The sequence below is a fragment of the Paraburkholderia sp. GAS206C genome, assembly GCF_050435645.1.
Classification (GTDB): domain Bacteria; phylum Pseudomonadota; class Gammaproteobacteria; order Burkholderiales; family Burkholderiaceae; genus Paraburkholderia; species Paraburkholderia phenazinium_B.
Genome location: NZ_JBNDKR010000008.1, coordinates 346,029 through 460,826, shown reverse-complemented (window position 1 = coordinate 460,826; position 114,798 = coordinate 346,029). Strand labels below are relative to the sequence as shown.

Genomic DNA, 114,798 nt, shown 5'->3' with positions numbered 1-114,798 from the left:
CGGTGATCGGCGGCAATGTCTGGTTGACGCATAGCGTGCCGCCGGGCAGCAGCGTCTCGCAGGGCAAGATCCGCGAAGGCGATCGCAAGGACGACGGGGGGCGTTGATGCCGACGCTCTTCCACGCCCGGAGGAGTTCGCCGTGACTGGCGGTCGCGTCTATATGCCCCGCTGCGCGATCGCCGGCGTAGAGGCGACGATTGCGGAAACGGCACATGCATTTCCACGACACTCGCACGACCGCTTCGGCGTTGGGGTGATCGTGCGAGGCGGACACCGCTCGGCGAGCGGGCGCGGTGTGGTGGAAGCGCGCATGAATGACGCGATCATGGTCAACCCTGGGGAAGTTCACGACGGCAGTCCGCTGGACGAGCGTGGCCGCGCATGGCGCATGCTTTACTTCGAGCCGGCACTTCTGCGCGATGTTGCGGGTGAACTGGTAGCGCAGGGACCAGCCGGCGTGCCGCATCAGATGATTGAATTGACGCAGCCGGTCGCTCACGATCCTGTATTGAACGCCCTGTTCGATCGGCTGTTCCTGGTGTCCGTTACGGTAGCCGGCCCCGGCGATGCACTGGCGCGCGAAACGGCGCTGCTGCATATGCTCGGGCATCTCGCGCGGCGCCACACTACGTTGAGGTACGTTTCGCCGCGCGACGTGGCGACTCCGATTGCGCGCGCCAGGGCCCGCATCGACGATGATCCCGCAGCACAGCTTACGCTCGCGGAGCTGGCCGCAGAGGCGGGCATGAGCCGCTTTCAGTTATTGCGCAACTTCGCGCAAGCGCTAGGGCTGCCGCCGCATGCGTACCGTATGCAGCGGCGCGTTGTGCTGGCTCGTCAGCTGATTGCGCGTGGCACTGCGCTTGCCGAGACGGCGGCTGCCGCGGGATTTGCGGACCAGAGTCATATGACGCGTGCATTCGTGCGTTTGCTCGGTGTGACGCCGGCTAACTACGCCGCGGCGATCCGCTAGCGATCCGTTCGGCGTCTCGCGAGGGCCACATGGCCGGTGTTCGCAGCGTTCTCTCCTTTCTTTTGCATGCGGCGGCGCGCGGGGCGATCTGCGCGCGTCAACACGCAGTACGCTGCAATTTCGTTCAAGACCGCCCGCTGCGCGACTTCTAAGCTGGCCGCTCATTCAATCATGAACGGCGGCAGAATGAATTCGCGTTACGTCGGCTATCTGTTTTGCGGTCTGGCGATGATCGGTGTCGGCAGCACGGTCGTGGTCAGCAAGACGATCGCGGCCGGGCTGCCGCCGTTTTCGGCCACTGCGTTGCGTTTTGCGATCGCGTTTCCTGTGTTCCTGCTGGTGATGCGCGTGCGCGGTGTGCGTTGGCCGTGCCTTGCATGGCGAGACGTGTTGCTGCTGATCGCGCAGGCAGGTGCGGGCAGCGTCGGCTACACGGTGTTTCTGATCAGCGGCATGAAGCTCGCTTCGGCAGCGGATGCCGGCGTGATTGCGGGCACTCTTCCGGCCGTGTCGGCACTCGTGGCGATGCTGGCGCTCGGCGAGCGTCCAGCGCCTTCGCTCGTCGGCGCCATTATTCTGGCGACATCAGGCGTGCTGGTGTGCACCGTGCGGCTGGGCGAGCTTGGTGTCCCGCGTGCAGCGAGTTCGTTAGCGGGGAATGCACTGGTGTTTATCGCGATCGTGTGCGAAGCGCTATTCATTCTGCTTAACCGCAAGCTGCGCACGCCGGTGGCGGCGCTGCCGCTGTCCGCATTGATGAGTGGAATAGGCTTCGCGGTGGCAATCGTACCAGCGGCCTTTGAGCACGCATGGCGCCTGCCGTTCGATGCAGCCGCGCTGGCGGGCGTTGTCTATTACGCCCTGGTGCCGACGGTGGGCGGGTTCGTGCTGTGGTATGCGGGGGCCGCCCGGATCAGCGGCGCGGAAGCCGGCCTCATGACGGCGCTCGTGCCTATCAGCGCCGTAGTGATGGCGGCGGCGTTTCTACGCGAGCCGGTGACGGGTGCGCAGCTTACCGGGGTGGTGTGTGTGCTCGGCGCGGTTTTGCTTGCGACGATGGGGCACCTGAAGCGCGCACCGCGTCGCACAGCGTGACGCGGCGTACCTGGCTGCGGCTTTGATCGCGGGTCTGAGCGCCGATCCCACGACGGAACTTTGCGGGCGCCTACGTGCGTGCTCAGGTATTCGACACTGCCACGACACCAGGATGGCCGACGATCGACAGGAATTCCCGACGCGTGGACGGATCCGTGCGAAATGTGCCGAGCATGCGCGAGGTGACCATCGTGACGCCGGCCTTGTGCACGCCGCGTGTCGACATGCATTGATGAGCCGCTTCGAGGATCACGCCGACCCCGGCCGGTTGCAGTACTTCATTGAGCGTATCGGCGATCTGCACAGTCATCTTCTCCTGGATCTGCAGACGCTTGGCGAACGCATCGACGAGCCGCGCCAGCTTCGAAATCCCCACCACGCGATGGCCCGGCAAATAGGCGACATGCGCACGACCGATGATCGGCACCATGTGATGCTCGCAATAGCTTTCGAAGCGGATGTCTTTCAGCACGATCATCTCGTCGTAGCCATCCACCTCGGAGAAGGTGCGAGCGAGCAGTTCGCGCGGATCGACCGAATAGCCCGCAAAGAACTCTTCATAGGAGCGCACGACGCGCGCCGGCGTATCGAGCAGTCCTTCACGTTGCGGATCGTCGCCGGCCCAGCGCAACAACACGCGTACGGCATCTTCCGCCTCTTCACGCGTCGGGCGGCCAAGGGCTTCGCTTTGTTTGGTCTTCTTTGCCTTGCTGGTCATCCTTGACTCCTGTGAGGTCGCACGTCTACCAGGTCCGACCGGTACCGGTCATTGTTCCATGTTTTGCGATGCGGTGTGTAAGGCTGCAGCTTTATAACCGTGAGCGCTGGTCCGCGGCACCGCAATGCGCCGGCTATTTCGGCCACTCGTCCATGGCGTCGTTAAAGAGTTCGGCGACGACACTACGCAGCCAACTCGCACGCGGGTCGTTATGAAACTTGCGATGCCAGTGCTGCTTCAGATCGAAGCGCGGCAGTTCGAGCGGCGGTTCGACGAGCATGATGGAGGCATGTTCGGAGACGTACGCAAAGCCGATTGCATGCGGCACTGTGGCGATCAGGTCGGTGCGCGCGAGAATGAACGGCAAGCTCATGAAATGCGAAGTTTCGAGCACCGCGCGGCGCCGGATGCGTTTTTTCTCGAGGAATTGCTCGAGGACTTCCTGACTGCGTCCTTCGGCACGCACGACAGCATGTCCACATCCGATGAACTGCGACAGCGTCAACGGTTCGCGCGCGAGCGGATGATCGCTGCGCATCAGACAAATGAAGCGATGCGTGAAGAGGCGTTGCTGAAAGAAGTTGTTCCCTGAGAGGTCCGGGAAGTAGCCGACCGCCAGATCCACGTCGCCTGATTCGAGACCGCGCTCGATTTGCGAAGGCGGCAGTGAGACCGAGCGGAGATTCGCGCGTGGTGCGCGTTCGGCGAACATTTGCAGCAGACGCGGCAGAAAGACGATTTCGCCGACGTCGGAGAGAGCGATCGAAAACGTCTGGGTGGTAGTGGACGGCTCGAAGTCCTGCGCGTCCAGCATGCCTTGCTCGATGCGCAGCAGTGCCTCGCGCGCCGCGGGAATCAGCGCGAGAGCACGCGGCGTCGGTTCCATGCCGCGCGAAGTGCGCACGAACAGTTGATCGCCGAAATACTCGCGCAGCCGGCCAAGCGCCGTACTTACGCGTGGCTGGCTGACGCCCAGACGCTCCGCGGCGCGGCTCACGTTGCGGGTTTCCTCCATCGCAACGAGGTAGGGGATCAGGTTGAGGTCTAGTTCGGGCATGCCGGCAGCGCAAGGGAGTATCGGTTTAACGCATATACCTTACTCCTTAAATCGCGCTGGCGGATATTGGGGAAAGCGCCGAAGGGGCCGTTTGCCACTCGCGTAGCGCATGCCTTACCTCGTCGACGACGGCATCCCATTCTCCCAACCGACGTTGCCGGAACAGGCGCATTGATGGATACCAGGGGCTATCTGTTCTGTCCGTCAGCCAGCGCCAGTCCGCGCAGGCGGGTATAAGCGTCCACACGGGCAAGCCCGCGGCTCCGGCAAGGTGGGCAACGGAGGTGTCTACCGTAATGAGCAGATCGAGCGTTTGAAGTATCGCGAGCGTATCGGTGAAGTCTTCGATTGCGGGGCCTAACGTGTGCACGTCGAAGTCATTGCCGAGACGTTCGCTCTCGCGTTCGCGCTCGCCTTTCTGCACGGAATACCATCTGACCTGCGGGAGGTTGAAGAGCGGCTTTAGCGCCTCGATCCGGATAGACCGGTAACGGTCGAGAGCGTGGGTCGCGCTGCCTGCCCACACCACGGCGATATGTTTGCCTCCTTCGCTCATCTTTCGCGATGACAGGGCATCAATGTAGCCCTGCCAATAGCGAAACTTGTGAGGCGTCGTGGTGAGATACGGCATCGCAACGGGGAGCATGGGCAAGCTGAGTTTCATGCGCTCTGGAATCCTTAGCATATGACTCCAGTAGTCGTAAGGTCCGGGAGGTACGGTAGTCCATACGGTTCGCACGTTCGTCATGCTGGCGGCTAGCCTTGCTATGGGCTCGCTTACCAGCACGTCGACGATTGCTCGTTGTTGATGCAACCATTCAGCAAACCGGATGAACTGGATTTCATCGCCACGTCCTTGTTCACCAACCAGCAGGAATAGACGTCCCGCAACCGATTCACCCTGCCATTCAGGAAACGGTGGACGGACCAATTCTTTCTCCCGGCCGGGGATTTTGTAGAACCATCCGTATCGCTGCCAGCCTTCTTCGAACTCGCCCAATCCAAGTTGCACACCGGCCAGTTGAAATTGCATATATGGGTTATCCGGCATAAGCCGCGCAGCCTCCATACTGTGTGGCCGGCTTGCGGCGAGGTCACCCTGCATGCCGAGTGCGCGCGCTGCGTTGTGGTGCAGTAAGGGATGGCGTGGATCGATGGCGAGTCCCTGTGTCGCAACGCTGTATGCGTCGCTGAAATGATCGTTGGTGTTCAATACGAACGACAGCGATTTGAGCGCCTCGGCGTCGCGGGCAAAGCGGGTTCGGATCTGCGCGGTCGCCAAGTCGAGCTGACTGGTACGGTTTGTCTTTGCCAGTGCTGCAATCAGATCAAGGCCGTCCTGCAGGCAGGATGCATCGAGCGTCCATGCGCGCAACCAGTAATCGGCGGCGTCATCGATGTGGCCGATTTGCGCGCTGATTCGGGCCAAGGCACGAATTGCATGATTCAACGCTGGCTCGATTTCAAGGGACTTTTTGTAGTGGGTGATTGCCTCGCTAAAGCGGCCGGACAACCGCAGGCTGTCAGCGAGGTTCCTGTGAAGGCTGGCGGTGCTGCCGCCCAATGCGATCGCGCGACGATAGAACGCGTCGGCGCAAACGATGTCTCCCTGCAACGCCGCGAGCAGGCCGGCGTGCTCCCACAGATCGGCGCGGTCAGGGGCGACTTGCAGCGCCTGTTCAAGATAGCCGAGCGCCTGGTTCATGTCGTTCGCATGCACGCAGGCGAGTCCCATCAGATGCAGCGCATGCACATGGCGCGGGCTGATGGCGAGCACTTTGCGGTAACCATTCATCGCCTCGGTGAAACGCCGCGCGGCAAAGTCAGTGTCGGCGAGTGCGACAAGCGCCTCCACGTCCAGGGTTGCGTCGACGTCGTTGTTAGGCGGATGGTTGAGCTGCAAGATATTTTGTCTCTATGATGAATTGTGGTTCGATCTGGCTCATTCAATTTGGTTAGTTAAGAATCCTGATGAAGTGAGATACGTGAGATACGGATCGTGTGTCCTGAATCACTTACCCCAACCGTCAGGAACTCAAAACCACGTGGACATCGAAGATCGCCAGATCAAGATATTGAATATCCTGAGCAGGTTAAACAAGCGGGGACTTCTTTTCTTTCGTCAGAATTTTTACCGGGCGGGTGGGATAAAAGCGGATCATGGATAGCCCCGCCTTGACAAGCGCAAGCAGCAGCTTTCATAATGCGCCAATGCGTTCGCTAAACGAATCAGTGTTCGTATATCGAACAAATTCGCGAACAAACCGCGTGTTGATCGAATCCGGTCGGCGCGCCATGACCAGGACGTGGAGACCGTCCCGCAAACCGTTCCGCGTGGTTCGCCAGAGCAGGCGTGCCGTGACGGCGCGAGCGGCACGGTACGGCGCGTCCCTTAGGGAATTCGACATGATCAACAAGATTTTCGAGTCACTTCAGTCGGCGGTCGCCGATGTGCACGACGGCGCGACCGTCATGATCGGCGGTTTCGGCACGGCCGGTATGCCGTCCGAGCTGATCGACGCGCTGATCGAGCAAGGCGCGCGCGAACTCACCATCGTCAACAACAATGCCGGCAACGGCGACATCGGCCTGGCCGCATTGCTGAAGGCCAGGCGCGTGCGCAAGATCATCTGCTCGTTCCCGCGCCAGACCGATTCCTATGTGTTCGACGCGCTCTACCGCGCCGGTGAGATCGAACTCGAACTCGTGCCGCAGGGCAATCTCGCCGAGCGTATTCGCGCAGCAGGTGCGGGTATCGGCGGCTTCTTCACTCCGACCGCGTACGGCACGAAACTCGCGGAGGGCAAGGAAACGCGCCTGATCGACGGCAAGCATTACGTGCTCGAGTCGCCGCTGCATGCGGATTTCGCGCTGATCAAGGCTTTCAAGGGCGACCGCTGGGGCAATCTGGTGTATCGCAAGACGGCGCGTAACTTCGGCCCGATCATGGCGAGCGCGGCGAAAACTGCGGTTGTGCAGGTGTCGAAAGTGGTGCCGCTCGGCGAACTCGATCCGGAAGTGATCGTCACCCCCGGCATTTTCGTGCAACGCGTGATCGAAGTGCCGCAAGCCACGCATGAAGCAGAGCTCGCATCCGCGACCGCAGCCTGAGGAGACCCGACATGAAAAAACTGACCCGCGATGAAATGGCGAAGCGCGTCGCTCAGGACATCCCTGAAGGCGCGTATGTGAACCTCGGTATCGGCGTGCCGACGCTGGTGGCCAACCACCTCGCTGCAGACAAGGAAATTTTCCTGCACAGCGAAAACGGTCTGCTCGGCATGGGCCCTGCACCGGCACCCGGCAAGGAAGATGACGAACTGATCAACGCCGGCAAGCAACACGTCACGTTGCTGACGGGCGGTGCGTACTTCCACCATTCGGACTCGTTCGCGATGATGCGCGGCGGCCACCTGGATTTCTGCGTGCTCGGCGCATTCCAGGTATCGTCCAAGGGCGACCTCGCGAACTGGCACACCGGCGCGCCGGATGCGATTCCGGCAGTCGGCGGCGCGATGGATCTGGCCATCGGCGCCAAGCAGGTGTACGTGATGATGGAGCACCTGACCAAGCAGGGCGAAAGCAAGATCGCTGCCGAGTGCACCTATCCGGTCACAGGCGTGGCCTGCGTGGATCGCATCTACACCGACCTGGCGATGATCGACGTCACCGCAGACGGCCTCGTGGTGCGCGAGATTTTCTCGGACATCGATTTCGACGCGCTGCACAAACTGACCGGCGTGCCGCTGATCGACGGCACCCAGGCGGCACGCGCTGCGTGACCTCGGCGCGGCATTGGCGACAATGGTGTAACTTGTCTGGCGTGTCCATTGTTTCCGAAGGCCGCGCGTGCTCCGCTTGCGCGTAGATTCGGACGCTCGGACGATATCCTCTCTCCGTTTTTTCAATTCACCATGCTCGAAGCCAGCGCCCGTCTGACCGGTCTCATCTGCGGCACGCAGCCAATGAACGATGTCTGGTCGCCCCGCGCCACGCTGCAAAGAATGCTCGATGTCGAAGCGGCGCTCGCGCGGGCCTCGGCGCAGCACAACGTCATTCCGCAATCGGCGGTGGCCGCGATCGAAGCGGCTTGCCAGGCTGATCAACTGGATGCCGACGCGCTCGCACGCGACGCGGCGCTCGGCGGCAATCTGGCCATTCCGCTCGTCAAGCAACTGACTGCGCGCGTGAAGGCGGCGGACGCGGAAGCGTCGAAATACGTCCACTGGGGCGCGACGAGCCAGGACATCATCGATACCGCGACCGTCCTGCAACTGCGCGACACCTTCGATCTGCTTGGCCCGCATCTGCAATCTACCTGCGCAGCGCTCGCTGTGCTTGCCCGCACCCATCGCGCGACGCCGATGATCGGCCGGACCTGGTTGCAGCAGGCTTTGCCGATTACGCTGGGTCTGAAATTCGCGCAGTGGCTCGATACGTTACTGCGTCATCAAGAACGGCTCGATGCGTTGCGCCCTCGCGTGCTGGCACTGCAATTCGGCGGCGCGGCCGGCACGCTTGCGAGTCTGCGCGACGCAGCGCCGGAAGTAACGCAAGCGTTAGGCAAAGAGCTGGACCTGAGCGTGCCCGCGGTGCCGTGGCATACGCAGCGCGACCGTATCGCCGAAACGGCCTCATGGCTCGGCATGCTGATCGGCACGCTTGGCAAGATTGCTCGCGACATCTCGCTGCAGATGCAAACCGAACTCGGCGAACTGGCCGAACCGGCCGCGGCGGGCAAGGGCGGTTCGTCGACGATGCCGCATAAACGCAATCCCGTCGGCTGCGCGGCCGTGCTCACCGCCTCGACGCGCGCGCCGGGGCTCGTCGCTACCGTGCTTGCAGGCATGGTGCAGGAACACGAGCGTGCCCTCGGCGGCTGGCAGGCAGAGTGGGACGCACTGCCCGATCTCGCGCGGCTCGCAGGTGGGGCGCTTGCCAACATAGAACAGATCGTGAGCGGTCTCGACGTCAACGTCGAACGGCTCGCGAGCAATCTCGAAGTCACGCATGGTCTGATCCTCGGCGAATCGGTGATGCTTGCGCTGGGCGACCGCATCGGTCGGCTCGACGCGCATCATCTGGTAGAGCGGGCTTCGAAAACAGCGGTGCAATCGGGGAAGACGCTCTTCGACGTGCTCGCCGCCGATGCCGCTGTCATCGAACATCTTCCGGTCGAGCAACTGCAACGCCTGCTCGATCCGGCTCAATACGTCGGCCAGGCACACGCCTATGTAGACGCCGTGCTGGCTCTTCACAGCGAGCGCGCTGGCCGCGCACCTTCCCAGGAGTAACGGAATGCCCTACGCCGCAGTCAACGGCATCGAGCTTCATTATCGGATCGACGGCGACCGTCATGGTCACGCGCCGTGGATCGTGCTGTCGAATTCGCTTGGCAGCGATATGTCGATGTGGGCGCCGCAAGTCGCCGCGCTATCGAAGACGTTTCGCGTGTTGCGCTACGACACGCGCGGCCACGGTCATTCGGAAGCGCCGAAGGGGTCGTACACGATCGAACAGTTGACGGGCGACGTGATCGGCCTGATGGATACGCTGAAGATCGCCAAGGCGAATTTTTGCGGCCTCTCGATGGGCGGGCTGACCGGCGTCGGCCTCGCGGCCCGTCACGCGAACCGCTTCGAACGCGTCGTGCTGTGCAATACGGCAGCGCGCATCGGTTCGCCGGAAGTCTGGGTGCCGCGTGCCGAACGGGCACGCAAGGAAGGGATGCTGGCGCTTTCCGAAGCGGTTTTGCCGCGCTGGTTCACCGCCGAGTTCATCGCACGCGAACCGCTGATCTTCTCCGTGATCCGCGATGTTTTCGTTCACACGGACAAGGAAGGCTACGCCAGCAATTGCGAAGCGATCGATGCCACCGACCTGCGTCCCGAAGCGCCTGGTATCAAGCTGCCTGTGCTGGTGATTTCCGGCACGCATGATCTGGCCGCGACGCCTGCGCAAGGCAAGGAGCTCGCAGCGTCGATTCCTGGCGCGCGCTATGTCGAGCTCGACTCCTCGCATATCTCCAACATCGAGCAGGCTGACGCCTTTACGAAGACCATCCTCGACTTCCTCACGGAGCAGCAATGAACGACGACGAACGTTACGAAGCCGGAATGAACGTGCGCCGCGCCGTGCTGGGCGACGCGCACGTAGAGCGGTCTTTGGCCAACCGCACCGAACTCACCGAGGAATTCCAGAACTTCATCACGCGTTATGCATGGGGCGAGATCTGGACGCGCGAAGGTTTGCCGCGTCATACCCGCAGCCTCGTGACGATCGCGTTGATGGTTTCGCTCAATCGCAGCGAAGAACTCGCGCTGCATCTGCGCGCCGCGAAGAACAACGGCGTGACCCGCGACGAGATCAAGGAAGTGCTGCTGCAGACCGCAATCTATTGCGGCGTGCCCGCGGCTAACTCGGCGTTTCATCTGGCCGACAAGCTGTTCCGCGAGGAAGACGGGGCAAAGGCATAAGCGCCAGCCCTGGTCAGCCCTATACCGAAGCTTTTTCGCTCTCTGTGCCGGCCACCTCGGCCGGCACTTCTGCCAACACCGCTCGCAGTACCGTCTCCTTGATGACCTCGCGCCAATGCGCGAGTGCCTCCTTGTCCATCAGCGACTCGCCCAGAAACGCGCCAAGCGTGTACTGATTGGCGTTATAAAAATACCCTAACGACGCGATCATGATATACACATCACGCGCCGCGATGCTGTGGCGAAACACACCCTTGTCCTTGCCCGCATCCAGCACTTTCTGGACCACAGAAATCGCGTAGCCGGAAATCTCACGCAGCTTGGACGATTTCTTCGAGTGCTTGCCCTGATGCAGATTCTCGCTGGACAGCAGCGTGACGAACTCGGGGTGATCGAGGTAGTACTGCCAGACAAATTCGACCATCTGTTGCAGGCCATGCACGGGATTGTCCAGATCCAGGTCGAGCCGGCTTTCGGCTTCATTGAACTGCGAGTAGATCGTCTCGAGCACTTCGACGAATAGTTGCTCCTTGCTGCCGAAGTAGTAGTAAATCATCCGGTCGTGCGAGCGCGCTGCTTTTGAAATGCTTTCGACCCGGCCGCTTGCATAGCCTTGCTTCGCGAATACCTTGATGGCTGCTTTCAGGATCTTTGCGCGCGTATCCTGGGCCTGCTTCGCGCGGATGCCGGTAGCGCCCGTCTTGCGGGCGGCAGTTGGACTCATGGGCGGCCTCGGTTCTCTCTGGTGATGGTTCTGATGCATCTACTCACAAAACTAGGCACAAAACTGCGGGCCAGCGGTTTCCGCCGCCGGCCGTTGTCATCATACCGCCCGGATGCAAACGGGCAAGCACGTCATTAATCGAACACTGGCGACTCCACACCCAGCACCTTGTGCAGTTTAGTGCTGGTTGTTGTGTACTGCATATGAATCTTCTTGTCCGGGAAAATATAGGGCGCAGCACCGAATGCTGCCAGCGCGGCTTCATGGAATCCCGAGAGAATCAGCTTCTTTTTGCCGGGGTAGGTGTTGATATCTCCAACCGCAAAGATGCCCGGCACATTGGTTTCGAACTTCTCCGTATCGACGCCTACCTGTTTGCGTTCAATATCCAGTCCCCACTGGGCGATCGGCCCAAGCTGCGGGGAGAGTCCGAAGAACACCAGCAGATGATCGAGTTCGAGCGTGCGCGTGACGCCGTCACCGCCCGCCACCTTGATGCGATGAAGCGCTTCATGATTGTCTTCGAAACCGCTCACCTGGCCGACCAGACATTGCATGCGAAGATCGTCGCAGAGCGCGCGCATTTTTGCTACTGATGCGGGCGCCGCGCGGAAGTCATCGCGCCGGTGCACGAGGATCACGCTTTGCGCGACGTCCACGAGATTGAGTGCCCAGTCCAGCGCGGAATCGCCGCCGCCGCAGATCACAATGTCCTTGTCGCGGAACAGTTCGGGATCGCGCACGCGGTAGAACAGTTGCCGCCCGTGGTATTTGTCGATGCCTGCGACTTTCAGCGTGCGTGGCTGGAACGAGCCCACCCCCGCTGCAATAAAGATGGTTTTAGTCACGAACTCGGTGCCTTTGCTGGTGCGCACGAAGAAGCGCCGGTCTTCCAGACGCTCGACGATCTGCACTTCCTGCCCGAGGTGAAACGTTGCGCCGAACGGTTCGATCTGCTTCAACAGATTGTCGGCGAGCTCCTGACCGGTGCAGATAGGCACCGCAGGAATGTCGTAAATCGGTTTATCCGGGTACAACTCGACGCACTGGCCGCCTAGTACCGGCAGCGAATCGATGACATGCGCCTTGATTTCAAGCAGCCCCAGTTCGAACACCTGGAAGAGGCCGACCGGCCCTGCACCGACGATCAATGCGTCGGTTTCGATGGGCGATGGCGGTTCGGCATGGGTGTCCTGCGTATCGTGAGAGGCGGGGTGGTCAACAACTTCGTTCATGGGTTTCTCCTGCGATCGGTTGAGGGAAAAACAACGGGGGAACGAGGAGCCGGATACGCACGCCGGGGAGGCTGCGGTGCGGCGAAATCAGGGTGCTGAACGGCGGCGGCGCGGAACGCATGGGACGCGGCATGGCACACCTCAGCGCTCGAGCAGATGCAATTTTTCCGTGACGTCTTTCCATGCATCGGCCTCGGGCAACGGGTCTTCACGCTTGCTTAGCACCGGGAACACGCCGGTCAACTCGGCGTTCAGCGCGGTGAACGTCTGCTGTGCTGCAGGCAGATCTTCTTCGGCGTAAATTGCATTGACGGGGCACTCGGCTACGCAGACCGCGCAGTCGATGCATTCGTCCGGGTCGATCACCAGCATGTTCGGTCCGGCGTGGAAGCAGTCCACCGGGCAGACGTCTACGCAGTCGGTATAACGGCAGCGGATGCAGGCTTCTGTCACGACATGTGTCACGGCGAAACTCCTTCTGCATAGGGTCGCGGCGCAGGCAATGGCGCGCCGCAACATGACCAACGACCAGGGAAAAGACGTTGCGCAGTCTATTTTGATCGAGTAGATTTCTATCAAGTTTGATGTAGTGCATACTACACGAACGGTTAGTGACCGCAACATTTTTCAAAATGCATGCCGGTGCGGGTCACACGAATATGCCTTGAAACAAGGGCTATTTCGTCAACCGGGCAGGGCCGATTGTAATGTCGTCGTATGGGAACCCCAACATGACCGAACATACGAAGGTCGATTTCGGTGCAGACCGTGTGGATGGCGAAACCGCTTCCACGCCCGGTCCCACCGTGCTCGAAAAAGCGGCGCCCCGCAGCGAGCGGATGGCGGGCAACAAGATCGAATGCAATGCGTGTCCCGTGCTGTGCCAGATCTCCGAAGGCCGCACCGGAGCGTGCGACCGCTATGCAAATGCGGACGGGCGGTTGATCCGCGTTGATCCGGTGGTGTTCATGGCGCCGTCGCTTGCGTCCGGCAAGCCCACGGACGAAGCAGCGGTGATCGAATTTGGTGCATCTGCCGGCGTGAACGGAGCTTCGCCGGCGGCACTCCAGGCTCAGGAGCAGGCGCTGTTTGTAACCGGCGTAGGCGCGTCGTCTACCTATCCTGACTACAAGCCGGCGCCCTTCATCGTTTCTTCAAAGCTCGACGACGTCGACATGGTGACGGTCGTCACCGAGGGCATCTTCAGCTACTGCAGTTTCAAGGTAAAAATCGATACCGACCGTTTTCTCGGCCCCGAGCAATCGAATGTGCGTTGCCAGGGCGAGATCGTCGGCCACGTGACCACGGCCGAATACGGTTCGCAGATGCTGAGCCTCGGCGGCGTCCACCATCTGACCGGCGGCAGCAAGAAAGAGGGCCGCGTGACCTGCGAGATGATGCTCGAACTCGGCAACAAGCAGCCGGTGGAGCTGACCATCGACGGCGGCGCGAGTCTCGTGATTCGCGCCGGCGCGGCGCCGATCGTGGATGGCGTCGAAGAGCAGCGCATGCGTGTGGGTTGCGGCTCGGCCACCATCGGCATATTTGCCAAGCAGTGGTTCGGACATGTCGACGAAGTAGTGGTGGTCGACGATCACATTACCGGCGTGCTAACCGAGCATCAGGCGGGGCGATGCCTCGGCATGACGCGTTCAGGTCTGAAGATTCGCGGCCGCAAATCGACACCGGGCCGTTATTTCCAGGTGGCAAACCCCGGCACGGGATGGGGCGGCACGGACATCTCGGACCCGCTTGCCATCGTTGAGGGCTTTGATGCCGCTGTAGCGCGGCCCGGGATGCGTTTGTTGATGGTGTCCACCACGGGCGAACATGCGCAGTGGTACGAACTGGATGCGAATCTGGTGCCGCGAGTGATGGAGATGCCCGAAGCGGTTCGTCGGACCGTGGAGCGGATTGGCGAAAACTGCGAGCCATCGCTGGCTACGGTGCTTTTCCTGGGCGGCGCGGGTGGCAGCCTGCGCGCCGGCGCTACTGAGAATCCCGTTCTGCTGACCCGTGCGATCAAACAGCGTCTGGTGAACGTGACCTGCGGCGGGGCGCCTGCGTACGTGTGGCCTGGTGGTGGTATCACCGTCATGGTAGACGTGACACGCATGCCGGACCGTTCGTTCGGTACGGTGCCCACACCCGCTCTCGTGGCGCCGATCGAATTCACCATGAGCTATGACGTTTACCGCGATCTCGGCGGCCACCTCGATGCCGTTCGTTCGCTGGAAAGCGTGCTCGCTCACGGACCAGATCATGTGGAAGGAGCGCCGCTCGGGCGCCGTACCCTCGTGCGCCACCCTGACAACCCTTGGCCACTCGGCACACCGCCGATGCTCGGATGACGCCCATGACCGCAACCCGCGCGCCCCTCGACGCCACACGCTGGCACCTGCATCACGGCCCGATCGATCTGATCATCGGCGCCGATGGTGACGCCGCGGCGGTGCAGGCTGCGCATGAAGCGTGCTGGGCGCGCTTCACGACGATCCTCGACGAACTGGTGGCCGAGTTGCCGAAGTTACGCCAGCCCGTGCCGCAGGATGCGTCGAGCGCGCCATGCGAAGGCGCGGTCGCACGCCGCATGTGGGACGCCTGTTATCCGCACCGGGCCCGCTACATCACGCCGATGGCTGCAGTCGCGGGCAGCGTGGCCGATGAACTGATCGCGGCATTCGCGCGGCCCGGCGTATCGCGGGCGTTCATCAACAACGGTGGCGATATTGCGTTGTATCTTGGCGAGGGCCAACATTACCGGATCGGCGTGTTCACCGATCTGGCTGAATTTGAAGGCGCGAGCCTGGCCAATGGTCCCGATGCCGGCTTGAATGAAGGCCTCAAGCTCGACGCCAACCTGACGCTCGACGCTGCGTCGCCGGTGCGCGGTATTGCAACGAGCGGCTGGCGTGGCCGCAGTTTCAGCCTCGGCATCGCGGATAGCGTGACCGTGCTGGCTCGCAGCGCAGCCGCCGCTGACGCCGCTGCAACGATGATCGCCAACGCGGTCGATCTGAAGCACGCGGATATCGTGCGCCAGCCGGCTTCGTCGCTGAAAGACGATAGCGACCTCGGCGACTTGCTGGTCACCGTCGACGTGCCGCCGTTGCCGCAACCGCTGGTCGATTTCGCGCTCGCCTGCGGTGCGCAGGAAGCGAGACGTCTGCACGAGCAAGGTTTGATCGAAGGCGCCGCGCTGTTTTTGCAGCGGCGTGTGAGTGTCGTCGGCATGACGAGTTTGCATGCGCCGCTGACCGCTGGCAGCGGCTTGCGCGTGACCCATAACACCCAATATCCAACGGAGGCTCCGTGTTCGAAATCCGCCGCGTGCTGACGCACGTCGAAGACATTTTTCACGAGTTCGGACCGCCGCCTGCGCAACCATTGCGCAAGGGCGCGATTGCCGCGGTGATGACGAATCCGTTTGCGGGCCGCTACGAGCCGAAGATCGAGCACGCCATGGAAGCGCTCAAGCCGATCGGCATCGACCTGGCCCAGCGTCTGCTTGCCGCGATGGCCGTCCCGCATGCGGCAATCGAGAGCTACGGCAAGGGAGCAATCGTCGGCGCGGCGGGTGAACTGGAACACGGTGCGCTATGGCACGTGCCGGGCGGCTACGCCATGCGTGAACTGCTGGAGAAGAACGGCGTGCCGACCAACGCGATCGTGCCGTCGACCAAGAAGGTCGGTGCACCCTCCACGGCGCTCGATGTACCGATGACTCATGTGAACGCGAGCTACGTGCGCAGTCATTTCGATGCGATCGAAGTCTGCGTGCCCGGAGCGCCGGCAGCGGACGAAGTGGTCTACATCCTCGTCATGAGCACGGGGCAGCGCGTGCATGCGCGGGTAGGCGGTCTCGCGAAAGAGGCGATTGTCGGCAAGGACGGCCTGCGCTAGGCGACCGCGACGTAGCGTAGTGGCAGACACGTAGACACGGTCAACGCAGGGTCAAGGCAAACCGGGCTCACGCAAACCCGGCGAACCCATACACGGAGAGCGAAATGGCAATCAAGCTTCGCAAGCTGGTAGTTCAGGTAGATGAAACACGCATTGAAATGGGCCAGACGATCGATCCGCCGACGCGTCGCGCGGTGGCCATCGCCGTGATCGAAAACCCCTACGCGGGCCGTTTCGAACCTAAACTCGATGCACTGATCGAGGCGGGTGAAGAACTCGGCGCGCTGCTCGGCAAGAAGTGCGTCGAAGCGCTGGGCATCGAACCAGGCGAGGCGCAAAGTTACGGTAAGGCGGCGATTGTCGGAGAGGCGGGCGAGTTGGAGCACGCTGCGGCGATCCTGCATCCAAAGCTTGGTGCGCCGCTGCGCGTTGCAGTGGAGAAGGGGGCGGCACTGGTGCCGTCGGCGAAGAAAATGGGCACGCTGGGTACTGCCATCGACGTACCGCTTGGCCATAAAGACGCCGCCTTCGTGCGCAGCCATTTCGACGCCATCGAAGCACGCGTTGCCGATGCGCCGCGCGCCAACGAAATCGTCGTGGCGGTTGCGGTGACGGCCTCGGGCCGGCCGCTGCCGCGCATCGGTGGATTGCAGGCGAGCGAAATCAAGGGCGAAGACGGTTTGCGTTGAATAGTTTCGCTGGTACTGTGCTGCCCGTGAGGTGCGTATGAGCGTGCCGCGCATGGGATGGATGGCAAGCCGCTAAGGATTACGATGCTTTCGAATCTGCTGGTACAACTGGTCAACGGACTCGCCGATGCGTCGACGCTGTTTCTCGTCGCCGCGGGCCTGTCGCTGATCTTCGGCGTGACGCGCATCGTCAACTTCGCGCACGGCTCGTTCTATATGTTCGGCATTTATGTCGCGTATACCTTTGCGAGCCGCTTCGGCCACACCGTAGGCGGCTACTGGTTTTCGGTGCTGGCGGCAGCGCTGGTTGTTGCGGTGCTGGGTGCGCTGGTCGAAATGATCGTACTGCGGCGCATCTACCAGGCGCCGGAGCTGTTCCATTTGCTGGCGACCTTCGCGCTGGTGCTGATCTTCCGTGACGCCGCGTTATGGCTGTGGGGTCCGGAAGATCTGTTCGGGCCACGTTCGCCGCATCTGGGAGGTGCCATCAATCTGCTCGGCCACCCACTGCCTACCTACGATATCGCGTTGATCATCATCGGCCCGCTCGTATTGCTGTTGCTCTGGTATGCGCTTACGCGCACGCGCTGGGGCACGCTGGTGCGCGCGGCGACACAGGATCGTGAAATGCTCGGCGCGCTGGGTATCAATCAGGCCTGGCTGTTTACCGGGGTGTTCTTCGTTGGCGCATTTTTAGCAGGCCTCGGCGGCGCGTTGCAAGGGCCGCGCATGTCGGCGAATCTGTCGCTTGACCTCGAGACGATCGGCAATGCATTTGTGGTCGTGGTGGTGGGCGGTATGGGATCCATTCCCGGTGCGTTCGTCGCTGCCTTGCTGATTGCGGAGATCAAGGCGCTGTGTATTGGCATCGGACACGTGTCGATTGGCGGGATCGACTTTTCGCTAAGCCGCTTCACACTGGTTGCGGAATTCGTCGTGATGGCCGTCGTGCTCGTTGTGCGGCCTTGGGGTCTGTTTGGCCGCGCAACTGCCGCGGTGCGCGGCATGGCTGCGCCGGAAGCGCCGCTGCGGCCCGCGGGCAAACGTCTGAAGCGGCTGGCGGTAGCGGTGCTTGCCGTGCTGGTGCTCGCGCCGCTTGCGGCCAAGGCGTTCCCGTATATGCCCATCCTGCTGGTCGAGATCATGATTGCGGTGTTGTTTGCCACTAGCCTGCACTTCATCATGGGACCGGGAGGCATGCACTCGTTCGGGCACGCTGCGTATTTTGGCCTCGGCGCTTATGGGGCTGCATTGTTCCTCAAGGTGCTCAACTTGCCGATGGAAGCAGCGCTCCTGCTTGGGCCATTGCTCGCTCTCGCCGGAGCGCTGGTGTTCGGCTGGTTCTGCGTGCGACTGTCTGGCGTGTACCTCGCCATGCTGACGCTGGCGTTTGCGCAGATCGTGTGGTCAGTCGTGTTTCAGTGGGACGATGTGACGGGTGGCAGCAACGGCGTGCTCGGATTGTGGCCGTCGAACTGGTTGTCCTCGCCGGTTGCGTATTACTACCTGACGCTAGTGTGCGTCGTGATCTGCGTCTGGTTGCTGCGGCGCATGCTGTTCTCACCGCTTGGCTATGCCATGCGAGCTTCGCGCGATTCCGGCTTGCGCGCCGAGGCAATCGGCATTGACGTCAAGCGGGTGCAATGGGCGTCGTTTGTGATTGCATCGGTGTTTTGTGGTCTCGCGGGCTCCCTGTACGCGTTTTCGAAGGGCACGATTTCGCCTGAAGTGATTAGCGTGAGCCGTTCCGTCGACGGACTCGTCATGGTGCTGCTAGGCGGTCTGCAGACCCTCGCCGGGCCGATCGTCGGTGCGGCGGTGTTTACCTGGCTGCAGGATACGGTGGCGCGGCAGACCGACTACTGGCAAGCACTCCTTGGCTTTGCCATCCTGCTGCTGGTGATCGCTTTCCCGCAAGGCATCGTAGGTTTCGTCCGTGAACGCTTCGGCGACGACGATACTGGTACGAAGAATGGTCACGCAGGTGGATCGGCCGACGCGGAGCGGGCTGCCGCCGGGCCAGCATCAACCCCGCCATCGCAGGCCACTGCGATGAAGGAGGGTCTATGAGCCTCCTGCGCGTCTCGGGCTTGTCTAAATCATTCGGTGGCCTTAAAGCGGTCGACGATGTCTCCTTCGATCTCGAAGCCGGTCAACTGCTCGCGCTGCTCGGCCCGAATGGCGCTGGAAAATCGACGTGCTTCAATATGGTCAACGGGCAACTGCGGCCGTCGTCGGGTTCGATCCGCCTCGACGATCACGAACTCGTCGGCATGCGGCCACGCGATATCTGGCGACTCGGCGTGGGCCGCACGTTCCAGATTGCCGCAACCTTCAACTCGATGACCGTGCTCGAAAACGTGCAGATGGCATTGGTGTCTCGCGAACGCAAACTGTTTGGCCTGTGGAAGGCCGCCGGATCGTGGTATGCGGATGAAGCATTCGGCCTGCTCGAGCAGGTAGGCATGGCCGCCGACGCGCATCGCGCCTGCGGTGTGCTGGCCTATGGCGACGTCAAACGCGTCGAACTTGCTATCGCCATGGCGAACCGCCCGAAGCTTCTCCTGATGGACGAGCCGACCGCCGGCATGGCGCCCAAGGAGCGCAACGATCTGATGGCGCTGACCAAGCGCCTGGTCACGGAGCACAAGATCGGCGTGCTGTTCACCGAACACAGCATGGACGTCGTGTTTGCCTACGCTGACCGCATGATCGTGCTCGCGCGCGGCAAGCTGATTGCCGAAGGCAGCGCAGAGACGATCCGCAACGACGCTCGCGTGCAGGAAGTCTATTTCGGCACTGGCAAGACCTTCCAGGCGCATGCGGCGCTGGACGACCATCACGACGACCAAAGCGGTCGCCAAGGGGCCTTGCAATGAGCGAGCCGATGCTGAAAGTCTCCGGCCTCAACGCGTTCTACGGTCGCGCACACATCCTGTTCGACGTTGGCCTCGAAGTCGGGCGCGGCGAGGTAGTGGCGCTGATGGGTCGCAACGGTGCGGGGAAATCGACCACGATGAAGGCGGTGATGGGGCTGTTGCCGCGTCGCCAGGGCGAAGTGCGTTTCCGCGGCACGGACATTGGATCGCTACCGCCGTATCGGATTTCCCGCATGGGAATGGGCTTCGTACCCGAGGACCGTCGCGTGTTCTCCGATCTCACGGTGCTGGAAAACCTCGACACAGGTCGGCAACCGCCGCGCGAAGGCGCGCCGCGGTGGACCCCGGAAAAGCTGTTTCGCCTGTTCCCCAATCTCGGCGAGATGCCAAGACGTCCCGGCGGGCAGATGAGCGGCGGCGAGCAGCAGATGCTGACCGTCTCGCGCACGCTGATGGGCAATCCGTATCTGGTGCTGCTCGACGAACCGTCGGAGGGCGTGGCGCCCGTGATCGTCGAACAGATGGCGAACATGATTCTCGAACTCAAGCGCGAAGGGCTGTCGATTCTGTTGTCCGAACAGAACCTGCACTTCGCCGAGCTGGTCAGCGACCGCGCGTATGTCCTTGAAAAAGGGCAGATCCGCTTTAGCGGCACGATCGGCGAACTCGCGAAGAACGAAACAGTCAGGCGCGCTTACTTGAGCGTCTGATTCCTGCGACGCGGTCATACGCCTCGCGCAATGCGCGCGTGTGGGCCGCCTCGGGTAGTCGTTGCGAAAGGGAGAAGCAGATGGCAGCAGAGACGTTGACAGGATTGTCGGGGAAGGTTGTCGTAACGAACATCGGCCTGCTGTTATCGGGCGATATCGATCAGCCGATTCTCGATGCCGACACGCTGGTGATCGACGATGGCGTGATCGTCGCGGTTGGCAAGGAGAAAGACTGCGACCTCGAAGGCGCGCGCACGAAGGTCGATTGCAAAGGCACGGCGGTGGCGCCTGGCCTGATCGATTCGCACGTGCACCCCGTCTTCGGCGACTGGACGCCGCGCCAGAACCAGATGGGCTGGATCGAGTCGAACCTGAACGGCGGCGTGACGACCATGATCTCCGCCGGCGAAGTGCACTTGCCAGGGCGTCCTAAGGATATCATCGGCGTGAAGGCGCTGGCGATTACGGCGCAGCGCTCGTTCGAAGGCATGCGCGGCGCGGGCGTCGGCGGAGGCGTCAAGGTATTGGCCGGCGCGCCGGTGATCGAAAAGGGCATGGTCGAGGAAGACTTCAAGGAACTGTCGGAAGCGGGCGTAAAGCTGCTCGGCGAAGTCGGTCTCGGCAGTGTCAAGGCCGGCGAGGAAGCGGGCCAGATGGTCGCCTGGGCGCGCAAGTACGGGATTCAAAGCACGATTCACACGGGCGGCCCGTCGATCCCCGGCTCGGGTCTGATCGACAAGGACGTGGTGCTCGCGGCTGACGCCGACGTTATCGGTCACATCAATGGCGGCCACACGTCCTTGTCTTATCGTCACGTCTGCGACCTGTGCGAGCAATCCACACGCGCACTGGAAATCGTCCACAACGGCAATGAACGCATTGCATTGCTGACCGCGCGTCATGCGATCGAACTCAAATGTCCGCACCGCATCATTCTCGGCACCGATAGCCCGGCCGGCTCCGGCGTGCAACCGCTTGGCATTCTGCGGATGATCGCGCTGATCTCAAGCCTCGCCGACGTGCCGGCGGAAATCGCATTCTGCTTTGCAACCGGCAACACGGCGCGGCAGCGCAATCTGCGGCAAGGGCTGATCGAAGTGGGCCGCCCCGCGGATCTCGTGTTCATGGACCGCGCGCAGCATACGGCCGGCAGCACGTTGCTCGAGAGCGTACAGCTTGGCGACATTCCGGGCGTTGGCATGGTGATGATCGACGGCCTGATCCGTTGCCGGCGTAGCCGTAATACGCCGCCGGCGACCGAAGTGCCGGTGGTTGTCTGAACGCGCGTCGCGACCTGCCGGCGTGGTGGCCATGAACCTCCCCGAGAACCTCACGCTTAGGGTGAATGGGGCGACGCATGTCGTCAGTGCCAGCGCTGACACGCCGCTGCTCTATCTGCTGCGTAACGACCTGGCGCTGAACGGTCCGAAGTTCGGCTGCGGGCTGGGCGAGTGCGGCGCGTGCACGGTGCTGCTCGATGGCATGCCAACCCGCTCGTGCGTGACGACGGCGAGGGTTGCGGAAGGACGAGAGATCACCACGCTCGAAGGATTGGGCACGCGTGCGGCACTGCATCCGGTGCAGCAGGCGTTCATCGACGAACAGGCCGCACAGTGCGGCTATTGTCTCAACGGCATGATCATGACCGCGAAAGCTCTGCTCGACCGCGATCCTCATCCCAGCGACGCCACCATCCGGCGCGAGTTGTCACGCAACCTGTGCCGCTGCGGTACGCATGTCGAGATTCTGCGTGCAGTGCATCGTGCCGCCGAATTGCTGGCAGCATGCCGTCGCGGGCATGAAGGGCTTGAAGGAGAGCGCGCATGACAGGGCCGGACGTGAGCGTCGAGCGTCAGCCTCTGTCGCGGCAGCAGCTCGACGACATGCAGAACGTGCTGGTCGTCGTACGGCCGCCGCAAGCGCCGGTAAAACCCGCGATCGGGCAACCTGGGTCGCGCTCATCGTTTGTGCCGACATTGGCCGATGTGTTCCTCGTCGTGCGTGGCGACGGCAGCGTGGTGGCGTTTAACGGCCACGTCGATCTGGGGACGGGCATCGGCACGGCGCTCGCCCAGATCGTCGCCGAAGAGCTCGATGTGCCGCTCACGCGTGTCTCGATCGTGCTCGGTCACACCACCGAGGCGCCAAATCAGGGGCCAACCATTGCGAGCGCAACGATCCAGATTTCCGCCGTGCCGCTGCGTCTGGCCGCGGCGCAGGCGCGGCAGTACCTGGTCGGGCAAGCAGCGTTGCGCTTTGGCGTCGGCGCGCAGACGCTGGAGGTTCGCGATGGCATCGTGCATCGTCGTGGCGACGACCGGGCGCAAGGAATCGGTTATGGCGAACTGATCGCTGGGCGGCGTATCGAGCTGACGCTAGCAGCGGATACGCCTTTGAAGCCGCCTGAGGCGTATCGGATCGTCGGCAAAAGCACTGCGCGCATCGACATTCCGGCCAAGGCGATCGGCGAACTGATGTTCGTGCATGACGTGCGTCTGCCGGGCATGTTGCACGGCCGGGTAGTGCGGCCGCCCTATGCGGGCGTCGCGCAGGGCGACTTTATCGGCAACAGTCTGCTGCACGTCGACGAAGAATCTGTGCGCGATCTGCCGGGTATCGTCAAAGTGGTTGTGATCCGCGATTTCGTAGGCATCGTCGCGGTGCGCGAGGAGGTCGCGCAGGAGGCGGTGAAACGGCTCGACGTGCAGTGGAAAACAGTGGAAGGCCTGCCGGCGCTCGAAACCAGCGAGGAGGTCGAGGCCGCCTTGCGCGCGAATCCTTCGACGCGCCGCGATCTGTTGATCGAAGGTGATGTCGACGCGGCGCTGGCGCAAACGGACAACACGCTCGAACGCACGTACGTCTGGCCGTTCCAGATGCATGCGTCGATCGGACCGTCGTGTGCGGTGGCCGACTATCGCGACGGTGTGCTTAAGGTCTGGTCCGGTACACAGAACCCGCATTCTCTGCGCGCGGATCTGGCGTTGCTGATGTCGCTGGAAGAAACTCAGATTGAAGTGGTGCGCATGGACGCTGCCGGTTGCTACGGTCGCAATTGCGCCGACGACGTAGCTGCGGATGCCGCTTTGCTCTCCCGCGCGGTGGGCAGTCCAGTGCGCGTGCAACTGTCTCGCGAAGACGAACACCGGTGGGAACCGAAAGGCGCGGCGCAATTGATGGACGTGCGTGGCGCTGTGGACGCGAATGGCCAGCTCACGGGCTACGACTTCTCCACGCGTTACCCCTCGAACGATGCGCCCACACTTGCGCTGCTGTTGACCGGAGCGATCTCGCCGCAGCCGCAGGTGTTCGAAATGGGCGACCGTACGTCCGTCCCGCCCTATGACTATCGCACGATGCGCATCGTTTGCGACGACACGCCGCCGATTGTCCGCGCCTCGTGGCTGCGTGGCGTGTCGGCGTTGCCCAACACGTTTGCACACGAATCGTTCATCGACGAACTGGCCGCCGACGCGGGTGTCGATCCGGTCGAGTTCCGTCTGCAGCATTTGACGGATCCGCGCGCGATCGATCTCGTCAAAGCCGTTGCAGAGAAAGCTGGCTGGGAACCCCGCAACGTCGCGCTCAAAGCGCAAGACGCGGAGGAAGAGGAAGGCGACATCGCACGCGGCAGAGGCTTCGCTTACGCCCGCTACGTGCACAGTAAATTCCCCGGCTTTGGCGCGGCATGGGCGGCATGGGTCGCGGATGTCGAGGTGAATCGCAAGAGCGGCGAACTGGCGGTGACGCGTGTGGTAGTCGGTCAGGACACCGGAACGATGGTGAATCCAGATGGTGTCCGTCACCAGATTCACGGCAACGTGATCCAGGCGACGAGCCGCGCGTTGAAAGAGCGCGTGACTTTCGGCAAGAACGAAGTGACGAGCCAGGAGTGGGGCGCGTATCCGATCCTGACGTTCCGCGAGGTGCCGGTCATCGAGGTGGTGATGATGCCGCGCCACGGCGAGCCGCCCATGGGTACGGGCGAATCGGCGTCGCTGCCTGGTGCGGCTGCGATTGCAAATGCGCTGTTCGATGCGACGGGTGTGCGGTTTCGCAGGCCGCCTTTCACGCCGGAAGTGATTCGGGCCGCGCTCGCCGACGGCCCGGCGCAGGCGGCCGCGGCCGCAACCGCGCGCAGGAAAAAGCGCTGGCGTTTCGGTTTCCTCGGCGCATTGGCTGCAGGTACCGCGGGCTGGTTAAGCATGGCCTCGTTCGCACCTCAGCCGATTGCCCCGATCACACCGCCTCTAGCGACTTCGTTTGCACCCGGGTTGATCGCACGCGGCAAACTGCTCGCCTCGCTTGGTGACTGCGCCGTCTGCCACACGGCACACAACGGCGTGCCGAACGCGGGAGGTCTCGCGCTGGATACACCGTTCGGCACGGTCTACACCACGAATATCACGCCGGATGAGCAGACGGGCATCGGCAACTGGTCTTTCGACGCATTTGCACGGGCGATGCGCAAGGGCATCCATCGCGATGGACGGCACCTATACCCCGCTTTCCCGTACACGTCGTTCAAGAACGTATCGGACGATGACCTTCAGGCGTTGTATGCCTACCTGATGTCGCAAACGCCGGTACGCTCACGTCCGCCTGAAACGAAGCTGGCGTTTCCCTTCAGCGGGCGGCCCCTGATGGCCGCATGGAACACCATGTTTCTGAAGCGCAATACGTTCACGCAGGAGGCAACGCAAACCGCGCAATGGAATCGCGGAGCCTATCTGGTCAACGGCCTCGGCCATTGCAGCGCATGTCATACACCGCGCAATGCATTCGGCGCCGAGAAAACCGGCGCGGCGTTTCTTGGCGGCGGTATAGCGGAAGGCTGGGAAGCGCCTGCGTTGACGACACTTTCGAATGCGCCCGTGCCGTGGACCGAAGACGAACTGTTCAGCTATCTGCGCTTTGGGCACGCGCCGCTGCATGGCGTAGCGGCCGGCCCGATGGGACCGGTCGTCAGCGAGCTGGCTTCCTTGCCGGACAGCGATATCCGCGCCATGGCGAATTACCTTGCCTCGCTGAACCCCGCGGGTCCTAATGCGAATCCAGAAGCGCTGGCGCGCGAATACGAGCAGGCCAGCGCGGCTACGCCCACGGCGTCGAGCATGGGCGCACGGCTGTTCGACGGCGCCTGCGCGGCGTGCCATCACACCGGCAGTGGACCGACGCTATTCGGTGCGCATCCGTCGCTCGCGCTTAACACGAATCTGCATAGCGCAGCGCCCGATAATCTGATTCGCGTGATTCTGGACGGCATCAACTCGCCTGCACGGCCCGAACTCGGTACGATGCCGGCTTACCGCGACAGTTTCAACGACGCCCAGGTAGCCGAACTCGTGTCGTACCTGCGTCAGCAATTCGCGGGCGGCAGGCCCGCATGGCAAGACGTCGAGGCAAGCGTGGCGCGTATTCGCGCGACATCGCGCGCCGATTGATTCGCTGTACCCGCATTCGCCTTCTCGCACCCACTACTGATAACGGAGAAACGCATGACCACACGCGCAGGATGGATCTCTCGTCTGACTGTTTCGTTGACGCTCTCGCTGACGGCGCTTGGGGCCGTGGCTCAGGAGACGATCAAGATCGGCGAAATCAACAGTTATAAGGCCCAACCGGCCTTTCTCGGCCCTTACAAGAACGGTTGGAATCTCGCGCTCGACGAGGTGAACGCCTCGGGTGGCGTGCTCGGCAAGAAACTCGAAGTCGTCTCGCGCGACGACAACGCCAACCCTGGCGATACGGTACGCGTCGCGCAGGAGCTGGTGACGGGCGAAGGCGTACAGGTGCTGTTCGGCGGCTTCCTGTCGAATACCGGCCTCGCGCTGGCCGACTACGCGAAGCAGCGGCATGTTTTCTTCCTCGCGGCCGAACCGTTGACCGACAAGATCGTCTGGGCCGACGGCAACAAATATACGTACCGTCTGCGTCCTTCCACCTATATGCAGGTCGCGATGCTGGTGCCGGAAGCGCTCAAGCTGCATAAAAAGCGCTGGGCGCTGGTGTATCCGAACTACGAGTACGGTCAGTCGGCGGTGGCGACTTTCAAGAAGCTGATGCAGGCTGCCCAACCCGATATCGAGTTCGTGTCCGATCAGGCGAGCCCGCTAGGCAATCTCGACGCTGGCGCGGTGACCCAGGCCATCGCCGATGCGAAACCCGATGCGATCTTTAACGTGCTGTTTGGCGCTGACCTCGGCAAGTTCGTCCGTCAGGGCAATACGACGGGATTGTTCAAGGACCGTAGTGTGGTTTCGCTGCTGACGGGCGAGCCGGATTACCTGGATCCGCTTGGTGCCGAAGCGCCGACCGGTTGGATCGTGACCGGCTACCCGTGGTACTCGATCGATACGGCTGCGAACAAGAAGTTTGTCGATGCGTATCAGGCGAAGTATCACGACTATCCGCGTCTCGGTTCGGTGGTCGGATATTCCGCGTTGATGTCGCTTGCGGATGGGCTGAAGAAAGCCGGTTCTACCGATCCTGACAAGCTGGCCGCTGCATTCAAGGGCTTGAGCGTCGACACGCCGTTTGGTCCGGTGTCGTATCGCGCGCAGGACAACCAGTCGACCATGGGCGCTTTTGTCGGCGTGACGGGCGTGAAGGACGGCAAGGGCGTGATGACGTCGTTCCACTATATCGACGGCGCAAGCGTGCAGCCTTCGGACGCCGAAGTGAAAAAACTGCGTCCGGCTGATTGATTGGATGTTAAAGCGGGCCAGGCGTGGCGGGTGCGGTGAAAATCGCCACGCCTGCGTTCGCTACTCTTCGGCGTCGTGCTCGGCGACGAAACGCTTCAGGTAAGCAAGCACAGCCGCTTCCGCGGCGCGATGATCGGCGCAGCTTTTCGAACCGGCGTTTTCCTCGTCGCCGAACAGCGTCGACGGTGCGTTATGCACATCCACTTCCTGTCCCTCGCGAAACACGCGAATCTCGTGGACGTCCTCGGCATATTCGGCAATCCAGTGCACGCCTTCGATGTGGGCACCTGCTCGTAAGGTGGGTATCTTCATGCGGCTTCTCCCGGATGGTCCGAAAACCGTAGAGTCGGCGCAGCTGCCGGCCCTTGCTATAACCATACGCCGTCCGCGCGTATACCGCACGTTTTTGCCAAGGCACAGGGGTTGCTGCGTGATACGGGCCAACAGCCAATCTGGAGGACTGTCATGCCTGAACAGAAAACCATCCACCGTGCCCACGCGGACAAGCGTGCCGGCAAAGCCTCGAGTACCCAGGCCGGGGAGTTCGTCAAGGAAGAGGTCGACCGCGTGCGCGCCGGCAAGCACGGCGTGAAATCGGCCAAGCAGGCCATCGCCATCGGTCTGTCGAAGGCGCGGCGTGCCGGCGTCGATCTGAAGGCGCCGAAGAAGGGTACGACCAGCGAAGCGACGCGTAAGAAGGCCGCCAAAGACAACGCGGCGGGCCAGCACAAGACCGCAGCCAAAAGCGCCAGCACTGAAACGAAGGCAAAACGCGCGCGTGCCGCCACCACAGCGCTAAAGCGCGAGAGCGGACGCGGTGCGTCGAGTGCGGCAATGTCGAAACAGGCGAAGAGTTCGGCGGCCCGCCGGCCCGCAGCGAGTCGTTCGGCGGCGGCGAAAAAGGCGGTCGCCACCAAGGGCACCGCGGGCCGTTCGGCCGCGGCGAAAAAAGCCGCTCATACGAGAGCGGCGCGCTCGCATCATTGAGTTGGGCGCAAAAGCGGTAGAAGGGCGGCGGTACCCCGCCGCCGCCTGATCTTGCCTTCCGTGCAATGCGGATGGGCGAATGTAATAAATGCAGAACCCTTACCCCACGTAAGTCCGGCTAATTTCGCACTCCGGCCGGGCCGCTTGCATGACGCGCGGCCAGGCGATCAAAATTCTGCGTCCTCACAAAACCCTTGTACTTTATTTTTTTGTTCATCTATAACCTGACCGACAGGACAGGATTGAAACTCGAAAAGACCAACGATGCGCGATGCATCGATGCGGCTTCCCCTTAACGACGCGACGTAGAGGTTCATCGCGCTGCAGCATGTCGACGTGAATGGACCGTTCGCCGGCCGAGGGTGGACGTACGTGTCTTTGCGCTGCACTATACGGTGCACGCTTGGGCGACGCACTGGATAAGATCGACAAAAGAGACGACAGGAGGAAGATAGGTATGCGAAGGAAAATTTAATCCGCTTTGTGACCGTCCGCTCATCCCCAATTCTAATTTCCAAACAGCGAGCACAACGTGGATATCTTACGCAGTCTGTGTGGCATTGTTTTTCTATTGCTGATCGCTTATGTGTTGTCGACCAATCGAAGTGGTATCCGCTTGCGCACGCTGATTCCCGCGCTCCTCGCGCAGGTGTCGATCGGTGCGCTAGTGCTGTTCGTGCCGCTTGGCAGTGCAGCGCTGGCGGCCGCCGCGCGTGGTGTCAACAATGTGCTGCAGATGGGCGACCGCGGCGTGTCGTTCATGTTCGGCGGCCTCGTCGACGCAAAGATGTTCCAGCTCTTCGGCGGTGGCGGCTTCGTTTTCGCGCTGCGTGTGCTTCCCATGATCATCTTCGTCACCGCGCTGATTGCGGTGCTGTACCACATCGGCGTGATGAAGTGGATTATCAACGGCCTCGGTGTCGTGTTCGAGAAGCTGCTGGCTGTGACCCGAGTTGAGGCATGTTCCGCGGTAGCTACGATCTTCCTCGGCCAGAGCGAGATGCCGGCTTTCGTCAAGCCGTTCGTCCGCGAGATGACGGGCGCGGAGTTGTTCGCGGTCATGTCGAGCGGAATGGCTTCGGTGGCGGGTTCGGTGCTGGCCGGCTATGCGGGCCTCGGCGTCAATCTGGAGTATCTGCTGGCCGCGTCGTTCATGGCCATACCGGGCGGCCTGCTGTTCGCCAAGCTGATCTTCCCGACCACGGAGCCAAGCCGGGTGGTGCTGGAAGGGCTGCATTTCGACGAAAGGAAATCGGCCAACGTGATCGAGGCAGCGGCAGCGGGCGCCTCGATTGGCCTGAGAATCGCCATCAACGTCGGCGCCATGCTGATTGCGTTTATTGGTTTGATCGCGTTGCTGAATTCGACCGTCAGCGGAATCGCGGGTCTGTTCGGGCATCCGCAGATCACGCTGCAAAGCATCCTCGGCTGGGTGTTTGCACCGCTCGCGTGGTTGATTGGCGTACCGTGGCACGACGCACCGCTCGCCGGCAACTTTATCGGTGAGAAGCTGATCCTCAACGAGTTCGTCGCATACGTCGATCTGTCGCCGTACCTGAAGGGCGCCCAGTCGGTCGCGGCGGCCGGCTTGCAGGTGCTGGATCCGAAGACGCTTGCGATCGTGTCGTTTGCACTGTGTGGCTTTGCCAATTTTTCTTCGATCGCGATTCTCACGGGCGGTTTTAGTGCCGTTGCCGCGGAACGCCGTGCGGAAGTGGCGCGCTATGGATTGCGTGTCGTAGCGGCTGCTACGCTATCGAACCTGATGAGCGCCGCCATTGCAGGGATTTTCCTGTCGTTTCATTGAGTCCGTCCGTCACCGTAACGCCAGGGTCTCCTACCTTTTCTTAAGCTGATCATTATGTCGTTGACGCAGGAAATCATTCGCAAGAAACGCGACCAGCAGCCGCTAAGCCGTGATGAGATCGGCGAATTCGTACGGGGTGTGGTCGACGGCAGCGTCGCGAACGAGCAGGTCGCCGCGTTCGCGATGGCGGTGTATTTCAACGACATGAGCGTGGACGAACGCGTTGCGCTGACGCTGGCGCAGCGCGATTCGGGCCAGGTGCTGTCCTGGGACGCGTTCGATCTGCCGGGCCCGTTGATCGACAAGCATTCGACGGGCGGCGTCGGCGACCTGACTTCGCTGTTGCTCGGCCCGATGGTGGCCGCCTGCGCCGGTTTCGTGCCGATGATCTCCGGGCGCGGTCTCGGCCATACCGGCGGGACGCTCGACAAGCTCGCGGCCATTCCCGGCTATAACCTGGTTCCTGAGGCGAGGACGTTTCAGCGGATCGTGCGGGAAGTCGGCGTGGCGATCATCGGTCAGACGGCGCAGCTCGCGCCTGCCGACAAACGGATCTATGCGATCCGCGACGTAACGGCGACCGTCGAATCGATCGCGATGATTACGGCGTCCATCCTGTCGAAAAAGCTTGCGGCAGGGCTCGAAGGGCTGACGATGGACATCAAGGTCGGCTCCGGCGCTTTCATGCCGACCTACGAGCAATCACTGGAACTGGCGCGCAGCATCGTCGCGGTCGGCAACGGTGCAGGCATGAAGACGACCGCCGTGCTCACCGATATGAACCAGCCGCTGGCCCCCTGCGCCGGCAACGCGCTGGAAGTGCGCTGTGCGATCGATTATCTGACTGGGCATCGTCGTCCTGCGCGCTTGCATGAGGTCACGCTGGCCTTGGCCGCGCAGATGCTCGTACTGGGTGGACTCGCGAGCGATACCGCGCAAGCCTGTGCAAAGTTGAACGCGGTGCTCGATTCCGGCGCCGCGGCGGAGCGCTTCGCGCGGATGGTGCGAGCGTTAGGCGGGCCCGCGGATCTTATTGGTGCGCCCGAGCGTCATCTGGGGCAGGCGGCGGTGATCGTGCCGGTTACTGCACCGCGTGCAGGGTATGTGACACACATCGATTGCCGCGCGCTGGGGCTGGTGGTAGTCGGGCTCGGTGGAGGCCGGCGCCGCCCTGATGATGCGATCAACTACCAGGTCGGTTTGACAGACGTCGTTGAACTCGGACAATACGTCGAAGCGGGAGTGCCGTTGGCACTTATTCATGCCAGCGATCTTCCTGCCGCCGAACAGGCGGCCCGTGACATCCTGACAGCGTGCACGCTCGCCGAGACCGCTTCGCCCGTTCCGGCCACCGTGTACGAACTGATCAGCTGAGTAACCGAACAACGCGGATCCTGACCCCGATGCGGAGGAGTAGTGACACACGAACATCTGATTGACGAAGCCCGCAAAGCCCGCGAGCTTGCGTATGCGCCTTACTCGCGCTTCCTGGTCGGCGCTGCGCTTGAGACAAACGACGGCAAGATTTTTCACGGCTGCAATGTCGAGAACGCTTCGTATGGCCTGTGCAATTGCGCGGAACGTACGGCGTTTTTTAGCGCGGTGGCGGCAGGTTATCGTCCGGGGCAATTCAAAAGACTAGCTGTCATTGGACAAACCGATGGCCCGATTGCACCCTGTGGCGCTTGCCGTCAGGTGATGATCGAACTGGGCTCGCCCAAACTCGAAGTCGTACTGAGCAATCTGGATGGCAAGGTCGAAGTGACCAGCGCCGCCGCATTGTTACCGGGCGCGTTCTATCTCGAACCTGACGGCGGCGCGTCTGCGGCTTAGCGTCAGGCATGGCGACGTGCGTTTCACATGCACGCTAAAGCGGTCCCATACGCAATCAACATGAGTGCCCAACCATCATGCACAAGGTAATTTTCGACACCGATCCCGGTGTCGATGACTCGATGGCGCTGGTGTTCCAGACGTGTCATCCGCAGATCGAGTTAATCGGCGTGACGTCCGTGTTCGGCAACGCGACGATCGAAACCACGACCCGCAATGCCGTGTATCTGGTCGAACGCTTCGCTGACCCGGGCGTCGTCGTGGCGCGCGGCGCAGCAAAGCCGCTGCGCAAGGCCGCACCCGAGCCGATTCCGCATATCCACGGGGAAAACGGCCTCGGCGATATCGAACTCCCCGATATGCCCGACGAGGGCCGTGCCCGCCTCGACGCACGCCCGGCGCATCGTTTCATCATCGACGAAATCCGCAAGCATCCGCACGAGATCAACCTGATCGCGGTAGGGCCGCTCACCAATCTCGCGCTCGCGCTGCAGGAGGACCCGGAGATCCAGCACCTGGTCAAACAGGTGATCATCATGGGAGGCGCCTTCGGTATCAACGGCGTGTTAGGCAATGTGAGGCCGTGTGCCGAAGCGAATATTTCTGCCGACCCGGACGCAGCCGATCAGGTCTTCACCGCTGCGTGGAAAGTCACGGCGGCAGGGTTAGACGTGACGCAAAAGGCCATCATGAACACAGCTTACCTCGAGCGCATCCGTCAGCACGGCGGCGAGGTGGGGCAGTTTATCTGGGACGTGTCGCGCTCATACGAGCAGTTTCACGTCGACAGTTCGGGCGTGCAGGGCATCTACGTGCACGATTCGTCCGCGGTTGCCTATCTGGTGGCGCCTGAGCTTTATCAGATCCGGCGTGGCGCGGTGCGCGTGGTGGTGGAAGGTCTCGCGATTGGGCAAACCGTCCAGAAGCCGGAGACGATGGGCGTGCCGGCGCCCGACTGGGATGAAGCGGCGAAGCAGGATGTGTGTGTCGACGTCGACGTAGAGGGCTTTCTGCAACTCTACTTCGAGACGATCGTCGGCAGGGCCGGCTAAACAGAGCGGGCAGCGGCGCTTGACGGCACGTAGCCGCAGGCGCTGCCCGATACCTCAAAGTGTTGCCGCAGTTCTTACTGCACCGTGGCGAGCACGTCGCGCACGGTCTTGAAGATGTGCTGGATCTGCTCTTCGCTGATGATCAGCGGCGGCGAGAACGCCAGAATATCGCCCGTGAAGCGGATCAGCACGCCGGCCTCGAAGCATTTGACGAAAGCCTCATAGGCGCGTGCGCCCGGTGCGCCGTCGCGCGGCTCGAGTTCGATCCCGGCGATCATGCCGAGATTGCGAATGTCCTTCACATGCTTCGCATCGCGCAGTGCATGCGCAGCGGCTTCGAACGCGGGCGCTAGCGATGCAGCACGTTCGAACAGGCCGTCGCGGCGGTACAGGTCGAGCGTCGCCACGGCCGCCGCAGCCGCAACCGGGTGCGCCGAATACGTATAGCCGTGGAACAGCTCGATCGCACCTTGTGCGCCGGCATTGACGACCGTGTCGTGGATGTTACGGCTGGCGGCCACCGCGCCCATCGGAATCGAGGCGTTATTAATGGCCTTGGCCATCGTCAGCAGGTCCGGCGTGACGCCGAAGTATTCGCTGGCCGTCGCTTTGCCCAGACGCCCAAAGCCGGTAATGACTTCATCGAAAATCAGCAGGATGCCGTGCTTCGTGCAGATATCGCGCAGCTTCTGCAGATAGCCTTGCGGCGGAATCAGTACGCCCGTCGAGCCGGCCACCGGTTCGACGATAACCGCGGCAATCGTCGACGCGTCGTGCAGCGTGACGATGCGCTCGAGTTCGTCGGCCAGATGCGCGCCCCAGGCGGGCTGCCCCTTCGTGAATGCGTTGTGTTCGAGGTTGTGCGTATGCGGCAGATGATCGACCGCCGGTAGCAGCGCGCCAGAGAACGTCTTGCGGTTCGGTGCAATGCCGCCGACCGAAATGCCGCCGAAGCCCACGCCGTGATAACCGCGTTCACGGCCGATCAGGCGCGTGCGCTGACCTTCGCCGCGCGCACGGTGATACGCCAGCGCGATCTTCAGCGCCGTATCCACCGATTCGGAACCCGAGTTGGTGAAAAAAATCCGGTCGAGGCCGGCCGGCATCAGTTCGGCGACTTTCGTTGCCGCTTCGAACGCGAGCGGGTGGCCCATCTGGAAGGTCGGCGCGAAATCGAGCGTGGAAAGCTGCTGGGTGATTGCAGCGACGATCTCATCGCGGCCATGGCCGGCGTTCACACACCAGAGTCCAGCACAGCCGTCGAGCACCTCGCGGCCGTCCGTCGCGCGGTAGTACATGCCCTTGGCCGATTCCAGCAGGCGCGGCGACGCCTTGAACTGGCGGTTGGCGGTAAAAGGCATCCAGAAAGACGACAGATCGTCGATGACGGGGCGCGAAGTCATGGTGTTCTCCTCGAAGTGGTCCCCCGAGGAGATTTCCTTCGGGGCGTTGCCGTTGCGAAACTGTAGCGTCCGCGGTTAAATGGAGGACATAAACAGTTGATGCACTGCGCTGCTAACTGTGCAGGTCAAGTTGCTGAAACTGTGCTGGTTGCTTGAACGTCCTTTGGGCGTCCTGCAACTCGCCTCTCTTGCCCATATTGCACCCTTTTTGCCGTGACTCCGCTCGCAACCTTGCTTTCGCCCCAATGATCGAACTCCAACTGGAACGCGGCCGCCGCGCCGCGCCCACCCTCGTCGAGCAACTAGTGCAGGGGTTTGCGAGCGCCATAGAAGGACAGTCGTTGCGGGCCGGCGCGTTGCTGCCGTCCGTGCGGCGCCTGGCGGCGAGCCACGAGCTGAGCACCTTTACCGTGACGGAGGCCTACAACCGTCTTGTTTCGATGGGTCTGGTGGTCGCGCGCCGGGGTTCGGGCTATCGGGTGGCGTCGCGCGCGCAGGCCGCGCGCGTGAGCGCGACCGACTGGCAACCGCCCAGCCTCACCGCGACGTGGCTGCTGTCCGACGTGTTCGCCGACCATTCGGTGCCGATCAAGGCCGGCGGCGGGTGGCTGCCGAACGAATGGATCAACGAAAGCGGCCTGCAGCAGGCGCTACGCTCGATGAGCCGGGTGCCGGGGCCACGCATGGGCGATTATGGTCATCCGTACGGTTTTGCGCCGCTGCGCGAGCGCATCGCCGGGCAACTCGATCGCCACGGCTTGCCGGTCGAGGTTTCGAATGTGCTGCTGACGCAAGGTGCGACCCAGGGGCTGGATCTGATCGTGCGGACCTTGCTGCGCGCGGGCGATGTGGTGATCGTCGAAGATCCCGGCTACTGCAACCTGCTGCAGATTCTCAAGCTGGCGGGGTTGATCGTGTACGGCGTGCCGCGCACGCCGGCGGGTGTCGATACGGATGTCCTCGAAACCCTGGTGGCCGCGCATCGGCCCAAGGCGATTTTCGTCAACACGACGCTGCAGAATCCAACCGGCGCGACCTTCGGGATGGCCGCGGCGTTCCGTCTGCTGCAGATTGCGGAACGCGCGCGCATGTGGGTGATCGAGGATGACGTGAGCCGCGAGCTCGCTCCGCCGGGTGCGCCGTTGTTTGCCGCGATGGAGGGTTTGCAGCGGGTGCTGTATGTGGGTGGATTCTCGAAGACGGTGACGCCTGGGTTGCGCTGCGGCTATGTGGTGGCCGAGCGCGACGTGCTGCGCGAACTGGCACGCACCAAGATGGCGGTGGGGCTGACGTCGTCGGAAACGATCGAGCGGATCGTCGACAAGGTGCTGCTCGAAGGACGCTACGCGCGTCACGTGGAGGACGTCAACGAACGGCTCAAGGCCGCCCATGCGGTGGTGGAAGAGCGGCTCGATGCGCTGGGGTTGGAGGTGTTTCACCGGCCGCGTGCAGGACTCTTTCTGTGGGCGCGTTTGCCGGTTGAACCGGAGCGTGCAGGAGAGGTGGCGACGGCCGCGCTCGCTCACGGCATCTGGCTCGCGCCGGGCTCGTATTTCCGGCCGGATGATGCGGCGAGCGCGTGGTTCCGCTTCAACGCGCCGTATTCGACCGAGGACGCGTTGTGGCGGTTTATCGAGCGCGTGGGTAAAGGGAAGCTCGACTAGGCCAGCAGACGCGCCGCGATCGGATACAGCGTCAGCACGAGCGACAAGGCCATCGCTATGTTGAAGATGCGCAGCCGTTTCGGGTCCGTGAGCACTTGCCGCATGGCCGTACCGAACCCGGCCCACAGACAGATGCAGGGCAGACCGATGACGTAGAACACCACGGCCATCAGCATTACATTGCTGCCGAAGTTTTCGCTCACGTGAATCGTCGTGACGGCAGTCAGCACCATCATCCATGCCTTCGGATTGACCCATTGAAACGCAATGGCCTCGTGAAATTTCATCGGGCGGCGCTCCCCGTTGCGCAGTTTCACCTCGCCCGACGTACCGATTTTCCACGCGAGATACAGCAGATAGGCGACGCTGGCGATTTCCAGCACCGAGTACAGCGCCGGGAAACGGTGGAATGCTTCGCCGAGCCCGAAACCGACGCACAGCATCAGCAATACGACCCCGGCGCTAATGCCGAACACATGCGGCAGCGTGCGGCGAAAGCCGAAGTTGACCCCCGAGGTGAGCAGCATCGTGTTGTTAGGCCCCGGCGTGATGCTGGTGACTAGCGCGAACAGGATGCCGGCGGGCAACGCACTGAGGGATTCGAAAGACATGGGGGTAACTCCGGTGACGATACGCTTTTACGCAGTCTATCGGCCAGAGCCGGTACAGTAACGGTACAGATTCGATGATGGTATCCGGTACAGATTGTCCTTCGCCACGGGTTCTAGAACCGGTCGATCATCCCAAACTGGACACCGCGCACAGGCGCACCCGTATAAGCCGGCGCGAGCCCGGTCACGTCGACACCGCGCAGCGTGAACTCAGCGTCATCACGATTGCGCAATATGCCGGCGCTCGCGTACAGCATCATCCTCGGCGAGAGGTCATATTCGCATTCAGCGCTGAACTGGTCCGCGTTGTTGTCGCCACCCGACCGGTCTCGCATATAGGTGTAGCCCAGTGAGGCCCGCAGGCGCGTCGAGACCGCGTAGCGCGCCGACACCGACATGCCGTCGTCGTGATAACGCGGCGATCCGCCGTCGCCGTTGAAGAACGACACGAAAGCGGTCGTCTTGCCGATCACGTATGACACGCCGCCGAGATTCGCGCGCAGTCCCGTGTCCCCTGAGGTCTGCTGGTGAGCATACGAAACGTGGAATGGCCCGTTACGGTAATCGAAGGTCTCGTAGTTGCCGGATAGACCGTTGCCGTTGCCGCTTTGGGGCAGTGCGACCATCAAGGTCGTCGTGAAGCCGTGCAGATCGGGTGACAGATACGCGAGGCCGTTGTTCGTGTACGGCGTGATTTTCGACAGGTTGTTCAGTCCGGATGCAATCGTGCCTGCGCCGAATGCGTCGAGTTGTCCTTTGAACGGAATGTAGATCGGCGAGTACTGGCGACCGAGCCGCACTTCGCCCCATGGTGCACCAACGCCGATCCACGCCTGGCGGTTGAACAGGGTGCCCGCCGTCGCCAGTGCGCCGTTACCCGCATTGAAACCGTTCTCGAGATCGAACAGGATGCGCGTATCCGAGCCGATCTGCTCTTCGCCGCGCAAGCCTACCCGCGATCCACGATATGCGCCCGAATCCACTCGTGGTGTCCACGAAGAGCCGGGGTTGGTGATTTCGATGCTGGTATCGATCAAACCATACAGCGTCACCGAACTTTGCGCGTAAGCGCACCGGGCGCCAGCGCCCAGTGCAAGCAAAACGGCAAGCGAGCAGACCGCGTGTTTACGCACGCGGATCAGTTCCCGTCAGGCAATGCGTAGGCGATGACATAGTCGCCCAGTTTCGTGCCGAACGAGCCATGCCCCCCAGCGGCAATCACTACGTACTGCTTGCCGTTGATTTCATAGCTCATCGGTGTGGCCTGACCGCCTGCAGGCAAACGGGCCTGCCACAACTGCTCACCCGTGTTGGTGCTGAAGGCGCGGATATAGTTGTCCGCAGTGGCGCCGATAAAGAACACATCGCCCGCAGTTGTCATTGGACCGCCGAGCATTGGCATTCCCATCTTGAACGGAAGAGGCAGTGGTGAGCTGTCGCGCACGGTACCGATACGCTTCTTCCAGACGATCTGGTTGGTCTTCAGATCGATTGCGGAGACATAACCCCAGGCCGGCTGCTTGCACGGCAAACCGAGCGGCGACAGGAACGCGTTCAGCGTCACGCCGAACGGTACGCCGTACTGCGGCTGAATACCGGATTCGGTGCCGCTGCCGCCCGCATCGCTTGCGGCCGGCTCGATAGGATTGCCCGGACCACGCGGCATCAGCCTCGATACGAACGGCAGGGCAATCGGGTTGGCAATCGCGATCTGACGATCGGTGTCGACAGCCATGCCGCCCCACTCGAACATGCCGAGGTTGCCCGGGAACACCAGGGTGCCGTTCACCGATGGTGGCGTGAACGTGCCGTCATAGGTCAGGCGGTGGAACATCACGCGGCACACCATCTGATCGAACATCGTTGCGCCCCACATGTCTGCGCCCGTCAATTTCCTGCTTGGCCGGAACGTCAGCTCGGAGAACGGCTGGGTAGGCGAGACGTGATCGCCAGGCGCGGCTCCTTGCGGGACAGGCTGTTCCGGAGCCGGGACGACCAGCGCGCCAGTGCGGCGATCCAGTACAAAGATGTTGCCTGTCTTTGCGGGTGCGTAGACCACCGGCACGACGTTGCCCGACTTGTCGGTGATGTCGGCCAGCGTGGGCTGAGCCGGCAGGTCCATGTCCCACAGATCGTGATGCACGGTCTGGTAGAACCAGGCGAGCTTTCCGGTCGAAGCGTGCAGCGCGAGCAGGCCGCTTGCATAGCGCTCCTCCTCGGGCGTACGGTTGCCGCCCCAGATATCCGGGGTGGTCACGCCCATCGGCAGGTAAACGATGTCGAGTTTGGCGTCGTAGACCGCGGGCGCCCACGAATTCGGCGAATTCAACGAGTAATGTTGCCCTTCGCCGGGAATGACGTTCGGATCCTTGTTGCCCGGATCGAATGCCCAAAGCAGCTTGCCGGTATTGACATCGAAGCCGCGGATCACACCCGAAGGCTCGCGGGTCGAATAGTTATCTGTCACCGCACCCGCGATGACGATGACCTTGTCGGTGACGATTGGCGGAGAGGTAGGTTCGTATTGACCCGCCGTGGTCACCGGCTGGCCATGCTGGAGATCGAGGTCGCCATGGTTGGCGAAATCCGGGCAGCGTTGACCCGTTTGCGCATCGAGCGCGTACAGGTGGCCGTCGTTGACCGGCAGAAGCACGCGGCGCGCGCAAACCGCTGGGGCGGCGCTCGAGGCCGTCGTTTGACCGTTGTTACCGGTATTGGCAGCGGTCGAGGCCGTTGTTTGACCGCTGTCATCGGTACTTGCCGCGGTCGAGTCGTAGTAAGAGACGCCACGACATGTCACGTGCTGGAAGCTCGGATCCGTTTTCAGGCCAGGGTCGAATTTCCACGCGAGCTTGCCCGTTGCAGCATCCAGCGCGAACAGGATCTGGTGTGGCGAACACAGGTAGAGCATGTTGCCCACCTTGATCGGTGTGACTTCGTTGGTCGTTTCGACCGGGTCGGTCGCACGCTTCGTGTCACCGGTCTGGAATGTCCATGCAACCTGCAGATTCTTCACGTTGTCGGCGGTAATCTGCTTGAGCGGCGAGTAGCGCGTGCCGTGCTGCGTGCGGCCGTAGGCAGGCCAATCGGCATCGGTGCCGCCCGCCGCCGGGGTTGCGGACGATGCTGCACTGGCGCTCAGGGTTCCGTTGATTTCCTGCGGATCGTTGAAGGACGCGTACACGAGCACAATGCCGCTGAGAATCAAGGTGGCGCCCAACGCCAGTGCCGCGGACTTCGCAGGGGCGTCGAGGGTGCGATAGACAAATGGCAGCAGCAGCCAGATGCCGAACACAACCAGCACATCGAGTCGTGGCGTCAAGGCCCAGAAGTCGAAGCCGGCTTCCCACACCGCCCATACGATGGTGCACAGCAGCAGCAGCGCATACAAGCCAAGCGCGCTCGCGTTCCGGCGGTAAAGCAGGGCGGCCGTCACCAGCATGACCAGGCCGGCGACGACATAGTAGGGCGACCCGCCGATCGAGATGAGCCACGCCCCGCCGATCAGCAGATACAAGCCGGCGAGGGCTGCGAACAGAACGCTGAGGAGATGCACTACGCCTGACGATGCCCGCTTCTGCATGATGTAGACCCCTTGGATTTCTAAAGGAACATGAGACCGCCGGAGAGCAACCCAAGCCAGACGCAAAAAAAGTGCCACCCTTGGGACGAGATCAATTTGTATCGGGTGTACGTCTGCCAGTAAGCAGTGTAAGCGGGAGTTCGTTCAAGGCGAAACCACTATTCACCAGGATTGATCTATCTGAGCCCGCTTGCTAGCCTTATGGAACTTACACGGGGACACTTTGATGCGTTACTCAAACGAGGAACACGATGTGTTCGCGCGGACATTCGATCGCGATGGAATGGTGCTCCTGAAGCAGCACTTTCCAAAGGAAACGCTCTCGGGCTGGCGACAGGCCTTCGACGGCATCCTTGTCCATAGATTGCAGGAGAACGCAACGGCTGTGCGCGGAGCCAACCGGCACTACATCACGTTGCCGTTTGCGGGCGTGTTCGCGGATGAAAGCATATTTTGCGACCCTGACGTACTGGCTATTGTCGAACGCGTTGCAGGTGAAGACCCGGTCATGTGCCAACTCGCGACCGACACGCCACTACGCGGGTCGACGTATCAGGACGTTCATCGCGACACACCTGCCCTGTTCGACAACGAGCCGGAAACGCCGTCGTTTCAACTTGCCGTAAATTTTCCGCTTTGCGACGTCACCGCAGATAACGGCCCGTTCGAAACGACGCTCGGCACCCACCGAATGAACTCGGAAGACGCGATGCGGGCATATGTGGCGGGGGAGATTCCGTTGCATGCCATTCCGATGGAACTCGGCGACGTCATGATTCGCGACGTGAGAGCGTTGCATCGCGGTACGCCAAACAACACGGACGCCCCGCGTCCAATGGTCGTCATTGGATACAGTCGAAGCTGGTATTTCAGGCCGGAAGTGCATATCGACGTTCCGCGTGACGTTTTTCAACGACTTGGCCCGAAAGCAAAGCGATTGCTCCGGCATATGCCCCAGGTCGACGACGCCGGCGCCTTCCAGAGTGCCGAGAGTTACCTCAAATTCGCCTACTGACGTTCGTCATGCCGGCTTTACTTATGCTCCGCAGCCGCGTTGCTTGACCCGAACCGGCGGAGTAGCGGCAAGCGCTCAACCTAGCGCGTATTTGCTCCGGCATACTTAATAAATTCGCGGACAGCATAGGAACGCTCATGTCGTCGAAACGTAAGAGCTATCTCCGAGACAACAGGTTTGCCGCCAAGCGGTCGATACACCACGCCCGGTAAGTTCAGGCAGTCGCACAATGTGCGGGGCACGACGGCCACAAAGCTTCCAAGCGAAACGCACGCGAGTACCGCAGCCAGCGGGCCGGGTCTCGGCCCCAGTTTTGGCTGGAAGCGTCCACGTCTGCCCACCTCGAATGTGCCGAACTCCTGCTCCGGAAGCGCGAAGCACGCCTCACGCAGTTGCGACGGATTGATGACCGCATGATCTGCAAGCGGTGAGTCGTCCGGAAGGGCCAGCACGAACTCGTCCTGATAGACGCTGACGGCCCGTATTTCCTCCGGAAAGTCCAACGGCGGCCGTATGTACGCAACGTCGAGCCGGCCGTCGGTAAGCATCCCCGGAATCTGGGTCATCGGTGCTTCGATGAGCACGACATCCACTTTAGGGCGGTGCTTCCGGAAGCCTCTTATGGTCTTCTGCATGATCCCCGCAAAGGCCGCCGAGGCTATGAAGCCAATCTGGATGCGACCTAGTTCGCCTCGTTCCGCCAGTTCAGCGAGTTCCTGACCGCGCTGAAGCGAGGCGAGGGCGGCTGTCGCTTCGGGCAAGTACGCTTCGCCCGCCGCTGTCAATGCAACAGAGCGCTTGGTCCGGTGGAACAGACGGACCTGGAGCAGCCGCTCCGTCTCCTGGATCTGCTTGGTAAGGGACGGGGGCGCGATGCCGAGCTCTTCGGCTGCGCGAGCGAAATGGAGGTGTCTCGCGACCGCGATGAAGCAGCGAATGTGGCGTAACTCGAGTTTCACAGTGTTAATCCTTTTGTGAACATTATCGTGTCATTCGCTTGTCAGCTGGAAAGAGGCGAGTGGCTGACATTTTCGCATGGCAACTTGCGCAACAGTCGGCGCAGTCAGCGCCGACGCCGCTAAAAATTTTTGCGCTGAGCGGAATGTTTGCGCCAGCGCTGTGTTTGCTCCTAAGTACACCAGAGTGCAGCATTCGTTCGGCGGCCGTCAGGAATCGGCCAAACGATGACTGCCTGGGTATGGTTCGTCTATGGCGTCACCACAACGAGGTGAACGAAATCCGCGAATCTCGTCCTACACATGCTTGGGAGAAGTTTCATGAAGTTGAGTTCGTTTGTTCTCGCGGGTCTGACCTGCGCCACGCTGGTGAGCGCCACGACGTCATTCGCGCAGGACAGCGCTGCGGCCCCGTCCGCACCGATCAGGAATGTCGTGCTGGTTCACGGTCTGTTCGCAGATGGTTCGAGCTGGCAGAAAGTGATTCCGCTGCTGCAAGCGAAGGGCCTGCACGTGACGGCGGTGCAGAATCCGACCACCTCGCTCGACGCGGATGTCGATGCGGTCAAGCGAGCGCTTGCGCAACAGGATGGTCCAACCTTGCTGGTCGCGCACTCGTACGGCGGGATGGTGATCAGCCAGGCCGGCGACGATCCGAAGGTAGCGGGCCTCGTGTACATCGCGGCGCGTGCGCCGGACGCTGGCGAGGACTATCCGGCGCTGACGAAGAAATTCCCGGCCGCACCGGCGTCGGCGGGGTTGCAGTGGTCGGCGGATGGTTACGGCAAGCTGTCTGAGCAGGCCTTTGTGCACGACTTTGCGGGCGATCTGCCTACCGTTGAAGCTGAGACGTACTACGCGGTTCAGCAGCCGATTGGCAAGGCAATCACGATGGCGAAGACGACGGTCGCCGCGTGGCACGACAAACCCACCTGGTATGCGGTGTCGACTGAAGACCGGACGATCAACCCCGATCTGGAGCGCTTCATGGCGAACCGGATGCATGCGCATACGATCGAGCTCGATTCGAGCCACGTGTCGCTGCTGTCGCATCCGACTGAAGTGGCGAACCTGATCCTCGAAGCGGCGGGTCAGCAGAAGTGACGCTACGGGGTCCGGTCTTCGAGGACTTTTGAAACGCAGTGGAAATATTCCATAGGCACAGCCGTTTCGTGGAGAGGGATGCAATCCGCCATGCAGTCGTGGCATTGCATCGGCATCTCTACGACTCGAGTGCTGTGGAGTTGTAACTGGCGAGCCGCCTAACGCCGGCAGCCAGCGCGTCTTCATTGGCCAGCACCAACAGCTTGCCTACATTGTTAGATATCTAATATAATGACTCGACCTTTGCAATGTAGCGGCGTATGCCGCCGGGAGACGAGCCATGTTGACAGTCGAGGAAAACGATTTGCTGTGCCGGGTGGAAGGCGATGCTCCAATGGGGCAGCTCATGCGCCGGCACTGGACGCCAGTCTGCCTTATCGAAGAGGTGAGCGAGCCGGATGGGCCGCCTGTCAAGGCGCGGGTCTTCGGCGAGGACCTGGTGGTCTTCCGCGACACGGAGGGGCGCGTTGGCGTGATGGACGAATACTGTCCGCACCGACGCGTTTCGCTGGTTTACGGCCGCAACGAGGACTGCGGTCTGCGTTGTCTGTATCACGGCTGGAAGATGGACTTTCAGGGCAACGTCATCGAGATGGTGTCCGAACCGGCCGCGAGTACGATGGCGCAAAAGGTAAAGCACAAGGCGTATCAGACGAAGGAGTGGGGCGGCATGGTCTGGGCCTACATGGGCCCTCAGGATGCAATCCCCGAGTTCAGCCCACCCGCGTGGGCGCCGACCGCGGAAACCCGGGTTACGATTGCCAAGGCTCTTCTGCCATGCAACTGGGCGCAGATTCTTGAAGGGGCTATCGACTCGGCGCACAGTTCGAGCCTTCACTCGTCGGACTTCGTGCCGGCGCGGGTTGGCGGCGCCGAGGCTACGGACAAGAACTGGTTGCGGCCGTCTACCGACAAGGCGCCACGGCTTCAGATTGAACGCACCGGCTACGGCTTCCGTTACGCGGCAATCCGCCGTCCGATCTTCAACGCAAATACGCACGAGTATGTGCGCTCAACGGTGTTTGTTGCGCCCGCGACAGTACTGATCCCGCCTAATAATCTCTACAACGTCGCGAATATCAACGTGCCGATGGATGACGAGAACACGGCGTTTTATTTCATCGCTTGGGGTGATCCGAAAACGACGCCGGAAACGGAGACGTGGCGCAAGTTTCTCGGCCAGCAGGTCGGCATTGATCTGGACGAACGTTACAGGCCGCTGCGCAATCATGAAAACAGGTTCTGGCAGGACCGGGCGGCAATGACGGCGGGTAACTTCACGGGCATCAAGGGCTTTCCCAATCAGGATATTGCCATGTGGGTGACCATGGGGCCGATTGCCAACCGTTCGGATGAACGGCTTGGTGCAAGCGATCTTGCGATCGTGGAATTCCGCAAGCGGATGCTGGATGCGCTCCGCGAGTTCGAGAGCGGTGCGACGCCGATTGGCACATCGGATCAGGCGATTCCCGGGACAGTCTGCTCCTATCAGGCCGTGATTCCGAAGGAGGTCGACTGGCGCGCTTACGACACCCGCTATGTGTGGGGCGATAGCAACCAGCCTGCGCTCGAGACGAATTATCAGGTGACCCAATAAATGCCGGAGGGCGCGATGGAGAAACGTCCACTACGCATCGGAGTGGCTGGGCTCGGACGGGCCTTTTCGCTGATGCTGCCCACTTTTCTGGCCGATCGCCGGGTGGAGCTGGTCGCGGCAAGCGATCCGCGGCTGGAGGCGCGGCAGCAGTTCGAGAAGGATTTCGCTGCGCCTACCTATACGGATGTGCCCGACCTCGCGGCTGATCCGAACGTCGAGGTGGTTTACGTCGCAAGCCCTCACCAGTTCCACGCACGGCATACGGAAATCGCGGCAGCAAACCGGAAGCATGTGCTGGTGGAAAAGCCGATGGCGCTGAGTCTGGCCGAATGTGACCGGATGATCGATGCCTGCGGCCGCGCAGGAGTTTCGCTCATCGTCGGACATTGTCACAGCTTCGACACGCCTTATCTTGAGACGCGAAAGCTTGTCGAGAGCGGAGCGTTCGGTGCGATAAGAATGATTCAGGCGTTGAATTTCACGGACTATCTCTATCGTCCGCGGCGCCCGGAAGAGTTGTCGACGGCGGAGGGCGGCGGCGCGGTCTTCAGCCAGGCCGCTCATCAGGTCGACATTGTCCGGTTGCTGGCGGGTGTCAAAGCCACGCGCCTCAGAGCCACCGTCGGGCGTTGGGATGCGTCGCGTCCAACCGAGGGCGCGTATAGCGCCATGATCTGGTTTGAAAACGGTGCGTTTGCGTCGATCTCATACAGCGGATACGGGCATTTCGACTCGGATGAATGGTCGGGCTGGATCGGAGAGATGGGGGACGCGAAACATCCGGACGGCTACGGGCGCGCGCGCCGCCGGCTTGCTGCGCTGTCTTCCCCCGCAGAGGAGGCCAGGCTTAAAGCCGAGGGTACCTATGGAGGCGCCTCGTACAAGAGGCCTGCCGATTCCAGCGAAACCGCTTCGTGGCATCAGCATTTCGGACCCCTGATCCTCTCGTGCGATAAGGCTGATCTTCGTCCGATGCCGGATGGCATTCTGGTTTATGGCGACCAGTCCATCGAAAAGCGCGAACTCAAGCGACCGCTCGTCCCCAGGGCGGAGGTGATCGATGAGTTGTATGCGGCCGTAGTGGAGGGTATCGCGCCGATTCACTCGGGCGAGTGGGCCAAGGGCACGCTGGAGATCTGTCTGGCGATGCTGGAGTCCAGCGAAAGCGGAGCCGATGTTCAGCTCTGAGCGCACGTCCACTGCCGCGGCGCTAAACCAGAAGGCTGCCGTTGTCTTCGTGGCGGCCTTTTTATGCTCCGGACCTGCGCGCGACGAGCGATTCAGTTGACCGTGCCCACCACCTCTGATTTCAGCTATTTTCGTATTCCTCACCGCGTGAGGCGATGAGGTTGCCAAGCTCGCGTGTGGAAGGAATCCGGCGGGCCGGGTCATTGGACTCCGCCTCGTCCTGCGCCATGTTTTCGATGATGGTAAGCAGAACCTTCCGCGCGGTCTTGATCTCGCTTTCCTTCAAGCCCTTGATGCTAATTTCGTTGACTTCTTCGGCGAGCGGAACGAGTTTCTTTTTAAGGGCCTTGCCCTTGGCAGTCAGATAGACGTAGCTGTTCTTGCGGTTATCGGAGGCTTGCCGGCGTTCGACGTAGCCGAGCTTTTCCATTGCCGACACTGCAGTAAATGTTGTGGGAGTCATGACCCCTGCTTCGGCACTGAGTTCTTTTTGTGTCAGGCCGTCCCTCTCCCAGAGTATGCGCAAAAACGCCCAGTGCCCGAACGACACTTCGTACTGCGCCAGGCGCATGTGCAGACCGCGAATCATCGCGCGAGCGGCGTCCTTTACCAGATGCGCGAGACGGTCGTGGGGAACCGCTTCGCGCCAGTGCCGGAGAATGGGATCGGACGTGGGTTCAGTCTTGCTCGGGCTACGTTGGGTGGCCATGAATATTGCCTTTGGGAAAATTAGACTGCTTACAATAATATCGTGTTTGGCTACCCGCGAAGCTTTTCGGTAGTACGCTGACCTGAAGTATTCAGACCGATGGTTCGATGTGCCCTCCCAGTCGCGAGGGTTGACTGGCTCGCGAGTGACCAGGCAGCCTGCCTATACCAGCGAGACATGAGTATAAGCAGGGCTGGCTGTCGTCAGAAAAAGTGGTGTACCCCGACCCGGAACAGCAACTGATTCGCCGTATTGGACGGTGCCAGCAACGAGATGGCTGCATCAGCTCTACCATTGGCATGCTGATAGGCAGTCTGGGCGTAGACGATGGTCTGCTTTGAGAGCGAGTAAACGTCCCCGAGGCCCACCTCCTGGTAGTGCGCGCCGGTGAGCGAGGACAAGAATCCACCAACGTTGATGGTGTTGAAGCGCGATGTCATCACGTCCACGCCGAGCTCGCCCGTGGCCATATGCGCAGAGCCGGCGGGAGCCTCGATGGATACGTGAGTCAGCATGCCATGAACGGTCAGTGAATCATTCAATGCGTATCGCGCTGAAAGTCCGGTGATATCGGTACTATTCGCAAAGAACGTTTTACCCGTGCCCAGCGCCTGACCGAGGAAGCTGGTATAGCCCAGCTTCGACGCCAGATCCACGGTGCGGTCATGCCATCCGCTATAGACGGCGCTCGCCCGGAGCGGACCCTGGTTGTAAATGGCATCAACCGCGAAGACGCGGCCGGGCTGCGTGCTGGAGTCGTTGAAACCGTACATGGCGGTAAGCGACAGGCCGCCAAAAGTGGGCGTCGTATATTTGATTGCGTTGTTGACTTCGGTCAGCGCGGTATTGTCGAGGTTCGCGGGGTGGAACAGATAGTACGAGTATTGAATGACCCCGTTGGAATTTTGCGTGAGCGTATCGTTTGTCAGGTCGAACTGACGCCCTAACGTCATGGTTCCTGCCGGCGAGGAAAGGCCGACATACGCGACGCGGCTAAAGATGTCGGCTGGTACGAGATTGGCGCCGGTCGCTGTGTTAAAAGCCGTTTCCAGCCGGAATATCGCCTTTAAACCTCCGCCCAGATCTTCGCTACCTCGAAAGCCCAGAAAGTCCGGGACTGCTACCGGCCCTACAACCGCGGCATGTCCACCGTGTTCATTGTTCACATAGGTCACGCCCTCGTCGAGGCTGCCATATAGTTGGACACTACTTTGCGCGTGAGATAACTTTGGTAGTAGTGCTGATAAAATTAGTGCTGTTGCTAACTTCTTCATTTGATGGACTCCTCCGGGGTTAAATTATTGGTCTATGAATGCGAGTTCCCGGTGGCGGACAGACTCGGGACCGGTCAATCTGCTCGCGGCTCTCCGGATCAGAAGAGAGATCCGGAGAAAGACCCCAGTGACGTGCGGGGTCTCGCTGAGTTCGCGCAGGGATTAAATCTTGAAGCTCTCCAGGCTGGCGGGATGGAATAGATCCTCCGCCTTGAGACAGCGGCTCGATAGGCCTTCCGCATGATGCTGAACGAGGAAGCGATTGAGAACATGTTCGTTGGCGGCGAACCCATATGACCAGAAGTCGTCGCCCATCAGTTTGCGGGCCGCGCGCAGCTGGTCTTCCACGAAGGGCAGCGTGACCTTGGTGGCCGATGTATCGCCAAGACGCGCAAGCGCAACCGCTTTTGACTTTTCGAAAGCCTTCGTCACCGCTCCCGGCAGCCACGGATGCCGTTCCGCCAACTCCTTGCGGATGCCAAGGGTGTGCATGATCGGGAAGAGAGACGTGCGCCGGTACCAGTCTGCCGCGGCCGCATGCGGGTCGTCGAAGAGATAGCGAATCTGCGGATGACCCCTATCGAAGCACGAGGGGGCGCGTGGGCCGATGACGGCATCGATCTCTCCCGCCTCGAGCATGCCCGAGATGGTCTTCCCTTCAGGCGCGTTTTCGAGTCGGACATCCGGCGGTAGTTGCAGGGCGATTTTTTCAACGCGGGTCGGGTCTTCGTAACCTCCGCGCACCCAGGTGACGTCCGACGGTTTGACGCCGTACTCTTCCTCGAGAATCAGCCGAACCCATACGTTAGCGGTCAACTGGTATTCGGGTACACCGATACGCTTGCCCTTGAGGTCCTTCGGCTCGTTGATTCCCGCGTCCGAGCGGACATAAACGGACGTGTGACGAAAGGCCTTGGACGGGAAGACCGGAACGGCAATGTACGGAGAAATTCCAGCGGCAGTCTTGACGGAATAGCTGCTTAGCGAGAGTTCGCAAATATCGTAGTCGGCGTGTCGGAAAGCGCGGAAAAATATCTCCTCTGGTTCCTGAAGCATGAAGACAGGATCGACACCGTCGATCTGAACGTCACCGTCTACCAGCGGCCGCATTCGATCGTAGTTGCCGACTGCGACGGAAAGTTGAAGCTTGCTCATTGATACCTCTGCTTTGATTGCGGAAACTGTAGGGATAGCGCCGGTTATGCGGTCTGCCCGCTCTTTCGCGGAACACCGATGAGAACCGCGACGCCTCCCGCGAAGACCAGAAAGGCGACGAGCAGTAGGCCCGCAGCAAAGCTGCCTGTGACGCTCTTGACCCAGCCCAGCATGATCGGTCCGAAGAATGCCCCTATCTGTCCCAGTGTGCTGATAACACCGATCCCGCCTGCGGCTGCGTCGCCCGACAAATAGGTGGGAGGGATGGACCAGATAATCGCGGCCGCGGCGAAATAGCTGATCGATACGAGGCTCAGGCAGGCAATCGCCGCGGGCCAGTTATGCGTGAGCAACGTGAGCATCGCGGCACCTGCGGCGCCGGCAGTCGTCGTTGCAATGAAGTGCCAACGGCGTTCGAGCATCAGGTCGGAACTGCGAGCGATCACGAGCATCCCGATCGCGCCGACGATATAGGGCAACGCCGACAGCAGGCCGATGTGCAACACGTTATTGATGCCAGCTTGCTTGATGATCGTCGGCGTCCAGTAGTTCAGGATCGTGCCGCACAGAGGTACCGTGGCCCAGCCCGCGGCCAGGATATAGACGCGCGGGTCGCAAAGGGCGGCGAGGAGACGACTGGATGCGTCTGCCGGCTTGTCGCGATGGTCTGCCTCGATAGCATCCGTGATGATCTGCTTCTGGCTCTCATTCAGCCACTTTGCGTCCGCCGGCCTGTCGGTCAGGTAGAAAAATGCAACCATTCCTGCGATGAGCGCAGGAAGGCCCTCGAGAAAAAATAACCACTGCCATGCCCGATAGCCCCATATATTGGCGAAATTCTGCAGGATGTATCCGGAGAGGGGGCCACCGATAATTCCCGCCGCCGCGATCGCAAGCAGAAATCTTGAAGTGATCCGCGCGCGACGTTGGGAGGGGTACCAGTAGGTCAGGTACAGGATGATGCCCGGCCAGAATCCGGCTTCCGCCGCGCCTAGAAGTGTGCGTGCGAGATAAAACTGCCACGGAGCCGTCATGAACGCCATCGCAGTCGAGATGCCGCCCCAGAGCAGCATGATGCGGGTCACGGTCTTGCGCGCTCCGATACGCTTGAGAAGCAGGGTGCTTGGAACCTCTAGCAGGATGTAGCCGATGAAAAAGAGACTGACGCCAAGACCGTAAGCCGTGTCGCTCAGACCGAGATCCTGTTTCAACTGCAACTGGGCAAAACTGACGTTCACCCGATCCAGATAGTTCAGCACCCAACACACGAACAGGAAGGTCATCAATCGCAACGTGACCTTTCGATAAGTTGCTTCGACCTCTGCTGCATTGGCGATTGCGCGTTCGGACGACGGTCCGTATCTCAGCGCTGAATCTGTCATCTACGTCTCCGGTTTTCTTGACTGGCAGTGTGGCGCTGCACGAATTTTTGTGCGGTCAGGCTGATCCGCTTCTCTCATGCCTGATTTTCATTAGAAATCTAATTATATAGACTACGGAAGCTTTGGTTTCTTGGCAACCGAGGGTTTCTACCGACGAGGCGTGTCCGGGCGTTGTCCAGGCTGTTGCTTGTTAAATTAGATATCTAATGATATTCTATGTCATAGCGTGAAATTGCGCAGCCGATTTTTGGAGACCGTATGAGCACCATGCAGGACGATGTTCTTTTGAGCCTCAAGCTTGTGAGCAAACAGCAGGTCGCGCGCGACATCTGGCGCTTTGAGCTGTGTGAAGAAAGTGGCGCTGAACTGCCCGCGTTCCGGGCAGGATCGAACCTGACCGTGCTGGTGCCCAATGGCTCACGCCGTCGCTATTCGTTGTGCAGCAGTCCGGAAGAGCGCAATCGCTACGTGATAGCGGTGAAGCGTGACGCCAATGGGCGAGGCGGTTCGATCAGCATGATCGACGACACCAGGGAGGGCGACCTCATTCGGGTTTCGCCTCCAAAAAATGATTTCCCCCTCGACGACCGGGCGCAGGAATTCATTCTGATCGCGGGTGGTATCGGCATTACGCCTATGTATTCGATGATGCATGAGCTGCGCGCCGAGGGTTTGCGCAAATTCAGGCTTATCTACGTCGCGCGCGATCCGGAGACTACTGCCTTCCTTGACGAGCTTCAGGGCGATGAGTGGCGCTCGCAAGTCAAGATTCACCATGATTACGGAGACGCCTCGAAGTCATTCGACTTCTGGCCGGTGTTTGAACGTCCGACGAAAGCGCATATTTACTGCTGCGGCCCACGTCCGCTCATGGATGCGGTCAAGGACATGACCGGCCACTGGCCGCCTGGCAGTATTCATTTCGAGAGTTTTGGCGTCGACGGATCGGTGCTTAAAGAAAACAAACCCTTCATCGTCAAGCTGGCCAGGTCAGGCACCAGTCTCGAGATTCCCGCCGACCGGAGCATTCTCGAAGTGCTTCGCGATGCCGGTGTTCGTGTTCCGAGTTCGTGTGAAAGCGGAACGTGTGGTTCATGCCGTACGCAACTTTGCAGCGGTACGGCGGATCATCGGGACATGGTGCTGGAAGAAGGCGAAAAGACTCACCAGATCATGGTCTGTGTTTCTCGCGCGACATCCGGTGAGTTGGTGCTCGATCTTTGACGCGGATGGGGTGTACGCGTCACCTCGCCGGTTCCCGGTGAGCACAAGGAGGCGCCTGACAAACGGTGCCTATGCTTGCAATACTGGCTGGTTGACGGCGTTGGCTACTTCGTGCGTCCTGTTCGACGAGTAGGCCTCACTAATCCAGCGTGCACCGGGCCAGTTGCCGCGGGACACGGCGTCCTGCATACATCGGGTAAGCGCCGCAGCGACGCAAGCAGTCGCCTTCGTCGCCTGCCGCGTGGATGACTGGGCCAATACCAGGCGACGCAACAGATTCGGCTGGATCAACGATGTGCACGTCAGCTTGCCGTCTGCAACATCATCGATAACGGCTACCCGTGGAAGGATGGTCACACCGTGTCCGCCAAGCACGAGTGCGCGCTGGACGAACACGGAGTTGGTCTCAGCAACCACGTTGAGCATGAGTCCTTCAAGGCGGGCGGCTTGATCGACCAACGATCTCAAGCCGAGAGGCGCACGCGGGAGTATGAGCGGCATATTGGCCAGCTCGTCCAGCGTGACCGGAGCGTCGGGAGAGAAGTGGGCGCGCCTTGCACCCACCACCCAATAGTCCTCTTCGAGAAGATTACTGGTCTGCAGGGTTAGCACCGGCGCCAGGTCATGGAAGACCGCGACGTCGATCTCTCCGGTTTCGATCCACGACTGAAGCCGTGTCGCGTCGGCGGAGACAATACGTAACTGTACTTCTCCGTAACTGCGAGCGACAGCGGAAACCAGATCGCTGCACAGGAAACCCGAAATACTCGGCAGCAAACCGACCGACACGGTTCCCGCAATATTCCCCTGCGCGGGGCGCAGTTCGGCTCTGGCGTGCTCAAGCTCGCTCAGTACGCGCCGGGCGTAATCGACCAGTGTGCGTCCCTCGGGCGTCAGTTCCATACCTTGGCAACTGCGCACGAACAGCGGCACGCCCATGTCCTCTTCGAGTAGCCGCAAGTAGCGCGATACCGCCGGCTGCACGACGTTCAGCAGCGCAGACGCGCGGGTCACATTCCCTGTCTCCGCCACTGTTACCAACGCGCGCAACTGTTTGAGATCCATGTCGGGAGGATACTTTTGTATGGGTTAGAAGGGCCACGAAGCGGACAAGACCGACAACTCCTGGATCGAGTGCCGACTGCGTTTGCTCGATGGTAAGCGGTGACATGGGCCCCCGCAAATGACAAAACTGGCCGTCATGACGCTACAAAAAATTGGGCATTCACCCGGTTGGCCAATTCGAACTGTGGACCGGCGCCGTCATCCGCTAATGGCCAACATTTTCTACATCTTGACGCACTGCATTGTTGGTTGTTCCTGCAGACGCGCGTGGCTATATTTTTACCCAGACCTGAACGTGAATCTCACCTGGCAACGCGCACAGGGTGGGGCCCTGTTGGTATGAAAAACTCGCTGCAGCAGATGGCCATTAAGGCGTCGTGCAGATAAAACCGGAGATCGATGTGAGCGCAAGCATCAAGGCGACGCAACTGTATTTCGAAGACGTATCGGTCGGCGACGAGCCACCGCGCCTAGCAAAGGCGCCATTGACCACCATGCACCTCATGCGGTGGTCGGCGGCAATGGAGAACTGGCACCGCATTCACTACGACGAAAAATTCTCGGTCGAACACGACAAGCTGCCTGGACTGCTCGTCAATGGATCGTTCAAGCAGAATTTCATTGTTCAGGCTCTGAAGGATTGGGCAGGCCTCAATGGATGGGTCTGGAAGGTGTCGTTCCAGTTTCGGAAGATGGACGTTGCGGGCACGTCGCTCTGGGTGTGGTCGCGTGTGACAGCCAGGCATGAGCTGGCGGAGTACGGTGTTGTCGAGCTCGAACTCGGTATCGTTAACGAAGAAGGTCGTGAGTCGACGCCCGGCAAAGCGGTGATTGCGTTGCCTTATCGCGGCAAGCGCGTACCTTATCCATTCGTGCCGCCTGCGGACTTCGCCGGAGCTTTCTGATGAGTGGCTTTCCAAAAGCCGTGCGGATTAACGAGGAAGGACCGCGCGAGGGGTTCCAGATTGAAGGCGCCGATATTCCCACCGCCCGCAAGATCGAACTGGTAGACAAGCTCTCAACCACGGGCCTCAGGCAGATTCAGGTGGCTTCGTTCGTGAACCCGAAGCGTGTGCCCGGCATGGCGGACGCCGCAGAGGTCGTCGCGGGATTCCGGCGCGTCGAGGGTGTGCGATACACGGCGCTTTGGCTCAATGAGCAAGGGTTTCGGCGCGCGCTCGCGACCGATCGGCTCGACGTGCGGGGTCGTCTGGTGTTGTGCGCCTCACCCGCGTTTCTGGTGCGCAATCAAAAAACCACGCCTGAAGAGAACATGGCTTCGCATCGCGAACAGGTACGCGCCTATCTCGACAACGGCGTACCGGTCGAGCATGGTGGATTGCAGGCCGCGTTTGGATGCAACTTCGAAGGCGACATCAGTACCGATCTGATGATGAACGGCGCTGCAGATGTGTTCGCGATCGCCGATGAATTCGGCTTGAAGCTGAAGACGTTCGTGCTGGCTGACACGATGGCATGGGCCAATCCTGCGATGGTCACCAGCAGGGTAAGTGCGTTTCAGGACAGGTATCCAGATACCGAAATCATTCTTCATCTGCACAACACCCGCGGGCTCGGCATGGCTAATGCGCTGGCGGGACTACAGGCAGGTGTTTCGCAGTTCGATGCATCTATTGCGGGTCTGGGCGGTTGTCCTTTCGCCGCACATAAAGGTGCCGCGGGCAACCTGTGTACGGAAGACTTTGCCTTTATGTGCGAGGAACTCGGCATCGAGACGGGTCTTGATCTGGGCAAGCTGATCGAAGCGGCACAGCTCGCCGAAGAAATCGTCGGGCACCCATTGCCGGGCTCCGTTATGCGAGGCGGCAGCCTGGATGACCTGCGCCGGGCGCTGTGACGCTGGGGCGTGATCGATGCATCAACCTATGAAGACAGAAAATGAGTGAGACAACCAATCAGTCGACTGGTCCTCTAAGCGGACTCACCGTAGTCGATGTCGGGATGCTGTTTGCCGGGCCGCTGGTGGGCACATTGCTCGCCGATCTGGGCGCGACGGTGATCAAGGTTGAGCATCCAAAAGGCGACGAGGTGCGTCGTGTGGGCCGGTTTCGCGAAGGCGAGCCGCTGTGGTGGCGAGTCACCGCACGCAACAAGCAACTGGCGGCGGTGGATATTCGCACCGAAGCCGGCCGCCGTGTCCTGCTTCGTCTGATAGACCAGGCAGACATTCTGGTTGAGAACTTCAGGCCGGGCCGGATGGCTGAGTGGGGTTTCCGTTACGACGACCTGGCCAGTACCAATCCCGGTTTGATCATGCTGCATATCAGCGGATATGGCCAGACCGGTCCCTATCGCGAGCGTCCTGGCATGGGTACGCTGGCTGAGGCATTCAGCGGTTTTGCCCATACGATTGGTCCGTCGGATGCGCCGCCGTCTTTGCCGATGTTTCCGATTGCCGACGGTGTAGCGGCGATCACAGGCGCCTATGCAGTGCTTGCCGCACTTCATGCGCGTAGCCGGGACGGCCGCGGCGATGAGATTGATCTGAGCCTCTACGAGCCGATGCTGTCGCTCATGGGCGCGATGATTATCGACTACGATCAACTGCAATATATCGCCACGCGTCACGGCAATCGCTCGAACTGGAGCGTGCCGCGCAACGCTTACCTGACCCGCGACAATCGCTGGGTGGCCGTGTCCAGCGCGGCCAATTCGGTGGCCAAACGATTGTTCTGCGCGATCGGCCGCCCGGATCTTGCAGACGATCCTGGTCTCGCGACCAACCCGCAGCGCGTCAAGCGCATCGAAGAGTGCGACGGTGCGATTGCACGCTGGGTGGCAGAGCGCACGCAAGAAGAAGTGCTGGCGACTTTCCGGGCTGCGGAGGTCGTGGCGGGGCCGATTTGCGACGTTGAGCAGATTTTTGCGGACCCTCACGTTCGCGAGCGCGGAACGTTGGCAACGATGCAGGACCCTGTGCTTGGCGAAGTTCGCATCCAGGATGTCGTACCGAAATTTTCGCGAAATCGCGCACAGATGCGCTGGCTGGGCAAGCTCAGCGTCGGCGAGGACACAGCTGCGATTCTGGCAAGACTTGGTTATTCGGATGAAGAAATCGAAGCGCTGGCGTCAAGTGGGGCGGTTCACATAGGAGCAGAACCTGCGGTGTCCGGTGGCGCCGCGCGATAACTGCAAGAACAGGAATTGTGATTCAATCACTCAAAAACGACCATGAACCTTGGAATTGAAGGCCGGACCGCCCTTGTGTTGGGCTCTGGAGGCGGACTTGGGCGCGCAATTGCCCTCAGGCTGGCGGAGAACGGCGTACGCTGCCTGCTGGGTGACGTTCACCAGCCAAGCGTCGATGAGACGGCGCGGCTGATTGCGGAGAAGGGTGGCGCTAGTCATACCGTCGTGTGGAATCTGGGAGAGCCGGGCGCGTTCGATGCGCGATACGCCGACCTGCCCGATGGCTTTCGCAACATCGATATCCTCGTGAACAACACAGGTGGCCCTCCACCGACGCTCGTTTCGGGCCAGCCGGCCGAGTCCTGGGAGAGGCACTTCCGCGAGATGGTGCTATCGGTGATAGAGCTCACTGATCGTCTGTTGCCTGGGATGCGTGAGCGAAAGTGGGGGAGAGTCGTGACCAGCGCTTCGTCAGGTGTGATCGCGCCGATTCCAAACCTCGGCCTCTCCAATTCGCTGCGCTCGACGCTCGTCGGTTGGTCGAAGACCCTGGCACGCGAAGTCGCGCCTGACGGAATCACCTGCAATATGATCGTTCCGGGGCGCATCGCTACGCGCCGGATTGTCGAGCTGGACGAAGCCAAAGCGAAGCGCGAGGGCATCAGCCCGGAGGCGGTCGCAGCGGCAAGCACTGCAACCATTCCGATGAAGCGCTATGGAAGGCCAGACGAATATGCGGACTGCGTCGCTTTCCTTGCCAGCGAGAGGGCGGCGTACATCACAGGGTCCGTGATTCGCGTGGATGGCGGAATGCTGGCTAACGTCTGAGCAGGCCGTCGAAAACAAAGTTGTGCTACAGGCGGACGATAATTCATGAAGGCCGGCACTGGGTGTCGGCCTTCTCTTTTCCAGAGGAATATCACATGACATTCGACAGCAATGCCCGCGAGCAGCTCCAGCAGATTTCAACCGGCACAATCACGACCATCCTGTTCAAGCACGGCCTGCGCAATGTCTGGACGCGCGGGCCGCGCCATCAGTTCGGCAAGGCGCCCCGGGTGGCTGGTCCTGCTTTCACGATGCGCTTCATCGCCTATCGGGAAGACCTGTGTACGCCGAGTGCATGGAGTTCGCCAAAGTCGACCCGAGCCTGTGTTGAGGCCATGCCTGACGGGTCCATCGCAGTGGTCGAGGCGGGTGGACGTCTGGATGCGGGGGCCGCAGGCGATATCCTGTGCGCCCGTATGCAGGCTCGTGGCGTGCAGGCGCTCCTGACTGACGGCGCCGTCCGCGACGCGGTGGGGATACGCTCGTTGGACTTCGATGTGTGGGCAGCGGGTATCGCGGCGCCCCCTGCCGTTTCGTTCATGCATTTTGTGGGCTGGCAGGAGCCGGTCACCTGCGGCGGTGTCGCCGTGCTGCCTGACGATATTATCGTCGCCGACGATGATGGCGCTGTTGTGATTCCGGCTGCGCTCGTCGATGAAGTGGTCCGGGTGGGTGTCGAACAGGAACGTCAGGAAGCCTGGATTCTCGGGGAAGTGCAGAAAGGCGGAGCGCTTGCCGGCCTTTATCCAATGAGCGAGGAAACGCGTCGCCGCTATGAGACGGGAAACCCTTAAAGGGGCAACTTGTTGCTGTTGGGAGAGCTTCTGTATGCAGGTCATAAAAGGAGGCGGACTAGCAGAAAGGGATGACAATCGCTTACGATAGGCAAACATGCTAATGAGAGGGAGACACCGCCAGTATGCGTAGAGTGCTACCGCCGCTCAACCCGCTTCGCTCATTCGAGGCGGCCGCGCGCCACCTGAGCTTCACGCTTGCCGCCAAGGAGTTGAGTGTGAGCCAGGTTGCCGTCAGCCGCCAGGTTGCGGTACTTGAAGAATATCTCGAGGTTGCGCTGTTCGAGCGTGGAGCGCGTTCGCTTCAGTTGACCGCGGAGGGCGCCCGGTTGATGTCCGGCCTGACCGTCGCGTTTTCCGAGCTCGAACGGGCGGTCTCGCAGGTCAGCATGCGCGGGCGTCGCAACGTCGTTTCGGTGCAGTGCTATACGACTTTCGCTCAATGGTGGCTAATCCCTCGACTTGCGGCGTTTCGCAAGGCGTATCCAGAGATCGAGGTGCGGCTGACGGCCTCACTTGAACCGGTAAACTTTGCCCGGCAGAACCTGGATGCAGTCATTGCCTCGGCGCCTGGTGATCCGGACACGCAGATCAGCGAGTTTCTCACGCCGTGTCACCTGCTCCCAGTGTGCAGTCCCGCGCTACTGGCGGACGTCAGCGAACCCCTTACTGTCGAGGACGTGGGGCGCTTCACCATGTTGCACTCGCTGTCGCGCCCACGCGCGTGGGATGACTGGGTCGACAGTGCCGGATGCAAGTCGGTCGCCACCATCCGGGGACTGAGGTTCGAAAATTCGGCAATGGCCTTTGATGCCGCTTTGGGTGGCATGGGTGTGGCCATGGGCATTCAGGAACTTGTGCAGCATCATTTGGACTCTGGCAAGCTTCTCGCGCCGTTCGGACATGTGTACCGAAGCCCAGGGGGCTACTACATCGTCCGTCCGTCCAATCGCCCCATCTCTGCTGCTACGGACTCCTTCCTGCAATGGTTGCTCAAACAGGCCCAACCACTGCGCTAACCGCTATGCGCTGAGGGCCGCCCGAAGACGACTAACTTTTGGTCTGGCATGGGCGCCCATATTCTTTGTTGTACCCGCATGACACAGTCGGTAGATTTCTTGCACATGGACAGCTATTCCACACAAGAGGTTGCAAGACATGCCAAGACTGACTGAAGAAATCCGCAACATGATCGGGGTCGAGACAGAGGTTCAGCGTTGCTGCGATGTCGTCGAACGCGGTGCCGTTCGACGCTATGCTCAAGCAGTGATGGACCCGGACCCAGTTTATATGGACCCGGAGTACACGGCAGCGACGCGCTACAGGACGCCGGTAGCACCGCCGCTCTTTCCCTCGGCGATGCTGCGCTTGCCGTTTGGCGGCAAGGACCTTCTGCATGAACGGGCGACCGATCCTGACTTCGATGGCGTTGTCGGATCGTCCAGCTTCGGATTGCCGCCGCTTCCTCTTATCAATAGTCCTATTGTCAATGGCGGTACCGAGGTCGAGTTCATTCGTTACGTGAACCACGGCGAAGAAATCTTCCTCGTCGCCCGCTATAAAAACATCACAGAGCGAGAAACCAAGGCGGGGTGGGCGATATTCGTGCAATACGAATGCGACTTTGTCGACCGCGACCATCAACTCGTGTTGCGTTATCGGCGCGTGCAAATTCGCCGATAACATTGACAGGCTTCCGGTTATCCCGGTCTTTAGTCAAACTTCAAAGCGCATTCAGTCGGGCTTATGACCGCCGCGAAGATTTGCCACGTATAGTCAGTCCAGGCCGGGTGACGCCCGATCTGACTCGCGCTCGATCAATTTGCGGCGGCGATCGCCGGCCAGCCTGTAGAAGATAAGGAAACCAAAATGAAGACGTGGTTTATCACTGGAACCTCAACGGGTTTCGGGCGATTGTTGACCGAAAAGCTTCTGGAAAATGGCGATCGCGTTGCTGCGACGCTTCGCAAACCGGAACAGCTCGACGGTCTACGCGAACGTTATGGCGACAGGCTCTGGGTCTCGGCTTTGGATGTCACGGATAGCCGAAAGATTTACGAGGTTGTCGATGCCGCTTTCAAGGCGCTCGGACGCATCGATGTTGTAGTCAACAATGCTGGATACGCGGCCTTCGGCGCGGTCGAGGAATTGTCCGAGGAGCAGATCCGGCGTCAACTCGAAACCAATGTAATAGGATCAATCCTCGTAACCCGCGCGGTCATTCCGCATTTGCGGGTGCAGGGGGGAGGCCGCATCCTGCAGTTGTCTTCGATGGGTGGACAGATTGCGCTTCCTGGCTTGTGTCTTTATCACGCGTCCAAATGGGCGATCGAGGGTTTCTTTGAATCGGTGATTCAGGATATCGCATCGTTCAATATTGAAGCGACCCTCGTAGAACCTGCCGGCGCTCACACTAACTTTATCAGCAGCTTCGACAATGCGGAGCCGCTCGACGTGTATGCAGACACGATCGTGGGGGAACGACGCCGCGCTCTGGCATCGCCGAATTACAAACTGCCGCTTTCACCTAAAAAAGCGGTTGATGTGATGATTTCGAGTGTTGAGTTGTCGCCTGCACCTAAGAGGCTAGCACTTGGCAGCGGCGCTTATAACCTCATGCACATGGGTCTCAGCGAACGCCTTGCGACGCTCGAATCGCAGCGGGAGATGGCGTTCGCTGCAGACTACGATGAGTGACAAAGGGGCGTCCGGGTTGCACGCCCCCCCCTCGACGCACGCTGTCGTGTGAATCACTCTGACGGGCGAAGCAACTGGACGAAGACGGGGTAATAGTCCTCGCCGTATCCCGCATCTCGCGACCGTTCAAGTAATTGCTGCGTGTTTTGCGCCAGACCGGCGTCGACATGAGCTTCGTCGGCAAGCTGGATTGCGTGGCCGACGTCTTTGAGCGCGTATAGCGTGGAAAAAGTCCGAGGAGGAAATTTTCCCGTCAAGAGATGATTCATGCCTTGTGCGTGCAGGGCTTTGCAGTCGGCCGAGCCCTTGCCAAACGCATCGAAAAGCACTTTCCCGTCGACGCCGAGAGACTCTCCAATGGCGAGCGCCTCGGCGAGCGCATGAACCTGCTGAAGCACGACCTTGTTATTGAGGATCTTCACGATTTGGCCGTGACCTACGTCGCCGCAGAAAATGATATCGGTGCCCATTGTCGAGAGTAATGGTGTGACCGCGTCGAAGACTTCCCGCGCCGCGCCGACCATGAACGCCAGCGTACCCGCTCGTGCGCCTTGCCTTCCGCGGGCAATCGGCGCATCGATCCACGTGATTCCGAGGTCACGACAGCGGGCTGCAGCGTCGCGAGTGAAAGCAACCGACGTGGTCCCACAGTCCACAATGACCTTCACGCGTGAGGATCGCTGCGTTATGCCATCGCTACCGAAGCAGGCTGCCTCGACCTGTTTGTCGCTCGCGAGGCAAATGAATACCAGCTCGCATTCGCCGGCCAGCTCTGCAATTGAGGCGCTAGCTGCCACCCCTGCTTCGGCGAGCCGTTGCAGTGGTTCTGGGCGAAGGTCATATCCGAGTACGGGCATTCCTACCCGCGTGGCGAGATTCAGGCACATTGCCTCGCCCATCACGCCGAGACCGATGAAACCCAATTTCTCAACTGCAATACTATTGACCTGCACTGCCATTTTCTTCATTCCCGTCCGTTCGCGGTGATAGATGTAGAGAGGTCTCCTGATGTTGTGTAGAGCCGTCTCTACGTACCTGGACGAATCTAGCACCAGACCCGCTTCGTCGCGCCCAACATTTACCTGGTCCATGAGTCCCTTCGACGTTTGTCATTGACAGCGCGCTGGCAGGCGCGAAGGTTCGACCAACAAATTGTTCTGCGTATGGCACTGATTTGTTAATTGCCCTCGAGGGATGCCGCGGATAGATTGAGTGGCAATGTGATGAGCTTGCGAGGCAGCATAAAAAGTGCTGGCAGCGATCTAATAAAAACCTCAGGAGACGACATGGACAGCAGAAAGAAGTGGGTCATCGCGGCGATGCTGTTTATTGGAGGCGGCATCAGCTATCTGGACCGGGCCGCGCTATCGGTTCTTGCACCGCTGGTCGTGCTTGATCTCAAGCTGGACCCCGCGAGCCTCGGCGTGGTGTTTAGCGTGTTCTTTGTCGGATACGCGTTTTGTTGCATGGCTGGGGGGATGGCGGCCGACCGGTTCGGGCCGCGCAAAGTGATCGTTTGTACGATGCTGACCTGGTCGCTCTTTTGCGGCCTCACAGGCGTCGCCACATCGTTTGCCTCGTTGCTGGTGATCCGTCTGTTCTTTGGCATGGCAGAAGGCCCGTTTCTCAGTACCTCTAGCAAAATTATCTGCAACTGGTTCCCCGTCACTCAACGTTCGACCGGCATTTCGATCGCGATGTCGGGGACGACACTGGGCGGAGCGATCGCGGGGCCGATCGCCGGGTACCTGGCGTTCTCGCACGGATGGCGAGTCTCGTTTTCGATCATCGCATTGTTTGGCGTGGTCTGGACGGTAGGGTTCATGTTTGTCGCGAAGGACAAGCCCGATCGCAGCCCGGTGAGCGAACAGGACGCAGTGGACGCCAGGAGAATAGACGGAACGACCAGCGCAAAGACGGTTCTCTCGTACCTGGCCAACCCCGCCGTGCTCGCAACGGCTGTCGGCTACTTTGGCTTTGCCTACCTGCTGTATTTCTTCCTCAGCTGGTTTCCGTCGTATCTGACGATGGAGCGCCACCTCAGTCTGAAGGACATGAGTGCGGTCTCGGTGATTCCATGGGTGATGGGCTTCTTCGGATACATGGGGGGCGGCCTGATCACTGATGCGCTATGCCGCAAAACAGGTCGCGCGCTTTACGCTCGCAAGGTTGTGCTCGTCACCAGCCTTCTCATTGCCGGAATTTGCGTGGCCCTTGCAGGGTGTGCTCTAACGGCGACGATGGCAGCCGGCCTGATGGGCTTCTCCGTATTCTTTCTTTATGTGTCGGCGAATTGCTACTTCGCGATCATTCTTGACATGGTCGAAGCATCGCGTGTCGGTGCAGTGGGTGGCTTCATTCACATGATCGCGAATTTTGCCGGTGTGCTCGCACCGGTGATCACGGGCTTTATCGTTCAGGCAACGGGTTCATTCACCAGTGCGTTCCTGCTCGCGGGCGGCGTTGCTCTGGTCGGATCGGTTAGCGTTGCAGTCCTCGTTCCGCGGGGCCCGAAGGCAAGAGAGTTCCATGCGACGACTCAGCCGGTGCGAACCTAAAGAATGGCAACCGGGGATTCTTCGAATTCCCTTAAAAACTTGGGTAGATAACATGACGACGATGAATCCCGTAGTAGAAGCGGTTCTTGGCTCTCTTGAAGGGAAGGTGAAGAAGTTACTGATCGGTAACGCGTGGGTCCATGCGCAAGCCGGCCGCAGCTTCGAAACGCGCAATCCGGCCACGGGCGAGCTGCTTTGCCGCGTCTCCGAGGGTGACGCCGACGACATCGATCTGGCAGTCGCTGCGGCACGCAGGACCTTTGAAGGCCCGTGGCGAACGTTCAAGCCGAATCAGCGCCAAAATCTGTTGCTCAAGCTCGCAGAGCTGGTCGATCAGAACTACGAAGAGTTGTGCGTACTCGATACGCTCGATATGGGCGTACCCATGCGACGCACCCTCGGCAACCGGCATCGCGTGGTCAGCACGATTCGCTACTATGCCAGCCAGGCGATGTCGATCCACGGCGAGACCATCGAGAATTCGCTCGAGGGTGAATATTTTACCTGCTCGTTGAAGGAGCCCGTCGGTGTCGTCGGCGCGATCATTCCGTGGAACAGCCCGTTGTACCAGACGTTGAAGAAAATCGCCGTATGCGCGGCCGCTGGTTGCACGATGGTGCTCAAGCCGGCAGAGGAGGCGCCGTTGACGCCGCTGCGGCTCGCCGAGCTTTGCCTCGAAGCCGGTTTTCCGCCGGGCTTTCTTAACGTGGTCACAGGCTTTGGCGCCACGGCTGGCGGCCGCCTCGCCGCACATCCCGATGTCGACAAGGTTGCGTTCACCGGTTCGCACGTCACGGGTCAAAAGATCATCCAGGCATCCGCGGGCAACGTGAAGCGGCTTTCCATGGAGCTCGGCGGCAAGTCGCCGAACATCGTCTTTGCCGATGCCGACCTCGACAAGGCGGTGCCCGGCGCGGCTATGGCCGTCTTCAACAATGCTGGCCAGATTTGCTGCGCTGGCACGCGGATGTACGTCGAGCGATCGATTTACGAGGAGTTCGTTGCGCGCGTCGCTGACTTCGGGAACAACCTGCGGGTGGGTAACGGTCTGGATCCGGACACCGAAATGGGTCCGCTCGTTTCGCAAGCGCAACTGGAGCGCGTGACAGGCTACCTGAAGCGTGGCCATGAAGAGGGCGCCATCGCAGCGTCAGGAGGCGGCCGGCTGACTAAGGGTGCCTTCGGTCAGGGCTTCTTCGTGGCGCCGACGGTTTTCAGTCAGGTTTCGGACAGCATGACGATTGCGCGCGAGGAAATCTTTGGCCCGGTCATTTCGGCCATCGCCTTCGATGAAATCGACGACGTGGTGCGGCGCGCAAACGACACGATATTTGGACTCGGCGGCGGCGTGTGGACGCGCGACATCGGGAAGGCGCACAAAATCGCGCGCCGTATCCGGGCAGGCACCGTCTGGGTGAATACCTACAACGTCCTTGATCCCGCCGTTCCCTTTGGTGGTTACAAAATGAGCGGCTACGGACGAGAGGGCGGCATACATCATGTGGACGAGTTTCTGCAGACCAAAGCACTCATCCTGAACACCGACTGATACCGCGAGCGCGCTGAAAAGTAAGGTCTGTTTGTGGCTAACTTCTGTTTGGTCTCGCGGGCCGCTATTGTAAGTTGTTGCTACACAGCGTAGTGACTAATCTATGTGAAAGCCGGGGCGCCTTTCGACGACGGAAATGCGACGGCTCCCATACAAGATCAAGCGAGGAGACAAGATGCAAAACCGGTTTGGCTGGGTGATGGTGGTGATGCTCTTCGTGGCGGGGGGCATAAGCTTCCTGGATCGTGCCGCGTTATCGATCGTGGCTCCGATGATCATGCGCGACCTGAAGCTGACCGCGTCTAGCCTGGGTGTCATTTTTAGCGCGTTCTTTGTTGGCTACTCGCTGCTATGTTTCCTCGGCGGAATGGCGGCTGATCGCTTCGGCCCGAAACGTGTCCTGCTTTGCGCCATGGTGTTGTGGTCGCTCTTCTGTGGCCTGACTGCGGTCGCGAGCACATTTGTTGCCCTTCTGGTGATCCGGGTTCTGTTCGGCATGGCCGAAGGGCCGTTTCTCTCCAACGCAAACAAGCTCATCGGCAACTGGATTCCGATAAGACGCCGAGCAATGGCGATTTCAGTTGCGCAGTCGGGCACGACGCTCGGTGGAGCGATTGCGGGGCCGATCGTGGGGGCGATCGCGCTGTCGTACGGCTGGAAAGTATCGTTTGTTGCCATCGCCGCCATTGGCCTGCTGTGGGTCACGGGCTGGCTTCTGATCGGCAAGGACGCACCCGCTGCGCTAACGGTCGCAGCCCACAACGACCATGCGGCTGTGCGCGCAAGTGGTACTAAAGCACGTTCGCTAGGCAGCTACCTGCGCCAGCCGGCGGTGTTGGCGATCGCGTTTGCCTTTTTCGGTTTCGGATACCTGCTGTATTTCTTTCTCAGCTGGTTCCCGTCTTATCTGACGATGGAGCGGCACCTCAGCATCAAGGACATGAGCATCGTATCGGTCTTCCCGTGGCTGATGGGGTTCGTAGGCTACATCGCGGGCGGCGCTGTTTCCGACTGGGTGTTGGCGATCACCGGGCGCGCGGTGTTTGCCAGAAAGATCGTGCTGGTTGTCTGTCTTCTCGCCGCAGCAGTCTGTGTGGCCCTGGCCGGCTATGCAACTGCGGTCTGGTCCGCCGCAGGATTGATGGGTGCTTCGATTCTCTTCCTTTACATGTCGGCCAATAGCTACTGGGCCCTCATCCTGGACATGATCGAAGATGCGAGGGTCGGCGCCGTAGGCGGCTATGTTCATATGTTCGGCAATTTCGCTGGAGTCGCCGCCCCCGCGGTGACCGGATTCATCGTGCAGGAGACAGGATCGTTCAGGAGTGCTTTCGCACTGGCGGGTGGGATCGCGTTGTCGGGGTCGATCTGCATTGCGTTGTTCGTGCGGCAGCCACCCGCTAAACGCGAAGTCATGCCGCACAGCGAACCGCAGCAAGGTATGGAAATGAACTCAGGCTCGGGCCTGGCTAACTGACGGAGAGGCAAGTGGAAGGCATTGTATTTCTCGGCGACAAGAAGCTCACGCTCATGAATTTTCCGGACCCGACACCGGGTCCGGATGAGGTTGTGCTGGAAATGAAGGCATCTGGCATGTGCGGCAGCGATCTGGTGGCATACCGTAAGGCTCCGGGCGAAGCATTCAGCAATGGCATGCCGACGCCCGAGGGTCCGGTTATCGCCGGTCACGAGCCGTGCGGCATCGTCGCTGCGGTCGGCAAGAGCGTCGATCCGCGTCAGGCGAAAGTCGGCGACCGTGTGATGGTGCACCACTACTCAGGTTGCCGGGCATGCGAGCACTGCTTTACCGGTTGGCCACAGCTTTGCCAGCGCGTGCCGATCGCGGCATACGGATCGAGCGATCATGGCGGCCATGCTCCGTATATGAAAGTGCCCGCGCACACTTGCGTCGTTCTGCCTGAAGCGCTGAGCTTTCGCGCCGGCGCTGCGATCTCATGTGGTACCGGGACAGCCTATGCGGCTCTCGAACGGCTCAAGGTCTCGGGCCGCGACACCGTCGTCATCTTCGGGCAGGGCCCGGTTGGCCTGTCTGCCACGCAGCTTGCAACCATTATGGGCGCGCGGGTGATCGCGCTCGATACTAATGACGAACGACTTGCCCGAGCGTTGGACTTCGGTGCAAAGGAACTGATCAATCCTCTGAAAGAAGACCCCATTGATCGCGTCAAGGAGCTGACTCACGGGCGTGGCGCGGATTTTTCGATCGATACGTCGGCCTCGCCGCTCGCGCGGGCTGGCGCGGTGCGCTGCACGAAGGTGTGGGGGAGCGCGTGCTTCGTCGGATCCGGCGGCCAGGTGACGCTTAACGTCGGGCCCGACATGCTGCGAAAACAGATGACGGTGTTCGGTCACTGGACGTTCTCGACCGTGGGCCAGGCCGAATGCGCCGAGTTCGTTGCGGACCACGGCGTGGACGTTGACGCGATTTTCACGAACGACTACGCACTAACGGATGCTCGATCGGCTTACGAACTGTTCGAAGCAGGCAAGACGGGTAAGGGCGTTTTCCTCATGTAATGATCAGCGCCCGGCAAGATTCGAGCATCGGGCGCGCGCAAGCTGCAATGGAGAAACATTTAGATGACCACCAATCCGACATTCAACGCGAATCCGGCATTTCTCGACGGTCGCGTGAAGAAACTGCTGATCGACGGTCGCTGGGTCGAGGCGAAAGCAGGGCGTAGTTTTGAAACGACTAATCCGGCCACGGGCGAAGTGCTGGCACGTGTAGCCGAAGGTGACGCGCAGGACATCGATCTCGCGGTTGCAGCCGCGCGCCGCGCCTTCGAAGGTCCGTGGCGAAACTTCAAGCCGAACCAGCGTCAGAATCTGATCCTGAAACTGGCCGACCTGGTGTCGCAGCATTACGAAGAATTGTGCGTGCTCGATACGCTCGACATGGGCATGCCAATTGGGCGCAGCATCAAGAATCGCGAGCGTGTCGTCGGCTCGATCCGTTATTACGCCGCACAGGCGATGTCAATTCACGGCGAGACAATCGAGAATTCCCTGGATGGGGAGTTCTTCACTTGCGCGCTGAAGGAACCTATCGGTGTAGTGGGCGCGATCATTCCTTGGAATAGCCCGCTCTTTGCCACTGTCAAGAAGATCAGCGTCGCGCTGGCGGCTGGATGTACCCTGGTGCTCAAGCCTGCGGAGGAAGCGCCGCTTACACCGCTGCGAGTCGGTGATTTGTGTCTCGAAGCGGGTATCCCCCCGGGCGTCGTCAATATCGTGCCGGGCTTCGGCGAGACAGCTGGCGCGCGTCTGTCGGCTCATCCGGACGTCGACAAGATTGCGTTTACTGGCTCGCACGTTACGGGACAGAAGATCATTCAGGCTTCGGCTGGCAACGTGAAGAGCCTTTCGATGGAACTTGGCGGCAAGTCGCCGAACATTATTTTCGCCGACGCGAACCTCGACAAGGCAGTACCGGGCGCTGCCATGGCGACGTTCAACAACGCCGGCCAGATTTGCTGCGCTGGCACGCGTATGTTCGTCGAACGTTCGATCTACGAAGAATTCGTGGCGCGGGTTGCCGAGTTCGGCGCCAACATGCGAGTGGGCAACGGGCTCGACCTGGACACGCAGATGGGTCCGCTCGTCTCGACAGAACAATTGACGCGGGTCACCGAGTATCTGGCTATCGGAGCGCGGGAAGGCGCCGAGGCCGTAACCGGTGGACAACGGCTGACCGCAGGCGCTTATAGCAAAGGTAACTTCGTACCGCCAACCGTGTTCCGCAACGTGAGCGATAACATGCGTATTGCGCGTGAAGAGATCTTTGGCCCGGTTATCAGCGCCATTGCATTCGACACGATCGATGAAGTCGTGCAGCGTGCGAACGACACGATCTTTGGCCTGGGCGGGGGCGTGTGGACCACCGACGTAGGCAAGGCCCACAAGGTCGCTCGACGTATCCGCTCCGGCACCGTGTGGGTCAACGCGTACAACGTGATGGATCCATCGGTTCCGTTTGGCGGCTACAAGATGAGTGGCTATGGGCGTGAGGGCGGCGTGCATCATGTGGATGAATATCTGCAGACCAAGGCGCTGATCCTCAACACCGATTGATCGCGAGCGAAACGATATACGGGAGCCTATGCCGCTCCCGCGTTACCGGAGATGTCTGTTGAATCCAGACTACGTGATTGTCGGCGGAGGCACTGCCGGCTGTCTGCTTGCAGCCCGGCTTACCGAGAATCCGGCGATCAATGTCACGTTGATCGAAGCAGGCCCGAAGAACAGCAACATCTGGTTTAGGGTTCCCGCTGGCTATGGCCGACTGTTCCAGATGGGTGGCTATCATTGGCGGTTCAGCACGGATGCAGAACGGGAACTCAATGGGCGTTCGTTAGCGTGGCCTCGTGGCCGCGTTCTTGGGGGCTCCGGCGAAGTCAACGGAATGGTTTTTCTGCGCGGTTCGTCGCAGGACTTTGACCGGTGGGCCGCGACCTGCGGATCAGGCTGGTCCTATAAGGCTGTTCTCCCAGCGTTCCGGCGCCTGGAGAGCTGGGAGGGCGGGGAGAGTGCAACCCGCGGCGGTTCCGGTCCGATTCATGTGCGGGACCAGGCAAGCCTTTCCCTAGGTGCACAAGCCTTTATCGAAGCGTGTGAGTCGCTCGGGATGCCACGTAATCCGGACATGAACAGTGGCCAGATACTGGGCGTTGGGCCGGCACAGATCAATATTGGCCGGGCCTTTCGATCCAGTACCGCGCGCGCGTATCTGGCACCGGCGATGTCGCGCGAAAATCTCCGCGTCATCACGGACGCGACCGTTACAAAGGTGACTTTCTCCGGCAGGCGCGCGACGGGCGTCGAGGGTCATCGTGCAGATGGAATGCCGTTCAGCATCGAGGCATCGCAGCGCGTCATTCTGTGTGCTGGTGCCATTGGGTCTGCGCAACTTCTGCTTGCCTCCGGCGTGGGGCCGGCAGAACATCTTCGACAAGTGGGTGTTGAGGTAATTGCCGATTCGCCCGAGGTGGGGTCAAACCTCCAGGATCACTTTGTCACCCGGTTCGCATTCCTGACGAAACGGGCGGGAACGTTAAACGAGATCATGGCTAGCCCGCTGCGCAAGGCGGGTATGGTGCTGCAATATGTGCTTTCGCAAAACGGTCCGTTGATCCGCAGCGTGACAGAGGCGACGCTCTTTGCGCGGACGTCGCCGTCGAGTGTCGAAGCAGATGCGCAGTATCACTTTACCAATTTTTATATCGATGGAAAGAACTATATCCTGGCGAAACGACCAGGCTTCATGTTCAGTTTCAATCAGTGTCGGCCGCAGAGTCGCGGAACGATTCGCCTGGCGACGCCGAACATGCTGGATGCCCCCAGAATCCAGCCCAACTATCTGAGTGCCGAACCGGACCGACAGGCCGTCGTCGCGGCGGCCAGGCTGGGACAACAGATTCGCTGGACACAGCCATTTTCGTCGTATGTGCAGTCAGCCAGTTTCCCCGATGACAAGCGCTGTTCAGATGACGAACTATTGGAGTTCGCCAGGGCAAACGGCACGACGGTTTACCATCCCGCGGGAACCTGTCGAATGGGATCCGATGGCAGATCGGTCGTCGACCCAGGATTGTCGGTGCGCAATGTTGGCGGTCTTTCTGTCGTTGACGCCTCGGTCATGCCGTCGTTACCCTCGGCGAACCCGCAAGCCGCAACCATGATGATCGCCGAGCGTTGGCTCGAATTGCACGCCCGGAGCCCTTAGACGATCGGTACACGAAGGGTTTAGCACGTACTCCTGCTATGCAGCGCTGGTAACATGCTGTCGATTATCGGGGCTCGAATCTTGCCCGAAGATAAAGAACTGGATCGGCGCAGCAGGAGTCAGGAATGCAGCAAAACCAGCTTGATGGAATCGTGACCTTCATTGCCGTTGCGCAGGAGAAGAGCTTTTCGCTGGCAGCGGCCAAGCTCGGTGTGTCTCCGTCGGCGGTCAGTCAATCTGTCCGGAGTCTGGAGGGGCGGGTCGGCGTGGTGCTGTTTAGCAGAAACACACGGGGCGTCAGTCTGACGGAGAGCGGCGAACGCTATTTCAATAGTGTTCTGCCGGCAGTGAGGGCGTTGTCGCTAGCATCCGAAGAGCTTGGAGCCTCGTCTGGCAAAGCGGCCGGCACGTTGCGCCTGAACATGGCGCGCGCCGGCTACATGACCATTCTGAAACCTGTACTGCGGCGCTTTATCGACAGCTACCCCGAAATCTCAATCGAGATCTGTATCGACGGTTCACTGACAAATATTGTCGACCTGGGCTTTGATGCCGGAATTCGTTTCGGGAATCTCGTTCAAAAGGATATGGTTGCGGTGCGTGTTGGCCCACAAATAGCTGCCCATGTGATCGCTTCGCAGGAGTATCTGTCGCGCAAGGGGGTACCGGCGCATCCGCGTGATCTTATCAACCACGAGTGCATCGGTTTCAGGAACTTGACGTCAGGGCAGGTGGAGCGCTGGAAGTTTGTCAAAGATGAAGAGGAACTCGAGATTGCGGTTCCGGCCAAGCTCATAGTGAACGATTCGGCTGTATTGGTGCAGTGTGCGGTCGATGGGATCGGTGTTGCTTACATGATCAATGGATACATCGAAGGACTCGTTCACACAGGACGGCTTGTCCGGGTCCTCGATGACTGGAGTCCAGTGTTGCCGGGCTTCACGCTGTACTATCCGGACCGTCGTTCTGTTGCGCCCAAGCTGCGGGCGTTTATTGATTTTCTGCGGACCGATTCCCGACTGAATGGTCCGGATCAGGAGTGGCTTTTCAATACTTCGCAATCCGAACAATAAATTGTGATGGCGGCGCACGGATGCCAAACGTATACCCCTATAACAGGACTTGATAGCAGGATCACAAAGGTTTATTGGTGCGACCGCCTCCACAATCATAGAATTGAGTCGTTCCTGATGAGAACGCTGTATAAAAACTAATTGGAGACTATCGTGAACGGATTGAAATCTGCAGCGCTACCCTTTCTCTTGGGTGTCGAATGGCTGAGTGCCAGCTCCCTGTTCGATTCAAACACCTTTGCCAACAGCACCCGCTAACTCGCCCTTTAAGGTGCTTCGGCACTCGCCTCGTTGATACTGTGCATCGAGATTGACCAGACGATTCTGCTGAAATGAATCCGAGCTGGGTCGATAAGAAGCGTGAATTGTTAGTTATACGAAGCGAGTCATCAAAGCCTCTGTAGATTGGGCTAAATACATGCAACCTGGCGATACGCACTTCATGAAAAAGATTCTTACTCTCGTGGCAAGCTCAGTGGTGACGACCTCGGTATTCGCACAAAGCTCGGTTACTCTATATGGGACCATGGACAATGGCTTTGCCTTTAGCAATAATCAATCGGGCAAGCACGACTATCAACTGATGCAAGGCGGCCTTGGAAGCAGTAAGTGGGGTCTGCTGATCAAGGAAGATCTGGGCGGCGGTTACAGCACAGTCGCGCGGATCGAGAACGGTTTCGATACCAATACAGGCAAGTTGAGCAACGGTGGGCGCCTTTTTGGACGTCAGGCATACGTCGGCGTGAGCGGACCGTTTGGTAGCGTGCTGCTGGGTCGTCAATATGATCTGGTCGCGGACGCTTTGCTCCCAGCTGCTTCGTCGCTCAACTTCGCGGGTATCTGGGGATCGCACCTGACCGATGTCGACAATATCTGGTGCAGCTATTCCTTTAGCAACTCGATCAAATACATCTCTCCCACGTTCGCGGGGCTGCGCGGGGCGGTTCTGTTCAGCCCGGGGGGAGTGCCGGGAGATTTTTCGTCCGGGAAGAAGGAGTCGGCCAGCCTGACCTACAGCTATCACTCATTCGACACTAACGTGGTGTTTTCGAGGGTCAACGATCCGGCGACTTCGATCTACGACGCCGTGACGCAACCGGTAGCCGGCAGTTCGTTCACCAATCCCATTACCTCGCCTGCATTCGCCGGTTATGCGTCTGCGCGAAGCCTGCAGGTCATCGGGGCAGGAATGGACTATAAGTTTCTGGGTGCCACAGTCGGCGCGGAGTACACGAACACGAGGTTCCAGGATGTGGTGCAAACGTCAAGCACACCGTTTTCCGGTACCGCGACTTTCAATACGTTCGATCTGAATGTGAGCTACCTCATCACCCCTGCGGTGCAAGTGGGCGCGGGCTACACATACAGCAAGGCTGAAACCGCCAAATACGGCCAGGTCAACCTTGGGGCGCAGTATTACCTGTCGAAGCGAACGCTGCTTTATCTCGTCGGTTCCTGGCAACATGCGATCGGAACGGACTCAACAGGTGAGACGGCGGTCGCTCAAATCTACGGCCTTTCGCCGTCGTCGACCGGGAACCAGGCTGCACTGCGGGTAGGCTTCCGGCACAACTTCTAGGACTGGTGTGTTTGCGCCGGGAGACGAACGAGCCTGACGCCGTCCTCAGACCCGTCCGCGCCACGCGACGAAGGCAACACCAGCAATCGCCATCAGTCCACCGGCGATGGTCGTCAGCGCGGGGTGCTCGCCAGTCAAAAAGATCGATAGCGCGATCGCGATCGCGGGTACCAGATACAGGAAATTGGACGCCCGCGCCGCACCGAAGTGGCCCAGGGCAATCGTCCACGTCGCGTAACCGAGCGCGGCCGGGAAGACGCCGAGCACGAGCACAGCACCCAAGGTTCCTGCCGATGCTGAAGGTGCCGCAAGTGCGCTCATGGCGCCCGGCAACCACGGCGACAGCAGCAATGCGCCGGCGAGCAGCGTATAGGCGGTGCTTGCGAGCGGTCCGTAGACCGGAATCAGGCGGCGCTGCAACACGAAATATGCTGAGGATGCCAAAGCAGCGAGCAGGATCAGTGTTGCGCCGCTGCCGGGCGCGAGGCGGCCGGGTTGTCCACATGCAATCAGACCGATGCCTGTAAAGCTGAACACCGAGCCGAGCCAACCCCATCGATTGAGTTTTTCGCGCAGGAAAACCGTCGCCAGAATGGCGGTGAAGATAGGCGAGGTACTCATGATGAAGGCCGCTGCGCCTGGCGCAACGGTCAGTTCGGCGGTGTTCAGAAGCGCGTTATAGCTTGCGATGCCGAGGAAGCCGGACAGGACAAAGAGCAGTGAATCGCGCAACGACGGCCGCTTCGGACGCGCGTAAATCAACCATCCCACGACCAGCACCGCTGCTGTCGCGAAGCGCGCGGCCGCGAGTTGCATCGGCGTGAGCCCTTGCAGACCAAGCCGGATGAAAGGAAAGGCCGCGGCCCACGACAGGATTGTGAAAGCTACGGCGGCAGCTGCCCGAATCGAATTCGGCGTGCTCGGCATGCTCAGTGAAGCGGACGTATTCATGGCGGTTCCCGGTAATGGAATTCGGCTGAAATCCCTTACCCAAATTGTCCGCGACGGCGTCGCGCGTGATAAGTGAGGCTGGCGGCGATAGAGAATCCGGGATTACCGGACAATGACGAAGTCCGCACGCCGTAACTTCTGGTAACAGGGCGCCGCCCGATGATGTGGTTTCGTCATTGAAACGACGCAGTAAACGTCGCATGCTGGCGATGTTGTTAAATGGCGCGCGCGCATGGGTCCCTTTCTTGCGCGGCCGTACATCAAAACATCGACCTATATACGGGGAACATCATGTCCATTTCCAGCGTTGCCTCCTCTGTCAGTTCCGCCCAAAGCATCAGCAGCAAGCCGGCTGCACAGCAGACATCTGAACCGAAGCGCACACATGGCGGCGGCCACCACGGCCATAAGGTCGCGACGGACGCAGGGTTGAGCACGTCGTCCGCGGGTAGCGGATCGTCGACCTCGACCGCCGTGAACAGCATCCTGGGCGGCAACATCAATACGACCGCCTGATAGCACCCAGGTCGCTCAGCCAACCCGGCATCGGGCCGGTTGGCCAGAGCTGCGCCTAGCGAGGCTGCTTGATAAATGCCTCGAACGCCGCTGCGTGGTCAGGATGCCACCGCGACAGCGCAGGACGGTTCTCGACGATATCGCCGGCTGCCCAAAGAATGCGCCGCTCGTCGAGCGCTCGCGGCACGTCGTTGTCCGGGCAGAGAATGTAAAAGTCGCCGGCTTCCAGACGCTCCAACATGAACTCGACGGTTTGCTCCGGCGTCCACGCGGCGGCCGGTTTCTCGCCGCGGCCGTGACGTGTCAGTTCCGTGAACACAAAGCCAGGAATCAGCAGGTGAGCGCTGAGCTGGCAGCCCGCGGTATTGCGCAGTTCGTGCTGCAATGCTTCGGTGAACGCCTTAAGCCCAGCCTTCGCAACGTTGTAGGCCGGATCGCCGGGCGGCGTGGTGATGCCTTGCTTCGAACCGGTATTGATCACGAGACCCGGGCGACCACGTTTGATCATCTCCGGTACGAACACCTGGGTGCCGTGGATCACGCCCCACAGATTGACGCCAAGCACGCGCTCCCAGTTTTCGGCGGGCCCGAACATTTTGCTGCCCGGCTGAATACCCGCGTTGTTCATCAACACGTCCACACCGCCGAATCGTTCGACGACGGCATCGTGCAAGCGCTGCACGTCGGCGACGACGCTCACGTCGGTTTCGAGTGCGAAGACATCCTGTTTGCCGTTCGCGCTCAGCGCAGCGATTTCCTCCACTGCTTGCGCGATGCGCTCAGCGCCGAGATCGGCGATACAGACACGCAGGCCGAGTTGTGCGAAGCGTTTGGCCGCAGCAAGGCCGATGCCGGCAGCGCCGCCAGTGATCACGGCGACTGCGCCGGGAGTGAGAGCAGAATGAGTCATCGGAATCCTCGCTGGTGCAGGAATCGTGGCGTCAACCAAGGGCCGCGATTTCGATCGGTTCGAACAGGGGAGCTGATGATCCTAGCATGATCGATTGTTTTGCGTGGCCGTCGTGCCTGGCGCAAGGCACAGCCATTCTCGCGAGGCATCGCAGGTTGCTCAGCCGGTGGGACGCAAATTTTTTTATCTACTGAATCTTCGAAAACATCCTTTCCGTGCTGTCGTGAGCTTGTAATAATTTCCCATTCGCCAGCGGCGCGAGACCGAGGCTGCAATGAAGGAGACAAGCGATGAACTGGTACGCGTCGTTTAGCAAAGCGGAGCGCACGACCTTCCATTCCGCCTTCACGGGCTGGGTGCTCGACGCTTTTGACTTTATGGTGTTCACCTTTGTCGTCACCTCCTTGATGACGTTGTGGGGCGTCGGCAAGGGCGAGATCGGCTTGCTAAGCACGGTGAGTCTGCTTTGCTCCGCCGCCGGAGGATGGGTGGGCGGCATCCTTGCGGACCGGTTCGGCCGCGTCAAGGTGCTGCAATGGATCATCGTCTGGTTCTCGGTGTTCACCTTCCTGATTGGCTGGTCACAGAACGTAGAACAACTGTTTGTCCTGCGCGCGTTGCAGGGATTTGGATTTGGCGGCGAGTGGGCCGTGGGCGCCGTATTGATTGGTGAGATCGTTCGGCCGGAGCATCGCGGCAAAACTGTCGGCGTGGTGCAAAGCGGCTGGGCGATTGGCTGGGGCCTCGCCGCCATTCTCTACACGGTGGCGTTCTCTGTCCTCCCCGAAGCGCTGGCCTGGCGCAGCATGTTCTGGGTTGGGCTTGCTCCGGCATTGCTGGTGTTTTATATCCGCAGGCATGTGGCGGAACCTGAGAGCTTCAATAAAGCGCAGCAGATCATGCGCTCGAGCGCGAGACGCCCCTCGTTTCTGCAGATCTTTGCACCCGGGATCCTGCGCACAACGGTATGTTCGTCGCTGATGTGCTCCGGCCTGCAAGGCGGATACTATGCGATCGCCACCTGGATTCCCACCTTTCTGCGGATGGACAGGCACCTGTCGGTGATCGGCACCGGCGGCTACCTGGCTGTGCTGATTACCGGATCGTTTATCGGCTACGCAAGCGGCGGCTATATCTCGGACCGGATCGGCCGGCGCGGCAATATGCTGCTTTTCGCATTCCTGTCTGCGGTCATCACGATCGCCTATACGAAGGTCAACTTCAGCAATTCACAAATGCTCTACCTTGGATTCCCGCTCGGATTTTGTGCGTCGGGAATCTTCGGCGGAGTCGGTGCGCATCTCACGGAGCTGTTTCCCGCTGCGCTTCGCGCGAACGGCCAGGGTTTTGCCTACAATTTCGGCCGCGGTATCGGCGCCTTGTTTCCGGCCCTCGTCGGCCTCCTGAGTGCGAAGACCGGACTGGGAAACGCGATTTGCATTCTCGCCGTTATCGCTAACGCGGCCGTATTTGTGACGGTGTTGGCGTTACCTGAGACGCGAGGACGACGGCTCGACGATGCCGATCATCTGATCCCCGCCCAGCAGCCGGAATCGACCTCTGAGAAGTCTCTGCCGCACGGGACGTGAGCCACGCGGGACATGCTTCGTCTTTAAGCCTGCTTCGGAGCCGCACGCGTTATGGCCGCGCGGACCGGGCAATCCAACATGCAAGGATCCCTAAATGACCGGTTCAACGGAAAATCATGATGCACCGCTGTGTCCGCCGCCCGCTGCAGTGCAATCGGGGCCGTCCACCTTCGTCATGCCGCCCGGCGCCGTGGATACACACGCGCACGTGATCGGAGAGCCGCCGCGTTATCCGTGGATGCCCGATCGCTCGTACACGCCGCCAGCGGCCACCCCCGCGGCCTATCTGAAGATGCTCGACGACACAGGTTCGCAGTATGGCGTGCTGGTCCAGGTGAGCGTGCATGGGCAGGACAACACGCTGCTGCTGGAAACGCTGCGTGCGAATCCGGACAGGTTGCGCGGCGTGGTGGTGCCGTCACTAGGATTAGGCGATGCTGCGTACCAGGACATGACGGACGCCGGCGCGGTTGGATTGCGCCTGAACGTGCTGTTCGGCGGAGGCGGCATCGGTTTTTCGCAACTGGCCGAGTACGACGCATTGGCGCGCGATTGGGGCTGGCATATCCAGTTCTTGCTGGACGCGCGGAGCTTGCCTGAACTCGCGCCGCGGCTCGACAAGCTGCGCTCGGCCATCGTGATCGATCACATGGGCCACATGCCGACCGCAGTCGGCGTTGAGTCCGCGGGCTTTAAAGGTCTGCTGGCACTGGTGCGCGACGGCGCATGGGTCAAGCTTTCCGGTGCATACCGGCTGAGTACCCAGGCGCCCGCGTACGCCGATACCGCCGATTACGCACGCGCCCTGATCGCAACGGCGCCGGATCGCTGCGTATGGGGCTCCGACTGGCCGCACGTCGCTTTGTGGGGCGCCATGCCGACAGTCGGGCAGTTGCTCGATACGCTCGCCGTGTGGGCGCCGGATGAGCAGACCCGCACCGCGATTCTGACGAAGAACGCGCACCGGCTATACGGCTTTCGAGAGCCAACCCTCACACGGTCCTGAGAATCCGCGGCCTGGCCTCGTTTGCCGTCACACGTCTACCGCGGGCCCCGGCGTATTCGCGCCGTACGCCCCACGCACGGACGGAGACCGCAAACAGCATCGGGCGCCGTCATCGACGGGCATGCTGTCCTGTCACCCCGCGCTTTGGGCGAAGCAACGCGTCGAGGTCGCGCAGGCCGAGCCGCGGCCGAAAATACCATTGCAATCTACGCAGGCGCGATGCCGATACAGTTCGCCTGGCGTGTGAACGTGATTCTGATCTGTTCATCCTGGTCCTTTGGGCAGCTTGCATTGACCACTCGCGTATCGACCGGAATTTGTAAGTGCTTTAGGTTTCGAAAGACTTCGAAAGTTAAAAGTGTGCGAAGAGTACGTGACGCGAACCGCGACGTTTTCGCTTCACGTTGCCCCAATCGCTATGGATGGAATGGAACTTGCGCTCTCCTGGTTAGAAGCAAGGCTATGAAGCCAAGCCGAACTCACAGGGAGAAAGCAGATGAAATCCAAAGTTATCGTACTGACCGCATGCATCGTCTCAATGGCGCTGGCCGGCGAAGCGAACGCTGCGGGATGCCTGAAAGGCGCCGCGGCTGGCGGCGTTGCGGGCCACTATGTTGGCAACGGCCACGCAGCGGTGGGCGCCGCAGGGGGATGCGCGGTGGGCCATCATATGGCGGCGAAGAAGGCGAAGCAGGACGCTGCCCGACAAGACCAGCAATCCGCTCAGCAGGGTCAATCGCAGGCCCGGTAAGCTTGCCCGGCAAGAAAATCCCGCGGGTGGTCAGCTTTGCCTTTGCAAGGCTAACCCGCCTGCGGTTATTGCTGCTATGCAGAGCCTGATACTGCAAACATCAGATCATTCGCTGGTCAACTTTACCTTGCACCGAGACTTCTCGGCAGCTGCTCGGCCTTAGGCAAGAGCGCGCCGATCATAAAGCCTCTCTCCGTTCGGCTCATGATCACGCGGCCTCTATGTTTAGTGGCGGTGAAATTGACAAATGCCAGCCCCAGACCGAAGCCGCTCGCTTCATTGATCACTCCAGACGGCAGCCGGACAAAGCGCTCCGCGACGCGGTCCGTTTCCCTCGCCGGAATGCCCGTGCCTTCATCCTCCACACCTATAAGCAGACCCTCGCGCGTATCCGCAAGGATGCAGCGCACGGTCGCGTCACGCGGTCCGTATTTCAATGCGTTGTCGAGCAGGTTGGTGACGAGGCGAGTCAATAGCAGGCTGTCGGCAAGACACACCAGCGACGTGTCGGGCGCTTCGATGGAGATGCGGCATCCTTTAGCGACAGCCTTTTCGTAGAGCTGATCGACGGCAACGATCAGTATCTCGTTCAGGTTGACGATTTCGAATTGCCGCGATTCCGACTGTGCACGCGCGAGATTGAGGAAGCCGTCCGCCAGTTCCAGTGCATTGGTGGCGTGCGTGGCAATACGCTCGAGCAGCGGCGTGAGCGTCCCGTGTTCCGCGCGATAGAGTTCGAGCAGGGCCAGAATGGACGTTTGCGGCGAGCGCATGTCATGCGAGAGAAAATCCATCGCATCGTCGCGCTGGCGCAGACTAATATAGGATGCCGAATGATATCGGATTCGCGCGATCAGCTCGATCGAGTCGGGTAGTTTGACCAGGTAATCATTAGCGCCGGCAACGAATGCTGCGCTTTTTATCGTAGGCTGTTCCCGCGAAGACAGCACGATAACCGGGACGTTCGCCGTGACGGGATGAGTGCGATAGCTGCGCACGATATCCAGCCCATCTATGCCTGGCATGATGAGATCCTGAAGGATTACCGTGGGCTTTATCCGGCACGCCGTGGAGAGGGCTTCGCGTCCCTCGGTGCAGACATGGAGAAGGATGCCGGTCTCGTTCTCGAGGGCGCGTCTTATCACCTCTCCAACAATCGGTTGATCGTCGACCAGTAGTACGGTTGCGACAGGGACGATTGGAGTCTGAAGTGTATTCATGGTGACGATAGGCGATCGGAAGAACCCGAGCGCGGTCCAGATCGAACGTTCGGGAAGGGAACGCGTCGATGTCCAGGCTAGTCTGGTTATATTTCGCGGCGGAGAGCCCAGTTTAAAGGCAACGAACAGCAGTCGGGAGGCCGGGTTCGTTAAGGATTGTTAATTGATACCATACCGTTATGGCGCGGTCCGCCGGTGTCGGAGAGAAGCGGCCTAAACAGCAGGTATTACTGGCTTTTTAAATCGTTCGACCAGAAAGTCTACGAACGCTCGGGCGCGTGCGGACTGATTGCGCTTGCTTGGATAGTAAACAAAGAGGTCTGCCGAGGGCTGCACAAACTCTGGCAGAACAATGCGCAGTCGTCCGCTCTCCAGGTATTTCGCAAGGTCCCATTCCGAGCGGACCAGGATGCCGTGTCCGTCGAGTGCCCAACCCAACACAATGTCGCCGTCGTTGCTTGACAGCATGCCTTGCACCTTTACCACCTCGGGGTGTCCTTTGTGCATCAGGCGCCAGATCCCATAGGCATCGTCGTTCTGGCGGTGCACGATGCACTGGTGATCGGAAAGGTCGGCAAGCGTCGCAGGCGTGCCGTGCTGCTCCAGATAGCGTGGCGATGCGCAGAGGAATCGGCGATTCGACATGACGCGCCGCGCGTTGAGTCGCTTGTCGGGCAATGAACCGAAGCGGATGGCCAGATCGACACCACTGTCTACGAGATCGATCGGCCGGTCGGTGACGTCAAGCTGTACTTCCACATGCGGATGACGTTTTGCGAACTCGGAAACAAGCGGCGCGATCGTGGTGCGGCCAAACCCCAGCGTCGCGTTCACACGCAGCAGTCCTCGCGGCATCGACCTGCTGGATGAAACGGCATCTTCCATCTCCCGCACCTCGGCCAGAATTCGCGTCGCATGGTGCAGGTAGGTTTCACCTTCAGCGGTCAGGCTGACGCTGCGCGTGGTGCGGTTCACCAGTCGCACGCCAAGGCGCGCCTCCAGCTGAGCTAACCGCTTGGTCGCTGCGGGTGGCGTCAGATCGAGTTCGCGTGCGGCCGCGGTCAGATTTCCGTGGCGTGCGAGCAGGACGAAAAACTGCAGGTGGGAGGCGAGGTCAGTCTTCACCGTAAGTTAATAAAGAAGTGACTTTCAGTGAATCATAACGCTACTTGCAGGGCATAACCTAGCGGCTCTTACAGCCCGTTGCATCGACGACGCGCGATGCCGCCAGGAGACCCTCATGAAAATCGTTGAAATCCGCGAAAAAACCGTCCCTATCAGCTCACCGATCCGCAACGCCTATATCGACTTCAGCAAGATGACGCTGAGTCTGGTCGCCGTAGTGACCGACGTCGTGCGTGACGGCAAGCCGGTCGTCGGTTACGGCTTCAACTCCAACGGCCGCTACGGACAGGGAACATTGATGCGCGAGCGCTTCATTCCGCGTCTGCTGGAAGCCGCTCCGGACACGCTTATCAACGACGCCGGGGATAACCTCGACCCCCACAAAATCTGGGCCACGATGTTCTCGAACGAGAAGCCGGGCGGTCACGGCGAGCGTTCGGTTGCCATCGGCACAATCGACATGGCGGTCTGGGACGCCGTCGCGAAGATCGAAGGCAAGCCGCTCTTCCAGTTGCTGGCCGACCGCTACGGCAATGGTCAACCCGATCGCAAGGTCTTCGTCTATGCCGCGGGCGGTTACTACTACCCGGGCCAGGACCACGGAAAGCTCAAGGACGAGATGCGCAGCTATCTCGACCGGGGCTATACGGTGGTGAAAAAGAAAATTGGCGGAGCATCGCTCGACGAAGACCTGCGTCGCATCGATTCGATCCTGAGCGTGCTGGGTGACGGCCAGAAGCTTGCAGTCGATGCCAACGGCCGCTTCGATCTCGACACCGCGATTCAATATGCGAAGGCGTTGTCGCAGTACGACCTGTTCTGGTACGAGGAACCGGGTGATCCGCTGGACTTCGAACTGCAAGCGACGCTACGAAACTACTACGCCAATCCGATGGCGACTGGCGAAGACCTGTTTTCGATGCAGGACGCCCGCAACCTCATCCGCTATGGCGGCATGCGCCCAGACCGCGACTGGCTGCAGTTCGACTGCGCGTTGAGCTACGGGCTGGTCGAATACCTTCGCACGCTCGACATGCTTCGCCAGCATGGCTGGTCGCCGAGCCGCTGCGTCCCGCATGGCGGCCACCAGATGTCGTTGAATATCGCCGCTGGCCTGGGGCTTGGCGGTAACGAGTCGTATCCGGATCTGTTCCAGCCGTATGGTGGATTCCCGGATGGCGTGAAGGTCGAGAACGGCCATATCACCATGCCCGACTTGCCGGGTATCGGCTTTGAAGGCAAGGCCGATCTCTTTGCGGAGATGAAGAAGCTTTCCGCGTAAGCCGTTAGCGAAACCGCGCCGGCTCAAAGCGCCGGCGCAGCGTCCACAAAAAAGCAAAAAGGACGACAGGAGACAGACATGCTGGTTTCAACGATTGGAAAATATCTTTCCAGGCTTTATGTACAGGTCCTGATTGGCATCATCGCCGGCATTCTGGTCGGACACTTCTATCCTGAGACCGGCGATCAGCTCAAGCCGTTAGGGGACCTGTTCATCAAGCTGATCCGGATGGCGCTTGCACCCATCATCTTCGCTTCGGTGGTGGTCGGGATTGCGCGCATGAGCGATCTTCACGAGGCGGGGCGAGTCGGCGTCAAGGCCATTCTTTACTTCGAAGTCGCATCCACCATCGCGCTCGCCATCGGTCTGCTGGTCGTGAACGTCATCAAGCCTGGCAGTGGGATGAACATCGACCCGGCGCATATCGATAGCGCGTCGATTGCAAGCTACACCCACGCGGCGCAGCAGCACGGCACGCTCGATTTCCTGATGAGCATCGTGCCGAACAGTATCGTCGGCGCGTTCGCTAACGGGGACATGCTGCCCATCATCTTCTTTTCAGTGTTGTTTGCGATCGCCCTTGCCAAACTGGGGCCACGTACCGCGCCGCTGGTCGACATGCTCGATATGTTCCTGCAGGGCATGTTCGGCGTGGTTCGAATTGTCATGTATGTCGCACCGATCGGCGCTTTCGGCGGCATGGCATTCACGATCGGCAAGTACGGAATCGGCACGCTCGCATCGTTCGGTTAACTGATGTTCTGCCTTTACCTGACTTCGATCGTCTTCGTGATCGTCGTGCTGGGCGCCGTCATGCGGCTATGTGGTTTGTCCTTGTGGAAGTTTCTCCGTTACATCAAGGACGAAATCCTCATTACGCTCGGTACGGCTTCCACCGAAGCGGTATTGCCGCAGATGCTCATCAAAATGGAGAAGCTGGGTTGTTCGCGGCCCGTCGTCGGAATGGTATTGCCGACCGGTTACACGTTCAATGCAGATGGCACGGCAATCTACCTGACGATGGCGACCCTCTTCATTGCGCAAGCCATGAACATCCACCTGACGATCTGGGATCAGTTGCTGGTGATGAGCGTGCTTCTGCTGACCTCCAAGGGCTCAGCCGGTGTCGCGGGCGCCGGATTCGTCGCACTCGCGGCCACGCTATCGACCATGCACAAGGTTCCTGTGGCCGGCCTGGTACTGTTGCTAGGCGTCGATCGCTTCCTGAACGAAGCGCGCGCCGTGACCAATCTGATAGGCAACGGTGTGGCAACTATCGTGGTGGCGCGGTGGGAGGGGGCGCTCGATATGACGACGGCGCGAGCGGTGCTCGACCGTGATGCCGATACTGACATCGAGGCTTCGACACCACCGTTGAAAGATGAAAGTTTTTTTAGAAATTAAATTTTATTTTATAAATGACTTTATTTTCTAAATTTCAGTTGGCCGACGCTGAAATTTCAAATGACGATCGTCCTTTGGTTCAATTGAGTCTTATGAGAATATGCAGCGCTTCCTGTAGCTAAATTGCGACATGAGGGAAGCGGCTGCCCGGGTCATCGACCGGCGATATCTCTCCCTGAGAGATGCACATTTAATGTTGTCCCTTGAGTAGGCGCGTCAATAGCCATTGAATTCAGTAACGTTAAAGTTTTATGAATTTTTGCCCTCAAAAACAGGAAGGCTGATTTCCACGATTTGTGCATTCATTGCAATTGGGCTCAACCCTATACTCCACCCGTTTTCATGGCGGTCGCCGATCGCCAGATGGGAAACACGAACTTGAATATGGGGTGAGGTTTTGATCAAGATGCGATATCTGGCCGCTGCGTCGGCCATGCTTCTGGCTGGAGCGGCACACGCGCAAAGCAGCGTCACGCTCTTCGGGCTCATTGATACCGGCGTCGTTTACCAGAACAACGCGCGTGTGTCGGAATCGAGCGCCACATCACCGGGCGCCAGCTCCTGGTCGATGCAAAGCGGCAACGTCTTCACGTCGCGTTGGGGTCTGCGCGGCTCGGAAGATCTTGGCGGTGGGCTTGCCGCGGTCTTCTGGCTCGAGAACGGTTTTAACGTTGACAGCGGCGCCCTGAAGAACGGTGGCGACCTGTTCGGCCGGCAAGCCTGGGTCGGTCTGCGTTCGGAACAGTACGGCACGCTCTCACTCGGTCGTCAATACGACTTCATGGTCGACTACGTTGCACCTTTGAGCGCGACGGGTTCGGGCTTCGGCGGCAACCTTGCGTCGCACGTGTACGACAACGACAACCTGAACAACGATTTGCGTCTGAACAACTCGGTCAAGTTCAGCAGCGCTTCGTTTGGCGGCTTCAAGGCAGGCGCGATGTATGCGTTCTCCGGCGAGGCGGGTGATTTTGCCAACAACAGCGCATACAGCCTGGGTACGAGCTACACGTATGGTCCGTTCAACGTCGCGGCCGCATACCTGCAGATCAACCGCACGGCGCAGTCCGCACTGGCGAACGCAACGGGTGCAGTCAGCACGGGCGACGGCGACCAGCTCACGACGGGCGGCAGCCAGCAGATCTACGGTGCCGGTGTCCAGTACAAGTTCGGCAAGTCCTCCGTTGGCGCGGTGTGGACGCATTCTGTCACCGACAACGTGACGGGCATCTGGCAGGGCGGCAGCACGTCTACGGGTGCGATCGGCGGCAGCTATATCAAGTTCGACAACTTCGAAATCAACGGCCGCTATTTCGTGATGCCGGACTTAAGCCTGGGCGTTGCGTACACGTACACGACGGGCGGCTTCGGCGGCGCGACGAAGGGCTTTACGTCGGCCACGCCGCACTGGAACCAGGTGATGGCTCAGGCCGATTACTTCCTTTCGGCTCGCACGGATGTCTATCTGGAAGGCGTGTATCAGCGTGTTGGCGGCGGCAACGGCAATGCAGCGTTCGACGCCAGCGTCTACAGTCTGGATCCGTCGTCGAATAACTCGCAGGTTGTTGTGGCGGTTGGTCTGAAGCACCGCTTCTGATCGTAGCTAGCGTGTAGGTACGGCCCTGCAGGGCGCCGTGAGGCGTGCTGCGGGGCCGTGTATTTTTTGCAGACTTCCGCTCGCCGGCCGATATGGGGGCCGCGAGCCTTTGAGCTTGAACGCTTAGCGGCGACCGCTACGCCCCCACACGTACCGCACCCAACGCTGCCATCTGCTGCGCGGCATGGCCTGGGCATCATGGCCGGCGCGCGCTTCGCGATCGCGTTCGACGCTCTTTTGCACCTGTTCGTGGATCTGACGCAACGACATGCCGCCAGGTCCTTTCAGTTTGTCGGGATCGCTATCGGCGTCGGGATCAGGATCGGGTAGGTCTGTCATGGGAATGACTTGCGAGGAATGTGTCGCCCCGATCTTGATCCTTCTGGACGTTCACAGCAAGCGGGCGCTGCCGGGGTGCTGGCAATCTTCTGGGCGGCGTCAGTCTTTTCGCGGGGGAACAACTTCAAATCGGCAGGGACTGGCACAATCGAGGCGATCTTCGATCCCTTGGGAATCCTCATGCCAGACCCTGCACCGGCCTCACGGCGTATCGCGCCGCTGTTTGCCCTGTTTCCCTTCCTGCGTCCGTATGCCGGGCGCTGGGCGCTCGCGTTCCTCGCTCTGATCACCTCAGCAGGTGCGACGCTGGTGTTGCCGGTGGCGTTCAGATACCTGATTGACCGTGGCTTTGCGAGCGGCGAACGCGTGCACATCGATCGTTATTTCCTCGCGATGTTCTTCGTTTCGCTGATTCTCGCTGCCGCGACGGCGCTGCGCTTCTATCTGGTGTCGTGGCTAGGGGAGCGCGTAACGGCGGACTTGCGGCGCGCGGTCTACGAGCACGTGCTGGGGATGAGCCCACAGTTCTTCGAAACCACGCAGACCGGAGAAGTGCTGTCGCGGCTTACGGCTGACACCACGTTGATCCAGGCCGTGGTCGGCACGAGCCTTTCCATGGGCTTGCGCAACTTCTTCATGCTGACCGGCGGCGTAGCGATGCTGGTAGTGACCAGTCCTGTGTTGTCGGGCTATATCATCGTTACGTTGCTCGTAGTGGTCGCACCTATCGTCATCTTCGGACGGCGCGTGCGGCGTCTTTCTCGTGCCAGTCAGGACAAGATAGCGAACACGAGCGCACTGGCGGGCGAGGTACTCAATGCCATGCCTACTGTGCAGTCCTATACGCAGGAGCCTTTCGAGGCGCAGCGGTTTGGCGGCGCGGTGGAAGTGGCTTTCGAAACTGCGCTCACGCGTATCCGGGCGCGCGCGTGGCTGACCGCCGTGGTGATCGTGCTGGTGTTCAGCGCGATTGTCTTCGTGCTGTGGCTCGGGGCGCAGGCGGTGCTGGCCGGGCGCATGACGGCCGGCCAATTGTCCCAGTTCATTCTTTACGCGGTGTTCACCGCTGGCGCGGTAGGGGCGATCGCGGAAGTGTGGGGCGATCTGCAGCGCGCGGCTGGCGCGACTGAGCGGTTGCTGCAGCTGCTGGCCGCGCGCTCGCCAGTGGTACAAGCCGAGTCCACTATCACATTGCCGGCGCGCGGGGACGGCATCCGCTTTGACAACGTGAGCTTCTCGTATCCGTCACGCCCCGGCATCGCTGCGCTATCCGCGCTCTCGCTGCACGTGCGCGCGGGCGAGCATGTTGCGCTAGTGGGACCGTCCGGCGCCGGCAAGACCACCTTGTTCCAATTGCTGCTGCGCTTTTACGACCCACAGGGCGGCACGATTCTGATCAACGGTGTCCCTACGGGACAGGTGCCGCTCGATGAACTGCGCCGTGAGATTGGTGTGGTGCTACAGGAATCGGTGATCTTTTCGGGTAGCGTGCTTGATAACATTCGCTACGGCGCGCCCGAGGCCACGCTCGCGCAAGTTCAGCGCGCTGCGGAAATGGCCGCTGCGGCGGGTTTTATCGAAGAACTGCCGCAGGGCTACGACACGTTTCTCGGTGAACGCGGTGTGCGGCTTTCCGGCGGACAGCGGCAACGCATTGCGATTGCTCGTGCGATCCTGAAGAATCCGCCCATCCTGCTGCTCGACGAGGCCACCAGCGCACTCGATGCCGCCAGCGAACGTCTCGTGCAGAAGGCGCTGGACAATGCCGCGCAAAACCGCACCACGCTGGTCATCGCTCACCGGCTAGCGACCGTTCAGCAGGCCGACCGCATTATCGTGCTGGAACATGGACGCATCATTGCGCAGGGACGTCATGCCGAACTTCTTCTGAGCTCGCCGCTTTATGCCCAGCTAGCGGCGTTGCAGTTTGGTGAGCCGCTGGCGCAGACGGCGGCGGCTGGGAGTCATCAACCGGACTTCGGATAACGCGCGCAACTCAGAACCGGTAAGTCACACCGATCTGCGCGACCGGGTACCACCTGTAACGGGCTACGTCATTATTGAGCTTCTGCTCTTCCTGATCGATGTTCGCCTGGGTCGTGAACAGTGTGTAGATCTGCGGCACGCTGTAGTCGACGTGTGGACGTCCATAGGCCACGCCCAGATCGAACGTCACCCCAAAGCCCTTCGAAACCGGCTTGTGCCCGTAACCGATGCCGAGATACGGCATCACGTGCGGAAATTCGGCGGTTGCGGATGGAGCAGCGCCGACGGCGGGCACGTAACTATTCCCGATCTTGTAGTTACCGTCCGAGTTGGCGACAGCGTGCGCCTTCAACTCGTCATTGTTGATCAGCGCGCCGGCTGTCACGCGAAAGCCGCTCGACGAAAACGGAAACAGATCGAGGTACAGCCCACCCTGTAACAGCGTGAGACGGCCATCGTAAACATTGCCGTCCACCGTGACCGAATGCGAGAGACCGAAGCCTTCGAGTTCGGCATGCACACCGGCCCACGAACTGAGCGGCAATGCAGCGCCGACGCCGGCGCCCAGCGTGCCACCCTGAACATACACTTCCTGCGCACTTACCGTGCTCGCTGCGCTTGCCGCGAGTATTACCGTTGCTGCTGCGAGAGCAGCATTCTTTACCTGTTTCACCGCGCCTTCTCCGTAAACGAAATCCGTCTTGTGGAAGAGACTTTACGGTTCGAGCGGCGAGTTCAAATGCATGAACAACGGGGAAATCACACAGCAGTTCTGATTCGTGAAGTCGAACTTCGCGCAACCGGAATTTTCTGCGGGTAAGTATTGCCGGAATCCTAAATGATCGATTCGCCTGCGCAGATTAGACCTGCTTTTTAAGGCCTGTTCGTGAGATTGCCGACGACGCCTCGCTTCGATAATCACTCTGTTCATTGGTTCGTCCGTTTCGCACACACGGACATGCAGACGAACCGATTTGTCTGATTAAACGCGGCGCACGAGCGCCTTCGTTTGCGAGTGGCGGGACCGTGTGCACGCCGGCATTTTTGAGTGGAGCAAGCATGTCTTTGTATCAGGCGTCACGGTCATTCGCTGCAGTCGCGCTTATCGCGGCATCGGCCCTGTTGGGTGCATGCGGCGGTGGCGGAGGGTCGGGTAGCGCCAGCAGTACCGCTGCTTCGAACCAGCTAAAACTCTCGACGGCAGTGCAGAGCGAACCGGTTGCCCGCTATGCGGCGGCCTTCGGAATTCTGTCCGGTCCCGGCGTGGGCGCGATCTATTCGTCAGTCGTGCAGTCCTTGGTGACCGGTGTCACGTCGAGCGCGGCCACAACTACCAAGTTGTGTCCTGGCAGTGGCTCGATCGACATCGCCACGCAGAACGCAGGTGCATCCGGTCTGCAAAGCGGGGAGACGGCAACAGTTACCTTCAACCAGTGCGTGGGGCAGGTGCAGGCTCCAGCCGTATCGAGCAGTGCGTCGGTCAGCGGTTCGGTGACGGTGCAGGTGCAAAGCGCGCAGGGTGTGGTGGGCAACAATTCGGCGGACTGGTCGTACACCGCCGTTGAAACCGCGAACAACCTGACCTTGACTTCGCCCGACGGCGTCACGTCAGTCAACGGGACGGTAACGTTTTCAATGAGCTACGATGCCGCCACGGGCGCCACCACGACGACCGCAAGCGCACCGACGGTCACGCTGGCCATTACGCATACGGCGAGCTCTGGAAACGTCAGCGGCACCATCACGATTACTGCGCTTGCCTATTCGCGTCTGCACGGCGTAGATCCGTCTAGCGACACGCTGTCGTCCAGCGGCGCGATCAGCGTGCAGGCGAGCGACGCGGTGATTTCCTTCGGGGTCACCACTCCTACTGCGGTTACGATCAGCAACGGCAACCTGGAAGGCGGAGTGATTCAGCTGACGGACGATGGCGCGGTTGAAACGATTACGGCTTCAGGGGCGTCGTCGGTGAATGTTGTCGTTACCGTGGGCACCCAGACGGGGACGTATTCGGAGAATGTAGACAGTCTTGAGCAACTGACTGGAAGCTGAGCGGGAATCCGTGCAGGCCGCAGCGGCTGGTTGCGCTTCAGTAGTGGTAGAACGCGTCCTGCAGATCCGCGCTGCGTTGTTCGCTGCCAAGCGAGAGCATCAGCAGAAGCCGCGCTTTTTGCGGCACCTGATCGTCGACGACGAGCCAGTCGTACTCGTCGTCCGGTTGCGCGGCGTTGCGTATCACGATGCCGCTGCCGGTTCGCGAGGCTCGCACGATCTGCACGCCGCGGCGTCTTGCCCGCTGCAGCGCGCCGACGACATGCGCCGCGACATTGCCGTTGCCGGTAGCCGCGTAAATCAAGCCTCGTACGCCAGATTGCGCGGTGGCGTCGATCACGGCGGCATCGATGCCGCCGTGTGCATAGACAATGCCGACTTCCGGCAACTCGTCTATCGCATCGATCGACCATTGGGTACTGAGCGTATGGCGGCGCGCCGGCGTGCGGTAATAGCGCGGGCTGCCTTCGACGACATATCCGAGCGGGCCATAGGGTGAGCGGAACGATTCGAGCTTGAACGTGCTGGTCTTGACGACATCGCGCGCACTATGTATCTCATCGTTCGCAACGACCAGCGTGCCCTTGCCGTGAGAGGTTTCGCTGCCGGCGACGAGAATCGCGTTATACAGGTTCAACGGGCCATCTGCGCTGAGCGAAGACGGTGGCCGCATCGAGCCGACTACCACCACGGGCTTTGAACTCTTCAACGTCAGGTGCAGAAAGTAAGCGGTCTCGTCGATCGTGTCGGTGCCATGCGTCACCACGATGCCGTCGATATCGTCCTGCTTGAGCAGCGTATCGATGCGTTTGCCGAGTGTCAGCAGATGCGTGGTTGAGAAGTTCTCCGAACCGATCTGCATCAGTTGTTCCGCACTTACGCGCGCAATAGCGTGCGCTTGTGGGATACCCGATAGCACTTCGTCGATCGATAGAACAGAGCACGCATAGTCCGATGTGTTGACGGACGATGCGCCGCGTCCTGCGATGGTGCCGCCTGTACCGATCACGACGATGTGGGCCTTGTCTTTCATGACAGGCAATGTACGGGTAAAGCCGGGCACTGCGATTGCACCAATCTGCAGAAAAATAGAAGAAAAGCGACAGGGGGCGGGCTACCGTCAAGCCTCCGTTGCGGGCGCCCCAACTGAGGCGCGCAGTTTGCCGGGCGTCACGCCGTAGGTTTCCTTGAACACGCGAATAAAGTGTGCGGAGTCGGCGAAGCCGCACTCGTACGCGACGTCGGTGACGCGTCGGGCGGTGTTGAGCAACATCCAGCGTGCGTAGCGCAGGCGCATCTGCCGATAAAATTCGTTAGGCGACGTTTTCATGGCTGTCATGAAAGCGCGTTCGAGTTGCCGCACGCTGGTGCCGCTCATTTTGGCGATTACGGCGATATTCAGCGGTGCTTCGAGGTTCTCCTCCATCAGGATGATCGCGTGCCGCACCGTCACGTCTTCAACGGAGAGATAGCCTAGCGCGCGACGCCGTTCGACGAATGAGGTACCGCTTTGCCGGCTGACTGTCATCTGATGAATCACCTTCGACGCGCGGTCGGCTCCACAATGCAGGCTGATCAGACGAGTCGCCAGTTCGATAACGGAGATGCCGCCGGCGCAGGTGATGCGATTACCGTCGATCAGGTAGTCACTGTGCGTGATGACGCGCAGCGCGGGGAACATCTGCTGGTAATCCTCAAGATGGAAGCTGTGTACGCAGGCCACGTGGCCTTCCATTAGCCCCGCGCGCGCCAGCACAAAGCTGCCTGTGCACATGCCGATTAGCGGAATCCCCGCTCGATCTGCTTGCCGGAGGTAATCCCAATAGCATGGATGGGCGTCGTCGAGATGCGGCAGCAAGCCGCCAATTGCCACGATGTAATCGAACTGCTCCACTGGCGGAAATGCAGCCTGCGGCGTTACGGTCACGCCGCAACTCGCCTCGACTACCTCGTTCTGTTCGCCGATGATGGTCCATGAACAGCGCAAGGGCCGGCTCTGGTCGCCGAGATCGGCGGCGTGACGCAGCGCATCGCACAGCCCGGCCAGCGAGAGCAGCGGGAAGCGCGGCCAAAGCAGAAAACCCACGTTGAGCTCCGCAGAGCTGGAGCGGTTGCCGCGCTGCTCCGGCATGTCCGCGGCGTGATCCAGATGCTCGACCAGCTCACGGCCCGCGGGACAATCGTCCCTGCGAATTGCATTATCGGTCTGGCGCATGACGATTTCCTGATCGAAGAAACGGAACTTGAGCAGAACAAACAATTGAACACGGCCAGTATAAGGCTGGCTGGGCGCATCAATAAGGGTAATCCGCGCTGCCGCAATTCTTCTGTTTTCGGGCCGATCGGTTCAATGCCGATCTTTTCGTTCTGACTACATTCGCCCTAACCCTTAAGCCATATCGCATCTGGCGAGCCTGGCTGGGGTAGGTGAACGCGCAAGGCCATCGTGGCCCGTTGCAGGTGTTTGTCAGTTGCTTCGCGCAGCGCGTTCCTGATTGAACCAACACTATGGCGGGTGGGGTATGAGCATGTTCGCAGGGTTTCGTCGTATGGCGACGGTCGGCATTCTGGGTGGGCTGGTTACGGCGGGCACAGGTTTGGCCCGTGCGGACGAAGTGGTCAGGATCGGTCACGTCGCACCGTTGACCGGTCCGAACGCCGAGTGGGGTAAAGACACGGAAAACGGCGCGCGTCTCGCCGTGGAAGAAATCAATGCGAAAGGACTGGTGATCGACGGCCACAAGGTGACCCTGGAACTGGACGCTCAGGATGACGCTTCGGATCCGCGTCAGGGCACGCAGGTGGCGCAAAAACTGGTCGACGATCATGTCGCCGCGGTGGTTGGTCATATGAATTCGGGCACCACGATTCCGGCGTCGAAGATTTACAGCGATGCCGGCATCGTCGAAGTGTCGCCCTCGGCGACCAATCCGGTGTACACGCAACAGGGCTTCAAGACCGCGTACCGGGTGGTGGCGACGGATGCGCAACAGGGACCAGCCCTGGCGAATTACGCACAGAAGGACCTGAAGGCGAAAACCGTAGCGATCGTTGACGACGCAACCGCCTATGGCCAGGGCCTCGCCAACGAGTTCGAGAAACAGGCGAAGGCAGATGGGCTCAATGTGTTGTCGCACGACGCGACCACCGACAAGGCGGTCGATTTCCGTTCGATTCTTACGAAGATCAAGGGTGAGCATCCGGACATCATCATGTATGGCGGCATGGATGCCACTGGCGGCCCCTTTGCCAAGCAGGCGCGTGCGCTTGCCATTACTTCGCGGGTGTTGGGTGGCGACGGTCTGTGTGCCGACTCGCTGGCGAAGCTGGCGGGCGACGCCGCCGACAATGTCGTGTGCTCGATTGCCGGCATGCCGCTTGAGAAGATGCCGGATGGCCCTGCATTCGAGCAGCGTTACGAAGCACGTTTTCATCAACATGTGCAGCTGAATGCGCCGTTTGCCTACGACGCCGTGTACATCATCGTCGATGCAATGAAGCGTGCGAATTCGACGCAGCCCGCGAGCATTCTCGCGGCGATGCCGGCGGCAAATTTTGTCGGCGTACTGGGCCGTACCCAGTTCGACGCGCATGGCGATCTGAAGCAGGGTGCGATCTCGCTCTATGACTACAAGAGCGGCAAGCAGACCCTGCTTACGGTGGTGAAGATGTGAGCGTCTGGTTGGGGTCTATGCTCCGCTTTGTTTCCAGCTTCTTTTCGTGGTCCTGGTTTCCTGCATTGCCGTGCAATTCGACGCTATACGCCGAGGCGCGGTAAAGTCCGGTTTCCGGTGATGTGTTTGCAACTGTTTCTCGACAGACTCGCAACCCCAGCCGCGACCGGCTCGTGATGGAGACAGGGCCCGCGGCCTACAAGGAAGCTGGCGCATATGAAAAAGCTCATCAACGATGTTTCCGCGGTAGTCCCCGACATGCTCGACGGACTCGCTGCGCTCAACCCCAACCTTTCCTTGCTGCAGGGCGGCACGATCATCGTGCGTGCTGACGCAGAAGCGGCCGCCCGGCGCGGCGAGGTCGCGCTGATTTCCGGTGGTGGCTCGGGTCATGAACCGGCACACGCGGGTTATGTCGGCGCGGGCATGCTCAGCGCAGCGGTAGCAGGTGAAGTGTTCACGTCGCCGTCGACGGATGCTGTGCTCGACGCAATCCGCGCTGTAGCGGGTCCCGCAGGCGTGCTGCTGATCGTCAAGAACTACACGGGCGACCGCTTCAATTTCGGCCTCGCCGCGGAGATCGCACGCGCAGAAGGTACCAAGGTCGAGATGGTTATCGTTGCGGACGACGTCGCGCTGGCAGCAAGCGGTGAGCACGCCGGCCGGCGCGGTCTGGCCGGCACGGTGCTGGTTCACAAGATTGCGGGCGCGGCTGCCGCCGAGGGACGTCCGCTGGCAGAAGTGGCCCAGGTGGCTCGCGAGGCCGCCAGCAAGCTCGGCACCATGGGCGTGGCGTTGACGCCGTGCACTGTGCCGGCGGCAGGTAAGGCGGGTTTTACGCTGGCCGATGGCGAGATCGAGTGGGGGCTAGGGATCCATGGCGAGCCAGGCGTCGAACGTGGCGCGCTGGAGTCCGCTGATGCGATCGTCGCGAGGCTGCTGACGAAAATCGTCGACGACCTTGCGCTGCAGACGAGCGAGCGGGTCGCGTTGCTGGTGAACAATCTCGGTGGCACGCCGCAGAGCGAGTTGAGCATTGTGGCCGCTTCAGCACTGCGCTACCTTGGGGAGCGGCACATCAACGTCGAGCGCGCGTGGGCTGGCACTTTCTTGAGCGCGCTAGAAATGGCCGGTGTTTCGCTGACCTTATTACGCCTCGACGATGAGCGGCTTGCGTGGCTCGACGCGCCTGCACATACGTCGGCTTGGCCCGCTTTGAGCGGCCATATTGCACGGGCGTCCATCAAAGACGCGCCGACCGCGCCTCGTGAGAACCACGACGCGCGGCTCGCCCGCGAATCCCGGTTGCGCCGTGTAATCGAAGCGGTTTGCGCGTGCCTGATCGATGCGGAACCGGTCCTGACCGAGATGGATCAACGCGTGGGCGATGGCGACCTGGGCATCAGTCTCTCACGCGGCGCGCGTGGCATCCTTCAGGAAATCGGCAGCTACCCGGCAGAGACGGCGTCAGGTGCGGTATTGCGGGCCGTGTCCGCAACAGTCCGGCGCGTCGTGGGTGGGACTTCGGGGCCGCTCTATGCCGTCATGTTGCTGCGCGCGGGCAGTGTGCTGGATCAATCCACCGGGGCCGATGCAAAGCGTTGGACAGACGCATTTAGCGCGGGCGTCGCGGCGCTGATGGAACTCGGCGGCGCGCATCCTGGCGATCGCACGATGGTAGATGCGCTGCAGCCTGCTGCCGAAGCGTTGCAAGGCGCGCTCGCGCATTCGGGTGATGTCGACGCTGCGTTGCTGGCCGCGGTCAATGCAGCCAAAGCTGGTGCGGAGCAGACGGCATCGATGAGTCCGCGGCTAGGGCGTTCCAGTTATGTCGGCAAGCGCGCGCTCGGTTTCGCCGATCCTGGTGCGCACGCAGTGGGACTTTGGCTTGCTGCAATACGGACAGCGTTGCAGGGTAGCTAGTGCGTCAGGCGCGAATCATGTCCGGAATTTCTGCCACGAGGGCATCGATCGCGCAACGGGTCTTGAGCGGCAGATAACGCGTCTTCGGCCACACCGCGTGGATGTCCTGCGCCCGCACGCCGCAGCGCTCTCTCACGACGGCGAGCTCACCTGTCTGCACGTGGCGTTTCAGCAACCAGCATGGCAATTGCACGAGGCCGAAGCCGGCAATGCCGGCGTCTGCGATTGCCTGGACGTCGTCGAGGCTTAGTTGCGGTGTGATGCGCAATTCCTGTTGATGGCCGTCGCTATCGAGCACGCGCCAAGGCGCCGATACTCCACCGCGCGAATAGGCGATGCCGGCATGCCCGTGGAGGTCGTCGAGGTCCGCAGGCATGCCGTACTGCTTCAGATACGACGGCGAGGCGCCAATGCTCATATGTTGCACACCTAGACGGCGCGCGGCCAGACTCGTGCTGTCGTGCAGATCGCCGATGCGTACCGCCAGATCAAACCCTTCCTCGATGAGATCCACGGCCCGGTCCGTAAACGACATATCGATCTGCAGTTGCGCGTGCTGGCGTGCAAGTTCGAACAGCACGGGCGCGACGCATTGATGGCCGAACGCAATCGGCACGCTGACACGTAAGCGGCCTTGCGGGTCGGTGCGCTCACTCTCCAGGTCGGCCTCTGCCGCTTCCAGTTCGGCCAGCGCCCGCACGCAGCGGTCGTAATAGGCTTGACCGGCTTCAGTCAGCGTCTGGCTGCGCGTCGTGCGATTCAGGAGGCGCACGCCGAGCCGGGTCTCGAGCCGCGTAATCACCTTGCCGACAGCCGAGCGCGTGAGGTGCATGCGCTCGGCCGCCAGCGTGAAACTGCCCGCGTCGACCACCTGTACGAAGGTCGTTACGCCATCGAGCCGGTCCGTCATATTGGGTCCCTGCAGGAATAATTCACGGGAAAAACTCTCGCCAATGGGGAAGTGTGGTCCCGATATATTAATCCTGAACTCGCGCCCAGCGCGATCGGACCTTACTCAACCTCCGGCGGTACCCATGACGCACACCCATAATCCGAGAAACGCCCTCGCACTGGCTGCGGTTTGCCTGACCTCTTTGATGTTCGGCCTCGAAATTTCCAGCGTACCAACCATTCTCCCAACGCTTCAGACCGTGCTGCACGGTGATTTCAAGTCGATGCAATGGATCATGAATGCGTACACGATTGCGTGCACAACCGTGTTGATGGCAACCGGCGCACTCGCGGATCGCTTCGGTCGAAAGCGCGTGTACGCCGCCACGATCGTGCTGTTTGCGATCACGTCGTTGCTTTGCGGCATCGCGCAGAGCGTGTCGGCTTTGATCGTGAGCCGGTTTCTGCAAGGGATCGGCGGGGGCGCCATGCTGATCTGCCAGGTGGCGGTGCTTTCGCATCAGTTTCAGGAAGGCCGCGAGCGCAGCAGGGCGTTTGCAGCCTGGGGAATCATCCTTGGCATTGGACTTGGATTCGGTCCCATCATTGGCGGCGTGATCGTCGCGGTATCGAACTGGCAGTGGGTTTTTCTGATCCACGTTTTTGTTTCGCTCGTGGCACTGGGCCTGGTCTTCGCCGGCGTGCAGGAGTCGCGCGATCCGGAGGCGCAACGTCTGGATGTGGCGGGCGTCGTCACACTTTCCGTGGCGTGCTTCGGTCTCGTTTACTACATTACGCAAGGCCCGGATCTGGGTTTCGGGAGCGTCGCTGCAATCAGCATCATTGCCGTGGCGGTGTTGAGTTTCATCGCGTTCCTGGTGGTGGAGCGGCGCAGTGCGCGGCCGATGTTCGATTTCTCGGTGCTGCGCATCCGCAGTTTTTCGGGCGCGCTGTTCGGCTCGATGGGGATGAATTTCAGTTTCTGGCCGTTCATGATCTATCTGCCGATCTATTTTCATGGGGGTCTGGGCTATGCGAGCGTTAGCGCCGGGCTGTCGCTGCTTGCCTATACCTTGCCCACACTGGTCGTTCCGCCGCTAGCCGAGCGGCTCGTGCTTCGCTGCGAGGCACGCAGGGTGATTCCGCTTGGCATGTTCACAATCGGCCTCGGCTTCATCCTGATGAAGTTCGGCAGTAGTGCCGAGCATGCGAACTGGCTCACGATGTTGCCCGGCTGCCTGTTGTCCGGGATCGGGCTGGGTCTGACCAACACGCCGGTAACGAACACGGCCACTGGCGCAGTCTCTGCGGACCGCGCGGGGATGGCTTCTGGCATCGACATGAGTGCGCGGCTGATCACGCTTGCGATCAACATCGCCGTGATGGGGTTTATTCTTCTTGAAGGTGTGCTGTCGTACCTGAAACATGCGCTTGCGGCGATTGCCGACGAGGGACAATTGCAGCAGCTCGCCGAAAAAGTAGCCGCAGGGGACATGAGTTTGCTAAACCATGATGCGGTACTTGCGACGATCGCTTCGCATGGCGCGATCGTTCATGCCGCACTCGTGCATGGGTTTGGTCTGGTGATGCTCTATGGTGGTCTCGGTGTTTGGGCTTTAGCGCTGCTTAGCGCCTTGACGTTCGGTCCTGGTGTGCGGCAGCGCAGGGCAGCGAACTATGTCGCATAACGGGTCGCCAAAACGCTAACCTGTCGAGCGGGCTGTTGCAGCGCGCCAAGCCGGTTGATCATCGCCGGGCTTTCCGCGCCGCCTGCCTCGTTTTGCGGTTCGCTTGCGGTTTAGCGTGAACATAGGGTAGCGGCCTCCACTAGCGCGTCCTGTCGTGCGGGGTTCTGAAAGAACGCGTCAAGGCTTACGTGCTCATCGTTTGCAACCTTCTGAAGACACAAGGCGTTGTTGGCGGGCACGCTTGAAGCCGCTAAAACAGCAGCGATCGCAAACAAGGCAATCGCAGCTAGCGTAATCGCGATGCCAACCGTCCAGTGCCGCTTTCCTTCCGCCTTGAGCGCGCCTCGCTGAGAAGCCTCACAGACATTCAGACGCTGTACCGCAAGCTTTTCCATTCGGGCTTCCTCAATTTGATTGGCAAGGCAATCATTTGCGATGGAAAATAAGCAAACAATGATTGGCGCAGGAAAATGGACAACCGAACAAACGGACTGCGCTAATCGAGTGCCTTGCGGACGTCGTGCATGGTAGAGACAGCGGATTCGAACAAGCCGGGCCCAATTTTCCGGCGCAACGCTTTGGCAATGTCCGCGCTCGCCTCGTTAATGGGCCGCTCGAGTGCCTTGCCCGAGCGGGTGGGGTACACGCCCCATTCCCTGCCGTCCGCTTCACCCTGACGCCGCTCCACCAACTCCTTGTCGCAAAGGTTGTCGATGAGACGGGTAGTGGTGGGACGAGCGATGCCCAGTAGATCGGCCACCTGACTGCTCAAGCAACCTGGGGTTGCAAGCACGACACGCAGCACAAACCCTTGCGCCGGTGTGAGTCCAAAGCCGGCGTAGGCAATAGTCCATTCGCGCTCGACCAGGCGGCCAAGGGCGACGGAGTTGAAGTAAAGGCAATGATCGAACATGGAGCGTATTAAAGCGCAATATGATTAGCTTGGCAACTAATGTTTTCAGGCGAGGGCGACGCTAATCCACCCTGGTATTTGTTGAGCGCGTTAGCCCGACCGCTTGGCGTTGCCGTTGTAATAGCGCAAATCGCTGCTGTTGAGCAGTTGCTCCATGTACGGACCACGGCGCATCAAAGGCGCCGTCGCCAGGCATTCCTTCTTTCCGCGCAGCCGGTCGTCCTGCGTAAGGTCCGGATGGGTTCGATCCGTCGGAGCGTCTTCCGCGCTCGGCCAATGCTGGCAGAACAGACTGAGCGGCTCGCAAGCGTGCCGGAAGTGCGGATGGACCGGCTCGCGCTCCGGCATGTTGATGATCGCGCGCCGCCCGAAGCGCTCGACCACTGCCGCATACAGTTCCTTCTCCAGAAAGTCGCCGTCTTTCACGCGCATCCCTGACAGCATGTCCAGGAACGCGGGCGTTGCCCTCGCGATGAAGAACTGGGTGGAGAGCGACTTTCTCTCGCGAATCCCATAGCGGAATCCAAGCGGCCTGATGGCGCTAGCGAGGCCGGCGCGCAGCCGCCTTCCGAGCAACGGCGAGCGTTTCCACTGCGGGATGCAATCGGTGCTCCAGGAGGAGGCGGCGATCATCGCATGAGGTTTTTCCGCGAGCTTCTCGAGGTACCGCCTGATGACGTTCTGATCGAATATCCAGGTGTCGGCTTCGAGGTGGATAACGTAATCGGCCTGAAAGCGGTCGATGGCCGCCGTGACCGAGGCGAGCAGCAGATCGGCGGCGCCGGAGGTCAGCGGCCGCGGCTCGCGCTTGACGAGGACGTCTTCGATATAACGCGTATAGCCGTCATCCGAACAGGCATGCACCACAGGCCATTTGTAGGCCCAGTTGAGCTTGATGATCTCCATGGAGATGCGCGCGCAATCGATGCGATTGAACGAGGTCAGGCACACGACAACTTGCATGGCTGGAAATGACGGTCAGAAAATGAGCCGGACGGCGTGATGCATAGGGGAATCCCCATAGTCAAAATCGAAAGCGGACATGGCTGCGCCGCCCGGTCGATTCCAGCGGCATAGTGCATGAAGCGCGCCGCGTCACGAACTCAAGAGTCTTACCGAAAGTTTCAGCGCTTCGCGAGAAAACGCGTGCCGCGCGCGCCGCTCGAAGGGGGCAGAGTCGCGCCGGTGCTAGCGCTTCGGTACGCGGCACGGGCCGGCTGGCTGGGCGCTGCAAGCACCTCAAGAAATGCTTCGAAATCAAATCGCCAAAGCGGACCACCTGGTTGGCTTCGCGCGCAGGTTCTCCAGGCTTTCAAAATCGAAATATGGTGCAAGACTCCGAAATCCATGATTTAGCCGTTCTTGTGGCAACATTCGAGCGAATCGACTTTGGCCGGATTGACAGTATGGGGAATGACAAGGCGCATCAGGCGGATCGCACCGGTTCGATCGGCAGCGGCTTGCCTGACGTGCAATCCGGCCCGCAAAGCGTCGCGTTCGTCATGTCGCCCGCCTTGGGCGACACCCTGAACCTGCTCATCGTCGCGAACAATCTTGTGCTCGCCGGCTGGCGGGTAGACGTGTTTGGCGCCCACGCCCATGCGCTTGCCGCGTGGTTCCCGAATCTGAGCGTTGCCCCCGCGCTCGAGCCGGGTGATGTGCGCAACGTGCTCACCGGTTATGCGCATGTCATCCAGATGCATCGCGACCGGCCGCTCGCGCAGGTGGGAGACTGGCATCCGGGCTTTATCGACCTGCACGACGTGGAATACGCCGATAACCCGCATTGCATGGCGAAGCGCTTCGCCGATTTCGCAGCAGCGCGATTCGAGCTTCAAAACGTGGTGGTTTCGAATGGCATGCGGCCGCCGGCCGATCTGGTGTTTCGTAAACACGGCTCGCGTGTGGCGGTTCATCCGGAGGCGAGCACGCCTGACAAACGTTGGTCGCCAGAGCGCTTCCTCGACCTGTTTCGCCGTCTCCAGGCAACCGGGATGCAGGTGGAATTCATTCTCGCAGAGCGCGAGCGTTCGCGTTGGGAGCAACGTGCCGACCCGCTACCGCCGCTTCGTTCGTTTGCTTCCTCGGCGCAGCTGGCGGAATGGCTCTACGAATCCGGCTGGTTTATCGGCAACGATTCTGGCGTCGGACATCTGGCGTCTGCGCTCGGTATTCCGACGTTGACTATCTTCCGCCGGCGCGGCGTCGCGCAGCGTTGGCGTCCGGGCTTCACGGCCGGAGTCATTGTTTTGCCGTCATGGTGGGTGCCGACGGCGAGGCTCAAGGAGCGCTGGTGGCGCGAGAGCATCAGCGTCCGGCGCGTGATCAAGGCCTTTAGCGGGTTGCGTTCTCGCGCGGCGGGTTAGTTAGGCGCACATAAGAAGTTCAACGGGGATGTTTGGAAGATGAAGGCGAAGCTTGAAGGTGCCGCGTCGATCGCCGTAGCAATGCCGACGGCCATCGGCGATGCGTTGTTGATGATGGTGCTCGTCAACAACCTGATAAGGAATGGTTACCGCCTTACCGTCTTTAGCTGGGTGATAGCGGATCTGGCCGACTGGTTCCCGGGCGTCGACGTGCGTCACGAGCGGGAGGCGAGCGGAAAATTCGATCTGGTGATCCAGTTGCGCGCGACCCCATTGGGTGCCTCGCTGGCGGCGGATGGCGAAGTCTGCGAAATCGTCCGCTGTGAAGCGTTTCAGGCGCTTGGGCATATGATCGACATGATCGTTGCTGTGGCGCGTGACAACTTTGGCCTCGCCGACGTCACACGCCACAATGGTATTGCTGTGCCGAACTGGATTCGCTTCCGGATCCACGAGCGGCGAGTGGCGATTCATCCCACCGGTAGTCACGTGGAAAAAATGTGGCCGCGCAACAAGTTTCTCGCGCTGGTGCGCAAGCTCGTGCAGCGCGATTTTCAACCGACCTTTCTGGTTGCGCCCTGCGAACGGCACACTTGGCTGATGGACCATGAGGCGGCTCAACGGCTCCAGTCATTCGATAGTCTCGGGGATGTGGCGGCCTGGATTGCCGAATCCGGATGGTTTATCGGCAACGACTCCGGTCTTGGGCATCTGGCGTCCGCGCTGGGGGTGCCGACTTTATCGCTGTTCATGCGACGCGGCATCGCACGCACCTGGCGCCCTAACTGGGGACATGGGGCGATTGTGCTGCCCTACAACCTGCTCCTCGGCGGCGCACTCAAGGAACGCTACTGGAAAACGGCGCTTACCGATGGCCGTGTGTTGCGCTCGTTCGATCGCCTGCGCCTCGAAGTGGATCCACGCTGACGGTTAACACGGGGTTAACGCGGCGCACGCTGAGGGGGATGGGTGCGCGTCTCTTGCGACGCCGGCCCGGCGGTCTCACGCTCGGGTAATTCAAGCTTCAGTAGCTGTTGCTCCAGACGATTGATGCGGTTGCGCTGTTGCGGCGCGATCGACGCCTGGCGCAGCGAATTGAGGCGGCCGCGCCAGTACGTGAGCGATGGGACCGTATTGGCGGCCGTGATGTGTCCGAACACATATTCGAGGTGCCGGAGTTCCTGTTCCACGTCTCGGTGGTTCATTGTTTTTTCGCTGTGGTTTCGGGATTGTTTTGATAAATGGCCGCTCACCCGGCGGTGGCGTTTTCCTGCTCCTTGGCTAGTCGAAGCGCTTCGGAGGGCGACACTCCCATTTGCATCGATTCGATCAGGCGCGCGGTTGCAGCTTCGCGCCCGCAGGCCAGTGCTCCTACGACGATGTTCGCCTTCACAAACAGGGCGAGGAAATGGTGCTGCTCGAGGTCGCCGTCGATTGTTACGGTATCCCAACCGCTGGCGTGCCCCAGGTATTCGAAGTTCATGCCGTAGTGATAAGTCCAGAAATACGGCACACCCGCGTAAGGCTTGCGCGCACCGTGCATGTTTCGCGCGGCGATAAATCCGTGCTGCTGCGCGAGACGCCAGTGCTCGATGCGTACGGGTTCCTGATCCTCGTATAACGGAAACGCCGCGATATCTCCGGCGGCATAGAGACCAGGTGCTGCCTGCATGCCGGCGTTGACCAGCACACTGCCGTCCTTTTGCAACGGCAGTCCTTTGACGAAACCGGTGGCGGGCGCAACGCCTGTGGCAAGCAGAACCGCGTCCGCGGCGATGCGCGAGCCGTTCTCGAGCACGACGTCCCGCACGCGCGTATCGCCGGTAAGTTCCGTCACCTTCTCGTTCAGTCTGAATGTGACGCCATGGCTCTCGTGCAGGCGCTGAAACAGCGTGCCGAGACGGGCGCCGAATTGACGCTCGAAGGGCACTTTTTCAGGCGACACGATGGTGACCTGAGTGCCACGCTCGCGCAGCGCCGACGCCACCTCGAGTGCGATAAAGCTGCTGCCGACGATGACGGCATGCTGTGCGGATTTCAGCGTATCGCACAAGGCACTGGCGTCCTGCAGATTGCGCAGCATGTGCACGGATCCAAGCTCGCAGCCGGGGATGGGCGGAGCCTTGGGCGTGCCTCCAGATGCCAGTAGCGCGGTGTCGTACGTCAGTTCGCGCCCGTCCTTGAGGCGAATCTGGCGCTTTGGAACATCGAGCTCGACGATCGTCGCGGTGATGCGCTCGATTTGCCCGTTCTCCAGCCAGTGCCCGGGTAACAGCGGCGGCACATCCTTGACGGCCATCTCCCCAGACGGCACGAATTTGCTCAGCGCGGTCCGGTCGTATGGCTCCTGAGATTCCTCTCCGATCAGGGTAATGCGCCCATTGAAGCCGATTCTGCGCAGCTCGGAGCAGGCTGCCGCACCTGCCGCGCCTGCGCCGATCACGACGAATTTCGGCGTATCGCTGAACTCCGTCGCTCGGGGTCTTTCCAGCTTTTGCGGCGTAACCATGACTTCACCATCGCGCACTTCGACCGGGTAACGGTCCAGCCCCATGAGTGCAGGCGGTTCGAGGACGTCTCCGCTGGTGGCGTCAAACGTTCCCTTGTGCCATGGGCAAACGATATGGCCGTTGCAAAGGGCGCCTTCTTCTAGTGGGCCGCCCGCATGGGGGCAGTCCGCGCTGAAAGCACGCACCGTGTCACCATCGCGTACGAGCAGGATCTTCTCGCCGTCTACCTCGACGCGTGTCGCGTGCTCTGTGGCGAGTTGCGTCAGGCTGATGACGCGCCGGGCATCTGTTGGCATGGTGGGTTCCTCAAAGAACGCGAGTCAGGCAAGTCATGTGGGCTGCAGACGTACTCTTGCAACCCAGGCAATAGGGAGCGGCGGCGCGCGCGCCGCCGCTTTATGTGGCGCGTCTTTGCGCCGTCAAGTTGCTGGCCACGTTACTGGCCGTTCTGCATCGTGCCGTTCGGGGCCATCTGGTTCGGGCTGGTCATGTTGTTACGCGGGCTGGTGGCCGAGTTAGGCGATGCTCCTGAACCTGTACCCATCCCGCCGCCGGTAGCGGTCGTGCCCGGCGAACCGTAGCCGCTGGTGTCAGCCGGACTTTTCACGCTGCCGGGGCCGCTAGGTGCAACCGTCCCGCCTGTACCAATCCCGCCGCCGTTGCCGCTGGCTCCGCCTACGCCGGCACCCCCACCAGCACCAGCCCCGGCGCCACCAGCACCCGCGCCAGCGCCTCCGGCACCACCTGCTGCATAGACACCACCAGACAGGGCCATGACGAGCGCCGATGCAAGAATTTTCTTCGTTGTGCTGTTCATTTTCAGATCCTCCAGAAGGTAGGGTTGTCACGCAGACGGATATCCATCTGCACACTTTTATGGGCCGCAAGCAGCGTGCCTCACTTTGGCGCGGCGCCGAGGCGCAGATCGCGACGAGACGAAGAGAAGGGCGGGCGGTTGACGCCTGCTCTGGATGTGGACGATGCCGGCCGGGTGTTACGTGCTGGAGGGATGGGAGATGCGCAAAACAACAATGCACGGATTGCCGGGGCAGTGTAAGAATCACTGCGCGGTGCGGGCGGCGCATTGCCAATAGTTGAGACTGCGGATGGTCGGTTGGGCACGTAGCCCGCCAGTTTGACAAACCAAACGGTAAAACTGACGGGTTACGCGTTTCGCGGTGTCGCTACATCTGGGTTATATCTGCCCCATCACGACCAGAACGATCACGACGATGACGACAATACCGATCGTGCCTGTCGGCGCATAACCCCATGAGCGGCTATGCGGCCATGCTGGAAAGGCGCCGATGAGCAGCAGGATCAGAACGATCAGAAGAATGGTTCCCAACATAACGCCTCCGGATACTTGTGGTTGATCATGACAGGGGCCTGAGGCCCCTGCGCTTGCAGCTACCTGCTGCAAGTGCCATGCCAGGGTCGAAGTAACCGGAAGCGAAGCTGTATTCAGCCGGCGGGATTGTCGTCGTCGGGTTGAACGGGCGTGCCTTCGCCAGGCGCGCCGATGATGCTGATCTGGAAGATGCGCGTGGCCGCGAGCGATTGAAGGCTTGGGTCCTCGGGGATATGCGCGAGCAGCGGAAAGATCACCGAGCCGCCAATTACCGCGCGGCGGCTGTTGTCCGCCGGGCGCAAGCCCCACACGTCCTGATAGACCACGGGCACCACCTGAGCGTCGCGCGTGGTGTTGCCGAGATACAGCATCACGTGGCCGCCGATATAGATGAGCGTGCGCATCGGCACGCCGTGCTCGGCAAGGTAAGCGATGCGTTGCTCTGGCGTGTCGGCGGACAAATCGGTCATGCGCCCAGCGCTCATCTGTGTCGACGAATGGCGCGGCAGCCATACGCCGAACGCGGCGAAAATGCTTTGCGTTTCGGACGAGCAATCGTTGTAGAAGTCGGCATTGCCCCAGCCATATGGCCGCCCGATCAGCGCCTTGATCAGCATCGCCAGATGGCGTGGCGTGGCTGCGAGAGGCGCAGTGGCCACCTGTGCATCGCTTAGTTGTGCGATGCGCGCCACGGCATGACCGTTTGCGTCGCGGGCGGGGACCATCACGCTGCGCTGGGTTGCGCTATCGTCGGGTGCGACCGGCAGCAAGGTGCCGGCGGGTGCATCGAAACGGAAAGTGCCCTGGCTGTCGCGCACCGGCGCCGATGCCACGACGACGGCGGCGAGTCCGTTGCGTGCCGCGCTGCGCCAGATGTCGATAAACGCGTCGTTCACGAGGCCCACCTCGTCGCTGCGCACCCAGCCTTGCACATCGGGCGTCTGCACGTAGTACCAGCCGCCGTCGAGACTGCTGCCCAGCACATAGAGCGGCGTGCCGGGACGGGCCGCCGAGACTTGCAGATTGTCGAACGGATAGCCTTCGCCAGCGAGGCGGTGATCGTAGAACGATGGGTCGACGGTCGGCAGTTCACGCACCAGCACGTTGCCGGTTGCAATGGCGCGGCGCGCAGCCGAGTATCCTGGCGCTCGCTCGAACTGGCCGACATCCATGTTCTGCTCGATGGCGTCGATCCAGGCCTTGGTGTGAGGCCGGAAGTTCTGGCCGTAGCCGAGTTCGTCGGCAGCCTTGCCGGTGTTGTCGAACTCCGCAATACGGCGGCGCTGCAGGGCGGCGATGTCTGCTCCGCCATCGCGGTAGACGCGTGTGTCGACGTAAGCGCGATTCCACGGCGAAGCATCGCCTTCTGCTGCGCCGAAGTAGCGGGCGCGCAACGCTTCAAAATGAGTCTGCTGGTCCGCAGCGCTCAGGAACGGTTGATCGTAGCCAGGGCTGGCCGGGTCGATCCAATGATCGACGTCCTGGTCGTAGGCATCCATCGGGAACACGCTGACCGGATCGATACCGATACGCACCTGCGTAGTGGGCGCAGACGGCGGCGTGGCGCACGCCGCGAGCGCGAGGCACAGCGCAGCGGTGGGCAGGCACAGCCACGTGCGGGAGCGAGCCCGCCACGAAGGTGGCGGGGCGATGCGAGGCAATAGCGGGGAGGCGGACTCGATGCGGGGCGCTGCGGCAGACGGCATGGTGCTCGACGGTGGGTGGCCAAGGTGCAGATAATACGACGGTCTGCCTGCTGTCCACCAGCGAGAACCGCGCAGCGCGCTAATCGGCGAGTCGCGCGGTGAATCACTTGGCCAATCACTCAGCCAACTTCGGCGAGCGTATTACTGCGTCTGAGACGAGGCGTGCGGCACGTCGGCGCCTGCGTGCTCGCCGTGAGGCGCGCGGTTGGCCTCGACGATATCCTCGGCAAGGCTGGTACGCAGCGTTGCGATGGCCTGATCCGGATTCGCCGGCTTCAGTTGTTCGCGCGCGAGCGACTCATAAATGAAATGCCGCAACATCGGGTCTTGGGTTTTGTTAAGCACATCGTGATAGACGCCGATGATTTCGCTTTCGTGTCCGGTCATCGCGTAAAGCCTGCGCAACTGTTCCAGGTCGTTGATCACGGCGAAGCCCGGACCGTGGGGCGGCGGCATGCCTTCGCCGTGAGAGGGTTGGCCATGACCCATCAGGCCGTCCATCTGAGGTGGCGGCGAGGTGTCTTGCTGTGCGGTTGCAGAGAACGTAGCGGTGATCAGCAGCGCGGCCACCGCCGTGCTCACAAAGGCCTTTTTCATATTATCGATTCCATCGGATCAGCGTCGGCACGACAGTGCGCCGACCATGTGGACACGATAGTGGAGATAGCCGATTGTAGGGTTACGGAAGTCCGTCTGGACCTTACATAACCTTGCAGGCGGGCACTAACATTGCGCCGTGAATGTCGCGAGGGGGCGCCGGTTAGCGAGAGCGTTGCGAATACATCGGCCAAGTCTTACAGAATTTTCCAGCAGGCGGTTTGATGAAACCGGAGGCCTTGGCCTGTCTGGAGAAGTGTCGAACGGTGCGCAATCTGTTGTGATCCGCGATCGCGCACCGTGTGGGTCAAGCGTTAAAACGTCTCCCAGTTGTTCGAACCGGCGTCGGACAATGCAACGGCGGGTTGAGCGGCTGCGGTAAGCGGTTCGCGTTTGACTGCGGGGCGCATGATGGGAGCGCGCTTTTTGGCGGGAGCAGCCGCATCACGCTGCGCACGCGGCGCGGCGGCCGAATGGCTCTCGGCCACCTTGAACACGGAGACGGCCCGCTTTTGCTGCGCGGCCTGCTGTTCCAGCGACTGGGCTGCAGCCGACGCCTCTTCGACCAGCGCCGCGTTCTGTTGCGTCACTTCGTCCATCTGGCTCACGGCCTGGTTCACCTGTTCGATACCGCGGCTTTGCTCATCGGAAGCGGCAGAGATTTCCGCGTTGATATCGGCGACCCGTTTGATGGCCTGCTGTACCTCAGTCATCGTGCGGCCCACTTCTTCGGCCTGCGTCGAGCCGCTGTGAATCGTCGCGACCGAGCTCTGGATCAGGTCCTTGATTTCTTTCGCAGCACTGGACGAGCGCTGCGCGAGACTGCGCACTTCACCCGCCACGACCGCGAAACCGCGCCCTTGTTCACCGGCACGCGCCGCTTCCACGGCGGCGTTCAGCGCAAGAATGTTGGTCTGGAACGCGATGCCCTCGATCAGCGTGGTGATCTCGGCAATCTTCGACGAACTCGCCGTGATATCGCCCATCGTCACCAGCATGCGTTCGACAACGGTGTTGCCCTTGTCCGCGATCTCCGATGCATTGCCGGCCAGCGTGGTGGCCTGACGGGCATTTTCGGAGTTCTGTTTGACGGTGGCGGTGAGCTGCTCCATGCTGGCAGCGGTTTCTTCCAGCGACGCAGCCTGCTCTTCGGTGCGCGAAGACAGGTCCATGTTGCCGGCGGCAATTTCGCTCGAAGCGACCATGATCGATTCGCTCGAAGTCTTGATGCCGCGCACGATGCTGGCGAGTTGCGTGTCCATCTGTTTGAGCGCGCCAAGCAGGTGGCCGAATTCGTCCTTCGAGTGAACGCTGAGTTCGTTTTCGAGCTGTCCTTCCGCGATGCGCTGCGCGACATTCAGTGCCGCTCCGAGCGGAATCATGATCGTCTTCAACAGATACATGGATGCAGCGATGGCGACGATCAGGCCCAGCACGATTGTGCCGATGGCGACCCACAGCAGCGTGTGGAACGTGTCCACGCCCTGATCCGCGGTCTGCTTGACCTGGGCCGCGTTGATATCGATGTCCTGATCAATGGTGTCGGACAGCGCGTTGCCCACGTCGCGCATTTTTTCGAGGGACGTACTGCTGGCGTCGAACGTACCGCCGTCGACGGCGGAGAGGACGGTGTCGACCTGCGATTTGAAGTCGGCGGATTGCGCGGCGATCTGATCGGCGACCTTGCGTTCGTCATCATCGGAGACCTTGCCGGGGTAGTAGTCGGTCCACGAAGTGTTGAGTTTCTTCTGCAGTTCGCGAACCTGCCCGACCGCCTGCTTTTGGTCGTTCGCATCGTGCATGCCCATCAGACGGCTCAACATCAGCCGAATCTTCAGCGCGTCGGCCTGCGTGGCAGCGAGGTCTTCGATCGGCACGGTGCTGCTCGTGTACATGGAGTTCATGTCGGAGCTCATGGTCGAGAGCCCACGAACGCCCATCAAACCGATAGCGATCATCAAGACGATGCACGCGCCGAGCGCGAGAATGATCTTGAACCTGATGGTATTGGTCAACTTGTTCATGCGGGGATACCTGTGACGATGGTGTAATCAATCTTTGCGGAGGGAATGCGCGCGTGTTTGTTTCGCCGGAATCCCCATCGCGCGACGCTGGGCCGTACCCGTGTAAACGACCTGCAGGATGAGTTCTTGAGGTATGGGGCCGCAGAATTGCACATCGATTTGCAGATGCAGTGAGGCTTATTTCATTCGGTTTACGTTCGCTTCAAAACGCGCTGACAGTGCGCACAAGCGTGGTGAATGTGCGGCGGATGAACGAGCGTAGTAAGGGCCGGTAAGAATCGCGCAACGCGGGACGATCAAACCCGGTTCGGGTCCACGGTTCTGTCCCTTAGCTGGCGCAATAGCGGCAGAAGGCGCATCATTACGTCGTGTGCTGGCACGACATGTAACTATCTGCTCTGGAGGAAATAGCATGGAACGATTTGACGCCGCCAATCCTTTTGGCGAATTCACCAAAATGCTGGAGCAGTTCAAACTACCTGGCTTCGACGTGCCCGCCATCATGGAAGCGCGACGTAAGGACGTCGAGGCGCTGGTAACGGCAAATCAGGCTGCGTTGCAGGGCATGCAGTCGCTCGCGCAAAAGCAGGCCGACATGCTCCGTTCGACTCTGGGCGAGTTGCAGACCCTGGCGGGTCAGTTCTCCGCTACGGGAGGCGCTCCCACGCAAACGGCCGAGCTGGTCCAGCAAACCTTGCATAAAGCCTTGGCCGATATGCAACAGCTCGCGCAGGCAGCGTATCAATCGCAGGCTGAGTCGTATGCGGTGATCGCAAAGCGCGTAGAAGAGAACGTGCAGGAACTCAAGACGCTCTTGCAACCGAAGCAGTAACGGCCTCGCGTTTGCTCTCGCCCCGAGAGCAAACCGATGCGGTCGAACAGATGCCGGTGCAGACTGGAAGTACGCAGTCATCGCCGGCATTTTCATTTGGAGGCCGGAACGCAGGAGATTACGGTTAGCTTTCCGCCGCGGGTCCACCTGAATTCACATGAAGCCGGTGCCGGGTTCCTCGAAGAAAATAAAGTTCGCAGAACGAAAAGTATGAGGAAAAGCTGCTTGATCTGCATTTATGTAGCGTTCATTTAATAAAACGAAACCAAGCGTCGGCGCGTCATAACTTTTTTGCTGCAAATCCTGCCCGCATAGATGCTGTTCGCTTAAAACGCGAGCCATAGCGGAAATCGACGCGTATGCACCGCGGGTGTTGGCGCCGATTCCATAAGTCAAACAACCTCTGTCACCACGCAAGTTTGGATTCCCCGCCAAACGATTGCGAGAGCAGTTTTCCTTCACTAAAGTTTCGCGCCGCCACTCCGTAGACGCATTCACGCAACCTCTCCAGGCGTGATTGCAGCACCAGTGCCCGCCGGTCGAGAAGTGCGCCCCTAATTCGTCGTTCGCGATCGCGATGAGGATCACGAGCGCTTTCACCTCGAAGGAATTCACTTGAAAACGATGCTTCATACAGGCATTGCTTGCGCAATGCTCGGGGCAATCTGTGCGCTTTCTTCGCCTGCACAAGCCGCGTTGGGCCAGAAGGTCAGCAGCATCAGCAGTGACCAGGCGGTGATGCATGCCATATCGCATAGCAGTACTTCGCAATCCGCGTACACGGTGCATCTGATGACGCTGTCTTCGGGCACGGTGGTGCGCGAGTACGTCGCACCCAATGGCACGGTGTTCGGCGTTGCATGGGAAGGGCCGACTCTGCCGGATCTGAAGACCACGCTGGGCGCGGCTTTCGACCAATACGTCGCAGCCACCGCGACACGACGCGCCACGCCGCTGGCCGTGTCGAACAGCGATCTCGTGGTGTTCTCGGGCGGTCATCTGCGTGCCTTCGCGGGACATGCGTACCTGCCGCAAGCGGTGCCTGCGGGCGTCGATGTCAACGTCATTCAATAACGGAGCGATCATGCGCCCATCTGATTCGTTCCTTAAGTTGCTCGCCGTTGCAGTCTTTGCCCTGTTGCTCGCCGCATGCGGCGGAGGTGGCGGTGGCGGCAGCAGTGCGAGCACCAGCGCGTCGAATGCTTCCACGTCGACGCAGACTGCTACCACTACCGCGCCTGCCGCCCAAGCGCTGGCCGCCAACGTCGCGACCGTGACCGTCGACTCCGGCGTGACGGACGTGCCGAACATGCCCTTCGTCAGCGTGACGGTCTGTGCGCCCGGTTCGACGCAGTGCCAAACCATCAATCACGTGCTGGTCGACACCGGCTCGTGGGGTCTGCGGGTGTTTGCGTCGCAATTGCCGGCGTCGGTGGCGTTGCCGCAGGAACAGGATGCTCTCGCCAATCCGCTGGCCGAATGCATGCAGTTCTTCGATGGCTATACGTGGGGTTCCGTGCGGATCGCCGATGTGCAGATTGGCGGTGAAAAGGCGGCTTCGCTGCCGATCCAGGTGATCGATCCGAACTACAGCGCCGTGCCGTCGGACTGCAGCAGCGTCGGCGCGTCGCGCAATACGCCCACCGCGCTCGCCGCCAATGGCGTGCTCGGCATTGGCGTGTTCAAGCATGATTGCGGCTATAACTGCGTGCAGCAGGCGGTGCCAGCGACCTATTACGGCTGCCAGGGGACCACCTGCACGTCGCTCGCCCTCGCGGAAGCGCTGCAGGTGGCCAATCCGATTCCTTACTTCAGCACCGACAATAACGGCTCTGTCCTGATGTTGCCCTCCGCCGCTTCGAGCGGTGCCGCGTCGCTTGCCGGACAACTGGTGTTCGGCATCGGCACCGAGACCAACAACGGTCTTGGCAGTGCGCAGGTGATCGGCGTCAATCCGAACAACGGCACGTTCTCGACCGTGCAAAACGGCACGACCTACACGAACAGCATCATGGATAGCGGCTCGACCGGCCTGTTCTTCCAGACCACTGGATTGCCTGTTTGCGCCAGCCCGAATAACGCGTACTACTGTCCGGCCTCGACCGAGCAGTTAAGCGCAGTGATCGAAGGCGTGAACGGCATCAACAGTGCGGTGTCGTTCGATGTAGGCAACGCCACGGCGCTAACCCAGACTTCCAGCGGAGATGCGGTGATGCCGCTGCTGGCGGGGCCGGCGTTCGTGACTTCAACGATATTCGACTGGGGCCTGCCGTTCTTCTACGGCCGCAGTGTCTACGCGGCAGTCGAGCAGCAATCGACACCGGGTGGCACGGGGCCGTATATCGCGTATTAGGCACACCAGGCCTGCCACATCTCCCGATACGCCGCCTCGACGGTGCGCGCGAAACGCGCGCCGTCCATCAGTGGCGATTGCTCCATGCGCGGCCGCAGGGTTTGCCGTAATGCAGCGAGACGCGGCCTGTCCGCGGCAAGCTCGACGGCGATGCGTATAAACGCATCGTCTGAGTATGCTGCCAGTTCGGTCAGTCCCAGATTCGCCAGTTGACTCAGCCCGCCACGTCCTACAGCCGTCTCGCCGACCCGTGTCACGACCGGCACACCCATCCACAGCGAGTCGAGGCTGGTGGTATGACCGTTATACGGAAACGTGTCGAGGCCGAGGTCGATCTGGTGATACGTGCGCAGATAATCGGCGCGCGGCTGGAACGGTACGAAGCCGACGCGCTGCGTATCGATGCCCTGCTGTTCCATGCGCTGTGCGAGATTGCGGTGCGCGTTGCCGGCCGGCGCCATCAGGAGCAGACGGGCATCGGGCACTTCGCGCAACACGGCGCCCCACATGGCGAGTGTGCGATCGGTCAGCTTGCAGGGATTGTTAAGGCATCCGAAGGTGATGTGGTTCGTCGTAAGCGCCGGCAACGCGTTCACGCCCGGTTCGTTCGTCAGCGGGTCGTAGCACCAGAACGAGTCCGCGAGGCGCACTGAGCGCTCAGTGTAGTAGCCGTCGTTCGCACCTGAGCCGTGTGAGTCGAGTGGGTCGAGATGAGGATCCGTCAGGCGGTAGTCGATCGCCTCGATGCCTGTGGTGCCCGGATAGGCGAGCCATGCCACCTGTACGGGCGCCGGCTTGCGAGCAAACAGCAAAGGCCGGCCGTCGGCCATATGCATGGCCAGGTCGACGAGGATGTCGATGCCATCCGCGCGGACCTGTTGCGCGAGGCCTTCATCGTCCAGTTCACGCACGTCGCGCCACACGTCGGCGTAGCGGGCGAGACGCCCCGTCAGATCGTCAGGCCGCTCGACGCTCGCATAGCAGTAGATCTCGAACTGTTCATGATCGTGGTGCGAGAAGAACGGTACTGTGAAGAGCGATTGGCAGTGGTCGCGGAAATCCGCCGCCACGTAGCCGATTTTCAGACGGCGGCCGGGCGTGCGGTCGTTTGTATGCGGTTTGCGCGCGGCGCGCAGCGGCGCTTCATGTTGCGCGGACCAGCGGCGGCACTCATCGAGCACGGCTTCGCCATGCTCGGCCTGAAACGTCAGCGCATAGGCGAGATTGCTATGTGCGACGACGTTGCCCGGATCGCATTCCACTGCACGCCGGTAGTGGACGATGCCTTCGTCGAGCGCGCCACAGTCTTTCAGCACGTTGCCGAGGTTGTTGTGCGAAGCCGAGTGATCCGGATCAAAGCCGAGCGCGGCTGTGAAGAGCGCCTCTGCATCAGCAGTGCGGCGCAGCGTGCGCATCAGATTGCCCGCGTTGTTATACGCGGCCACAAACCCCGGACGTGCGCGGATCGCTGCGTCGAATGCTTCGGCGGCGGCTTTGTATTCGCCCAGTTCCTTGCTGACGTTACCTAGATTGTTGTAGGCGTCTGCGTGGTGCGGGTCGAGTGCGATCGCGTTGCGATACTGCGTCTGCGCGTCACGGCGCCGGCCGAGTGCGTGCAGCGCGTTGCCAAGGTTATAGGCCGCCTTGGGGAAGCGCGGCTCGAGTTCGAGCGTGCGCATGAGCAGGGCTGCCGCCTTGTCGAACTGGCGACGTTCGCACAAGGCCACGCCGAGGTTGAGCAGGCACGACGGCGAATCGGGCGCGACGCGCAGCGCCTCGTTGAGCAGCTCGACGGCGGCGTCGATCTGGCCGCTCGCCTGCAGCAGGGTCCCGAGGTTGGTTAAAGCATTCGCGTGATCGCGCTGAACCGAGAGGGCGCGGCGATAAGCGTCTTGCGCGCGTTCGGGCGCGCCAAGTTGACGATGGCAGTTGCCCAGGTTGTTCAGCGCATCGACCTGTGCCGGGTCGAGCAAGGCGGCGGACTCGTAAGCCGACGCCGCAGCGCGAAGGTCGCCGCTCGATTGCAACGCGTTGGCGAGCGCGAACCAGAGATCGGCGGAGGTGGCGTCGAAGGCGAGGAGGGCGCGATAGGTATCGATGGCGTCGTCGAAACGTCCCATCGTCGAGAGCACCTGGCCGCGCGCGAAATGGTAGCGGGACTCCTGCGGCGCCAGCGCAATCGCCCGGTCGAGCCAGGCGAGGGCGTCGTCGTAGGCGGCGCATTGCAAGCCGAGCACGCCCAGGCGAAACATCACGTCGGCATTGGCGGGCTCGTCGGCGAGGACGGTTTCGTAGAGCGTGCGTGCGCCGTTGAGATCGCCCGCGAGGTGACGCTCTTTGGCCAACGCGAGACACTGGTCGGTCCGCATCGAAGTCCTGCCTTGTTCTTGGGGGTGGCGATTTGGGCGGAGTCAGCCGAGGCCGATCAGCCGGTGCGTCTCCGCCAGAACGGGCAGGATAGCGAGCGTTTCACTACCAAGGTTTACTATTG

General features: G+C 60.8%; 101 protein-coding genes and 1 pseudogene (1 of these 102 cut by a window edge). 63 read left to right on the top strand and 39 right to left on the bottom strand.

The genetic code is table 11. From position 1 onward, the window contains the following. The 3 genes from epsC to P3T20_RS24195 all read left to right on the top strand — a co-directional run. Positions 1–107, top strand: partial view of a serine O-acetyltransferase EpsC gene (gene epsC / locus P3T20_RS24205; protein ID WP_074267646.1) — the final stretch only. It extends 820 nt beyond the left edge of the window; the window shows 107 of its 927 coding nt (coding positions 821–927); its start codon lies off the left edge, out of view; the stop codon is at positions 105–107. Between the two features lie 55 nt (positions 108–162). Beyond that, a complete protein-coding gene (locus tag P3T20_RS24200; RefSeq protein ID WP_074269330.1) occupies positions 163–975 on the top strand; it encodes an AraC family transcriptional regulator in 813 nt (270 codons plus the stop codon). A 186-nt stretch (positions 976–1,161) separates the two neighbouring features. Continuing rightward, positions 1,162–2,070: a DMT family transporter gene (locus P3T20_RS24195; RefSeq protein ID WP_429288097.1), complete on the top strand. Its 909-nt coding sequence runs from the start codon at positions 1,162–1,164 to the stop codon at positions 2,068–2,070. A gap of 82 nt (positions 2,071–2,152) precedes the next feature. Here P3T20_RS24195 and folE read toward each other — a convergent pair whose 3' ends face one another. From folE to P3T20_RS24180, 3 genes are all read right to left on the bottom strand, one after another. Further along, positions 2,153–2,788 (bottom strand): GTP cyclohydrolase I FolE, encoded by a 636-nt coding sequence (gene folE / locus P3T20_RS24190; RefSeq protein WP_074267648.1) that lies wholly within the window; start codon positions 2,786–2,788, stop codon positions 2,153–2,155. A 133-nt stretch (positions 2,789–2,921) separates the two neighbouring features. Beyond that, complete coding sequence (locus tag P3T20_RS24185) at positions 2,922–3,845, bottom strand: LysR family transcriptional regulator (protein WP_074267649.1); 924 nt, start codon at positions 3,843–3,845, stop codon at positions 2,922–2,924. Between the two features lie 46 nt (positions 3,846–3,891). Continuing rightward, positions 3,892–5,748, bottom strand: a complete 1,857-nt coding sequence (locus P3T20_RS24180; RefSeq protein ID WP_429288096.1) for a tetratricopeptide repeat protein — start codon at positions 5,746–5,748, stop codon at positions 3,892–3,894. Positions 5,749–6,251: 503 nt separating this feature from the next. Here P3T20_RS24180 and P3T20_RS24175 point away from each other — a divergent pair. From P3T20_RS24175 to pcaC, 5 genes are all read left to right on the top strand, one after another. Further along, the gene (locus P3T20_RS24175) at positions 6,252–6,956 is read left to right on the top strand and encodes a 3-oxoacid CoA-transferase subunit A (protein WP_074267651.1); all 705 of its coding nucleotides are present in this window, start codon (positions 6,252–6,254) and stop codon (positions 6,954–6,956) included. An 11-nt stretch (positions 6,957–6,967) separates the two neighbouring features. Continuing rightward, positions 6,968–7,627, top strand: a complete 660-nt coding sequence (locus P3T20_RS24170; protein WP_429288095.1) for a 3-oxoacid CoA-transferase subunit B — start codon at positions 6,968–6,970, stop codon at positions 7,625–7,627. A 132-nt stretch (positions 7,628–7,759) separates the two neighbouring features. Further along, complete coding sequence (locus P3T20_RS24165) at positions 7,760–9,139, top strand: 3-carboxy-cis,cis-muconate cycloisomerase (RefSeq protein ID WP_429288094.1); 1,380 nt, start codon at positions 7,760–7,762, stop codon at positions 9,137–9,139. 4 nt (positions 9,140–9,143) lie between these two features. Further along, complete coding sequence (gene pcaD, locus P3T20_RS24160) at positions 9,144–9,935, top strand: 3-oxoadipate enol-lactonase (protein WP_429288093.1); 792 nt, start codon at positions 9,144–9,146, stop codon at positions 9,933–9,935. Then, the gene (pcaC, locus tag P3T20_RS24155; RefSeq protein WP_074267655.1) at positions 9,932–10,321 is read left to right on the top strand and encodes a 4-carboxymuconolactone decarboxylase; all 390 of its coding nucleotides are present in this window, start codon (positions 9,932–9,934) and stop codon (positions 10,319–10,321) included. Before pcaD ends, pcaC begins: the two co-directional genes overlap by 4 nt. Positions 10,322–10,340: 19 nt before the next feature. On the opposite strand, the gene P3T20_RS24150 is transcribed toward pcaC, so the two are convergent. The 3 genes from P3T20_RS24150 to fdxA all read right to left on the bottom strand — a co-directional run bounded on the left by P3T20_RS24150 (position 10,341) and on the right by fdxA (position 12,745). Then, positions 10,341–11,045, bottom strand: a complete 705-nt coding sequence (locus P3T20_RS24150) for a TetR family transcriptional regulator (RefSeq protein ID WP_429288092.1) — start codon at positions 11,043–11,045, stop codon at positions 10,341–10,343. A gap of 134 nt (positions 11,046–11,179) precedes the next feature. Next, positions 11,180–12,280, bottom strand: coding sequence for an NAD(P)/FAD-dependent oxidoreductase (locus P3T20_RS24145; protein WP_429288091.1), 1,101 nt, complete (start codon positions 12,278–12,280; stop codon positions 11,180–11,182). Between the two features lie 141 nt (positions 12,281–12,421). Then, positions 12,422–12,745, bottom strand: a complete 324-nt coding sequence (fdxA, locus tag P3T20_RS24140) for a ferredoxin FdxA (RefSeq protein WP_429288090.1) — start codon at positions 12,743–12,745, stop codon at positions 12,422–12,424. Between the two features lie 266 nt (positions 12,746–13,011). Here fdxA and P3T20_RS24135 point away from each other — a divergent pair, with 266 nt between their 5' ends. The 11 genes from P3T20_RS24135 (at position 13,012) to P3T20_RS24085 (ending at position 27,168) form a co-directional block, all read left to right on the top strand. Next, a complete protein-coding gene (locus P3T20_RS24135) occupies positions 13,012–14,631 on the top strand; it encodes a 6-hydroxynicotinate reductase (protein WP_429288089.1) in 1,620 nt (539 codons plus the stop codon). Positions 14,632–14,636: 5 nt separating this feature from the next. Further along, on the top strand, positions 14,637–15,617 hold the full coding sequence (locus tag P3T20_RS24130; protein ID WP_074269331.1) for a UPF0280 family protein: 981 nt from the start codon (positions 14,637–14,639) through the stop codon (positions 15,615–15,617). Then, positions 15,593–16,183: an amino acid synthesis family protein gene (locus tag P3T20_RS24125; protein WP_074267660.1), complete on the top strand. Its 591-nt coding sequence runs from the start codon at positions 15,593–15,595 to the stop codon at positions 16,181–16,183. Before P3T20_RS24130 ends, P3T20_RS24125 begins: the two co-directional genes overlap by 25 nt. 104 nt (positions 16,184–16,287) lie before the next feature. Continuing rightward, positions 16,288–16,872 carry an amino acid synthesis family protein gene (locus P3T20_RS24120; protein WP_074267661.1) on the top strand — a complete coding sequence of 195 codons (585 nt, stop codon included), beginning with the start codon at positions 16,288–16,290 and terminating at the stop codon, positions 16,870–16,872. Between the two features lie 84 nt (positions 16,873–16,956). Further along, on the top strand, positions 16,957–18,942 hold the full coding sequence (locus tag P3T20_RS24115; protein WP_074267662.1) for an ABC transporter permease: 1,986 nt from the start codon (positions 16,957–16,959) through the stop codon (positions 18,940–18,942). Then, positions 18,939–19,751, top strand: a complete 813-nt coding sequence (locus P3T20_RS24110; protein WP_074267663.1) for an ABC transporter ATP-binding protein — start codon at positions 18,939–18,941, stop codon at positions 19,749–19,751. Before P3T20_RS24115 ends, P3T20_RS24110 begins: the two co-directional genes overlap by 4 nt. Next, positions 19,748–20,461 carry an ABC transporter ATP-binding protein gene (locus P3T20_RS24105; RefSeq protein ID WP_074267664.1) on the top strand — a complete coding sequence of 238 codons (714 nt, stop codon included), beginning with the start codon at positions 19,748–19,750 and terminating at the stop codon, positions 20,459–20,461. The genes P3T20_RS24110 and P3T20_RS24105 overlap by 4 nt, the downstream gene beginning before the upstream one ends. Positions 20,462–20,541: 80 nt before the next feature. Then, the gene (locus P3T20_RS24100; protein ID WP_074267665.1) at positions 20,542–21,741 is read left to right on the top strand and encodes an amidohydrolase family protein; all 1,200 of its coding nucleotides are present in this window, start codon (positions 20,542–20,544) and stop codon (positions 21,739–21,741) included. A gap of 31 nt (positions 21,742–21,772) precedes the next feature. Beyond that, the gene (locus tag P3T20_RS24095) at positions 21,773–22,288 is read left to right on the top strand and encodes a (2Fe-2S)-binding protein (RefSeq protein WP_074267666.1); all 516 of its coding nucleotides are present in this window, start codon (positions 21,773–21,775) and stop codon (positions 22,286–22,288) included. After that, positions 22,285–25,905 (top strand): molybdopterin cofactor-binding domain-containing protein, encoded by a 3,621-nt coding sequence (locus P3T20_RS24090; protein ID WP_429288088.1) that lies wholly within the window; start codon positions 22,285–22,287, stop codon positions 25,903–25,905. The genes P3T20_RS24095 and P3T20_RS24090 overlap by 4 nt, the downstream gene beginning before the upstream one ends. Positions 25,906–25,959: 54 nt before the next feature. Beyond that, complete coding sequence (locus P3T20_RS24085; protein WP_074267668.1) at positions 25,960–27,168, top strand: ABC transporter substrate-binding protein; 1,209 nt, start codon at positions 25,960–25,962, stop codon at positions 27,166–27,168. Between the two features lie 60 nt (positions 27,169–27,228). Here the strand turns inward: P3T20_RS24085 and P3T20_RS24080 are convergent, their stop codons facing one another. Continuing rightward, the gene (locus P3T20_RS24080; RefSeq protein WP_074267669.1) at positions 27,229–27,480 is read right to left on the bottom strand and encodes a hypothetical protein; all 252 of its coding nucleotides are present in this window, start codon (positions 27,478–27,480) and stop codon (positions 27,229–27,231) included. A 153-nt stretch (positions 27,481–27,633) separates the two neighbouring features. Here P3T20_RS24080 and P3T20_RS24075 point away from each other — a divergent pair, with 153 nt between their 5' ends. The 5 genes from P3T20_RS24075 to P3T20_RS24055 all read left to right on the top strand — a co-directional run bounded on the left by P3T20_RS24075 (position 27,634) and on the right by P3T20_RS24055 (position 32,847). Next, positions 27,634–28,155: a DUF6496 domain-containing protein gene (locus P3T20_RS24075; RefSeq protein WP_429288087.1), complete on the top strand. Its 522-nt coding sequence runs from the start codon at positions 27,634–27,636 to the stop codon at positions 28,153–28,155. Between the two features lie 532 nt (positions 28,156–28,687). Next, positions 28,688–29,962: a NupC/NupG family nucleoside CNT transporter gene (locus tag P3T20_RS24070; RefSeq protein WP_429288086.1), complete on the top strand. Its 1,275-nt coding sequence runs from the start codon at positions 28,688–28,690 to the stop codon at positions 29,960–29,962. 54 nt (positions 29,963–30,016) lie between these two features. After that, on the top strand, positions 30,017–31,336 hold the full coding sequence (gene deoA / locus P3T20_RS24065) for a thymidine phosphorylase (RefSeq protein ID WP_429288085.1): 1,320 nt from the start codon (positions 30,017–30,019) through the stop codon (positions 31,334–31,336). A gap of 42 nt (positions 31,337–31,378) precedes the next feature. Beyond that, positions 31,379–31,795, top strand: coding sequence for a cytidine deaminase (locus P3T20_RS24060; protein ID WP_074267673.1), 417 nt, complete (start codon positions 31,379–31,381; stop codon positions 31,793–31,795). A 77-nt stretch (positions 31,796–31,872) separates the two neighbouring features. Then, on the top strand, positions 31,873–32,847 hold the full coding sequence (locus P3T20_RS24055; RefSeq protein WP_429288084.1) for a nucleoside hydrolase: 975 nt from the start codon (positions 31,873–31,875) through the stop codon (positions 32,845–32,847). A 74-nt stretch (positions 32,848–32,921) separates the two neighbouring features. Here P3T20_RS24055 and P3T20_RS24050 read toward each other — a convergent pair whose 3' ends face one another. After that, the gene (locus tag P3T20_RS24050) at positions 32,922–34,250 is read right to left on the bottom strand and encodes an aspartate aminotransferase family protein (RefSeq protein ID WP_429288083.1); all 1,329 of its coding nucleotides are present in this window, start codon (positions 34,248–34,250) and stop codon (positions 32,922–32,924) included. 245 nt (positions 34,251–34,495) lie between these two features. On the opposite strand from P3T20_RS24050, the gene P3T20_RS24045 reads away from it, so the two are divergent. Continuing rightward, positions 34,496–35,914: a PLP-dependent aminotransferase family protein gene (locus P3T20_RS24045; RefSeq protein ID WP_429288082.1), complete on the top strand. Its 1,419-nt coding sequence runs from the start codon at positions 34,496–34,498 to the stop codon at positions 35,912–35,914. Here P3T20_RS24045 and P3T20_RS24040 read toward each other — a convergent pair. From P3T20_RS24040 to P3T20_RS24030, 3 genes are all read right to left on the bottom strand, one after another. Further along, a complete protein-coding gene (locus P3T20_RS24040; RefSeq protein ID WP_429288081.1) occupies positions 35,911–36,525 on the bottom strand; it encodes a LysE family translocator in 615 nt (204 codons plus the stop codon). The genes P3T20_RS24045 and P3T20_RS24040 overlap by 4 nt on opposite strands. A 113-nt stretch (positions 36,526–36,638) precedes the next feature. Further along, the gene (locus P3T20_RS24035; RefSeq protein ID WP_429288134.1) at positions 36,639–37,625 is read right to left on the bottom strand and encodes a porin; all 987 of its coding nucleotides are present in this window, start codon (positions 37,623–37,625) and stop codon (positions 36,639–36,641) included. Between the two features lie 38 nt (positions 37,626–37,663). Continuing rightward, entirely contained in the window at positions 37,664–40,108 is a 2,445-nt protein-coding gene (locus tag P3T20_RS24030; protein ID WP_429288080.1) for a glucose/quinate/shikimate family membrane-bound PQQ-dependent dehydrogenase, read from the bottom strand. Between the two features lie 226 nt (positions 40,109–40,334). Between P3T20_RS24030 and P3T20_RS24025 the strand changes: the two genes are divergently transcribed. Continuing rightward, the gene (locus tag P3T20_RS24025) at positions 40,335–41,123 is read left to right on the top strand and encodes a phytanoyl-CoA dioxygenase family protein (RefSeq protein WP_429288079.1); all 789 of its coding nucleotides are present in this window, start codon (positions 40,335–40,337) and stop codon (positions 41,121–41,123) included. An 80-nt stretch (positions 41,124–41,203) separates the two neighbouring features. On the opposite strand, the gene P3T20_RS24020 is transcribed toward P3T20_RS24025, so the two are convergent. Continuing rightward, complete coding sequence (locus tag P3T20_RS24020; RefSeq protein WP_074267681.1) at positions 41,204–42,082, bottom strand: LysR family transcriptional regulator; 879 nt, start codon at positions 42,080–42,082, stop codon at positions 41,204–41,206. Between the two features lie 318 nt (positions 42,083–42,400). Between P3T20_RS24020 and P3T20_RS24015 the strand changes: the two genes are divergently transcribed. From P3T20_RS24015 to P3T20_RS24005, 3 genes are all read left to right on the top strand, one after another. Beyond that, entirely contained in the window at positions 42,401–43,183 is a 783-nt protein-coding gene (locus P3T20_RS24015; RefSeq protein ID WP_074267682.1) for an alpha/beta hydrolase, read from the top strand. Between the two features lie 280 nt (positions 43,184–43,463). After that, on the top strand, positions 43,464–44,780 hold the full coding sequence (locus tag P3T20_RS24010) for a Rieske 2Fe-2S domain-containing protein (RefSeq protein WP_429288078.1): 1,317 nt from the start codon (positions 43,464–43,466) through the stop codon (positions 44,778–44,780). Positions 44,781–44,795: 15 nt separating this feature from the next. Then, entirely contained in the window at positions 44,796–45,968 is a 1,173-nt protein-coding gene (locus tag P3T20_RS24005; RefSeq protein ID WP_429288077.1) for a Gfo/Idh/MocA family protein, read from the top strand. A 121-nt stretch (positions 45,969–46,089) separates the two neighbouring features. On the opposite strand, the gene P3T20_RS24000 is transcribed toward P3T20_RS24005, so the two are convergent. The 4 genes from P3T20_RS24000 to P3T20_RS23985 all read right to left on the bottom strand — a co-directional run bounded on the left by P3T20_RS24000 (position 46,090) and on the right by P3T20_RS23985 (position 50,488). Beyond that, complete coding sequence (locus P3T20_RS24000) at positions 46,090–46,677, bottom strand: MarR family winged helix-turn-helix transcriptional regulator (RefSeq protein ID WP_429288076.1); 588 nt, start codon at positions 46,675–46,677, stop codon at positions 46,090–46,092. Positions 46,678–46,880: 203 nt separating this feature from the next. Continuing rightward, the gene (locus P3T20_RS23995; RefSeq protein WP_429288075.1) at positions 46,881–47,951 is read right to left on the bottom strand and encodes a porin; all 1,071 of its coding nucleotides are present in this window, start codon (positions 47,949–47,951) and stop codon (positions 46,881–46,883) included. A gap of 162 nt (positions 47,952–48,113) precedes the next feature. Further along, positions 48,114–49,106 (bottom strand): ABC transporter substrate-binding protein, encoded by a 993-nt coding sequence (locus tag P3T20_RS23990; protein ID WP_429288074.1) that lies wholly within the window; start codon positions 49,104–49,106, stop codon positions 48,114–48,116. A 44-nt stretch (positions 49,107–49,150) separates the two neighbouring features. After that, on the bottom strand, positions 49,151–50,488 hold the full coding sequence (locus P3T20_RS23985; protein WP_429288073.1) for an MFS transporter: 1,338 nt from the start codon (positions 50,486–50,488) through the stop codon (positions 49,151–49,153). Between the two features lie 258 nt (positions 50,489–50,746). Here P3T20_RS23985 and P3T20_RS23980 point away from each other — a divergent pair, with 258 nt between their 5' ends. Next, positions 50,747–51,712, top strand: coding sequence for a PDR/VanB family oxidoreductase (locus tag P3T20_RS23980; protein ID WP_429288072.1), 966 nt, complete (start codon positions 50,747–50,749; stop codon positions 51,710–51,712). A 69-nt stretch (positions 51,713–51,781) separates the two neighbouring features. Here the strand turns inward: P3T20_RS23980 and P3T20_RS23975 are convergent, their stop codons facing one another. Continuing rightward, entirely contained in the window at positions 51,782–52,777 is a 996-nt protein-coding gene (locus P3T20_RS23975; RefSeq protein ID WP_429288071.1) for a LysR family transcriptional regulator, read from the bottom strand. 401 nt (positions 52,778–53,178) lie between these two features. Here P3T20_RS23975 and P3T20_RS23970 point away from each other — a divergent pair, with 401 nt between their 5' ends. From P3T20_RS23970 to P3T20_RS23935, 8 genes are all read left to right on the top strand, one after another. Beyond that, positions 53,179–53,682, top strand: a complete 504-nt coding sequence (locus P3T20_RS23970) for an acyl dehydratase (protein WP_429288070.1) — start codon at positions 53,179–53,181, stop codon at positions 53,680–53,682. Then, positions 53,682–54,635, top strand: a complete 954-nt coding sequence (locus P3T20_RS23965; RefSeq protein WP_429288069.1) for a hydroxymethylglutaryl-CoA lyase — start codon at positions 53,682–53,684, stop codon at positions 54,633–54,635. The genes P3T20_RS23970 and P3T20_RS23965 overlap by 1 nt, the downstream gene beginning before the upstream one ends. Before the next feature lie 41 nt (positions 54,636–54,676). Beyond that, on the top strand, positions 54,677–55,927 hold the full coding sequence (locus P3T20_RS23960; RefSeq protein ID WP_429288068.1) for a CaiB/BaiF CoA transferase family protein: 1,251 nt from the start codon (positions 54,677–54,679) through the stop codon (positions 55,925–55,927). A 42-nt stretch (positions 55,928–55,969) separates the two neighbouring features. Further along, on the top strand, positions 55,970–56,755 hold the full coding sequence (locus tag P3T20_RS23955) for an SDR family oxidoreductase (protein WP_429288067.1): 786 nt from the start codon (positions 55,970–55,972) through the stop codon (positions 56,753–56,755). A 95-nt stretch (positions 56,756–56,850) separates the two neighbouring features. Further along, positions 56,851–57,549, top strand: a complete 699-nt coding sequence (locus tag P3T20_RS23950) for a ribonuclease activity regulator RraA (protein ID WP_429288066.1) — start codon at positions 56,851–56,853, stop codon at positions 57,547–57,549. Positions 57,550–57,674: 125 nt separating this feature from the next. Next, positions 57,675–58,568 (top strand): LysR substrate-binding domain-containing protein, encoded by an 894-nt coding sequence (locus tag P3T20_RS23945; RefSeq protein ID WP_429288065.1) that lies wholly within the window; start codon positions 57,675–57,677, stop codon positions 58,566–58,568. Between the two features lie 169 nt (positions 58,569–58,737). Next, complete coding sequence (locus P3T20_RS23940; RefSeq protein ID WP_429288064.1) at positions 58,738–59,232, top strand: FAS1-like dehydratase domain-containing protein; 495 nt, start codon at positions 58,738–58,740, stop codon at positions 59,230–59,232. A 186-nt stretch (positions 59,233–59,418) separates the two neighbouring features. After that, positions 59,419–60,246, top strand: coding sequence for an SDR family oxidoreductase (locus P3T20_RS23935; protein WP_429288063.1), 828 nt, complete (start codon positions 59,419–59,421; stop codon positions 60,244–60,246). Positions 60,247–60,299: 53 nt separating this feature from the next. On the opposite strand, the gene P3T20_RS23930 is transcribed toward P3T20_RS23935, so the two are convergent. Then, positions 60,300–61,337, bottom strand: a complete 1,038-nt coding sequence (locus P3T20_RS23930; RefSeq protein ID WP_429288062.1) for an NAD(P)-dependent oxidoreductase — start codon at positions 61,335–61,337, stop codon at positions 60,300–60,302. Positions 61,338–61,532: 195 nt separating this feature from the next. Between P3T20_RS23930 and P3T20_RS23925 the strand changes: the two genes are divergently transcribed. The 8 genes from P3T20_RS23925 to P3T20_RS23890 all read left to right on the top strand — a co-directional run bounded on the left by P3T20_RS23925 (position 61,533) and on the right by P3T20_RS23890 (position 72,751). Further along, positions 61,533–62,804 (top strand): MFS transporter, encoded by a 1,272-nt coding sequence (locus tag P3T20_RS23925; RefSeq protein ID WP_429288061.1) that lies wholly within the window; start codon positions 61,533–61,535, stop codon positions 62,802–62,804. Between the two features lie 61 nt (positions 62,805–62,865). Beyond that, complete coding sequence (locus tag P3T20_RS23920; protein WP_429288060.1) at positions 62,866–64,353, top strand: aldehyde dehydrogenase family protein; 1,488 nt, start codon at positions 62,866–62,868, stop codon at positions 64,351–64,353. A 175-nt stretch (positions 64,354–64,528) separates the two neighbouring features. Continuing rightward, complete coding sequence (locus P3T20_RS23915) at positions 64,529–65,830, top strand: MFS transporter (RefSeq protein ID WP_429288059.1); 1,302 nt, start codon at positions 64,529–64,531, stop codon at positions 65,828–65,830. A gap of 11 nt (positions 65,831–65,841) precedes the next feature. Continuing rightward, positions 65,842–66,891, top strand: a complete 1,050-nt coding sequence (locus P3T20_RS23910) for a zinc-dependent alcohol dehydrogenase family protein (RefSeq protein ID WP_429288058.1) — start codon at positions 65,842–65,844, stop codon at positions 66,889–66,891. Positions 66,892–66,954: 63 nt separating this feature from the next. Beyond that, positions 66,955–68,448: an aldehyde dehydrogenase family protein gene (locus P3T20_RS23905; RefSeq protein ID WP_429288057.1), complete on the top strand. Its 1,494-nt coding sequence runs from the start codon at positions 66,955–66,957 to the stop codon at positions 68,446–68,448. A 58-nt stretch (positions 68,449–68,506) separates the two neighbouring features. Further along, positions 68,507–70,099: a GMC family oxidoreductase gene (locus P3T20_RS23900; protein WP_429288056.1), complete on the top strand. Its 1,593-nt coding sequence runs from the start codon at positions 68,507–68,509 to the stop codon at positions 70,097–70,099. Between the two features lie 125 nt (positions 70,100–70,224). Further along, positions 70,225–71,172, top strand: coding sequence for a LysR substrate-binding domain-containing protein (locus P3T20_RS23895; RefSeq protein ID WP_429288055.1), 948 nt, complete (start codon positions 70,225–70,227; stop codon positions 71,170–71,172). Positions 71,173–71,614: 442 nt separating this feature from the next. Next, entirely contained in the window at positions 71,615–72,751 is a 1,137-nt protein-coding gene (locus P3T20_RS23890; protein ID WP_429288054.1) for a porin, read from the top strand. Positions 72,752–72,796: 45 nt separating this feature from the next. Here P3T20_RS23890 and P3T20_RS23885 read toward each other — a convergent pair whose 3' ends face one another. Beyond that, positions 72,797–73,702: a DMT family transporter gene (locus tag P3T20_RS23885; protein WP_429288053.1), complete on the bottom strand. Its 906-nt coding sequence runs from the start codon at positions 73,700–73,702 to the stop codon at positions 72,797–72,799. Between the two features lie 291 nt (positions 73,703–73,993). Between P3T20_RS23885 and P3T20_RS23880 the strand changes: the two genes are divergently transcribed. Then, positions 73,994–74,218, top strand: coding sequence for a hypothetical protein (locus P3T20_RS23880; protein WP_429288052.1), 225 nt, complete (start codon positions 73,994–73,996; stop codon positions 74,216–74,218). A gap of 55 nt (positions 74,219–74,273) precedes the next feature. On the opposite strand, the gene P3T20_RS23875 is transcribed toward P3T20_RS23880, so the two are convergent. Further along, entirely contained in the window at positions 74,274–75,128 is an 855-nt protein-coding gene (locus P3T20_RS23875) for an SDR family NAD(P)-dependent oxidoreductase (protein ID WP_074267684.1), read from the bottom strand. Between the two features lie 290 nt (positions 75,129–75,418). Between P3T20_RS23875 and P3T20_RS23870 the strand changes: the two genes are divergently transcribed. The 3 genes from P3T20_RS23870 (at position 75,419) to P3T20_RS23860 (ending at position 78,474) form a co-directional block, all read left to right on the top strand. Next, positions 75,419–76,717: an MFS transporter gene (locus tag P3T20_RS23870; RefSeq protein ID WP_074267685.1), complete on the top strand. Its 1,299-nt coding sequence runs from the start codon at positions 75,419–75,421 to the stop codon at positions 76,715–76,717. A gap of 94 nt (positions 76,718–76,811) precedes the next feature. Then, the gene (locus tag P3T20_RS23865; RefSeq protein WP_083611643.1) at positions 76,812–77,723 is read left to right on the top strand and encodes an amidohydrolase family protein; all 912 of its coding nucleotides are present in this window, start codon (positions 76,812–76,814) and stop codon (positions 77,721–77,723) included. A 496-nt stretch (positions 77,724–78,219) separates the two neighbouring features. After that, entirely contained in the window at positions 78,220–78,474 is a 255-nt protein-coding gene (locus P3T20_RS23860; protein WP_074267686.1) for a hypothetical protein, read from the top strand. Positions 78,475–78,596: 122 nt separating this feature from the next. Here the strand turns inward: P3T20_RS23860 and P3T20_RS23855 are convergent, their stop codons facing one another. Beyond that, the gene (locus P3T20_RS23855; RefSeq protein ID WP_429288051.1) at positions 78,597–79,694 is read right to left on the bottom strand and encodes a hybrid sensor histidine kinase/response regulator; all 1,098 of its coding nucleotides are present in this window, start codon (positions 79,692–79,694) and stop codon (positions 78,597–78,599) included. Positions 79,695–79,907: 213 nt separating this feature from the next. Next, on the bottom strand, positions 79,908–80,819 hold the full coding sequence (locus tag P3T20_RS23850) for a LysR substrate-binding domain-containing protein (protein ID WP_429288050.1): 912 nt from the start codon (positions 80,817–80,819) through the stop codon (positions 79,908–79,910). Between the two features lie 115 nt (positions 80,820–80,934). Between P3T20_RS23850 and P3T20_RS23845 the strand changes: the two genes are divergently transcribed. The 3 genes and pseudogenes from P3T20_RS23845 (at position 80,935) to P3T20_RS23835 (ending at position 85,102) form a co-directional block, all read left to right on the top strand. Further along, on the top strand, positions 80,935–82,101 hold the full coding sequence (locus P3T20_RS23845) for a mandelate racemase/muconate lactonizing enzyme family protein (protein WP_074267689.1): 1,167 nt from the start codon (positions 80,935–80,937) through the stop codon (positions 82,099–82,101). Positions 82,102–82,179: 78 nt separating this feature from the next. Beyond that, a pseudogene (locus P3T20_RS23840) lies at positions 82,180–83,505 on the top strand (dicarboxylate/amino acid:cation symporter). 406 nt (positions 83,506–83,911) lie between these two features. Further along, complete coding sequence (locus P3T20_RS23835) at positions 83,912–85,102, top strand: porin (RefSeq protein ID WP_074269334.1); 1,191 nt, start codon at positions 83,912–83,914, stop codon at positions 85,100–85,102. 123 nt (positions 85,103–85,225) lie between these two features. Here P3T20_RS23835 and P3T20_RS23830 read toward each other — a convergent pair whose 3' ends face one another. After that, a complete protein-coding gene (locus P3T20_RS23830; RefSeq protein ID WP_074267691.1) occupies positions 85,226–85,441 on the bottom strand; it encodes a hypothetical protein in 216 nt (71 codons plus the stop codon). Between the two features lie 180 nt (positions 85,442–85,621). Between P3T20_RS23830 and P3T20_RS23825 the strand changes: the two genes are divergently transcribed. Continuing rightward, the gene (locus P3T20_RS23825) at positions 85,622–87,427 is read left to right on the top strand and encodes an ABC transporter transmembrane domain-containing protein (protein ID WP_074269335.1); all 1,806 of its coding nucleotides are present in this window, start codon (positions 85,622–85,624) and stop codon (positions 87,425–87,427) included. Positions 87,428–87,437: 10 nt separating this feature from the next. Here P3T20_RS23825 and P3T20_RS23820 read toward each other — a convergent pair whose 3' ends face one another. After that, the gene (locus P3T20_RS23820) at positions 87,438–88,100 is read right to left on the bottom strand and encodes a hypothetical protein (protein WP_074267692.1); all 663 of its coding nucleotides are present in this window, start codon (positions 88,098–88,100) and stop codon (positions 87,438–87,440) included. 386 nt (positions 88,101–88,486) lie between these two features. Between P3T20_RS23820 and P3T20_RS23815 the strand changes: the two genes are divergently transcribed. Beyond that, the gene (locus tag P3T20_RS23815) at positions 88,487–89,479 is read left to right on the top strand and encodes a hypothetical protein (protein WP_074267693.1); all 993 of its coding nucleotides are present in this window, start codon (positions 88,487–88,489) and stop codon (positions 89,477–89,479) included. 37 nt (positions 89,480–89,516) lie between these two features. Here P3T20_RS23815 and P3T20_RS23810 read toward each other — a convergent pair whose 3' ends face one another. Together P3T20_RS23810 and P3T20_RS23805 are read right to left on the bottom strand one after the other, a co-directional pair. After that, entirely contained in the window at positions 89,517–90,512 is a 996-nt protein-coding gene (locus P3T20_RS23810) for an asparaginase (protein WP_074267694.1), read from the bottom strand. Positions 90,513–90,599: 87 nt separating this feature from the next. After that, on the bottom strand, positions 90,600–91,694 hold the full coding sequence (locus tag P3T20_RS23805; protein WP_074269336.1) for a GlxA family transcriptional regulator: 1,095 nt from the start codon (positions 91,692–91,694) through the stop codon (positions 90,600–90,602). A 334-nt stretch (positions 91,695–92,028) separates the two neighbouring features. Here P3T20_RS23805 and P3T20_RS23800 point away from each other — a divergent pair, with 334 nt between their 5' ends. Next, a complete protein-coding gene (locus tag P3T20_RS23800) occupies positions 92,029–93,153 on the top strand; it encodes a branched-chain amino acid ABC transporter substrate-binding protein (RefSeq protein WP_074269337.1) in 1,125 nt (374 codons plus the stop codon). 216 nt (positions 93,154–93,369) lie between these two features. After that, positions 93,370–95,076: a dihydroxyacetone kinase subunit DhaK gene (gene dhaK, locus P3T20_RS23795; protein WP_074267695.1), complete on the top strand. Its 1,707-nt coding sequence runs from the start codon at positions 93,370–93,372 to the stop codon at positions 95,074–95,076. A 4-nt stretch (positions 95,077–95,080) separates the two neighbouring features. Here the strand turns inward: dhaK and P3T20_RS23790 are convergent, their stop codons facing one another. Continuing rightward, entirely contained in the window at positions 95,081–95,986 is a 906-nt protein-coding gene (locus P3T20_RS23790) for a LysR family transcriptional regulator (protein ID WP_074267696.1), read from the bottom strand. 124 nt (positions 95,987–96,110) lie between these two features. Here P3T20_RS23790 and P3T20_RS23785 point away from each other — a divergent pair, with 124 nt between their 5' ends. Further along, a complete protein-coding gene (locus P3T20_RS23785; RefSeq protein ID WP_074267697.1) occupies positions 96,111–97,655 on the top strand; it encodes an MFS transporter in 1,545 nt (514 codons plus the stop codon). Between the two features lie 110 nt (positions 97,656–97,765). Here the strand turns inward: P3T20_RS23785 and P3T20_RS23780 are convergent, their stop codons facing one another. From P3T20_RS23780 to P3T20_RS23770, 3 genes are all read right to left on the bottom strand, one after another. Beyond that, entirely contained in the window at positions 97,766–98,050 is a 285-nt protein-coding gene (locus tag P3T20_RS23780) for a hypothetical protein (protein ID WP_074267698.1), read from the bottom strand. A 101-nt stretch (positions 98,051–98,151) separates the two neighbouring features. Next, complete coding sequence (locus P3T20_RS23775) at positions 98,152–98,568, bottom strand: MarR family winged helix-turn-helix transcriptional regulator (protein ID WP_429288049.1); 417 nt, start codon at positions 98,566–98,568, stop codon at positions 98,152–98,154. A gap of 90 nt (positions 98,569–98,658) precedes the next feature. Further along, positions 98,659–99,531 (bottom strand): hypothetical protein, encoded by an 873-nt coding sequence (locus tag P3T20_RS23770; protein ID WP_074267700.1) that lies wholly within the window; start codon positions 99,529–99,531, stop codon positions 98,659–98,661. A 443-nt stretch (positions 99,532–99,974) separates the two neighbouring features. On the opposite strand from P3T20_RS23770, the gene P3T20_RS23765 reads away from it, so the two are divergent. Beyond that, complete coding sequence (locus tag P3T20_RS23765; protein WP_254368983.1) at positions 99,975–100,934, top strand: glycosyltransferase family 9 protein; 960 nt, start codon at positions 99,975–99,977, stop codon at positions 100,932–100,934. Between the two features lie 39 nt (positions 100,935–100,973). After that, positions 100,974–101,861, top strand: a complete 888-nt coding sequence (locus tag P3T20_RS23760) for a glycosyltransferase family 9 protein (RefSeq protein ID WP_074267701.1) — start codon at positions 100,974–100,976, stop codon at positions 101,859–101,861. A 14-nt stretch (positions 101,862–101,875) separates the two neighbouring features. Here the strand turns inward: P3T20_RS23760 and P3T20_RS23755 are convergent, their stop codons facing one another. The 7 genes from P3T20_RS23755 to P3T20_RS23725 form a co-directional block, all read right to left on the bottom strand. Further along, positions 101,876–102,139 carry a hypothetical protein gene (locus P3T20_RS23755; RefSeq protein WP_074267702.1) on the bottom strand — a complete coding sequence of 88 codons (264 nt, stop codon included), beginning with the start codon at positions 102,137–102,139 and terminating at the stop codon, positions 101,876–101,878. 44 nt (positions 102,140–102,183) lie between these two features. Continuing rightward, complete coding sequence (locus tag P3T20_RS23750) at positions 102,184–103,740, bottom strand: apoptosis inducing factor family protein (RefSeq protein WP_074267703.1); 1,557 nt, start codon at positions 103,738–103,740, stop codon at positions 102,184–102,186. Positions 103,741–103,880: 140 nt separating this feature from the next. Then, the gene (locus tag P3T20_RS23745) at positions 103,881–104,261 is read right to left on the bottom strand and encodes a hypothetical protein (RefSeq protein WP_074267704.1); all 381 of its coding nucleotides are present in this window, start codon (positions 104,259–104,261) and stop codon (positions 103,881–103,883) included. Positions 104,262–104,639: 378 nt separating this feature from the next. After that, entirely contained in the window at positions 104,640–104,795 is a 156-nt protein-coding gene (locus tag P3T20_RS23740; RefSeq protein ID WP_074267705.1) for a DUF3309 family protein, read from the bottom strand. 113 nt (positions 104,796–104,908) lie between these two features. After that, positions 104,909–106,501: an SH3 domain-containing protein gene (locus P3T20_RS23735; protein ID WP_083611646.1), complete on the bottom strand. Its 1,593-nt coding sequence runs from the start codon at positions 106,499–106,501 to the stop codon at positions 104,909–104,911. Between the two features lie 141 nt (positions 106,502–106,642). Beyond that, positions 106,643–107,098, bottom strand: coding sequence for a hypothetical protein (locus P3T20_RS23730; protein ID WP_074267706.1), 456 nt, complete (start codon positions 107,096–107,098; stop codon positions 106,643–106,645). Positions 107,099–107,412: 314 nt separating this feature from the next. Beyond that, positions 107,413–109,122 carry a methyl-accepting chemotaxis protein gene (locus tag P3T20_RS23725; protein ID WP_074267707.1) on the bottom strand — a complete coding sequence of 570 codons (1,710 nt, stop codon included), beginning with the start codon at positions 109,120–109,122 and terminating at the stop codon, positions 107,413–107,415. A 412-nt stretch (positions 109,123–109,534) separates the two neighbouring features. On the opposite strand from P3T20_RS23725, the gene phaP reads away from it, so the two are divergent. After that, entirely contained in the window at positions 109,535–109,954 is a 420-nt protein-coding gene (phaP, locus tag P3T20_RS23720; RefSeq protein WP_074267708.1) for a phasin family protein, read from the top strand. Positions 109,955–110,107: 153 nt separating this feature from the next. Here the strand turns inward: phaP and P3T20_RS23715 are convergent, their stop codons facing one another. Beyond that, on the bottom strand, positions 110,108–110,587 hold the full coding sequence (locus tag P3T20_RS23715; RefSeq protein WP_429288048.1) for a hypothetical protein: 480 nt from the start codon (positions 110,585–110,587) through the stop codon (positions 110,108–110,110). Between P3T20_RS23715 and P3T20_RS23710 the strand changes: the two genes are divergently transcribed. Further along, positions 110,579–111,028, top strand: coding sequence for a DUF2844 domain-containing protein (locus P3T20_RS23710; RefSeq protein WP_429288133.1), 450 nt, complete (start codon positions 110,579–110,581; stop codon positions 111,026–111,028). The genes P3T20_RS23715 and P3T20_RS23710 overlap by 9 nt on opposite strands. Before the next feature lie 10 nt (positions 111,029–111,038). Then, complete coding sequence (locus P3T20_RS23705; RefSeq protein ID WP_429288047.1) at positions 111,039–112,307, top strand: DUF3443 domain-containing protein; 1,269 nt, start codon at positions 111,039–111,041, stop codon at positions 112,305–112,307. On the opposite strand, the gene P3T20_RS23700 is transcribed toward P3T20_RS23705, so the two are convergent. After that, complete coding sequence (locus P3T20_RS23700) at positions 112,304–114,676, bottom strand: tetratricopeptide repeat protein (protein WP_429288046.1); 2,373 nt, start codon at positions 114,674–114,676, stop codon at positions 112,304–112,306. The genes P3T20_RS23705 and P3T20_RS23700 overlap by 4 nt on opposite strands. Between the last annotated feature and the right edge of the window lie 122 nt (positions 114,677–114,798).

Excerpts from the sequence above, each read along its gene's own strand:
- P3T20_RS24045 (WP_429288082.1), top strand. The coding sequence starts at position 34,496 with ATGATCGAACTCCAACTGGAACGCGGCCGCCGCGCCGCGCCCACCCTC.
- P3T20_RS23810 (WP_074267694.1), bottom strand. The coding sequence starts at position 90,512 with ATGAAAGACAAGGCCCACATCGTCGTGATCGGTACAGGCGGCACCATC.
- P3T20_RS23855 (WP_429288051.1), bottom strand. The coding sequence starts at position 79,694 with ATGAATACACTTCAGACTCCAATCGTCCCTGTCGCAACCGTACTACTG.
- P3T20_RS23885 (WP_429288053.1), bottom strand. The coding sequence starts at position 73,702 with ATGAATACGTCCGCTTCACTGAGCATGCCGAGCACGCCGAATTCGATT.
- P3T20_RS23975 (WP_429288071.1), bottom strand. The coding sequence starts at position 52,777 with ATGGATCTCAAACAGTTGCGCGCGTTGGTAACAGTGGCGGAGACAGGG.
- P3T20_RS23905 (WP_429288057.1), top strand. The coding sequence starts at position 66,955 with ATGACCACCAATCCGACATTCAACGCGAATCCGGCATTTCTCGACGGT.
- P3T20_RS24110 (WP_074267663.1), top strand. The coding sequence starts at position 18,939 with ATGAGCCTCCTGCGCGTCTCGGGCTTGTCTAAATCATTCGGTGGCCTT.
- P3T20_RS23705 (WP_429288047.1), top strand. The coding sequence starts at position 111,039 with ATGCGCCCATCTGATTCGTTCCTTAAGTTGCTCGCCGTTGCAGTCTTT.
- P3T20_RS24165 (WP_429288094.1), top strand. The coding sequence starts at position 7,760 with ATGCTCGAAGCCAGCGCCCGTCTGACCGGTCTCATCTGCGGCACGCAG.
- P3T20_RS23805 (WP_074269336.1), bottom strand. The coding sequence starts at position 91,694 with ATGCGCCAGACCGATAATGCAATTCGCAGGGACGATTGTCCCGCGGGC.
- P3T20_RS24075 (WP_429288087.1), top strand. The coding sequence starts at position 27,634 with ATGCCTGAACAGAAAACCATCCACCGTGCCCACGCGGACAAGCGTGCC.
- P3T20_RS23915 (WP_429288059.1), top strand. The coding sequence starts at position 64,529 with ATGCAAAACCGGTTTGGCTGGGTGATGGTGGTGATGCTCTTCGTGGCG.
- P3T20_RS24040 (WP_429288081.1), bottom strand. The coding sequence starts at position 36,525 with ATGTCTTTCGAATCCCTCAGTGCGTTGCCCGCCGGCATCCTGTTCGCG.
- P3T20_RS24120 (WP_074267661.1), top strand. The coding sequence starts at position 16,288 with ATGGCAATCAAGCTTCGCAAGCTGGTAGTTCAGGTAGATGAAACACGC.
- P3T20_RS23870 (WP_074267685.1), top strand. The coding sequence starts at position 75,419 with ATGAACTGGTACGCGTCGTTTAGCAAAGCGGAGCGCACGACCTTCCAT.
- P3T20_RS23770 (WP_074267700.1), bottom strand. The coding sequence starts at position 99,531 with ATGCAAGTTGTCGTGTGCCTGACCTCGTTCAATCGCATCGATTGCGCG.
- P3T20_RS23880 (WP_429288052.1), top strand. The coding sequence starts at position 73,994 with ATGTCCATTTCCAGCGTTGCCTCCTCTGTCAGTTCCGCCCAAAGCATC.
- P3T20_RS23765 (WP_254368983.1), top strand. The coding sequence starts at position 99,975 with ATGGGGAATGACAAGGCGCATCAGGCGGATCGCACCGGTTCGATCGGC.
- P3T20_RS24030 (WP_429288080.1), bottom strand. The coding sequence starts at position 40,108 with ATGCAGAAGCGGGCATCGTCAGGCGTAGTGCATCTCCTCAGCGTTCTG.
- P3T20_RS23790 (WP_074267696.1), bottom strand. The coding sequence starts at position 95,986 with ATGACGGACCGGCTCGATGGCGTAACGACCTTCGTACAGGTGGTCGAC.
- P3T20_RS23925 (WP_429288061.1), top strand. The coding sequence starts at position 61,533 with ATGGACAGCAGAAAGAAGTGGGTCATCGCGGCGATGCTGTTTATTGGA.
- P3T20_RS24085 (WP_074267668.1), top strand. The coding sequence starts at position 25,960 with ATGACCACACGCGCAGGATGGATCTCTCGTCTGACTGTTTCGTTGACG.
- P3T20_RS23725 (WP_074267707.1), bottom strand. The coding sequence starts at position 109,122 with ATGAACAAGTTGACCAATACCATCAGGTTCAAGATCATTCTCGCGCTC.
- P3T20_RS23990 (WP_429288074.1), bottom strand. The coding sequence starts at position 49,106 with ATGAGCAAGCTTCAACTTTCCGTCGCAGTCGGCAACTACGATCGAATG.
- P3T20_RS23860 (WP_074267686.1), top strand. The coding sequence starts at position 78,220 with ATGAAATCCAAAGTTATCGTACTGACCGCATGCATCGTCTCAATGGCG.
- P3T20_RS24115 (WP_074267662.1), top strand. The coding sequence starts at position 16,957 with ATGCTTTCGAATCTGCTGGTACAACTGGTCAACGGACTCGCCGATGCG.
- P3T20_RS24005 (WP_429288077.1), top strand. The coding sequence starts at position 44,796 with ATGGAGAAACGTCCACTACGCATCGGAGTGGCTGGGCTCGGACGGGCC.
- P3T20_RS23960 (WP_429288068.1), top strand. The coding sequence starts at position 54,677 with ATGAGTGAGACAACCAATCAGTCGACTGGTCCTCTAAGCGGACTCACC.
- folE (WP_074267648.1), bottom strand. The coding sequence starts at position 2,788 with ATGACCAGCAAGGCAAAGAAGACCAAACAAAGCGAAGCCCTTGGCCGC.
- P3T20_RS24105 (WP_074267664.1), top strand. The coding sequence starts at position 19,748 with ATGAGCGAGCCGATGCTGAAAGTCTCCGGCCTCAACGCGTTCTACGGT.
- P3T20_RS23845 (WP_074267689.1), top strand. The coding sequence starts at position 80,935 with ATGAAAATCGTTGAAATCCGCGAAAAAACCGTCCCTATCAGCTCACCG.
- deoA (WP_429288085.1), top strand. The coding sequence starts at position 30,017 with ATGTCGTTGACGCAGGAAATCATTCGCAAGAAACGCGACCAGCAGCCG.
- P3T20_RS23865 (WP_083611643.1), top strand. The coding sequence starts at position 76,812 with ATGACCGGTTCAACGGAAAATCATGATGCACCGCTGTGTCCGCCGCCC.
- P3T20_RS24015 (WP_074267682.1), top strand. The coding sequence starts at position 42,401 with ATGAAGTTGAGTTCGTTTGTTCTCGCGGGTCTGACCTGCGCCACGCTG.
- P3T20_RS23730 (WP_074267706.1), bottom strand. The coding sequence starts at position 107,098 with ATGAAAAAGGCCTTTGTGAGCACGGCGGTGGCCGCGCTGCTGATCACC.
- P3T20_RS23930 (WP_429288062.1), bottom strand. The coding sequence starts at position 61,337 with ATGGACCAGGTAAATGTTGGGCGCGACGAAGCGGGTCTGGTGCTAGAT.
- P3T20_RS24095 (WP_074267666.1), top strand. The coding sequence starts at position 21,773 with ATGAACCTCCCCGAGAACCTCACGCTTAGGGTGAATGGGGCGACGCAT.
- P3T20_RS23935 (WP_429288063.1), top strand. The coding sequence starts at position 59,419 with ATGAAGACGTGGTTTATCACTGGAACCTCAACGGGTTTCGGGCGATTG.
- P3T20_RS23710 (WP_429288133.1), top strand. The coding sequence starts at position 110,579 with ATGCTTCATACAGGCATTGCTTGCGCAATGCTCGGGGCAATCTGTGCG.
- P3T20_RS24025 (WP_429288079.1), top strand. The coding sequence starts at position 40,335 with ATGCGTTACTCAAACGAGGAACACGATGTGTTCGCGCGGACATTCGAT.
- P3T20_RS24175 (WP_074267651.1), top strand. The coding sequence starts at position 6,252 with ATGATCAACAAGATTTTCGAGTCACTTCAGTCGGCGGTCGCCGATGTG.
- P3T20_RS24000 (WP_429288076.1), bottom strand. The coding sequence starts at position 46,677 with ATGGCCACCCAACGTAGCCCGAGCAAGACTGAACCCACGTCCGATCCC.
- P3T20_RS23875 (WP_074267684.1), bottom strand. The coding sequence starts at position 75,128 with ATGACTCATTCTGCTCTCACTCCCGGCGCAGTCGCCGTGATCACTGGC.
- phaP (WP_074267708.1), top strand. The coding sequence starts at position 109,535 with ATGGAACGATTTGACGCCGCCAATCCTTTTGGCGAATTCACCAAAATG.
- P3T20_RS23815 (WP_074267693.1), top strand. The coding sequence starts at position 88,487 with ATGTCTTTGTATCAGGCGTCACGGTCATTCGCTGCAGTCGCGCTTATC.
- P3T20_RS23995 (WP_429288075.1), bottom strand. The coding sequence starts at position 47,951 with ATGAAGAAGTTAGCAACAGCACTAATTTTATCAGCACTACTACCAAAG.
- P3T20_RS23800 (WP_074269337.1), top strand. The coding sequence starts at position 92,029 with ATGGCGACGGTCGGCATTCTGGGTGGGCTGGTTACGGCGGGCACAGGT.
- P3T20_RS23785 (WP_074267697.1), top strand. The coding sequence starts at position 96,111 with ATGACGCACACCCATAATCCGAGAAACGCCCTCGCACTGGCTGCGGTT.
- P3T20_RS24135 (WP_429288089.1), top strand. The coding sequence starts at position 13,012 with ATGACCGAACATACGAAGGTCGATTTCGGTGCAGACCGTGTGGATGGC.
- P3T20_RS23890 (WP_429288054.1), top strand. The coding sequence starts at position 71,615 with ATGAAAAAGATTCTTACTCTCGTGGCAAGCTCAGTGGTGACGACCTCG.
- P3T20_RS23945 (WP_429288065.1), top strand. The coding sequence starts at position 57,675 with ATGCGTAGAGTGCTACCGCCGCTCAACCCGCTTCGCTCATTCGAGGCG.
- P3T20_RS24185 (WP_074267649.1), bottom strand. The coding sequence starts at position 3,845 with ATGCCCGAACTAGACCTCAACCTGATCCCCTACCTCGTTGCGATGGAG.
- P3T20_RS24195 (WP_429288097.1), top strand. The coding sequence starts at position 1,162 with ATGAATTCGCGTTACGTCGGCTATCTGTTTTGCGGTCTGGCGATGATC.
- P3T20_RS23780 (WP_074267698.1), bottom strand. The coding sequence starts at position 98,050 with ATGGAAAAGCTTGCGGTACAGCGTCTGAATGTCTGTGAGGCTTCTCAG.
- P3T20_RS24090 (WP_429288088.1), top strand. The coding sequence starts at position 22,285 with ATGACAGGGCCGGACGTGAGCGTCGAGCGTCAGCCTCTGTCGCGGCAG.
- P3T20_RS23985 (WP_429288073.1), bottom strand. The coding sequence starts at position 50,488 with ATGACAGATTCAGCGCTGAGATACGGACCGTCGTCCGAACGCGCAATC.
- P3T20_RS24200 (WP_074269330.1), top strand. The coding sequence starts at position 163 with ATGCCCCGCTGCGCGATCGCCGGCGTAGAGGCGACGATTGCGGAAACG.
- P3T20_RS23940 (WP_429288064.1), top strand. The coding sequence starts at position 58,738 with ATGATCGGGGTCGAGACAGAGGTTCAGCGTTGCTGCGATGTCGTCGAA.
- P3T20_RS23700 (WP_429288046.1), bottom strand. The coding sequence starts at position 114,676 with ATGCGGACCGACCAGTGTCTCGCGTTGGCCAAAGAGCGTCACCTCGCG.
- P3T20_RS24080 (WP_074267669.1), bottom strand. The coding sequence starts at position 27,480 with ATGAAGATACCCACCTTACGAGCAGGTGCCCACATCGAAGGCGTGCAC.
- P3T20_RS23825 (WP_074269335.1), top strand. The coding sequence starts at position 85,622 with ATGCCAGACCCTGCACCGGCCTCACGGCGTATCGCGCCGCTGTTTGCC.
- P3T20_RS24130 (WP_074269331.1), top strand. The coding sequence starts at position 14,637 with ATGACCGCAACCCGCGCGCCCCTCGACGCCACACGCTGGCACCTGCAT.
- P3T20_RS23950 (WP_429288066.1), top strand. The coding sequence starts at position 56,851 with ATGACATTCGACAGCAATGCCCGCGAGCAGCTCCAGCAGATTTCAACC.
- P3T20_RS24100 (WP_074267665.1), top strand. The coding sequence starts at position 20,542 with ATGGCAGCAGAGACGTTGACAGGATTGTCGGGGAAGGTTGTCGTAACG.
- P3T20_RS24010 (WP_429288078.1), top strand. The coding sequence starts at position 43,464 with ATGTTGACAGTCGAGGAAAACGATTTGCTGTGCCGGGTGGAAGGCGAT.
- P3T20_RS23755 (WP_074267702.1), bottom strand. The coding sequence starts at position 102,139 with ATGAACCACCGAGACGTGGAACAGGAACTCCGGCACCTCGAATATGTG.
- P3T20_RS23715 (WP_429288048.1), bottom strand. The coding sequence starts at position 110,587 with ATGAAGCATCGTTTTCAAGTGAATTCCTTCGAGGTGAAAGCGCTCGTG.
- P3T20_RS23835 (WP_074269334.1), top strand. The coding sequence starts at position 83,912 with ATGCGATATCTGGCCGCTGCGTCGGCCATGCTTCTGGCTGGAGCGGCA.
- P3T20_RS24145 (WP_429288091.1), bottom strand. The coding sequence starts at position 12,280 with ATGAACGAAGTTGTTGACCACCCCGCCTCTCACGATACGCAGGACACC.
- P3T20_RS23830 (WP_074267691.1), bottom strand. The coding sequence starts at position 85,441 with ATGACAGACCTACCCGATCCTGATCCCGACGCCGATAGCGATCCCGAC.
- P3T20_RS23955 (WP_429288067.1), top strand. The coding sequence starts at position 55,970 with ATGAACCTTGGAATTGAAGGCCGGACCGCCCTTGTGTTGGGCTCTGGA.
- P3T20_RS24150 (WP_429288092.1), bottom strand. The coding sequence starts at position 11,045 with ATGAGTCCAACTGCCGCCCGCAAGACGGGCGCTACCGGCATCCGCGCG.
- dhaK (WP_074267695.1), top strand. The coding sequence starts at position 93,370 with ATGAAAAAGCTCATCAACGATGTTTCCGCGGTAGTCCCCGACATGCTC.
- P3T20_RS23980 (WP_429288072.1), top strand. The coding sequence starts at position 50,747 with ATGAGCACCATGCAGGACGATGTTCTTTTGAGCCTCAAGCTTGTGAGC.
- P3T20_RS24170 (WP_429288095.1), top strand. The coding sequence starts at position 6,968 with ATGAAAAAACTGACCCGCGATGAAATGGCGAAGCGCGTCGCTCAGGAC.
- P3T20_RS23745 (WP_074267704.1), bottom strand. The coding sequence starts at position 104,261 with ATGAACAGCACAACGAAGAAAATTCTTGCATCGGCGCTCGTCATGGCC.
- P3T20_RS23920 (WP_429288060.1), top strand. The coding sequence starts at position 62,866 with ATGAATCCCGTAGTAGAAGCGGTTCTTGGCTCTCTTGAAGGGAAGGTG.
- P3T20_RS23895 (WP_429288055.1), top strand. The coding sequence starts at position 70,225 with ATGCAGCAAAACCAGCTTGATGGAATCGTGACCTTCATTGCCGTTGCG.
- P3T20_RS23735 (WP_083611646.1), bottom strand. The coding sequence starts at position 106,501 with ATGCCGTCTGCCGCAGCGCCCCGCATCGAGTCCGCCTCCCCGCTATTG.
- P3T20_RS23965 (WP_429288069.1), top strand. The coding sequence starts at position 53,682 with ATGAGTGGCTTTCCAAAAGCCGTGCGGATTAACGAGGAAGGACCGCGC.
- P3T20_RS23750 (WP_074267703.1), bottom strand. The coding sequence starts at position 103,740 with ATGCCAACAGATGCCCGGCGCGTCATCAGCCTGACGCAACTCGCCACA.
- pcaC (WP_074267655.1), top strand. The coding sequence starts at position 9,932 with ATGAACGACGACGAACGTTACGAAGCCGGAATGAACGTGCGCCGCGCC.
- P3T20_RS23760 (WP_074267701.1), top strand. The coding sequence starts at position 100,974 with ATGAAGGCGAAGCTTGAAGGTGCCGCGTCGATCGCCGTAGCAATGCCG.
- P3T20_RS24050 (WP_429288083.1), bottom strand. The coding sequence starts at position 34,250 with ATGACTTCGCGCCCCGTCATCGACGATCTGTCGTCTTTCTGGATGCCT.
- pcaD (WP_429288093.1), top strand. The coding sequence starts at position 9,144 with ATGCCCTACGCCGCAGTCAACGGCATCGAGCTTCATTATCGGATCGAC.
- P3T20_RS23740 (WP_074267705.1), bottom strand. The coding sequence starts at position 104,795 with ATGTTGGGAACCATTCTTCTGATCGTTCTGATCCTGCTGCTCATCGGC.
- P3T20_RS23775 (WP_429288049.1), bottom strand. The coding sequence starts at position 98,568 with ATGTTCGATCATTGCCTTTACTTCAACTCCGTCGCCCTTGGCCGCCTG.
- P3T20_RS24055 (WP_429288084.1), top strand. The coding sequence starts at position 31,873 with ATGCACAAGGTAATTTTCGACACCGATCCCGGTGTCGATGACTCGATG.